Raw genomic sequence first — 115,343 nt, 5'->3', positions numbered from 1 at the left:
ATCATAATAAGGCACTCTATTATCTTCGATCTCCTCGTAAGGGTTTATGTTTTCGGTTGGTTCAGAATTGTATTTAGGCTCTATGCCGGTTAATATCCAATTCATATTTGCGTTATCAAATATTTTTGAGAAATCAATGAGTATATCTGCTGAGGGTTTAGCAGTGGCATCTCTTTCTAAGCGATATAATTTTTCGGGGCTTTTATATCCCAAGCGCTTTGATAAATCGTTGGCATTCTTACATCCTTCTTCAAGAGCGAAAGACATCATCCTCTCAAATATGTTTGAGTTATTTTTCAACATTGTTTGAATATTGCAAATAAGTTTGTAAATTTAATAGTAAATATAGCTAATATATAAAATAACCTAATCTATAACTAATATCTCATCTTTTCAATTATGGAGAATTTGCAATCGGTTTACAAAGGCTACTTTAAAAAGGCCTTACAAAAAAATCCTATTTACAGAGAAAGCTCAGATCCTTATGAAATTATCAGCAATTTTTTTGATACAGCAAGCATTGAAGATCATTTATTGTTGTTAAAGAGGGTATATAAGAATGCCATAAGCCCGAAATCTTTTAATCGGGATATTGCAGATGTTTTATATAGATATAAACTGATTTCTCAACTTTTAAATGCTGCTTGGGTGATTTATAAAGCAGATGTGAAATTTTCTAAAAGTATTGGTCTTGTCGGTAAACATAAATCTAAAGGTAAGGTATTAAGTGATGCTGAGCTAACTGTTTACCTAAAGTCTGATGAAATAGTTAATCCTTATTTAGTGTTTGAGAGACTTTACAGGGAGCTCAGTTTATATAAACTTCAGGATCAATTGTATGAAATGTTGAACTTGAGTCTTTGTTCTAATGAACATGCTGAAGAACAGCTAAAAATCAGAAAGGTTTACAAATCGTTAGTTAAAGTTCTGATAGGCTGTTGGCTAATTTTTAAGAATGAGATTGCAAGTAATCATATAACGGAAACGGTTATGGAGCCTGTAAAGGAAAATGAAGATTGTGGTTCGTTTACTTCGGTTAGTGATGCTTTAAATACCTTATTTAAAACACGCTCACCTGTTAAATTATCCATGAGTTTGCGTAAAATGCTGGTAGATTATATGCTTTATAATGCCAATGGGCTTCCTGTTGATTTTGAAGAAGTAGTAGGTGATTATTACCGATTAAACAATTTCTTAGATCACGTAATTAACAATGGTAACGAAAATTAACGAACTAATGGATATGTACCCCATCATGTACAAGGAAACTGATCAGGAGATGCATGAGCAGTCTTTCAGGAGGTTTTTTAATAAATATAGTCAGTTAGATATTTATGATCATTTGCAAAAGCTTTGGCAATGTTATAGAGAAAGCCATCAGTTAACCGGGCATCTTTACCATAAAGAATCAGATTTTTTAGAGGAGCTTTTAAATGTGCTGAACAGCTTGGCTTCAAGTTATCATTGTGATGAAGATGAAATGTTTGTTGATTGTTCTTTTTCTGAACATACGCTAGTATCTTTTGATGGGATTGTTTCTTTACTTAAGCAGGCTATACCTATTGGTACTATTTACAATATTAGCGGTAAAAAAGATAAACTGGATCTGATTATTGTTTTAGAAAAATGTTGTGGCAAGTCTTTAGAAACGTTTGAAAACGTTATAGATATGAGTTTGCTTGGCTATCCTGACAGTGTTTGTACGCTACACACTTTTGGCTATTTAAAACAGCAGATGTTGGAAGGAAATTTCTTTTACAGTTCTGTTTGTATTGAAAAAAATGTTGTTTACAGGAAAAGTACCGCAGAGCTCTTACCTTGTCCTTGCTTTAAAATTTATGAAGTGATGGTAGCTCGTTGTAAACATGTGTTTGATGCAGAGATGAAAAAAGCTTCTTCATTTTTAAGCGGGGCTATAAATTATATTGATACCGGCTCTTATGAACTGGCCGTTTTTATGTTGCAGCAAACGGCAGAGCTTACTTACAGATGTTTTTTAAATATTATGAGAGGTAAGGATATAAAATGTCATTCACTTATTGTGTTAAGACGTAATTTGAAACGTTTTGCACCTTATCTTATCGGTATTTTTTCTGCGGATGAAAAGGAAGAATTACATGATCTGGAAATTCTTGAAAAAGGTTACTGTGATGCCCGTTATAATCGTGAATATACCGTTACAGAAGAAACTGTAAGTTCTTTATACCAGAAAGTAAGTATGCTGCATCAGCAAGCTTTTATCTTGTTTGCAGATAAAATAAAAGATCTGCAAGATGAGCTACATGCTATACAGTTTCCTGATGCTAAAAATCAAACTCAAGAATACTGCTGTCTTTTAACATAGCCTGAACAAACTGGTGATGGTGCTGCGGGGTGCCAACAGCATTCCAGGTGCCCGTAATAATGCCTTTTGCTAACTGGTGTTTACCTCTGTCGGTTTTTAATTTGAATTGCTTGAAAAGCTGTTCATACTCATCAAAATCTTGGTTGTTAAAGTGCTTCACAATACGATAGGTACGTTTGGTAAACCTACGTTCTACTATACTTTCTACAGAAGGAAATATTAATAATGCAATAAGTACCACAATGGTTACACCAACGGCTTGTATAAAGTACCCCGAACCTACTGCCATACCAATGGCTGCTACAATCCAGATTACACAGGCAGTGGTTAAACCTTTAACACGATTTTCTTCTTTAAAGATTACACCTGCTCCTAAAAAGCCTATACCTGTTACAATATTTGAGGCAATACGGTCATGGCTGCTCAACCCAATTTTAATAGAAAGAATGGTAAACAGCGAAGCGCCAAGGCCTATCATGATCATGGTTTTTAACCCGGCAGATTTGCTTCGATACTCACGTTCCGCACCAATAATGCCACATAGAAGTATGGTTAGCAGAAACTTATTTACCTCAGCCATGGTGAGGTATTTATTATTATCGCCAAGAAACTTAAACAATTCTTCCATGTAGGTAAATATAAGTAATTGCTTTGGCTGTTGAGAAATAGAAAAACCGATTAATAAAAATCCCCCGGAACATGTTCCGGGGGATTTCTTATCATAGATGCTGAAAATATTACATCATGCCACCCATGCCACCGCCCATTGGAGGGTGAGCAGCTCCGGCACCGGCTTCTTCTGGTTCATCGGCTAAAACAACTTCTGTTGTTAGGAGCATTGATGCTATTGAAGCGGCATTTTCTAAAGCTACACGAGATACTTTAGTTGGGTCGATAACACCGGCACCAATTAAGTTCTCATAAACATCTGTACGGGCATTGTAACCAAAATCGGCATTACCATCTTTTACTTTTTGTACTACAATAGAACCTTCGATACCTGCGTTTTCGCAAATCTGACGTAATGGTTCTTCGATAGCACGACGCACGATAGAGATACCTGTAGTTTCATCATCATTATCACCTTTTAAGTCGGCAATTGAAGCTACTGCACGGATGAAAGCGACACCCCCGCCGGCAACGATACCTTCTTCTACCGCTGCACGGGTTGCATGTAAAGCATCATCAACACGGTCTTTTTTCTCTTTCATTTCAACTTCTGAAGCTGCACCTACATAAAGTACGGCAACACCACCAGAAAGTTTAGCTAAACGCTCTTGTAATTTTTCTTTATCATAGTCTGAAGTTGTAGTCTCGATTTGAGCTTTGATCTGACTAACACGAGCTTTAATGTCTTCAGTTTTACCTGAACCATTGATTATAGTAGTGTTATCTTTATCAACTACTACTTTTTCTGCAGTACCTAAGTAAGAAAGATCAGCATTTTCTAATTTATAACCTCTTTCTTCAGAAATTACAGTACCACCGGTCAAGATCGCGATGTCTTCTAACATTGCTTTTCTTCTATCGCCAAAGCCAGGAGCTTTAACAGCTGCAACTTTTAATGAACCACGGATTTTGTTTACTACCAATGTAGCTAAAGCTTCGCCGTCTAAATCTTCAGAGATGATTAAAAGTGGTTTACCGGTTTGAACTGTTTTTTCTAATACCGGCAACAATTCTTTCATGTTGCTGATTTTTTTGTCGTAGATTAAAATGAAAGGTGCATCCAATTCAGCTTCCATTTTATCAGCGTTAGTTACAAAGTATGGAGAAAGGTAACCCCTGTCGAACTGCATACCTTCTACCGTTTTTACTTCTGTTTCGGTACCTTTTGCTTCTTCTACAGTAATTACACCGTCTTTACCTACTTTTTGCATTGCTTCTGCAATTAATGAACCGATAACTTCATCGTTATTGGCAGAGATAGAAGCAACTTGTTTGATTTTGTTATTGTCTTCGCCTACAGTTTGTGATTGCTCTTTTAAATTAGCTACCACAGCTGAAACTGCTTTATCAATACCGCGTTTCAAATCCATTGGATTTGCACCAGCAGCTACGTTTTTAATACCTGCAGTAACAATAGCCTGAGCTAAAACGGTTGCAGTAGTGGTACCATCACCTGCAATATCAGCAGTTTTACTGGCAACTTCTTTTACCATTTGCGCACCCATGTTTTCAATAGGGTCTTTTAAATCAATTTCTTTAGCTACAGATACACCGTCTTTAGTAATGGTTGGTGAACCGAATTTTTTATCGATAATTACGTTACGTCCTTTTGGACCTAAGGTTACTTTTACCGCGTTTGCTAAAACATCAACACCTTTTTTTAAAGCATCACGGGCTTCTACGTTATATTTTACTTGTTTTGCCATTGTTTAATTAGATTTGAGTATAAGAGATAAGATTTAAGGCTTCATCTCTTTTAACTTTTTAACTTTCTACTTTTAACTTAAAACTATCCGATTACAGCGTAAACATCGCTTTCACGCATAATTAAATACTCTTTACTTTCATGAGTGATTTCTGTACCGGCAAATTTTCCGTATAAAACAATATCACCAACTTTTACAGTCATTGGTTCATCTTTTTTACCAGATCCAACAGCAACTACAGTTCCTTGTTGAGGTTTTTCTTTAGCGGTATCAGGGATATAGATACCCGACGCTGTTTTTTCTTCGGCAGGAGCAGCTTCTACTACAATCCTGTCTCCAATTGGTTTTAAATTTAAAGCCATAACTCTAATAATATTATTTTGATTTAAAATGTTTAATTTAACAGTTAACGTTTTATCAGTTTTTATGCCAATTGGCTTTTGTCTGAAAAACTTGGTAAAGCTGTCAGTTTCTTAAAATAAGTTTAACATGGGAGTGTCAGTCTGACAGTGCTGTATTAAACAAAAAACTCCGCAGTAATCTACTACGGAGTTTTTATATAAATGCGATCAAGTCTTATTTTTTTGTACTGTCACCAGTTGTTTTAGCCGGAGCAGTTTCTTGTTTTTGTAAGCCACCTCCAATTACTGATGGAGTTGCTGTTTTGTTGATATGTTCATCAATTTTTGAACCTGTAGTTGCACCACCGTTTTTTGAAGCTACTGTAATAGCCATACTAAAAACAACAAGTAATGCTAATAAAACCCATGTTCCTTTTTCTAAAACATCACCTGTACGTTGTACGCCAAACATATTACTGTTAGCGCCGCCTGTAGCTAAACCACCACCCTTAGGGTTTTGAACTAAAACAAAAAGACCTAAAGCGATGCATACAACAACTAATAAAATAATTAAAAAGGTTACCATAATATCGTTATTCTAAATTTTCTTTTCTAATGATTGGATAAGGTCGGCAAAGTAACGGCTTTTTTCTGGAAACTTCAAACTTAATTTTTGATAAGTGTCTATTGCCTTGTGATAAAGCATCTGTTCAATGTAGATTGACGCTAAAGTTTCTGATACTAAATCATAGTTATCTTCAGCGCTTTTCTTGGCCTTATTTTCGTTATTGATCTGGTCTGGCTTTAAAGGCTTGATCTGGGGATCATTTTTAATAAAATTATCTATGAGCTCACTTTCTTTAGTTGTGTTACCCGTAACAGTGCCATGTTCTTCTTCAAGTGGAGACTGAGCATGGAAGATGTGCTCTACATATTGTTGCTGAAGTTCAGAGCCTGTGTTTTCGGGATTGGTTTTTTGTGTTACAAAAGGTCTGAAAACAGCTTCATAATGTTTACGGGTTTTAGCGAGCCACCAAAGAAAAGTAAAGGGAAGTTTATCATCGTCATATTTACTTACCTTGGCCTCAGGTTCAATATGGCCTTTTTTGAGTTTGGTAAGATTCACAGCCACAGTTGTTTCTTCAACATCTGATATGGTTTCTGCATGTTCATCTACTTTCTCTGAAACAAAATTCCTGTCGAAATAGAAAAAATCAGTGTTTACTAAACTATCGGGGTCTAAATTATTAGGGCCTGTTTTTTCTTCAGAAACAGTATTGTTTGTAGCCGTATATTCATTTGCAGGTTCTTCTAAGAAATCGGCATAATGCTCTTTAGGGATATCGGTATTTGTACTATCTATGCTTTCAATTACAGGTGTTTCTTCTATAGGATGAACCGATTGTTCTGCCTTTGGAGTTTCTGTAACTTCTGGAACAATCAGCTCATTGATTTCTTCAAATACTTCCTGCTCATCTGGTTCAGAAACAGCAACTATTGTTTCATAATGAGTTTCTGCCTTTTCATAATGCGTGACGGTTTCTTCCTGATGTGCATTGTTAGGCGCTGTTTGATTTTGATTAGAACCGTTTGGTATGACAGCCTCAACTGATCCGTATCTTACAACTTCAATTTCATTAAACTTCTTTAATGACTTAGCATCATTTATTACTTTGTGCAGAATTGTACCATTGTTATAAATAGCTGCTTTAGTTAGTGATCTTGCAGCTTGGGGTGCGTTGCTTTCTGCTTTGGCCAGCAAAAGATATAATTGCTGGTAGTAAGGGTATCTTTGGGTTAGCTTACGTAACATTTCAGCATGCTCGGGCATTACCAGCCAAGGTTGCGCCAGTAATTTAGTAAGTTGCTGTTTATGTTGGTCATTTAACTCCATGTTGCTAAGATAGTAATTGAAAGCTCAATTTTTTACCATTGTGCAAAAGCATCATTAAAAATGTTCTCTGTAAGTTTTGCGTTTACTTTTTTAATCAACCCTCTTTCAATGCTTTGCAATGTTTGACCACCCAAAGTAAAATCTTCATATTGGGTAAAGCTTTTTTCAAAGCTGGTCTTAACTTTTCCTGTATCCAGGTTATTAATGTATTTAACAAAAACGGTTATGGTTAAACGGTTTGCACCAGCCACAGGGTTTTTATTATCAGTAAAAGCAATGGGTTTAATATCGTAACCTGTAATACGTCCTTCAAAAGTGGCATCAGCTTCATTTTGTGTAACTATCAGTCTGCTTTGCGTACGAATTCTTTCTTTTAGGTCTTCGGTAAACTGCTGGCTTAGATCGGGTACAACCAATGGAGCGTTATTCTCAAAAAAACGAACGTTAACAGTTTTCATGCCCGGAGGAATAGATGCCCCGTTAAATTTATAACTGCATCCAAACAATACAATAACAGCAGCCCATACGGTACATATTTTTTTCATCTTAGCTCAGGTTTAATTCTTTAATTTTCCTGTATAAAGTACGTTCAGAAATTCCTAGTTCCTGCGCCGCAAATTTTCTTTTTCCTTTATGTTTTTTAAGTGCTTTCTTAATCAGATCAGATTCCTTGTCTACCAATGATAATGATTCCTCTACTTCTTCGGCATCATGCGCATAATTGTAATCGGCAGGCATATTATTTGAAGGGTGCTTGATGGTTAAGGTAGGCTCATTAGGACTACTTAATTCAATATCCTGATAAAGCTGATTGATATAAGGCGAATTATCGGCAACGATGTGGGAAGTATTTCCGCCATTCTGGATAATTTCTGCTACCAGCTTTTTGAGATCCATCATATCCTTCTTCATATCAAATAATACTTTGTAAAGTATATCACGTTCTGAAAAATCTTCTTTACTGCCAGTATTTAGCGCCATAGGTAACTGGTTACCCTGCTCGTTAGGGATATAATTCAATAAGGCTTGCGCACTTACATTGCGGTCTTTTTCCAATACGCAGATTTGCTCTGCAATATTTTTTAGCTGACGTACGTTGCCAGGCCAGCTGTAATTACTTAAAACCTGTATGGCATCGGGTTCTAAAACAATACCAGGGCTGCGGTATTTATCACTAAAATCGGCAGCAAATTTTCTGAATAAAAGATAAATATCTTCTTTTCGTTCTTTTAATGAAGGGATACGTAATGGTACTGTATTTAGACGATAGTATAAATCTTCACGAAATTTTCCTGATTTAACCCTGTCGTAAACATCAACGTTTGTTGCGGCTACAATGCGTACATCTGTTTTTTGAACTTTAGAAGAACCTACGCGCAGGTATTCGCCGCTTTCTAAAACGCGTAGTAAACGTGCCTGTGTACCTAAAGGCAGCTCGGCCACTTCATCTAAAAAGATAGTGCCGCCATTAGCTACTTCAAAATAACCTTTTCGGGCTTCATGTGCTCCGGTGAAAGAACCTTTCTCATGTCCGAAAAGTTCAGAATCTATAGTTCCTTCTGGTATAGCGCCACAGTTTACGGCAATAAAAGTTCCATGTTTACGAGCGCTTAACTGATGTATAATATGTGAAAAGACTTCTTTACCACTCCCACTTTCGCCGGTAATTAAAACCGACATATCTGTAGGCGCAACCTGTCTTGCCGTATCTATTGCCCTGTTCAGTAATGGCGAGTTGCCAATGATACCAAACCTGTTTTTAATGTCTTGTATGTCCATTCGTGTTCTCCTGTTTAGGGTTCGGACTGCCTGTTTCTTAGAAAAAATCTGGTTTTCTGAAACGTTAATTAATCAACAACTTTTCCAATTAAGGTAGCCGATGTGCAGCTTTCTATTAAAACATTTGCATACGCTCCCGGTTTTACCGAATCTGTAATAGGGAAAACCACCATTACATTTTCATCATTACGCCCTCTGTACTCTTTATCAGATTTTTTAGAGAAACCTTCGATAAGTACTTTTACGGTTTTACCTACAAAGTTTTTGATGTAGGCGTGTGAGCCTTCCTGCTGTTTTTGGATAACTTCGTTTAAACGTCTTAGCTTAACTTCTTCAGGTACATCATCTTTATATCTACGTGCGGCAAGTGTGCCCGGGCGCTCAGAATAAGCAAACTGGTAAGCAAAACTGTAAGTTACATAATCCATCATGCTTAAAGTATCTTGATGTTCTTCTTCTGTTTCGGTACAGAAACCTGTAATAATATCAGTAGATATTGCGCAACCCGGAATAATGCGTTTAATGGCGTCTACACGGTCCATATACCACTCGCGATCATAGGTGCGGTTCATCAGTTTCAATATCCGGCTGTTGCCACTTTGCACCGGTAAATGGATGTAATTACAAATGTTGTCGTATTTAGCTATGGTATGTAATACCTCATCGGTAATATCTTTAGGATGAGAGGTTGAAAAACGAACCCTTAATTCAGGACTGATTTCTGCTACCATTGCCATTAGCTGTGCAAAGTTTACACTGCCATCAATTTGTTCATTGGTATGCTGGCCGCGTTTCTCTGGCAGATCTGTTTTGTTTACCAATGCTTCTAACAGCGCATCGCCGGTTAGGGTGTTCATCTCATCTTGTAGATCATCAGCTTTGCTTTTTATTTCCTGACCATCTTTCCAGTGATAAGAATCTACGTTTTGGCCCAACAAAGTAACCTCACGATAGCCCTGTTCAAATAACTGAATGGCTTCGTTAACGATAGATTTTGGATCCCTGCTTCGCTCACGGCCACGTGTAAAAGGTACAACGCAAAAAGAGCACATATTGTCGCAACCACGGGTAATAGAAATATATGCACTAATGCCATTGCCCGTTAAACGAACGGGGTTAATGTCGGCATAGGTCTCCTCACGAGAAAGGATTACGTTTACGGCTTTATGACCATCTTCAACTTCGTTGATTAGCTTTGGCAGATCACGGTAAGCATCGGGGCCAACCACTACATCAACCAGTTTTTCTTCTTCTAAAAATTTAGATTTCAAACGTTCGGCCATGCAACCTAAGACGCCAACTACCAGTTTTGGATTTTTACGTTTTTCTACTCCAAATTGCGATAACCTATTGCGAACACGTTGCTCGGCATTTTCACGGATGGAGCAAGTGTTTATAAAGATCACATCCGCATTTTGATAATCGCCTGTAGTCTGATAGCCGGTTTCAGCAAGAATTGAGGCAACGATCTCGCTGTCTGCAAAATTCATCTGGCAACCATAGCTTTCAATATAAAGCTTTTTGCTATTGGCATTCTGATTATCTAATATTAAGGCTTCGCCCTGGCGAGATTCGTCGTGGCTTTTGTCCTGAAGTTTAAAATCAATCATTAAATAAAAATTTTACGGGCTTCAAAAATACAAAAAATAAATAGAAAATGACAGAATGGCAGTTATTTTACGAATGAATTATATTGCAGTTTGTACTTCAAACAATTAAACGGCTTTTTTGTATTTTATTTTAATGGGGAAGCATTTTTATACAAGAAGAAGGTTTTGGTACTGGTTCGGGGGAACAGCGGTGGGCTTGCTAATTGTTCTGGTTACAGGGATAACCATCATAGCAGTAAAATGGAAGCCGGTATTAAGTAGTAAATTAAAAGAGGGGGTGAAAAAAGCTTCGGGTGAATTATATACATTGGATTTTAAAGATTTGCATCTCAACCTGCTTAGAGGAACAGTAACGCTGGATAGTGTAGTTTTTTGGCCGGATAGCAATGTGTTTAACGAACTTAAACTGCAAAAAAAAGCCCCGGTACATGTGTTCCGAATAAAACTGGAACATTTAAAAATAACCCGTATAGGTATTTTAGATGCTTATCTTAAAAAGAAGCTGCATGCTAAGGCCATACTGTTGGATAATCCTTCCATAGATATGGTTTATCATAAAGGAATAAAAAGAACCGCTGATACGGCAAGATCAGAAAACCTATATCAGATCTTAAAAAGTACCTTAAACTCAATAGAGGTTAAACTGATTAAAGTTATTGATGCAGACTTCGATTATTATAACACAGATCGAAAACTAAGTGCAGTGAAACATGTAAATATCAGGGTTGAAGATCTGTTGATTGATTCTTTAACATCACTAGACACTACCAGGGTACTTTATAGCAAAAACATAGGCTTTGAATTAGGGGGCTATAAATCGCTGACAAAAGATAAAATGTATACGGTTAAGATAGACAGTGTAAGAGGATCCTTAAATAAACGAAGTTTAGAGATAAAGGGATTAAAAGTCATTCCTATGTATCCTGAGTTGGAATTCAGTAGAAAATACAATGTTCAAAAAGACAGGTATGATTTGGATTTCAGTTCAATTATTTTGGATAATATTGATTTTACGGGCTTAAGCAATAACGGAAATTTACAGGTTAAAAAGATGACTATAGGTCCTGCAAAAGTTGCCGTGTTTATGAACCGGTCTTTGCCTCCTCCCGATATTGATAAAGGCAGAAATTTTCCGCATGTTGCCTTGCAACGATTACCCTTGCCAACGATTATTGAAAAGGTAATGCTCAATAAAGTTGATGTTGCCTATACCGAATTTAATCCTGAAACTAAGGATAAAGGAACCGTAAAATTACAAGCTCTTAATGGCTCCTTGAGCAATTTAACTAATGATAGTTTACGCCTTGCCCATCATAATCATGCCTATGCAGATCTGAGTACCTCGGTAATGGGAACCGCGAAAATGAATGTAAAAATAGATTTTAACCTCATTGACAAAAATGGAGGTTTTAATTATTATGGAACTGTTGGAGGTTTTGATATGAAAGTGCTGAACGCAATTTCAAAACCTTTAGGGAAGATGGAAGTTGAAAGCGGACATGTAAATAGTGCAAGTTTTAATATAAGCGCAAATTTTAATCAGGCTGCAGGAAAGGTTGTATTTCTTTATGGCGGGTTAAAAATTAAAATGTTGGGAGAGGATGAAGAGGGCAAACAGAAGAAAAAAGGCTTGCTGTCATTTTTAGCCAATACTATTCTAATTAAAGATGATAACCCCACAGGAAACGATCAGCAACGTATTGCCTATGTTGACCATCATAGGGTTAAACAGGCATCTTTTTTTAACCTGATGTGGAAAACGATACTTAAAGGAATCAGGGAGACAGCTGGCGTGGGTATGATACCAATGAAAAAAATGCCTCCACCTAAAAAAGGTATAAAAAAGTAAGCTTGGGCTAATTGATGTTCATTAAATAAAAGCTATCTTGGTTTTAAAAGCAGGTTATGCCACAGAAAGCAAAAATGAGATTACTTTATAAGGTACTTGCCCTTGTTGCGGGTTCTTTACTGTTCCTTTATGGTGTTTCTGCTCTTATTTTCATTAATATAAAACCTCGTGTTAGAGAAGAACTTAAACTGCTGATCAAAGATGCCTCTGGAAAACTTTATGACATAGATTTTAAAGATATCAATGCCAACTTGTTAACAGGTAATGCCACATTAACAGATGTAACTTTAAATGCTGATACAAATACTTACAAGCGATTAATAACCAGCAAGGAAGCACCAAATAATCTATACCAAATCAAACTGAAAAAATTAACCATTAAACAATTTCATCCTTTCAGGCTTTTCTTTAAAAAAGAAATACAAATAGGGCTTTTGCGTTTTGATTATGCTAATATTAGTATGAACAATAAGGCCTTTGAATTTAATGAGAAAAAACCGTCGAGGTCCGAAATTTCGCCTTACCATTATATCAAGTCTATTTGTAAGTCATTTCATGTAGATAAAATAGAGTTTAAGAATGCTTTTTTTGAATATGTAAATAAAAATGGTTTAAAGCCGGAAACAGATACTATAGCTAATTTAAATATTACCCTTACAGACTGGCTTATAGATTCTTTATCTGCTAAAGATGAAAGCAGAACATTTTTATTGAAAGATATACAGATTTATCTTAATAATTATAGTTATGCTACCCCAGATAGCCTGTATTATATTAAGCTTAGTCAACTGGATTTTTCTGTTACTTCAAAGAAAGTGAATATTAAAAACCTTGAGGTTCAGCCCAGATATAGCGAAGCAGCTTTTGCACACAAAGTAGGAGTGGCACAAGATCGTTACTTGCTTAATCTGAATAATATTGATCTTACAGATATAGATATTCTTGCTTATATCAGAAGAAGAGAAATTATTGCCGAGCAGATGAACATTGCTGATGGAACACTTTCGGTTTTTAACGATAATTCTTACCCTAAAAATAAGGAGCCTAAAAGCGGCCGGTTTCCACATCAGCTGTTGCAAAGACTTAATATTCCTTTAAGTATCCATAAGATCAATGTCAATAATCTGGATATTACCTATGCAGAATACGATAAGGTTACCAAGCAAAGGGGAAGGGTTGAATTTAAAAATACTTCAGGAGAATTTAGCAATGTAACCAATCAGGATAAGTTCAAAAAACTAAACCCTTTTACAACAGCAAAGCTAACCAGCTATTTAATGGGGCAGGGAAAACTTCAGGTACATTTCAGGTTTAATATCATTTCACCAGACGGGGACTTTAATTATAAGGGAAATTTGGGTGTAATGGATGCGAGGCAACTCAATTATGTAACTAAGCCTCTGGCTATGGTTCAGGTAAACAGGTGCCAGATCAAGGGATTAGATTTTGATATTGATGTAAAAAAAGATGTAGCCAAGGGTAAAATAGATTTCAGGTTTAATGATCTCTCACTTAAAATACTGAAAAAACAGGAAGAAGGAGAGGGACTAACCGGAATGGGGATTTTGTCTTTACTGGCCAATGCTATCGTTATATCACCAGATAATCCTTCAGAAAACGGGCGCCATGTTATTGCTCCTATAAATTATCAAAGAAAGCCAAGTGCGTCATTTTTTAATTTTTTATGGAAAACCATTTTTCAGGGGGTTAAATACAGTGCAGGCTTTACTCCCCAAAAAGAAGCTGATATCAAGCGGCAGATTGCTCAATTTAAACAGATGAAAGAAGACAGGGATTTGCGTCGTTTTAAAAGAGAGCAGCGAAAGAAACTTGAAAAATAGGAGGTTGTTTAAAAAGCCCTGCCGTCACCCTGAATTTAGTTCAGGGTCTCTTTGTAGAGCAGTACAAAAATATTTTAGATTCTGAAACAAGTTCAGAATGACGACCTCGAGTCTTTAGACAACCTCCTTATTTTTATATCAATAGACAATGGAATAACAGGATTACACAATCCAGTTCCAGCCAAAATTATCTGTTGCTAAGCCATATTTAATATCGTTTAACTGTTTCGCGATACCGTTAGATACTTTTCTGGTTTCAGGATCAGTTAATTGATAATCTTTACCATTATAATTAATTACGCCAATATGTGTCACTGTTGCAGCAGTTCCGGCAGCAAAAGCTTCAGTTAATCTTCCGTTTTCTATACCTTCTATTACTTCTTTAACTGATAACCTTCTTTCTTCTACTTCTATGCCATTGGCTTTAGCAAGCTGAATAATAGTATCTCTTGTAACACCATCTAAAACCGTAGTTCTAACAGAAGGTGTAACTAATTTGCCATCAATTACGAATAATAAATTAGCAGTACCGGCTTCTTCTATAAACTCATGGGTTTGTGCGTCAGTCCATAATAACTGGTCAAAACCTTCCTTTTTAGCGACTTCAAAAGGATATAAAGAACGGGCATAGTTACCTGCAGTTTTAGCAAATCCCACACCACCATCATCAGCTCTTGTAAATTCGGTTTCTACTTTTACTCTTAAAGCTTTGGTATAATATTTACCTGTAGGAGTAGTTAATATGGCAAATGTATAAGTATCAGAAGCTTTTACGCCTAAGTAAGGATCTGTACCATACATTACAGGTCTGATATATAAAGCATAATCTTCCTGAGAAGGTACCCATCTTTCATCTAAATTAATCAGCTCGGCCATACCTTGCATAAAAATCTCTTTATCAACTTCGGGCATCGCCATACGCTTAGCTGATTTGTTAAAACGGGCAAAGTTCTTTTCAGGTCTGAAAATGCTGATTTTGCCATCAGGCTGGCGATAAGCTTTTATACCTTCAAAAATAGCTTGTCCATAATGAAGGGCTGAAATAGCTGGGCTCATCGGTACCGGACCATAAGGCACTATACGAGGATTTTTCCAGGCACCGTCTTCATAGTCGCATAAGAACATGTGATCGGTAAAAACTTTACCGAATGGAAGCTGAGAAAAATCAGTAACAGTTAAACGACTTTGTTCAACTTTGGTTACTTTTATGTCAATTGTATCGGTCATGATATAACAATTTGTTGCCTGTTTAAACGAATAGGTTATTGGTTTTATTTCAGGCATTTAGTGAAAAAAATGTGCCGCAAAATTAGTAAAAAAAATGGGTGTAAGGTTATTTATTTGTTATTTTTAAGCGAGTTTAATACATTTAATACCCATCCTTTGCCCCATTCATCCATTTGCTCTCTGGTCCATAAGAATGGATAGAAAATCCGTTTCTGAAAACGTGGAGGCAGATATTTCTGCCAGTTTGTACCTCCTGTAGCAGCAATATTTTCAGGATCTTTTTCGAGATAACGTACTGCCGATTTGTAGTGAGAAAGCGGCCATTCTACGTTAACATAAAGATCTAACTTTCTAAGTTCTTCAGCCAACAGGCTTACATTCTGACCTTGTGCCTCTAATTTGAGGTAAAGTGTGCTAAAATTGGTGTTTATACGGTCTTTGGCCAGCTGCAAAAACTGTTGCGCGTATTTACTGATAAACTGCTTAAGTGTTAAGGTTTGTTTGCCGGTGGCGAGTTCAGTTGCGCCAAATTTCCAGTAAATATATTCGAACTGTTTTTCTATATCTGCATTTTTAAGATCTTCACGTTTGCTCTTATCTACAAGCTGTATAAGATTAGTAGCACTGATCTCGATCATGCGGTATTGGCCACTTTGAAAACCACTTGCAGGTAAAAGTGACATCCTGAATTTTAAGAACTGTTCTTTTTCCATGCCATTAACCATTACTTCAAACGAAGTGGTCAGTGCATTAAAATAAGCATTGATACGCTTAACCCTTGCAGTAAAAAAGTCTGTGGTAAGATTTTCTTGCTCTGCAATCTGCTCGCATTCATGTAAAGCCAGTTTAAAGTATAATTCGGTAATCTGGTGGTACATGATAAAAATCTTCTCATCAGGAAAAGGGGTTTTTGGGTTTTGAAGGCTTAATAAAGTGTCTAAGTGTATATAATCCCAATAGGTGAGAAAATCAGCGTATAAAAGGCCATCTAAATAAGATGCCATATCTTGTCCCATAGCTTCGTATTTTTCCTGAAGCAAGGCTATTTTTTGTTTTATTTCCGGAGTAAGTTCCATGTGTCTAAATAAAAATGATAAGAATGTTGTTTAATTAAACGCCAGTAAAGGTGCTACAGGCCATCACATTTATTTAACTTGGTCTGTCTATGATTAAACATAATTCACATAAACATATCCAAGTGCATGGAAAAGGAATTGGATAAGAACAGGTAAACACAGCTGTAGAACTACAGCTGTTAAGCGCAGCATTGTTTTTATGGGTTATATGTAAAAGGAAATGTTTCATTGCCATATTTACAAAACGAGGCTCGGTTCTCTATCCTTAAAATGTTGTTGAAGTTACAATTAAATTTTAATACAAAACCCTGAATTTTATGGTATGCTCAATCTTTTTCAGTGATTTGAATAGGGTTTTATCATATTGTGTATTGATATCTGTTATGGCATAACCAATATTGTCTTTGGTCATTAAAAACTGTGCAACAATATTAATATCATGCTTGGCAAAAGCTGTATTGATCTGAGCCATAATACCCGGAACATTTTGGTGGATATGTATGAGCCTGTGTGATTTTTCAAGGGCAGGAAGCTGTATGCTTGGAAAATTGCTACTTAAATAAGTAGTGCCTTTGTTCATGAAATCAATTACTCGTTTAGGAATAAAACTCACATTTCTTGGGTTGTCTTTTGGATCATCAAAAACTACAATCCCCATATTGTTGCAGGTTTCTATAGAGAATTTATTGCGGGCATTGCCTAAATAACCAATGGTTTTTAGCTTGGCTGCACGCTGCAATTTTTCTTTCTCTATCCTTTCGCCATCAGCTAAAATGAGCATACCTACATCTTTAACATACTTTTCTTCAAATTCTGTTTTGTGGCGTATAGAAAAACCATCTTTTTTAAGCAAAGCGATACTTTCTTGTGGTACATTGCCAATTACCAGGCATAAAATCCTGTTTTTTGGATAAGAAATTGCACGGGGTAAGTTGTTTACATACAAAAACTCATCAAAGCTCGGTGTTATGTGATCTGCTTTTGAGATGATACTTTCCCTGGCAATATTCTCGGTAAAAGCGAAGAATTTTTTGATCAGTCCGCTTTCACGTAACTGAAAATCTGAATAACCGTCGCCTATGCCATACAAATTGCCTTTTAAATTTAGGTTTTGTAAAAGCTTAACCTTACCACCCTCTTCGCTAAGCGGATTGGCATGATCGTAATCAATGATTTTACCGTCACCATTTGTGATAAATGTATTGGCGTAGATATTTTCTTTTTTAATATGATACTGACTTACTACGGGGGTAATAAACTCCTTAAATCCACCCGAAACGATGAGCACTTCATCTGCGTGTTTTTTGAAAAAGGCAGCATTTCTGGAGAATGATTTAGATACTTTCTTTTTAAGGTGCTTGATTAGCTTTTTAAGATCCTCTTCAGTGGCTTCGAGCAGTTTTACCCGTTGGGCAAGACTTTCAGAAAAAGATAGCTTTCCTTCCATTGCCAGATTGGTGTAATCTTCTATTTTTTTATAAATAGCTTCGCGGCCGGGGTTGTTTTTAAGAGAAATACGGGCCAGTTCATCCAAGGCTTCTACCTGCGTAAAGGTACTGTCGAAATCTATGATATAGAAACGCTGTTCGTCCATTTTATTTAAGTGCTTTGCAAACTTCGGTAATACTCTGTTCTATAGGTCTGAATTGAAAATTTAAGGCAGTAGATATTTTTTGGTTGCTATAGTAACTATGGTTAAAACTACTGCGTGCAGCATCTTTTGTAAGCGCGGGAGCTTTTCCGGTAAATACTGAGGCCAATTTGGCTACCCGCCATGCAAGACCTAACATCCAGGGCTTTGCTGCAATGCTTGGTGCTTTAACGCTAAAACCTTTTGCTATCTGTGCAAAGAAAGTTTTGTAATCTAAATTCTGAGCAGATAATATATAGCGCTGTCCGGTAATCGGGCTTTGCATTAAACTGATCATACATTGTGCAACATCTTCAACATCTACCAAGCCAGTTGCACCATCTGTATAAAATTTCAATCCGTCTTTAACCAGTTTAAAAATGGCTCCGCTTCCCTCAGTCCCTGCATTTTTGCCAATAATTACCGACGGATTTACAATTACAGTGTCCAATCCTTCGGCTACACCACGCCATACTTCCATTTCACCTTCATATTTAGAAATGGCATAAGCATGTACTTTCGGGTCATATTCCCAAAAATGTTGTTCTGTAATCAGTTCATCTTTTTTGGCATTGCCAAGTGCCGCAACAGAACTTACATGTAACAAACGGATCTGTTTTTCAAGACAGAGATTAACCATATTCCCGGTGCCTTCTATGTTAACCTTAAAAAGTTTTTTCTTGTCTTTTGGATCAAATGAAACAAAGGCTGCACAATGGTAAACGGCTGTAATCCCTTCAAAGGCATCAGCCAGATCTTCAGGCTCATTGATATCGGCATTATACCATTCTACTAAGGGGTTGTTCTTTAGTAATTCTGGGATTTTAGATGAGGTCCTTTTTAAAGCCCTCACTTTTAAATGTTGTGCAGTGAGCTGGTTAACCAGTTCAGAACCTAAAAAGCCCGTGGCTCCACTTACCAATATCATATGTTTTTTTAAAACGATGTTAAAATATGCTTTCAAAAATAGATATTTGAGCTCAACATTTAAATAGCATATGTCTTTGTCAGATTTTTTTTCGCCGCTTAGCGTAGAAAAGTTCACACCCAAGAAAGGTTTTTATACAACCCAGATAGGAGCAAAAGCTCAGTTTCATACCGAATATTTTCCTGATCTGGAAAAAGGCAAATATGATATTGCTATAATAGGGGTTAATGAAGACAGAGGGACGGTTGACAATTCGGGCTGTGGCTTAGCACCTGATTATTTCAGATCGCAGTTTTATATTTTGCATGAAGGGCCTTATATCAGTCGCATTATTGATCTGGGAAACATCATTGCCGGAAAAAGCATATCTGATACTTATTTTGCGCTTAAAACAACTGTTGAAGAACTGGTTAAACTAAACATAGTTCCGGTAATTATTGGCGGGGGACAAGATCTGACTTATGCGCAATATATGGCTTATGAGGCTTTGGAACAAAAGGTGGATCTAGTAGTGGTAGATTCTAAATTTGATCTGGAAGAAGATGAACCAGACAACAATACAACCACTTCTCAATCTTACCTGAGCAAAATATTTCTGCACCAGCCTAACTATCTGTTCAATTTCAGTAATATTGGTTACCAGACTTATTTTGTAAGTCAGGAAAGCCTTAAGGTAATGGATAAGCTTTACTTTGATGCGCACCGTTTGGGCGAGTTTATGAATGATCTAACCATTGCTGAGCCTATCGTAAGAAATGCCAATATGTTAAGCTTTGATGTAAGCTCTATCCGTTCGGCAGATATGTGTGCTAATTATAATGCGGTTCCAAATGGTTTTTTTGGTCAGGATGCGTGCAGAATTGCCCGTTATGCAGGTATGAGCGATAAATTAACTTCGATAGGTTTTTATGAGTTTAACCCGGCTTTTGATCAAAATGCGCAAAGCGCTATGTTGTTAGCGCAAATGGTATGGTATTTTGTAGATGGCGTTTATAATCGTAAACAGGATTTTCCGCTTACACCAAAATCGCAATACCTGATTTACAGAGCAAGTTTAAAAGACGGTTCGGGAGAAATGAACTTTGTGAAAAGCAAAAAATCTGACCGTTGGTGGATGCAGGTCCCTTATCCTTCAAACGGCTCAAAAAACGAAAGATATCATCTTGTGCCTTGCAGGTATGAAGATTATCAGATGGCTATCAATGGCGAAATGCCTAATTTATGGTGGCGTACTTTTCAAAAATTATCATAAATAAATATGAATATGTGTTTTTCAAAACCTTATATTTGAAAAAACTAACTTTATTAAAAGCGCAATTTAGAGTAAAACTCTGCGTTATAAAACTTAATCAACGCATAAACGAACCATGAAAAGAGCACTATTATCGGCAATGCTTGTGTTACCACTAAGTATTTTTGCCCAAAACCAATTTACAGTAAAAGGAAAGCTATCAAAAGTTAAAGATGGTACTAAGCTTTATTTGGCTTACCCATATAACAACCAACGTGTAATCGATTCGGCGGTTGTTACAAACGGAAGTTTTGAGTTTAAAGGTTCTATTGAGAATCCTACTTCTGCACAATTATTTAAAAATGTAAATCCTTTTGTTAAAGGTGCAAATACAAAGAACCTAGATTTTTCGGGTTTTTATGTTGAGCCAGGTAATGTTACCGTAACCAGCGTTGATAGCGTAAAATCTTTAGTTGCTGGTGGTACTGCCGCGAACATTGACAATACCAAATTAAAAGGAATGCTTACTGCCATTTCAGCAAAAGAGAAAGTGCTTAATGATGAGTATGCAAAATTTACCAAAGAGCAGAAAGATGATGAAGCATTTATGGAAGCTTTCTATGAGAAATATGATAAGGTTGATAATGAAAAGAAACCAATTTATCTAGAGTTCATTAAGCAAAATCCTAAATCATACATCAGCTTAGTTACTTTGAGCAGTATTTCGGGCGACGATAAAATTTTAGATCAGACAGAAAAATTGTATGCGTCTTTAGACCCAGCTTTAAAACAAAGCAAAATTGGGGCTTCTTTACCTGCAAAATTCTCTTCAACCAGAAAGACTGCGGTAGGAGCTATGGCTATGGAGTTTACACAAAATGATGTAGATGGCAAGCCTGTTAAATTATCAGATTTCAGAGGTAAATATTTACTAATTGATTTCTGGGCTTCATGGTGTGGACCATGCCGCGGAGAAAATCCTAATGTAGTTGCTGCATTCAATAAATATAAAGATAAAAACTTTACCATATTAGGGGTATCATTAGATAATCCTGGTCAAAAAGAAGCATGGGTAAAAGCAATTAAAGATGATGGCTTAAACTGGACTCAGGTATCTGATTTAAAAGGTTGGAGCAATGAAGTGTCAAAAGCATGGGGTATTTCAGGTATTCCGGCTAACTTCTTGTTAGATCCTTCGGGCAAGATTATCGCTAAGGATTTGAGAGGTTCTAAGCTTCATAAAAAATTAGAAGAAGTTTTGAATAATAGAACTAAATAAAGGTTCTGTAAAACATAAAAACCGCTTGAATTTCTCAAGCGGTTTTTTTATGAACTCTATAGAGATGCTTTGAATGGATATTTGCTGGAACAATCTTTATATATTTAGAGATATCTAAAAAAATAGAGGCTAAGTATAATCATTAATCAAAAAGTCTTCACAAATTTTGTGAAGACTTTTTGATTAAGCTTTTTATCGCATTAAACTAAATCAAACCCTATATCTTCCCTGAAATATTTTCCATCGAAATAAATACGTCCGGCATCTGCAGTGGCGCATTGTAAAGCTTCAAATTGAGTATTTTGTAAGCTGGTAATGGCTAAAACACGACCTCCGTTTGATTTTACTACACCTCCGTCTTTAAGTGTGCCGGCGTGGAAAGCAATAGAATCTCTTAAGTTTTCTAAACCACTTATAGTTTTTCCTTTATCGTAATCACCAGGATAACCACCTGCAACAATTACTATAGTAGCTGCATTTTTAGGGTTTATCTTAATCTGGTAATTGCCAAGCTTTTTATGGGCTGTAGCTAAGAACAATTCAACAAGGTCATTTTCAATTCTTGGTAAAACACTTTCCGTTTCCGGATCGCCCATACGGCAGTTGTATTCGATTACATAAGGTTCGTCACCAACTTTGATCAATCCAAAGAAAATAAAGCCGGTATAATCAATGTTATCGGTTTGTAAACCCTTAATGGTTGGTTTAATTACCTTTTCTTCAATTTTAGACATAAAAGCCTGATCTGCAAAAGGAACCGGAGAAACAGAGCCCATGCCGCCCGTATTTAGACCAGTGTCGCCCTGTCCAATACGTTTATAATCTTTAGCTTCAGGTAAGATTACATAATTTTCGCCATCTGTCAGTACAAAAACAGAAAGTTCGATACCAGTTAGAAACTCTTCAACTACTACAGTAGAACCGGCATTACCAAACTTACCATCAAGCATTAGTTTCAGTTCGTCCTGTGCTTCTTGATAATTATCGATGATTAATACGCCTTTACCGGCAGCTAATCCATCAGCTTTTAAAACAACAGGTAAACTATGGTTGGCAAGGTAATCCAAACCCGCCTGTAAATTCTCATTTGTAAAAGATCTTGATTTTGCCGTAGGGATCTGATGGCGTTCCATAAACTGCTTAGAAAAATCTTTGCTGCCTTCTAAAACGGCGCCTTCTTTTTTAGGACCTATTACCGGTATTTTCTGCAATTCTTCATCCTCGGTAAAATAATCATGAATTCCCAAAACTAATGGTTCTTCGGGACCTACCACCACAAGCTCTATCTGTTCTTTAAGAACTATTTCTTTTATGGCATCAAAATTTTTAATGTCGATGTTTACGTTTTTACCATAAGCTAATGTACCCGCATTGCCGGGTGCAATAAAAAGGTTAGAACATTGTGCAGACTGGCTGATTTTCCAGGCAAAAGCACATTCTCTTCCACCTGAACCGATTAATAGGATATTCATAAGGCAAAGATATTGCATTAAACTTAAATGCTATATAAAAACTATGCTTTGTAAGCATCTGTTCAGATTTTTTTAATATCAGAGTAATGTTTTTGCAAATAATCAAGCTTTTATGTAATCTTTTTTCGGTTTTTTAAAGATTAAAATTAGATTTGCCCTCTTAATGAAGCACCTATTTACCCTTTCGCTTGTTTTTTTCAGCTTAACACATTTGGCTCAGGCCCAGCGTGTGGAGAGTGTCGATCTTTCGAGCGAACGTGTGTGTACAAATCAGAATGCTACTATACAACTGGTAAAAGCTTATGAGCAAACAGATCAGCTTAACTCAGGTTTTCTAACTTACAGCGATCTTTCTTTGAGCGGTACTTTGTTTCAGACCAAGATCTGTTACCCTGATTTTACAGCAAACAGGCTTAATGAAAACGTTACCGGGCCCCATACTAAGAATAATAGCCCTTAGTTGTTTTAAACTCTACTTCAATAGTTAATTTATAAAAGCATCTGTCAAGTTGGCCGTATTGTGCTGCTGGCTTGGTTGTTGCATAAGATGTTGGTAGACTGACGTCTGAAGAAAAGCAACACTTGAACAAGAGCAGTTGATTTATAAATAGGTAATAAGCATAACATGATGCTGACCGAGGATATTAACAACAAAACAATTCAGCAATAAAATAATATAAACAACAAATAAAATGTTAGGATTTTTAGCCAAGATATTTGGAACCAAATCAGAAAGAGATATTAAGGCGTTACAACCTATTGTAGCGCAGATAAACGAAGAATATAACAAGCTCTCATCTTTAAGTAATGATGAATTGCGTGCAAAAACAACCGAATTTAAAGCAACTATAGCCTCAGGATTGGCTGATATTGATGCAAAAATTGCGGACTTGAAAGCTCAGGCAGAGAACAGTGGACTTTCTTTACAGGAAAAAACGAATATCTATGAAGAAGTAGATGCTTTAGGTAAAGAAAGGGATACTGAACTTGAAAAAATATTAAAAGAAATATTACCTGCTGCATTTGCTGTAGTAAAAGAAACTTCGCGCAGATTAACAGAAAATGAAGTTCTTGAAGTTACTGCAACTCAGTTTGACAGAGATCTGGCTGCCCGTAAGAATAATGTTAAAATTGTGGGCGATAAAGCGCTATGGGCAAACCGTTGGGATGCTGCCGGAAACGAAGTGGTTTGGAACATGGTTCATTACGATGTGCAGTTAATTGGTGGTATGGTATTGCACAGTGGCAAAATAGCCGAAATGGCTACCGGTGAAGGTAAAACTCTGGTAAGTACCTTACCGGCATATCTAAACGCACTGGCCGGACAAGGTGTGCATATCGTTACCGTGAACGATTACTTAGCCCGTCGTGACTCTGAGTGGAATGCACCTCTTTTTGAGTTTCATGGCTTAAGTGTAGATTGTATTGATAAACACCAACCCAACTCTGAAGAACGTAGAAAAGCTTATCTGGCTGATATTACTTACGGAACCAATAACGAATTTGGTTTTGACTACCTGCGTGACAATATGGCGCAAGGCCCAGACCAATTGGTACAGCGTAAACTGCATTTCGCTATGGTAGATGAGGTCGATTCGGTATTAATTGACGATGCCCGTACACCTTTGATCATTTCAGGTCCGGTGCCTTTTGGCGATCAGCACGAGTTTTATGAGTTAAAACCACGTATTGAACGTTTGGTGAATGCACAAAAAGCTTATGTTACTCAGGCTTTAAACCAAGCAAAGACCTTAATTAACAGCGGAAATACTGGTACAGAAGAAGGAGAAGGTGGTTTAGCTTTGTTACGTGCGCACAGAGGCTTGCCAAAAAATAAAGCATTGATCAAGTTCTTAAGCGAAGGTAATGTAAGACAAACTCTGTTAAAGACAGAAAACCACTATATGGCAGATCAATCTAAGAACATGCCTAAGGTTGATGCTGAATTGTTTTTCTATATAGATGAAAAAAATAATCAGGTTGAACTTACTGAGAAAGGTATTGAGCTCATTACACAGCAGGGAGAAGATCCAAGCTTTTTCGTTTTACCGGATGTAGGTACAGAAATTGCCGAAATCGAGAAATCGAGTGCAAGCAATGAAGAAAAAATTGCAAGAAAAGATGCTTTAATGCGCGATTATGGTATTAAAGCAGAACGTATCCACTCTATCAATCAGCTTTTAAAAGCTTATACCTTATTTGAGAAAGACGTGGAGTATATCATTGATGAAGATAAAATCAAGATTGTTGATGAGCAGACTGGTCGTATCATGGAGGGCCGTCGCTATTCTGATGGTTTACACCAGGCTATTGAAGCTAAGGAAAATGTAAAGGTTGAAGATGCATCACAAACCTATGCTACCATTACTTTACAAAACTATTTCCGTATGTACCACAAACTTTGCGGTATGACGGGTACGGCAACTACAGAAGCAGGTGAATTTTGGTCTATCTACAAATTAGATGTGGTAGAAATTCCAACAAACAGAGCTTTGTTAAGAAAAGATCAGCAGGATTATGTGTACCGTACCGTACGTGAGAAATACAATGCCGTTGCTGATGAAATCGTAAAGTTAACAGAAGCAGGTCGTCCGGTATTGGTAGGTACTACATCGGTTGAGATATCTGAATTGTTAAGCCGTATGTTAAAACTGAGAGGGATTAAGCACAATGTATTAAACGCGAAATTACACCAGAAAGAGGCTGATATCGTTGCAGAAGCAGGTCAGGCAGGTACGGTAACCATTGCTACCAATATGGCTGGTCGTGGTACAGATATTAAGTTAGGCCCAGGTGTAAAAGAAGCCGGAGGTTTAGCCATTATAGGTACAGAACGTCATGAGTCGCGTCGTGTAGACAGACAGTTGCGTGGCCGTTCAGGACGTCAGGGAGATCCGGGTACATCTCAATTCTTTGTTTCGTTAGAAGATAACCTGATGCGTTTATTCGGTTCAGAGCGTATCTCTAACATTATGGTTAAAATGGGTATCGAAGAAGGCGAAGTAATTCAGCACTCTATGATTACCAACTCTATTGAAAGAGCGCAGAAAAAAGTAGAAGAGAACAACTTTGGTGTACGTAAACGTTTGTTAGAGTACGATGATGTAATGAACTCGCAACGTACCGTAATCTATGCTAAACGCCGTAACGCTTTATTTGGCGATCGTTTAGATGTAGATATGAACAACATGATCTTTGATGTGGTTGAAGATATCGTAACCGAGTATAAAGAAAGCGTGAATTACGAAGGATTTAAACTCGAAGTCATCAAGAATTTCTCGGTTGATACTACAATCAGTGAACAAGATTTTAACTCAGGAAAGATCCACGACCTTACCGATCGTTTGTTTGATGAGGTAATGCAGTTCTATATCCGTAAATCTGATGCAGTAATTAATCAGGCCATGCCGGTACTGAGCCAGGTATTTGCCGAAAGAGGAGAGATGATAGAGCAGGTAATTGTTCCTTTTACAGACGGAATGCGTCATGTACAGGTTCCGGTTAACCTTAAAAAAGCAATTGAAAATAAGGGTAAAGAGGTTACCAAGTCTTTTGAGAAAACTATTATCCTTGCTTTGATAGACGATAGCTGGAAAGAGCATTTACGTGAAATGGACGAGCTGAAACAATCGGTACAAAATGCCGTTTATGAGCAGAAAGATCCATTGATTATTTACAAAATGGAAGCATTTAATTTATTTAAAGGCATGTTGAGTACCGTAAATAAAGAAGTAGTGAGCTTCTTGTTTAAAGGAGGCATTCCTGTACAGGCTGAGTCGGAGAACTTAAGCGAGGCAAGAGCGCCGCAACCGCAGCCTAAATTAAATGCAACCAAACAGGAATACGGAGATAACTCAGGTTTGGATTTAGTGGGCGATACCCGCGAGCCTCAGCCGATGCAGCCTATCAGAAAAGAAGTAACGATTGGCCGTAACGAGCCTTGTCCTTGTGGAAGTGGCAAGAAATATAAAAACTGCCATGGGGCAAATGTATAAAAGCTCCCCTAAATATAAAAAAACCTCAAGCGCACTGCTTGAGGTTTTTTTATTGCTTTTAACTTGAGTTCTAATTATTATTCAATTCATATAAAACAGCACGGTATATGATTTGTAGTGTTGGTTCCGATCATGACGAGTTACAAGGCCATAACTATAATAAAAACTACTTGTGAAATAAATTTAGGGAGTGCTGTCATCCTAACTAGGGAGTAGCTATGGAGTAACGAGCTTAAGCGAGCTCACCGAAGGTAATTTAGTTCAGCATCAGTTGAAAGGTTAATTTATCAACAGATTATAATTGAACTCTCCTATTAACAAAAAACCCAATTGTATGGTAGATAGACAATCCTCTATTTGTCGGAATTTCCTGTTGAGATTGTCTTATAGACCTCTTGGGGATAATATAGAAACGAGATAGGCCGTAAGATTAGGTAAAAAAAAGGTTTGTGTATGTAAGCCACAAACCTTATAAGTTTTTAAAAGAAAATTTTTTTAAAAAGCGGAAGATATAAGAAACCAATCAGTGCCATTGTACAAGAATGTTATAGCAAGAGAGCCTAGGTTACCAAAGTTTGCTTGAGCATTGCTTCTACTACCGCTGCTATAGAAATATTTTCCTCCGAAGTCAATTTTACGGTTTGCAGTAGAAGCATCAGAATACAAGTAAACTATTTGCCCTGTTGCAGGAGCAGTAGGCAAAGTAACCGTACAATCTGCATTAATAAATACAAATTGAGTTTCATTGGTAAGTGTAGTATTGCCACTTACTGTTATCGTTTTTAAAGCACTGCCACTAGGTGTAGCCCAGGTTCCATCGCCTCTTAAATAGGTCGTACTGCCGGCCGTTCCACTCGTAGTATTAATTTTTGCAATACCTACAGCTCCATTGGCAATCTTAGAGGAGGTAATAGCATTATTAGCGATAGTTAAGGTTCCATTACTGGCTAAAGTAGCATCACCACTAACTGTAACCGGGCTAGTTGGAGCCCAAGGGCTAGTACTACCCGTGATATAAACTTGATTAGCAGCACTTCCATTGGCAAAACCTTGTCCGGTGGCCCCTGTAGCCCCTGTAGCCCCTGTAGCCCCTGTAGCACCCGTAGCCCCGGTATTTCCTGGAGGCCCTTGAATGCCCTGAGGCCCTTTAATATTTCCTGTTACAGACCATGCTCCGACTGTTTTTTTATACACATCTCCGTTTGAAGTGTTAATATAGCTGTCGTTATCTGCCCCGTTGCCGGCCAAAGGAGGAACATTACCTTGCAATATGCTATAGCCGTTTATTCCGGCCGAACCTGTAGCTCCGGTAGCACCCGTTGCACCTGTAGCACCCGTAGCCCCGGTATTTCCAGGAGGCCCTTGAATGCCCTGGGGCCCTTTAATATTTCCTGTTACAGACCATGCTCCGCCTGTTTTTTTATATACATCTCCGTTTGAAGTGTTAATATAGCTGTCGTTATCTGCCCCGTTGCCGGCCAAAGGAGGAATATTACCTTGCAATATGCTGTAGCCGTTAGTACCGGCAACTCCTTGTACACCTTGTGCTCCGGTATCACCTTTGGCACCAAGTAAAACCCAATTTACACTAGATGGTGTGCCTTGGTTAAAATAAAATCCGCTTGTGCCATCGGTTTGGTAAACCAATAGACCGGTTGCGGGAGATGCTATCATATTGCGTTGTGCTGTGGTCATTCGGGGTATCAGCATACCTTTGTCAGTACTTTTTACATCCAGCATTGCACTGGCATTAGCGGTAGAGCCATCGGTATTGATACCTACATTCTGTGCTTTCAACGAAAATGAAATGCAGGTTAAAACAGCTAATTGTAAAATTCTAAGCTTCATTCGAACTTAATTTTTGATGAATTTTATTGATTTATTAAAGGTTATATTAGATATTTTTAAATAATAAACGCCGGCCGGCAGTAATGAAACATCCAATGGTAGTTCGTTCAATCCTGATATGATCGGGAATACTTTACTAAACTCTGTTTTACCAGAATTGGAAATCACAGATAAAGTTACAGGTTGGTTATTGTAAGCATAATAACTGGCTTTGATCAGTTTTGCTGTTGGATTTGGATAAATGGAAACGGTCTGATCTTTAGTTAAACTGAACGGAACAGCTAAAATACCAGAAGTTGTTTCATCTCCGTTTTTATCAATGCCTCTTATGCGATAATAGTTTGCGCCAAGAACAGGGCTCTTATCTTCAATTAAATAAGCATTATTTGCAGAAACACTGCTTTTAGAAGCCATACGTGCAATTTCTTTAAAACTGGATCTGTCTATGGTTTTCTCTATGATAAAATAATCTACATTGATCTCATTAAGCGTAGACCACTTAACAACAATCTTACTATTGTTGGCAATACCACTTAAATTAATAGCAGATATAGGTAGCGTAGTAAAATCATTGGCGGCAGAAAACTGACCCATTGTATTTACATTTGAAGCTTCTATATAACTTTGGGCTGTATTGATGGTGGCGCTGGTTAAATTACTCCAGGTTGTACCATTGTTATCTGAATATAAAAGCTTGAGCTGACTTTCCTGCAATCCGTTCAGTTCCATATCTAGATAATTAAACCTGATAGTAGCATTGAGGTTGGTATTAAGCGTAGGCTCAATCTCAAAAAATCTTTTTATGGTTTGGTGGGTACCATCGCTCAGCGCATAATTACCTCTTCTGATCGTAGTATTACCCCAGTTACTTGAGCTGGTAAGCACTACCCCTATATTACCTGGATTTACACTTTGTGGGGCATTTAAATTTGCAGTGGCGATAATATAGCCCGAATTTCCTGTTACGTATGAAGCCGCATTTTCGTTTAATAACTGTCCTGTAGTACCCAGATTTAAGTTATAGCCATTCAGATCTAAAATGCCACTACTTAGATTAACAGAGCCTGTTAGCGAAAGCTGATTGCCCAGCATCAGTTTTTTGCCTAAACTTTTAGCTAAAGTAAATTTGTTCAATGTTGAAGATCCAGCAATAGTATTGTCAGAATTACCGATGAAAATCAGGTTTCCGTTATTTACCAGATTACTACTTCCATAATTCAAAGACAAATCGTTTAAGACAACATTAGCTCCGGTATTAATTACAAAATTTGTTCCGCCAGAAATGGAAACCTGTGCACTTGCGGTAGCCACAGGCCAACAAAAGAGCAAGAGTGCGAGACGCTGAAAGTTCATTTTTAGATTTTGGTAAAATAAAGTTATAACTTTTGTATTTATTTAAAACAAAAAAGTGATAATTATTTTGCGTAATAAAACTGAAAATAATTCAGCCGTTTTAATGTAATTAACGGAGGTTGTGTGAGAAGCGCATTAATTAATTTGTTTAGCCCATCTATTATGCCGAATTTTGTAAAAAAATTAATGCCTTTTACATAAGTACAAAGCAATCTTAAAATCAGATGAATAAGCTTTTAACCATACTTCTTGTTTTTGTAAGCTATCAGGTTTCTGCCCAAAGCAAAGGAGAAGTTATTGTAGTGAAAGATCCTTTGATAGACAGCCTGATTGCCAAACGCATTGAACTGAACAAAGCCAGGCCAACAACCGCTAATCCAGCAAGTCCTACCATTGTTTCATCCATGGGTTATAGGGTGCAGATTTTTTACGGATCAGACCGGAGACAGGCTTTTGGAGAACAGGCAAAATTTAAAACCGAATATCCCAAACTAAATACCTATATTACTTACAAAGAGCCTAATTATTTTTTACGGGTGGGCGATTTCAGGACACGTCTTGAAGCCCAGCAGTTTCTTAACGAGCTCAAAAGCATTTATCCAACCCTTTTTATTTTCAGGGAAAAAATAAATGCCCCTGCGTTAGATGGCAGCGATAATTAATTATGAAAGAAAAAGTACAGCAATTAGCCCATACCATTTTTGAAGAAGTGGTTGCTTACAGGCATCATTTACACGCAAATCCGGAACTTTCTTTTCAGGAGTTTGAAACTTCTCAATTTGTGAAGGAAAAACTTACAGCTTGGGGTATTCCGTTTACAGAAATGGCTAAAACAGGAGTTGTAGGCTTGATCAAAGGTACTAAGCCTTCAGACCAGGTAATTGCTTTACGTGCAGATATGGATGCGCTACCTATTCATGAAACCAATGATAAACCCTATAAATCAAAAGTAGATGGCGTAATGCATGCCTGCGGGCACGATGTGCATACTTCTTCCTTATTAGGTACAGCTTATATCCTGAACCAGTTAAAAGAAGAGTTTGGCGGTACGGTTAAACTGATTTTCCAACCTGCCGAAGAATTGCTCCCGGGCGGAGCCAGTATCATGATTAAAGAAGGTGTGCTTGAAAATCCTAAACCACAGGGTATAATGGGGCAACATGTAATGCCTTTTATCGAAACAGGTAAGGTGGGTTTCAGATCGGGTATTTACATGGCATCAACCGATGAACTGTATGTAACGGTTACCGGCAAAGGCGGGCATGGTGCGCAACCGCATTTAAATATCGACCCGGTTTTGATCACTTCTCATCTTATCGTAGCCTTGCAACAAATAGTAAGCCGTCGTTCAGATCCGCGTTTGCCATCTGTTTTATCTTTTGGAAAAATAACAGCTAATGGGGCTACAAATATCATCCCTAATGAGGTAAAATTAGAAGGTACTTTTAGAACGCTGAATGAGGAATGGCGCAAAGAAGCTCATCAGATCATGAAAAAAATGGCTGAAGGGATCGCCGAAAGCATGGGCGCACATTGCGATTTCGATATCCACAAAGGATACCCTTTTTTGATCAATGAAGAAAAACTGACCAATAATGCAAAAGTGTTTGCACAGGATTATTTGGGGAAAGACAACGTAGTTGACTTGGATATCTGGATGGCAGCCGAAGATTTTGCTTTTTACTCGCAGGAAACCAATGCCTGCTTTTACAGGCTTGGCACTGGTAACGCGCAAAAGAATACATTAAACTCAGTACATACGCCAAACTTTGACATTGATGAAGACGCCTTTAAAATATCAACTGGGCTAATGGCTTATATGGCATTAAAACAAATGGGTAATTAAAGGCACCATATTTGTATAAAGTAAGCATATGAAAAAAATAACCGTTTTTATATTTGTTCTGTTCTTTCACTTACAATACGCCTCTGCTCAGCAGATACCCCGTTTTAATCCAGATACGATAAAAACCATTACGCTCGATTCAGTTGTGAACATCAAGGCAAAGCGTTTGAATATAGAAACGTTTATAGATGCCATTATTAATGATACCAGCTTTTATCAGGCTTTCCGCAATATGAAAAAATACACTTTTATTGCCGAAAATAGGATTTATACTTACGATAAAAAGAATAAGGTAGATGGTCGCATTTACCGTAAAATCAGGCATAACAATGACGGGCCTTATAAAATGGAATACCTGGCTAAAGAAGACTGGGGAAACCTTTATAAGAAAAATGGCAAATACCAGTTATATACAGTAGAAATGTTCGATTACATTTTTATGAATGCCTATAACACCGATTTTGTGCCCAATGCGCCAAAAAGCAATGGTAAAGGTGGCAGTAATGAAAGCTATAAAGACAAACTAAAAACCCTGATCTTTAATCCGGGTCGACCTATAAAGGGCGTACCTTTTATAGGTAGCAAAACACAGATTTTTACGGCAAATATGCGGCAGTATTATGATTATACATTCTATAGCGGTACTTATTTAGATTCTATTCCCGTATATCGTTTTAAAGTAGCCGTTAAACCCGATCTGAACAATTGGACCAAAGACGGGTTAATGATCAAAGAACTGGTTACCATTTTTGACAAGCGTAACTTTGAAATACTGGGCCGTTATGTAGATATGAAATACAGCAATATGCTTTTTAACTTTGATGTGCAGATGAACATAGAAATGAGTTATTTCGGAGAAGAAAAACTGCCCACCAAAATAACTTATCAAGGTAACTGGGATTATCCTTTCAAAAAAGAAGAACGGGCGAGTTTCCTGATTGTACATAAAGACTACAAACTCGCTAAATCTAAATAGAAGATACTGAACTAAATTACCTTTGGTGAGCTCGATTTGCTTCGCAGCTACTACTTGGAGCATGACGTTAATGCGCCGCTGTGCGCTAATGCTGTCATCATCCTGAACTCGTTTCGAGCTCTTTCCCCACTTGCTTGTTCCATTTCTTTGAACTTTCTACATCGGTCTTCGGACTTTTTTGCCACCTAACTTAAAATAACATTAAATAAGGCTTTTCCCATTTCTTTTGTAATTTAGTTTTCAGATCTTAATTAAGACCATGTTGTTAGCAGGATAAACCTGAGAGAAAACGCATGCCTTATCATTAATAAAAGATCCTGTAAATAATGAAAACTATAAAATCACTTTTAACAGTCGCATTGGGTCTGGCTTTTGCCTTTAATTCTTATGCACAGGTGTTGAGCAGCAAACAGATAGACAGTGTAGTAGAAAAAACACTTACTACATTTGATGTTCCCGGTATTTCTGTGGCCGTACTTAAAGATGGTAAACTCATCCATGCCAAAGGTTATGGCGTACGTTCAATTAAAACGAATCTTAAAACGGATGAAAATACACTTTTCGGTGTTGCATCAAATACAAAAGCCATGACGGCGGCACTTTTAGGTATGCTGGTTGATGAAAAGAAAATTACTTGGGATACCAAGGTTACCGATGTGATACCTGAATTTAAGATGCATGATCCGTATGTAACCGCAGAGTTTACCATAAGAGATTTGCTTACACACAGAAGCGGCCTAGGCTTAGGAGCAGGCGATTTAATGATCTGGCCTGATTCTTCAACCGTAACCAAAAGTCAGCTTATTCATAACTTACGTTATTTGAAACCAGTTTCATCTTTCAGAACCAAGTACGATTATGATAATTTATTGTATATCGTAGCAGGTGAGGTTGTTGCAAGGGTATCGGGTATGAGCTATGATGAATTTCTTGAAAATAGAATATTTAAGCCTTTGAATATGAGTAAAACCGCGGCTTCATGGTACAGGTTAAAAGATAAATCTAATGTAATAGACGGGCATGCACCTTATGAAGGAAAATTGTTGGCTGTAGGTTTAAGTTTTGGTGAAATTGCCAATGCGGCAGGAGGGGTTTATTCTAACGTGGTTGATATGAGCAAATGGGTAAATTGCATGATCAATGGCGGAAAATATGGAGATAATTTAGAGAAAACTTTATTTAGCCCTGCTGTTGCACGCGAACTCTGGACCCCACAAACCCTTATAGCCGGAGGTAATCCGGCTGCTTTTAGCAGCTATGGTTTAGGCTGGTTCTTAAGTTCATATAATGGCAAGTTTCAGGCAACGCATACCGGCGGATTATCAGGCATTGTAACACAGGTAACGATTATCCCTGAGCTAAAATTAGGAATCATTGTACTGACCAACCAGCAATCTGGCGCAGCGTTTAACGCCATTACCAGTTCAATACGCGATGGCTATTTGGGTATTAAGGGTATGGATCGTATTAAGGCGTATAATGATAACCGTTTAAAAAACGAGAAAGAAGCTAAAGAAATTACAGATAAAGTTTGGGCAGATATTGCCGCAACCCAGAAAAGTGGGACCAAAACAGATTTTAGCGGCTATCTGGGAACTTATACAGATACCTGGTTTGGAGATGTGATGATCACCAACCTTAATGGCAAGATGCATTTTCAGGCCAAAAATTCACCTAAGTTAAGAGGAGATATGACTTATTATAAAGGCAATACTTTTATCGTTAAATGGTATGACAGAAGTCTGGATGCGGATGCTTACGTGAATTTTACGCTCAACAACGAAGGTAAGGCAAACGGCTTTAAAATAGCGGCTATCTCACCTCTAACCGATTTTAGTTTTGATTTCCAAGATCTGGATTTCCAATTAAAGAAATAATATGAGATAGGGGAGAAACTGCTCAAAATTCTCATAGGTGTCACCCTGAACTTGTTTCAGGGTCTTTTTTAACAGACGCTGTCTGTAATGAAGCGGAAAACTACGTAGTAAACGAGTGGAATCGAGCTCGCTGCAGATGAAATAAATTCAGCACGACGTATATTTCAGATAGAATTTTAGCAGTTTCGACCTTTATTTGATTATATAAGGACTAAGCTTATTTTCTGTATTGGCAAAAGTAAGCGCTTCTTTTTTAGCATCAGCCTTAAAAACCGCAGGATGAAATACATTATGTAAGGCAACACCTAAACCTACCACAGCTATGGTTCCACCAACCCCTATTAATGCTGCTTTACCACCATCATCTGTTGTTTGTGCCAAAGCTACGGTACCTACGGCTAAAGCGCCCGTTATTAAGCCATAACCTAAATCGTTATGACGTTTTAATACTTTAATCATTGTCAGATCTTTAAACAAGGCGTGTTTAACCATACCTTGTCTATCTGTAATAAAAAGGGCTGTATCGTTAATATTAGAAAGTTTGCCTTTTATGATCTCATGATTGTTCAGATAAGCTTTAGTAATGAAAACAACTTTTTTCTGAGCAAGAACCGGTAATGAAAAATATAAGACAAATACCAACGCAAAAAACGATTTAAATGGCAGTTTCATTGATGAAGTTTAAATTGTAGTTAAAGATAAAAATATTATTACCAATCTTAATAAAAAACCAAGTTCATTATCTTGGTTAAAATTTGATCGTTAAACTCCTAAAATGCGTATAATCTTTTTTGGCGATTCTATTACTCAGCAGGGTGTAAGTAAAACAGGATATATTAGCCTGCTTAAAAACAAATTGGCTACCCATACGTTTGAATTGATAGGAGCGGGCATAAATGGCAATAAAGTTTATGATCTGTTTCTGCGCCTCGAAGCAGACGTTATTTCCAAAAAACCTGATCTCGTCTTCATTTATATTGGTGTTAATGATGTTTGGCATAAACAAAGTTCAGGCACAGGTACCGACTATTATAAGTTCATTAAATTTTATCAGGCCATTATTGATAAAATAAAACAGGCAGAAAGCGAAATAATTTTATGTACACCCTCGGTTATCGGCGAAAATCTGAAAGAAGCACAGGAGGTAAATGAGGAACTGGATCAATATGCGGATGCCATACGTGACCTGGCAAAACGAAATCAGCTTCATCTGTGTGATTTAAGAAGAGCTTTTCTGAAATTTGAACAAGAACACAATCCCGAATTAATAAATGCGGGTGTACTAACAACCGATGGCGTGCACCTGAATACCGAGGGCAATACTTTGGTAGCAGAAATGATTTTACCTTTTATTCTCAATCCTTATAAAAAGGAGTAGCATTCCTGCCAGCTTCTTTTATTTTCTACATATCTTTGTAATCCAAATGATCAATCGCGAAACCATAGATAAGATAATGGAAACCGCCCGAATAGAAGAGGTGGTTGGCGATTTCGTGCATTTAAAAAAACGAGGTACCAGTTTAATTGGTAACTGTCCGTTTCATGGCGAAAAAACACCTTCATTTCACGTTTCTGTAAGCAAAGGCATTTATAAATGTTTTGGCTGTGGTAAAGGAGGAGATTCGGTACGTTTCATAATGGACCATGAAAAGTATTCATATCCTGAGGCACTGAAATACCTGGCCAATAAGTACAATATAGAAGTAGAAGAAACGGTAGAAACCAAAGAAAACATAGAGGCGCAAAACGCAAGAGAAAGCCTGTATGTGGTATCACAGTTCGCCGCAAATTATTTTGAAAAACAACTCTGGGAAAGCGAAGATGGAAGAGCCATTGGCTTAAGCTATTTTAAAGAAAGAGGTTTTAGAGAAGATATTATCCGAAAGTTCAACCTGGGCTACTCGCCAGATGTATGGGATGCACTTACACAGGAAGCCATTAACCAGCAACATGCCGAAACCTTTCTTGAAAAAACAGGATTGTCCATAAGAAATGATAAAGGCAAATTATACGACAGGTTTAGAGGACGGGTAATGTTTCCTATTCATAATTTTACGGGCAGGATCATTGGTTTTGGTGGGCGTACCTTAAAAACAGATAAGAATGTTCCTAAATATGTAAACTCGCCTGAAAGTGATATCTACCATAAATCTAATGTGCTTTATGGTTTATACCATGCAAAAAAAGCAACCAGAGATTTAGATAACTGTTACCTGGTAGAAGGTTATGCCGATGTGCTTTCGGTTCATCAGGCGGGTGTAGAAAATGTGGTGGCTTCATCCGGAACATCTCTTACCATAGAACAGATTAAATTAATAAGCCGTTTTACGCAGAATATCACCATTCTATATGACGGAGATGCTGCGGGAGTAAAAGCATCTTTGCGTGGTCTGGATATGATCCTGGAAGAAGGACTAAATGTAAAAGTGGTTTCTTTTCCCGATGGGCACGACCCCGATTCATACATGCATCATGTGGGTGCTTCTGAGTTTAAGCACTATATAGAAAACAACCGTCAGGATTTTATTCTATACAAGGCTAATATCTTATTGGCCGAAGCAGGGAACGACCCGATAAAACGTGCAGAAATTATCAGGGATATTGTAGAAAGCATTGCAAAAATACCCGATAACATCAAAGCTTCGGTTTTTATACGTGAGTGCAGTCACTTATTGGCTATAGAAGAACGCATTTTATTGAGCGAACTCAATACCATTAAAGCGACTAAGCAAAAAAAGGCGTATGCGCCTAAAGCTCCTGCTCATCCAGACCTGCCACCTGATGATCTGTTTGCAGATGATGAAATTAAAGAAACTGCACAGGTTGCATCAGATGTTATACAAGAACAGGAAATTGTACGGTTGTTACTGGCTTACGGACATGAGCTGGTAAGCTGGGACGGCATAGACAACATGTACGTGGGTTCTTTTATTATTCAGAACCTGAGCGATGTAAATTTTGAAGACGCCACCTGCAATAAGATCATCACGCATTACAAAACAGAAATAGAGAGTGGAAGCTTGCCTACTGCAAATCAGTTTCTGAAAACCAGTGATCGTGAAATTGCCGATTTGGCCATTACTTTATCTACTTCTCCTTACACGTTGAGCGATAATTGGTACAACCGTCATCAAATTTTGGTGCGCAGTGAAAGCGATCACTTAAAAAGTACGGTTTTGGGAGGATTATATCATCTTAAAAAACGAAAAGTAGATAAAATGCTAATGGATCTGCTAAAGGAGATCAAAGAAGAAAAAGATCCGGCAAATCAGGAAATCCTGATGACAAGGTATGCTTATATTAAGAATGTAGAGCGAGACATCTCGCGTTTTTTAGGCTCTGTAATTGTAAAATAACATGGCTGTTCATAATCATACAGGTAAACAGGGTGAGCAACTTGCTGCAGAACTTTTACTACAAAAGGGTTATGAAATATTAGATACCAACTGGAGTTTTGAGAAAGCAGAAATAGATATTATTGCCTATCTTAACAAAACTATTGTTTTTGCAGAAGTTAAAACCCGTACCAATCTTGATTTTGGTATGCCCGAAGATTTTGTAACAAAAGCTAAAGAAAGGCTATTAGAAAATGCAGCTCAGGCTTACCTCGAAATTATGGGACATAATGGTGAAATCCGGTTCGATATCATTTCGGTGGTATTTGATCATTCGGGTAAAGCAAGCTTAAATCATATTGAAGATGCATTTTGGCCGTACTAATTTAATCAGTTCATGCTTGGGTTTATTCCTGGTTTGTGCCTGTAATGCAGGTACTTCAAAATACATAGGTTTTAGCTCACCTTATCAGGGCCAAAACATTAAATCAGGCACAGATATTAAAGTAAAACTAGATCTGCCCAAAAATTTAACAGCAGATACCATAAGCTATTTTGTGGATGGAAATTTATATCATGAAACCCTATCGGGGTCTGATACGTTAACTATAAAAACCCATCAGATGAAATTAGGTTTCAGATTAATCAATGCCATTGTTAAAACAAAAAACACGAGGGATACCATTGCAACCAATGTAGTGATTACTTCTGCTATGCAACCTAAAAAACTGGATTATAAAGTTCTGAATAAATTTCCGCATAATACTGATGATTATACACAGGGGCTAAGCTTTGATAATGGTTATCTGATAGAGAGTACGGGCAGAAAAGGATTTTCCAAACTTAAATATGTAAACATACAAACCGGAAAAGCGATTAAAGAAGCCAGTCTTGATACCAGCTATTTTGGGGAAGGTTCTGTTAAAGTAGGGAATGAAATTATTGTGCTTACATGGCAGGAAAATGTGGGATTGATTTATGATGCTGAAAGTTTAAAACAAAAAGGTACATTTCCTTATCAGGCAAGTAAAGAAGGTTGGGGGCTTACTTTTGATGGTAAAGACCTGCTTAAAAGCGATGGTTCTAATAAAATATGGCGATTAAATGTACAAAATTATAAAGAACAGGGTTATATAGAAGTTTATGACAATGCAGGGCCTGTAAATGAGCTTAACGAGTTGGAATATATCAACGGTAAAATTTATGCCAATGTTTATACCAGTACTAAAATCATAGTAATTGACCCCTTAACAGGAATTGTAGAAGCATATCTGGACTTAAAAGATCTTGTGCCTAAAAACTACTTTAAAACAGAAGATGACAGGAACAACAATGTACTTAATGGTATCGCTTATGATCCAGCTACCCAGACATTGTATGTAACTGGAAAGAAATGGCCCTCATTATATCAGATAAAAATAATGAATTAAAGTCTTTAATCTTTACCTGTGTTTTCTCTTATATAGCCGTTATAGATGATATTTTGCTTGTTATTACTGCTTAAAGATAAAGAAGCATAACCGGTTTTACCAATGTTTAAGCTCATGCGGTAATTCTCATTTACATCATTAACGTTTATCTCGATGTCCCATGAGCCCTTTTTGTTCTTTTTGCTTTTATATTTAAAGTCTTTTGATTTAAACTTTACGCCACCTTCATTTTGCCCCATTGGAGCGTTATAAGAGCGACCATAATAAGGCAGGTATGCAATTATACTATCTGGAGCAATTTTAAGAGTATAACCCTGTCCGTTTAGATTAATGGAACCAGTTGCCATCCCGTTACCTATTCTGCTCATAATACGATTCAGTTCTGTTGAGTTAGAAGGGGTAGCATTGTCTGCCACAAAAATAAAATTCTTAGATTCAGCTAATTTGGCAATCATAGCCTCGTCCGGCTTTTGGGCAAAGGATTTAGCAGTAGTAAAAATGCTTATCAAGATAATAAATAAAAACTTGAGCGGTTTCATGATAAATCTTTTAACTATAATACGTTCAAACTAAGGATTTTGTTTCATTAAGATGCTGTTTTAGTGTAAAATCCATAATCTGCTCAGCTCATTATGCTTTTCGCCAGGCCTTGTACTGGTTAATAAGGCCATTGGTAGAACTGTCATGTGATTTTACTTCCTTATTACCCAATAGCTCAGGTTGTATTTTCTGCGCCAGTTGCTTGCCTAATTCCACACCCCATTGGTCAAAACTAAAAATGTTCCAAATAATGCCCTGTACAAATATTTTGTGTTCGTATAAAGCAATCAGGCTTCCTAAGCTATAAGGCGTAATTCTCTTTAATAAGATAGAGTTGGTCGGTCGGTTTCCTTCAAAAACTTTAAAAGGAACCAAATGCTCTATTTCTTCGTCTGTATGTCCGGTTTTTTTAAGTTCCTTGCGTACTTCTTTCTCACTTTTGCCATTCATTAAGGCCTCTGTCTGTGCAAAAAAGTTAGATAGTAAAATGCGATGATGATCGCCCACAGGATTTAAGGTCTGTGCTGGAGCAATAAAATCGGCAGGAATGATACGGGTACCTTGATGTATAAGCTGGTAAAAAGCATGTTGCCCATTGGTGCCAGGTTCTCCCCAAATTACCGGGCCGGTTTCATAATGAACAAGCCCGCCATTACGGTCAACATGTTTACCGTTACTTTCCATATCTCCCTGTTGAAAATAGGCAGCAAAACGATGCAGATATTGATCGTAAGGTAATATGGCATGCGTTTCGGCATTAAAGAAATTGATATACCAAATGCCGCAAAGAGCCATCAAAACAGGAATATTTTCTTCAAAAGCTGTTGCTTTAAAATGTTGATCTGTGGCGTGGGCACCTGCCAGTAACTGTTTAAAATGATCAAAGCCAATGCTTAAGGCAATAGATAAACCTATGGCACTCCATAAAGAATAACGTCCACCAACCCAATCCCAGAATTCAAACATGTTTTCAATATCGATACCAAAAGTAGAAACAGCTTCTTCATTGGTACTTAATGCTGCAAAATGTTTAGCAATATCGGTTTCTTTTGCTCCGTTTTCTAGGAACCAACTGCGTGCACTATGGGCATTGGTCATGGTTTCCTGGGTGGTAAACGTTTTACTGGCTACAAGAAATAAAGTTGTTTCAGGGTCTAAACCTTTTAGGGTTTCAACCAATTGGGTGCCATCTACATTAGAAATAAAATGTACGTTTAAGTGATTTTTATAATGTTTCAAAGCCTCTGTAACCATTACAGGCCCTAGGTCAGATCCACCTATGCCAATGTTTACTATATCGGTAATTGCTTTACCGGTGTAACCTTTCCAGGTTCCTGAAATGATTGAATGGCAAAACTTTTCCATTTTTGCCAGTACCGCATTTACTTCAGGCATTACATCTTTACCATCAACATATATTGGGGTATTGGACACATTTCTTAAAGCAATATGCAATACAGATCTGTTTTCTGTTTCGTTAATTTTTTCTCCTTTATACATGGCTTTTATCGCCGCATCTAATTTGCACTCACGAGCAAGTTGTACAAGCAAAGCTATAGTCTCAGCATTGATCAGATTTTTAGAATAATCAAATAAAATATCTTCAAATGTGATTGAAAATTTACTGAATCTATCTGGGTCATTCTCAAAAAGACTTTTGATGGTATGGTGATGCGTTAAGGTCAGAAAATGACTGGTCAGATACTTATAAGCCTGGGTTTTGGTAAAATTAACTTTAGGTAGCATAAGACTTTGGTTTGCTTTAAACAAAAATACAATTTACCATCTTACAAACAATTATAAAGCACTATTGGTTTATTATTTGGTATAATTAAAATAAGGGTTTAATTTTTTAAATTAATTAAAAGTATGTTTGAAAATCTGGAACAATTGGTTAGAGATAATGCTCAGGAACTGGTAGTTAACAATAGTGCTGTACCTGATGAAAAAAATGAAGCAGTAATTAAAGCGGCTTCGGGTTCAATTATCGATAGTTTGAAAGATCAGTTAAGCGGAGGTAATATTTCAGAAATGATACAGTCGTTTAGTCAGGGAGGAGCAAGTTCAGTAGTACAGAATGCTACGTCAAATTTTACAGATAAATTAGGCGCATTGGGTATTAATAGTGATACGGCAAAGAATATAGGCGCTTCTTTAATTCCTATGATCGTATCTAAATTTTTTGGTGGTGCTGCCGGTTCAAATGGCGGAGGCTTTAATTTTCAGGATATATTGGGCAAAGTAGCCGGAGGGGCAGACGGAAAGTTTGATATGAATGATGTATTGGGAATGTTTGGTAAGAAAGACGATAATTCTGGTGAACAGCAGAGCGGTGGTTTGATGGACAAGCTGAAAGATATTTTTTAAAAAAGAAAGACTGCCTTTAGAACGGTAACCAATAATAATTACCATTCAGGCAGTCTTCTTCTCTATTAACACATTAACTAAAACCTATACGAAAGCGCTGCAGCATAGTTTCTTGGATCGATCTGATTGATGTATCCACCCCTGAAATAAGAATTAAGCCCTACCTCATCGGTTAAATTGTTTAAGAACAGCTTAATATCAAAACGCTTCATTTTATACCCTAATTGAGCATTTAAAGTAGAATACGCAGGCATATCAAAAGGCGCTGTACCGCCGTAATTACCATGTCCGTCTGGTGTTAAACTATATTCGTTTACCGGGCGTTTGCCCACATAATAAAAACCAGCACTTAAGCTTAGGTTTTTTAAACTACCTTCATTGAATACATATTGTACCCATGCATTTCCGGTATGGTTTGGAGCATTCATTGGAGCTGATCCATTTACATAAGAAGGTGAATTTTTATAACGGGCATCTAAATAAGCATAACCCAACATTACCGTTAAATTTTCTAATACACGTCCATTCAGTTCTGCTTCTATGCCGTCGCGTACAAGATCGCCCGCTTTGAAATAATAGCCGGTAGTTTGGTTGGTTCCCGGTACGTATTCTGTATTAGATAAGTTTGAGGTATAAATATGGAAATAGGTAAGGTTAAATCTTAGGCGGTTATTGAGCCAGTCTGATTTAATCCCACCTTCAAACTGTTGTGTAGCAGAAGGACCGATTTTTTCGCCATTGCTCATTAAATTGGCTTCAGAACGTAAACTGGTAGAGTTGGTATAAGAAGCAAAAACATTAAAGTTTTCTTTAGGGGTTATGATTACACCTGCGCTGGGGTTCCATGCAGAACCTGTTTTCTGTCCGTTTGAAGTATAATCAGGTGTAATGATCTGTGAATATCTTAAGCCTATAACCGCTTTCAGGTATTTGTTGAATTCTATAACATCCTGAAACATGGCCCCAAAAGTATTGTAATTGGCTACTATCGGATTTTGAGCTACAAAACCTATGCTTTTACCCGTTCCTACTCTATCTGATTTATCTTTATATATTACAGACTTAAGATCATTGGTATAATTTCCAAATACATTGATCGTATCTATAACAGTAGTATTGGCTAGCGTTACACCAGTTGCAAGAGCTTTTAAAGTACCTGTATAACTGGTAGTATTGGCATCTGCTATACGGTAATCTATACCCGTTTGTAAAGTGTGCTTAATTTCTCCGGTATATAATTGCTGTCCGATTAGGTCTAACTGTAAAGTAGTGTTTTTATCTTTTCTGGCACTTCTCGACATGGATCTCGAAAACATATCATAATCCGTGTATTTGCTCACAAGAGAAACAGAGGTAGAAAGATTATCTACCATGTAGTTAGAAGTTGCAAAGGCGGCACGCAATTTAAAATTCTTATCTAACTGATGGTCTACCCTCGCCATAAAGCTACTCATTTTGGTGTTGGTATTATCAGAATTGAAACCTAAGAATTTATCATTAGGTAATACATAAAGTGCGTTAACACCTTGAGATGGATTAAGATTAACAGCCGAAGTAACCGGTGTACGGTCTTCATTAAAATAATCACCCTCAATAGTGATTAGTGTCTTTTCAGAAGCTCTCCAAGCTAATGAAGGGTTAAAATATACCCGGTTGCTGCTTAAACCTTTACGGTAACTATCTGAACGCTCATAAGCCCCATTTAAACGGATAGCTACGCTATTATCGGTATTTAGGTTAGATTGTACGTCAAAAGTAGGACGGAATTGTCCCCAGCTCCCGGCCCGTATACCTACCTGACCTGCATTGATAAAATCAGGGGTTTTGGTAACCACATTAATTACACCGCCGGCATTACCTAAATCTGTGATCACACCCTGTGTAATAGCGGCAGAACCTTTGATCATCTGTATAGATTCAACCCCTTGCATATCTACCACGCCCGAAGCGGTTTGAAATTGCGAATCCATACGTACCCCATTTTTAAGCACAGGAACACCACGAAAACCACGTGTTGACATTGATTCTTTTACACCACCATAGCTACCAAAAAGTGTAACGCCCGGAATATTGCGTACCGCATCTGTAAGGGTTAATGCACCCTGCTCTTCAATTACCTTATTAGAGATTACAGAAATACTCTGTATCTGATCTGAAGGTTTTAAAGGTAAGCGTGTAATCGATTCTAAACCTTTGGGCTGGGCATTTCTTTTGCCAAAAACTTCTACCGAGTTGAGGTCAGATTCTTTAGAGCGAAGGTTTACAAGCACCTTTCTGGTATTGGCGTTAACATTCACTATAACCTGTTCGGTAATAAAGCCAATGCTTGATACAATTAGGGTTTGGCGCCCATAGTTTACTCCATTTAAGCTAAACTCACCCTGGGCATTGGTTGAAGTAGCCATATTAAGATGCGCTAAATTAACTGTTGCACCTGCTACAGGTTTTCCATCAAGATCCTTAACTAAACCTTCGATATTGGATTGCTGTTGCGCAGATGCAGTTAGAGCGCACATTACAGAAAATATAAACAGTAACTTTTTAAACATGATGTTATTTTTGTTTAGATTAAATAAAAATAAGACTAGATTTGCGACAAAAGTATAACGTTTACATGGAGCACCGATAACGTATGCAGACGAAAAAATTACGTAATCGGTCTTTTTTGCTAAAAGAGATAGGAATGCATATAGATCTGGTTAAAAACAAAACAAAACAGAAGAGGGCTTACAGTACAGATTTATGGGTCAATTATGAAGTATTGCATGCAAATTACCGGATTGATGATACTATTGATGTAACTGAAGAAGAATGCTGCTTTATCATTAATCTAGCTGTAGGCCGTGTTTCCCTGTTGTTTAATGATACAGAAAGGCAAGAAAGATTAAGTTTTCTGGAAGCTTATTGTGTAGGAAAACCTTCTGAAATACAAATCAAAACATCTTATGATCATGTAGCTGTACTTGTGATTAAGCTGAACAGAGAAATTTTTAAGGTAAGTCAAGGCTTAGAACGTCAGTTTTCTTTTAATGGTTTAATAAAACAACTTTCAAAACAAACTAAGTTCATCCTCACAGATTTTATAAACTATTACCAGAGCAATGTCTGTTTTAAAGAAAAGCTCCTGTATTTAAAGAGCGAGGAATTTGTTTATCATCTTTTTAACGAAATTCAGTTTAAACTAAATGATCAAGAGCCAAAACAAAGCGGTATAGCAGAAAAAATGGAAGAAGTAAGGTTATTGCTGGAAAATAACCTGGCCCATCCTTTTACCCTAAAAGAGCTGGCGCAATGTGTAAACAGTAATCCAACTTATTTAAAAGTTTATTTTAAGCAGATTTACGGCACGTCAGTAATCAGTTATTTTTTTAAACTGAGAATGAATAAGGCTAAGGAAATGTTGCACAATTCTGATTGCAGCTTGGCAGAAATAGCTAATCAAGTAGGCTTTAAATATGCCACGCATTTCTCAACAGCTTATAAATCTTATTATGGTATTAATCCACATAAAGTACGCAGAAGTTTAACTGTATTCTAAAACATGTTATTTTTATTTAGAATAATTAAAAATAATAAATATATATTTGCTGCCACTAAAAGATACAACCATGAAGAAAATATTATTTACATTATTGGTCGGAACTGTGTTAATGGTTTCGTGTAAAGAAAAGAAACAGGGCAAAGGTCTTGACTACAACAAGATTAAAAGTGAACTCACTTTAACGGCTGAACAATCAAAACAATTTGATGAAATTGCTGAAAAGTATAAAAAATTATCGGCAGAGGCCAGAACCGCAAGCGGAGGAGAAGGCGCTCAGTTTGACAGGATAGGATTTTTAACCAAGCTCGAAGCATTGCGCAAACAGCAAAGCAAAGAAATGTCGGCTTTCTTAAGTCACGAAGATCTAATCAAATTCAATACCTACGTAGATAAAAATTCACGAAAAAGACCTCGTTATACAGATGAACTATTAGCACAATTGAAAACCGAACTGGCTTTAAATGACCAACAGTATCAAACTTTGGAAGCTGTAAACAATGCTTTTGAAAAATCTTTCTCAGATGCGCATGATGTTTATCATGGCAACAATGGATTGGCAAGAGAATACTGGTTTAAATATGACGATCAGCGTAAAGAAGCACTAAAAAAAGTTTTTAATGATGAACAGTTTGCCAAATACCAGGAAATTGTAAAAGCGGTGGAACCGCCGTTTGAGGATAAAAAATAAAATTAATCAGTGCCCATTGAGTAAAATTAGAAATGAAGAAATTGTTCAGGTCATTATTACGGCGTAAACGCAAAAACGAATCATTCTTTAAATACACAATGGGCATTTTGCATTTATGGCTGGGGCTGTTATCGGGTATTGTACTGATGCTGGTATGCCTTAGCGGCTGCATCTATGCTTTCAAAAATCAGTTTTTTGATCTATATAACCGAGACAAGGTTTTTGTGAAAACAGAAACCGGAACTCCTAAAATTTCTCTCGATAAAATCAATGCCCGTTTTAAGATGGAAAACAAAATCTTGAAGTCTGTGATTATTCCCGAAAGTAGAGAGAGAAGTTATATCGTTGCTTACAGCAGTACTGTCAACAAAGCCCAGGTCCGTACGATTTATATTCATCCTTATAATGGCAAAGAGCTTGGCACTGCAAATCATAGTTTTAACACTTTCTTTGAAACCGTTCTGGAATTACATAGAAACCTGTTGCTTGGCGATGCAGGTAGGCAAATAGTGGGGGCTGCGGTATTGATGTTTGTTTTTTTACTGTTTTCGGGCCTGGTATTATGGTGCCCTAAAAAGTTGAAACAACTTAAACAGGCATTAACTGTAAAATGGAAAGCCAGGTTTTACCGCGTTAATTATGATTTACACAATACATTGGGTTTTTATAGTACAATATTTTTGTTATTTATAGCCTTAACCGGCTTGTATGTTACTTATCCATGGGTAAAAAACAGCTTAATTGTAAGTCTGGGAGGCCAGTCTATCAGTAATGCAGCTGGTTCGGTAAGTAAAGCAGATGAAACGGCTTTTAATAACATTCTAAAAGATATGTTAGACCGGCAAAATGAGATCTATACTTTAAAAGATGTAACACCTGTATCTTTGGATCAAATTATAGATCTTACGCAAGAAAGACTTCCATATGAAGGAACACTTTCATTGCAATTGCCCGACGATCAAAATCCAAGGTATGTGGTGCAGAAGAACAATAGTCAAAACTGGCTTGGCGCTTTATTGCCAGATGAAATGTCTTTTGACAAAGAAGGCAACTTTAAAACCTTACATCTTTTTAAACAAAAACCTCTGAACAAACAATTTACCGAGCTGGCTAAGCCTTTACATACTGGTGAGATTTTTGGTTTGAAAGGCATTATTTTTTACTTTATCGTATGTCTTATTGGTTGTTCGCTTCCACTCACAGGTTTTATCATCTGGTATAAAAAAGTAGTATAATAGCCTTAATAGACATCATTTCAACTAAATACGCAAAAATTGCCATATTGACTTATATTTGTAGCTATGACTAAAGAACAGTTACAAGATTTAAGAGATAGACTGGCTTCTCTGAGGAGGCATCTTTGACGTTGATGAATTACTTTATCAGATTAGCGAAGAAGAAAAAATAACACTTGATCCCAATTTCTGGGATAATCCTAAACGTGCCGAGCAAATATTAGCTGAAATTGCCGTTAAGAAAAAATGGACCACCGGATACGCCGAAGCAAATAATGCTTTAGAAGATACGGCTGTTTTATATGATTTTATGCAGAGTGGAGATGCTTCTGAAGAAGAAGTTGAAGAACAGTATAAAATTGCTTTAACCGTTATCGAAGAGCTCGAGCTTAAAAATATGCTGAACAGTAAAGAAGATCAGTTAAATGCTGTTTTGCAAATTACTGCAGGTGCCGGAGGTACCGAAAGTTGCGATTGGGCAAGTATGCTCATGCGCATGTATATTATGTGGGCAGAAAAAAACGGGTATAAAGTTTCAGAGCAAGACTATCAGGAAGGAGATGTGGCCGGTGTTAAAACAGTTACTTTAGAAATTAGCGGGGAATTTGCTTATGGTTATTTAAAGGGCGAAAACGGTGTGCATCGTTTGGTACGTATTTCACCTTTTGATTCAAACGCCCGTCGTCATACCTCTTTTGCTTCAGTTTATGTTTATCCTTTGGTTGATGATACCATAGAAATAGAAGTAAATCCTTCAGATATTGAATTTGAAACCTTTAGGTCGGGTGGTGCCGGTGGTCAAAATGTAAACAAAGTAGAAACAGCCGTTCGTTTGTACCATAAACCTTCAGGCATCATTATTAAAAATCAGGAATCGCGATCACAATTACAGAATAAAGAAAATGCAATACGCTTATTGAAATCTCAATTGTATGAAATAGAAATGCGTAAACGTATGGAAGCTACTGCCGCTATAGAAGGTAGCAAGAAAAAAATAGAATGGGGTTCTCAGATCAGGAGTTATGTTCTTGATGACAGAAGGGTAAAAGACCATAGAACCAATTATCAAACCTCTAATCCTGATGCTGTACTGAACGGTGAAATAAACGAATTTCTCAAAGCATACTTGATGGAATTTTAACGGTAAAAAGCCATGAAAAAAATTGCACTATTGATCTTATTTTCAACTACGATAGGCGTAAAAGCGCAGCAGAGATTGCCTTTATATGGAGCTGCGGTACCTGGGGCAAGACCTGTTCCTGCCGATTATACCGAACAAGCGCTTACCGATAATAACGGAGTACTGAAATTAAGCAAAGTAAGTAAGCCCGAGCTGGTTGTATATCAGCCAGCTAAAGCTAATGGTACGGCTGTGATCATTTGTCCGGGTGGGGGCTACAGTTTTCTTTCCATAGAGAAAGAGGGTTATGCCGTTGCAAAGAAATTGAATGAACTGGGCATAACGGCTTTCGTGTTAAAGTACCGTTTACCCAATAGTGCCGTTATGCAGGATAAAACTGCCGGACCTTTGCAAGATGCTTTACAGGCCATGTATCTGGTTAGAAAAAATGCAGCAGTTTGGGGTGTTAACCCCGAAAAAATAGGGGTTATGGGCTTTTCTGCCGGAGGTCATCTTGCAGCTAATCTGAGCGTTCATTACCATGATGCTAAAATTGAAAACAGTGGCGATATCAGTCTAAGACCTGATTTTACTATACTTATCTACCCTTTAATCAGTTTTGTTTTGCCTACGCATGCAGGTTCACTGAACAATTTACTGGGTGAAGAACCCGCTTTAGAGCAAAAACGATATTTTTCTGCCGAATTGCAAGTTACCGAACAGACACCACGTACGTTTTTGGTACATGCCAATAATGATGCGACAGTTCCGGTAAAAAACAGTATAGCTTACAATGAAGCGTTAACCAAAAAAGGCGTGCCATCAGAAATGCATATCTATGCTACCGGTGGCCATGGATTTGGTTTAGGAAATAAAAATTTGCCAGATAATTGGTTTGACAGACTTACAAACTGGTTAAAAATAAATAAGCTGATTTAGCGCTGTTTATCTTAATTTACAGCCAAGCCGGACAATATGATTAACGTAATGTTAATACTATGTAAAAATGGTGCTGTAAATCCGGTTTTCGTGCTAATTTTTAGCAAATTGCAAGTTATTATTTCAACAGCTTAAGGATATGGGCAAAAGGATTTTGGTTTGGTTTAGAAATGACCTTCGTTTGCATGATAACGAAATGTTAACAGAAGCAATTGCGAAGTCGGATGAGATTTTACCTGTTTATTTTTTTGATCCTCGCCATTTTGAAAAAACAGCTTATTTTACCCATAAAACAGGTCTAATCAGAACCCGTTTTCTGGTAGAAAGTGTTAATTCCTTAAGAGATTCTTTTACGAAACTAAACGGCAATATTTTAGTACTTAGGGGTAAGCCAGAAGAGCTGTTGCCAGAATTAGCCCTAAAATATGATATTACTGAAGTATACCACCACCGTGAAGTTGCCAGCGAGGAGACCCTGCTGAGTTCTAAAGTAGAAGATCTTTTATGGAAGCAAAAACTCAACTTGAAGCATTTTATAGGCCATACACTTTACAATAAAAAAGATCTCCCGTTTCCGGTTAAGGATATTCCTGATGTGTTTACGCAGTTCAAGAAGAAAACAGAACGCGATGCGGTTGTAAAACCCTGTTTTCTTACCCCGCAAAATATTCAATTTGTAGAAGTGGCCGATTGGGGTCAAATTCCAGAAGCAGAAGAACTTTTGCCATTGGCGGATTTTTCTCTGTTTACAAACAGCATTCCTCTTAAAGGAGGTGAACAGGAAGGCTTAACCCATCTTTACAATTACTTACATACCAGCGAAAATCTAGAACTCACCGCTGCTCTGGCGAAAAAAGCAGATGTGATTTCTGCGTTGTCTCCATGGCTTTCTTTAGGCTGCTTATCGCCAAGAGAGGTTTATTGGAAAATTAAAGAAGCAGAACGTATTCACGGGCCAAAACCTTTTTACAATCAGATTGTATTAGGTTTACTATGGAGAGATTATTATCGTTTCATGTTTAAAAAGTATGGAAATGCTTTTTTTAGAACTGGAGGTTTTGGAAAAGAAGAAGTGGTGATTGCGCCGGTACAGGTTAACGATAGCATAGCCCTGCAAAACTGGAAAGAAGGCAAAACAGATCAGCCGTTGGTAAATGAATATATGCTGGAACTTAAAAATACAGGTTTTATCAGTCATCAAGGTAGGCAACTTGTAGCTACTTACCTTATTCATGAACTGAAAGTATTGTGGATACTGGGTGCCTGGTATTTTGAAGAGACGTTGATTGACTATTGCCCTGCCAGCAATTGGGGTAATTGGGCCAGTATTGCCGGAGTAGGAAATGATGCAAAATTGAACGGGAATTTTGACTTTGAAAAACAATTAAAAAACCTTGCGCCTAAACGCACTTTTTCTTTACTTGCAGACTCGTAATTAGAGTGTAAAAGTATAAGTTTTCTTACATATTGAATAAATGTTAAGTTTCTTGTCTTTTGTAAAGGTAAAATTCTAATTTTGCATTACTTGTAGTAACAGAATATAAAAAATTAAATGGATAGTTTGTCTTATCTCAATGGCACAAATGCCGAGTATGTAGAAGCATTATATCAAAGCTATCAGCAAGATCCCAATTCAGTAGATTTTGGCTGGCAAAAATTTTTTGAAGGCTTTGATTTCGGACGTGGTGCAGATGCTGGAAATATTGCCAGTGAAGCACCGGAGCACTTTTTAAAAGAAATTAACGTATTAAACTTAATTAACGGCTATCGTCAAAGAGGGCATTTATTCACAAAAACCAATCCAGTAAGAGAAAGACGTAAGCACTTACCAACTTTAGCTATAGAGAATTTTGGTTTGGCAGAAAATGATCTGGAAACTGTGTTTAACTCAAGTGTAGAGTTAGGTATTGGCCCGGCTAAATTAAAAGATATTGTTGCCTTTTTAGAGCAAACCTACTGTGGTCCAATTGGTGTAGAGTACAAATATTTACGTACACCGGAGGTATTGTCGTGGCTTGAGCAAAAAATGGAGACCGAACACAACACACCTAAATTGTCTTTAGATGAAAAGAAAAGAGTGCTGAAGAAATTAAATGAGGCTGTTGTCTTTGAAAGCTTTTTGGGTACTAAGTTTTTAGGGCAAAAACGTTTCTCTTTAGAAGGAGCAGAAGCCCTAATCCCGGCTTTAGATTCTGTTATTGAAAAAGGAGCGGATCTTGGTATTGAAGAATTTGTGTTGGGTATGGCGCACAGAGGAAGATTAAATGTGTTGGCCAATATCATGCAAAAAAGCTATAAGGATATTTTTGCTGAGTTTGAAGGAAAAAGCTATAACCCTGAAACACCTTTTGGAGGTGATGTAAAATATCACTTGGGATATTCTACAGATGTAACTACCAATAAAGGCAAAAACGTACATTTAAGTTTATGTCCTAATCCTTCTCACTTAGAAACCGTAAATGGCGTGGTAGAAGGAATGTCGCGTTCTAAAATAGATTTTAAATACGGAGGCGATAACAGCCGTCTTGCACCGATATTGATTCATGGCGATGCATCTGTTGCCGGTCAGGGAATCGTATATGAAGTGATCCAAATGGCGGGTTTAGATGGATATAAAACCGGAGGTACGATCCATTTGGTTATCAATAACCAGATTGGTTTTACCACCAATTATAAAGATGCCCGTTCAAGTACGTATTGTACAGATATTGCTAAGGTTACACTTTCGCCTGTTTTTCACGTAAACGGAGATGATGTTGAAGCTTTGGTATATGCGATTAATTTAGCAATGGAATACCGCCAGAAATACAGAAATGACGTATTCATTGATATTTTATGCTACCGTCGTTATGGCCATAATGAATCTGATGAACCAAAATTCACACAGCCCTTATTATACAAAGCCATAGAAAAACATCCAAACCCTTTAAAAATCTATGTAGAGCAATTGATCAAAGAGGGTAAATTAGATGCAGACGGAGCCAAGAATTTAGAGAAAGAATTTAAAGCGCATTTGCAAAAATGTTTGGATGAAGCTAAAGAATATTCAGCAGGTTTAAATGATGTTAAATTTGGTGGCGCCTGGGCAGATATGAGATTGGCTACAGCTAAAGACTTTGATCAATCGCCAGATACTTCAGTTAAGAAAACCACCTTACTTGAAATCGCTAAGCGTATAGCTACACTACCAAGTAACAAGAAATTCTTTAGAAAAATTGAGAAATTATTTGAAGAACGTCTTAAAATGGCTACTTCTACCCATGTTTTTGACTGGGCTATGGGCGAGCAGCTGGCTTACGGCACCTTGCTTTCAGAAGGTAAACGTGTGCGGGTTAGCGGTCAGGATGTAAAACGTGGTACTTTCTCGCATCGTCATGCGGTATTAACTTTAGAAGATTCAGAAGAAGAATATACACCATTAAATCATATTTCAGATCAGCAGGCACCTTTTGATATTTACAACTCGCACCTGTCTGAATATGGCGTATTAGGTTTTGAATATGGTTACGCTATGGCTAATCCTAATGCATTAACTATTTGGGAAGCACAGTTTGGAGACTTCTTTAACGGAGCACAGATTGTAGTAGATCAGTATGTAGCCAGTGCAGAAACCAAATGGCAGAGAGAAAACGGTTTGGTGATGTTGTTGCCTCATGGTTATGAAGGACAGGGGCCTGAGCACTCATCAGCACGTATAGAGCGTTTCATGGAACTTTGTGCAGATTACAACATGCAAATTACCAACTGTACAACACCTGCAAACTTTTTCCATGCCTTACGCCGTCAGTTTAAACGTGATTTCCGTAAACCTTTGGTCGTATTTAGTCCTAAAAGCTTATTGCGTCATCCGCTTTGCGTAAGTCCGCTTGATGAATTTACGAGCGGTGGCTTTAAAGAAGTGATAGATGATGTAAATGTTAAACCGGCAAAAGTAAAACGCGTAGTTTTTTGTTCTGGTAAAATCTATTATGACTTACTTGAAGCGCAAAAAAATAATAAAAATGAAGAAGTGGCTTTAGTAAGAGTTGAACAATTATATCCAACACCGGTTGCACAAATGGAAGCTGTATATAAAAAATATACCCATGCAGAAGATGTGGTTTGGGTACAAGAAGAACCAGAGAACATGGGTGCATGGCCTTATTTGCTACGCAGGTTAAGAAAAACGACTTTATCAGCTATCGATGTAATTTCAAGAAAAGAAAGTAGCAGTACAGCAACAGGTTACGCTAAACAGCATGCCACACAGCAGGCCTACATCATTTCAACAACTTTTGAAATTCCTGTAAACAACGATATTAAAAAAACAGTAGCAAAAGCAACTAAAAAAACAGTAAATATAGATTAGTATAATTAGTTAGGATTTGTTTCCGGGTTAATAGATTATACGCGAACAAAACATACTTTAAAATTATGAGTTTAGAAATAAAAGTTCCGGCGGTAGGAGAATCAATTACCGAGGTAGTATTATCAAGATGGGTTAAAAATGATGGTGATTTTGTTGAAATGGATGAAATCATTGCCGAGTTAGAATCTGATAAGGCTACATTTGAATTAACTGCAGAAAAAGCAGGAACTTTAAAAATTGTTGCTCAGGAAGGTGATACATTAGAAATTGGTGCGGTAGTTTGTACAATAGAAGAAGGTGGAGCAGCTCCAGCAGCTAAAGAAACAGCAGCAGAAAAACCGGCAGAAGTTAAGGCTGAAGCTTCAGCTCAGGCTCCTGTTGCCGAGAAATCGGCAGAGAATTATGCTACAGGTACACCATCACCGGCAGCTGCTAAAATATTGGCCGAAAAAGGAGTGGATACAGGTAGTGTAAAAGGTACGGGGGTTGATGGCCGTATTACTAAAGCTGATGCTATGAAAGCAGAAGCTGGTAAAGCTCCGGCTAAAGCAGAAGCACCTAAGGCACCAGCACAACCAGCAATTACAGGTTCTCGCGATGAGCGTAGAGAAAAGATGTCGCCGTTAAGAAAAACAGTTGCTAAACGTTTGGTTGCGGTTAAAGCTGAAACAGCCATGTTAACTACATTTAATGAGGTTAACATGAAACCAATTATGGATCTTCGCTCTAAGTATAAAGATCAGTTCAAAGAAAAATATGGTGTTGGTTTAGGCTTTATGAGTTTCTTTACCAAAGCCGTAACAGAAGCTTTAAAAGATTTCCCTGCGGTTAACGCACGTATAGAAGGAGAAGAAATTGTTTACAATAACTTTGCGGATGTTTCTATTGCTGTATCTGCACCAAAAGGACTGGTGGTCCCGGTAATCAGAAATGCAGAAAGCAAATCTTTAGCTGAATTGGAAAAATCAGTGTTAGAACTGGCTTTAAAAGCACGCGAAAATAAACTCACCATTGAAGAGATGACAGGTGGAACGTTTACCATTACCAATGGGGGGGTATTCGGTTCAATGATGTCAACTCCGATCATTAACTCGCCACAATCGGCAATTTTAGGAATGCACAATATTGTAGAGCGTCCGGTGGCAGAAAAAGGAGAGGTCGTAATCAGGCCAATGATGTACATCGCTTTATCATATGACCACAGAATTATTGACGGACGTGAGTCTGTTGGTTTCTTGGTTAGAGTTAAACAATTATTAGAAGATCCGGCCAGATTATTATTGGGCGTATAAAATAATTTTATTTTCTTAAGAAAGGTTGTCTTAGAAAATCCAATGGATTTAAGACAACCTTTTTTATGACTGGTTATTATGAAGAAAATTTTCTTTTCGTCAGTACTGTTTTTTGTACTTGCCTTGCATGGTTTTGCCCAAACTGTTAATCAAAATGCAGGATGGCTTATGTTTTTAAATAGTACCAAAATAAATGATAAATGGGGCTTGCACTTTGATTTCCAGATGCAATCGGCCAATAACTGGGAATACCTGAGGCGTATTTTGGTAAGGCCGGGTATAACTTATTTTATCAATAAAAACCATCGGGTAACGGCGGGGTATTTATATAACCCTACTTACAACAGACTAATTGGAACTTCTAAAAATACATTAACTGAAAATACCATCTGGGAACAATACCTTATTGCCCATAAACTTTATGCTGTGGCTGTAACACACAGATTCAGGTTAGAACAGCGATTTATGGAACGCTCTAATGCAGATGGTTTCTTTATGCAACGTTTCAGATACTTCTTTAGGGTATTGCAACCTTTAAGTAAAAGCAAGGATACATTTAACCAGGGAATATATGCAGCTCTGCAGGATGAAGTATTCTTTAATGTTCAGCATAAAGAGCAGGTAAACGGTCGTTTGTTTGATCAGAACCGGGTTTTTCTTGCTTTAGGCTATCGTTTTTCTCCTAAAATAGATGCAGAAGCCGGTTATCTTAATCAGTACATTAAGGGCAGCTCAAATGCGGTAAGTAATCATGTAATACAGCTAAGTATAAATACCCGTTTTTAAAACCTTAAAGTGTAAAAGTTTATATAAAGTCATAAAAACTTATTTCTAATAATAGGACCTCTCTATTTCGCAAATTTGCGCGATGAAAAGAACGTTCATGTTGTTAATGATATTGGTTTTTGGCAGAAAGGTTTTTGCTCAAGAAGCTCCTCAAAATAAAAAAATAGGGAAAAGTATTTTTAATAAAGAAAGCACAAGAGATTTTTCACGAAAAGGTAACTGGTACGTGCATTGGGGATGGAATTTTTCATGGTACGATACAAGTAATATTACCTTTAAAGGTCCTGGATATGATTTCACTTTAAAAAATGTAAGTGCTAAAGACAGACCGTCTAAATTAGGTTTTGATTATATCAATCCTATGGAACTCACCACACCGCAGTTTGATTTCAGGTTTGGTTATTTTATCAATGATACTTATAGCATTTCATTAGGATGGGATCACATGAAATATGTGATGAATATCCCTCAAAAAGTAATGATAGATGGTTATATAAATCCTGTGGTTTCCAATCCGCAGATTGCTACGGGTAAATATGCAGGTGTTTACCATAATCAGGAAATTACCGTGCAGCCTGATATGCTCACTTTCGAACATACAGACGGGTTAAATTACGTAAGTGCAGAGTTGGAACGTTATGATGATATCTGGGTTGCTAAGAATAAAAAACAAATGCTTACCATGGAAACAGGAGCAGGGCTGGGTTTTGTTATTCCGCGATCGGATGTGAGGTTTTTTGGTGTAGGAGAGAATAATTTCTGGAATTTTGCAGGATATGGAATATCAGTAAAAGCAGGTTTAAAATTTAATGTAACCAGAAAACTATACTTCCAGAATGTAACCAAAGCAGGTTTTATAGATCTTGATAAGATTCATACCACAGGCCGCAACAGTATTGACGGAGCACAGCAAACCATCCGTTTTCTGGAGAATTATACCGCTATCGGCTTCCAGTTTTAAAGCAGATTAAATCACAGAATAAGAAAGAAAGGCTGGCTTTATTTAAAGCCAGCCTTTTAAAGTAAAACCTATTAAAAATCTATCAGGAATTCGGTATCAGTTATTGATATTAAACTTGTGTGTATTCAAAAATTAAATTCTTCTTACTTTACCACTGCCAAATGTTTTTTGTGTAACACTGGCGTTGCCTTTATAATTTATATTGCCCGAACCACTGATTAAAGCATCAATGTTGCCATTTGTGGTTACATTTACATTACCAGAACCGCTGATAACAGCAGACAGATCGCCTACCTCAAAGCCGGCTTTAGGTAAAGAACCTGATCCGCTTAAGGTAACAGAAGCATCATCCGCTTTTCCGGTTACATTTAAAGTACCCGAACCACTTACTACAGCATTCAGTTTATTTACATTTACTTTTATATTCATGTTTCCAGAACCGCTCAATGTAGCATTTAATACATCTTCGTTAAGGGTTCCATTAACAGTAATGCTACCATCGCCACTCATCACTAAGTTTCTGATTTTTTTGGCAGTTATATAAGCAACAATTTTCTTGCCCTGGTATTTTCTTGCCCAGCTGGTCCAGCTGATCTGAGGTCTGATGATCAAGGTAGAACCTTTAACTTCGCTCACCAAGGTTGATATGGCTTCCTGATCACCTTCAAATCTTAGACTTTCAGTGTTACCTAATGTAATTATAACTTGTAAGGGTCCGCCAGAAGCAACACCTTCAAAGTTTTTTACCTTTCTTTCATCGCCCGAAGTGGCTTGGGTAAATTTTGTATTTAAAGGCCATGCAGAAACATGATAGCTAGAAAAAGCCAGTCCTGTAGCAATTGCCGGTATCCATAGTGGTTTTAAAAACTTATGTATCATATTCGGTTTTTTCTATAAGACGGTTTTCATAGCTGAAATGTTGCATGAACAAAAAAATTATTCCGCTTTTTTAATGTTAATGTAGAAATTTGGTTCAGCCTTAAAGTTATCATTGCTAACAGACGGATCAACCGCTATAGATTTCCATTCGTTAGTTGGATATATTAAACTGTATGTATCAGTTTTCAATGAAACCTTGACAGGCATATCAAAACCACTTACATCAGTTAACCAGCGGTAAGCTAATTTACCATCACTGATCTTATATTCCAACGTAGGTATTTTACTGTGGCGCAGGTACTGATCAAACACTTTATCCAGTTTTAAGCCACTTTTCTGGGCAATATAATCTTCGATCTGTTTGGTGGTTACAGTTTGGTGGTAAAAGGTCGAACCTAATCCTCTTAGGATCTGTCTGAATTTTTCATCGTTATCAACCAGTTGTCTAATGGTATGAATAATATTAGATCCTTTATTGTACATATCCTGAGAACCTTCCTGATTCACATTATAAGGCCCAATAATAGGAGAACGGTTACCTATACCTCTTCTTAGACCTATTACATATTCGTTTCCAGCCTTTTTACCCTGTGTATAATCTACAAACAGGGTTTCAGAATAATCGGTAAAACCTTCATGTACCCACATATCAGCAATGTCTTTAGAAGTAATGTTATTACCAAACCATTCGTGACCCGATTCGTGAACAATGATATAATCCCAGCTTAAGCCATGACCAGTTCTACTAAGGTCTGAGCCCCTATAGCCTTTTTTGAAATCATTTCCATAAGCAACGGCACTTTGGTGCTCCATGCCTAAATGCGGGGCTTGTACCAGTTTATAACCATCTTTGTACCATGGATATGGACCAAACCAGTACTCGAATGCTTTTAGCATGGTTTTTACATCAGCATCCCAATGTGGGCGTGCTACGGCACTATCTTCTTTTAGCGCCCAGAAATCAAGATCTAATTTTCCTTTTTCGCCTTCAAAAGTATCTGTCCAGTGCGCATATTTTCCAATATAAAATGCAACGTTGTAATTGTTAATAGGATTAGCTACAAACCAGTTGGCCTGTTTATAACCATCTTTTTGCGGTTTTATGGAACGTAAGCGGCCATTAGCTACAATATCAAGCTCTTTAGGCGCACTTATACTGATCAACATGCTATCAACCTCATCACTTTGATGGTCTTTGTTAGGCCACCATACACTTGCTCCTAAACCTTGGCAGGCAACGGATACAAAAGGATTGCCTGATTTGTCTTTTCTGAAAATAAAACCACCATCCCATGGCGGATTCTTGGCAGATCTTGGTTTGCCACTATAAAAAACGGTAAAATTATCTTTCTTTCCTTTTTTTAATGTAGAAGGAAAGGTTACAAAAACTGCATTAGCTTCGCGGGTAAAAGGAACCGATTTACCTTTATATTCTACTCTTTCTACTTTAAGATTTTCAAAAAGATCGAATTGTAATTTATTAAAATCCTGCGTGGCCGTAAAGGCAAACAGGTTAGAGCCACTTACAGATTGGTTCTCTATATCTATTTTAACATCTAAGTGATAATAATTAATATCATAGCAGGTTCGCAGCGGAGTTAGCATGCCTCTTAAAGTATCTGCTTTTGTAAATTGCCTATCCCCCCTTAAAAGTTGGGCATTAGCCTGAAACGAAAGCATTAACATAAAAGCTAATGCTATTGATAAACAGGTTTTCTTCATCGTATGTTATTTATGGTTTTAGAATTGGTAATACAATATATGAGGTGTTCTGATCGTCGTGATAAATTTTATGTGTAGCCTTTTGGAAATCAGACGGCTGTGCTTCATAAATATTCATGAATTTTTGTGGATTTCTATCAGCTAGGGGAAACCATGAATTTTGAATCTGGATCATTATTCTGTGTCCTTTTTTAAAGGTATGGCCTACATCAGGTAAGGCATAATTCACTTTGGTTGGCAGATTAGGTGTAAAAGGTTCAGGGTTTTCAAAGCTATTGCGGTATTTGCCTCTTAAAATTTCTCCTCTTACCAACATCTGATAACCACCCATGATTAAATTCTTAGGATTTGGTTTGGGATTAGGTGTATTTTCAGGGAGTACATCAATCACCTTTACCACATAATCTGCATCAGTACCTGTAGTGGAGACAATCAGGTTCGCAATAACCGGTCCGGTGAGGGTAATATCTTCTTGTAAAACATCAGTCTGATATACCATTACATCAGGGCGCTGAGCTGCAAAACGCTGGTCATCTATCATATACTCTCTTGAACGATTTTCGTAAATTCCAGCCTGAAAAGGAACCGGTTTAGCTGGATCGCTCACATATTCATCAAAGCTGTTTTTGGCTGAAGGTTTTTCAAAAGAGAGTTTTCCGTTAGGCCACAAATAGAGGTTTTTGTTTTCAGCTTCTTTAGGAGGCCAGGTGTCAAATTTTTTCCATTGGTTACTTCCTGAAATAAAGATATTAGCTTCTGCAGCATTAAAACTGCCTTCACCTTTTAGATAAAATTTAAAAAAAGGAAGTTCTAAATTTTCTTGATAATACAAACTGGTTGGTGTGCCAAAATTGATATCGCCAAAGCTACTGCCTTCGCCTCTTACCCAGCCCCCATGAAACCACGGACCAGCCACAAGGATGTTGTTTGCACCTGGACTTTGTTTCTCAATGGTTTTATAAGTAGTAAAAGCACCGTATGCATCTTCTGCATCAAAAAAGCCACCTACAGTCATTACAGCAGATTTAATATTGGTTAAATGTCTGGTAATTTGTCTGGCTTGCCAGAAAGTATCCAGATTAGGATGTTTAAATAAATTGTTCCAGAATTTGATGCTGTCTGCAAAGTACTTATCCTTTAAATTTTTTACCGAACCTGCCTGTAAATAAAACTGATAGCTATCTTTTACCGGGAACTTAAATGGTTTAGGTCCCTGATCAGGTGTAATGGGTTTTGGTCTTGGCACTCCGAAAGAGCTCATAAATTTAAAGGCATCCATTAAAAATAATGCTCCGCCATGGTGAAAATCGTCGCCAATAAACCAATCGGTAACCGGAGCTTGGGGCGATACGGCTTTAAGCGCTGGGTGCGCATTAGGCAAAGAAGTAGTTGAATAAAAACCTGGGTATGATATGCCATATATACCGGCTTTGCCATTGTTGTTTTTGATATTCTTTACTAACCAATCAATGGTATCGTAAGTATCCGTACTCTCATCTATTGCTTTTTTTCCTTTCTCGGTAGTTTGGGGTCTGATGTCCTCAAAGTTACCTTCACTCATCCAGCGTCCTCGCACATCTTGGTAAACAAAAATGAAGCCCTCGCGCATCATAGCCGGAAAATTACCCAATGATTTTTTGTACTCGTTTTCGCCATAAGGTGCAACGGTATAAGGGGTGCGGTTAATTAAGAAAGGGTATTTCTTATTTTGATCTTTAGGAATATAGATAGAGGTAAAGAGTTTTACCCCATCACGCATAGGGATTAAGCGTTCTATTTTGGTGTAATTATCTCTTACATACGCCGAGTCTGTTTGCTGGGCAGATACAGAAAAGGATAAAACAATAAAGGAAATAAAAAAAAGAGACTTGAGTAATTTCATGATCAGTTAAATTGTTAGTTTAAATATAGGCAATATCAATAAAGTTAAAAGTAAAAGCTTTGTTAAAGAGGATAGGATTAAAACGAAAAAGCTTGGCAATTTGCCAAGCTCGATTTTATCTGTTTCGATTACTGATATACCTGTAAACTTTATAGATGAAGAATACTAAGGCGGCTAGTAATACAATGCCAAGTATATTCCAGAGAAATAGGGGCCATTCAAATGATGTTGTTTCCATAGTATCTTTACAGCTTAGATAAGCCCATTATTTTCTTATCATGTTCATATTTTTTAATTAAGGATATGTAAAATGAGGGGTCTACGATGCTAATCCTCTTAAATTCTGAATAAAATTCTGATCTCAAAATGTTCTTACGGTTAACTTTTTTGTCATTATATGTATGAATAAAGCTTGTTTTAAACAATTTACTGTTTTTTTCTTTATCTAATGATGGGGAAAAAGAAAAATTGATTTCTACAAGACTCTTATCAAAATAGCGGTAAATAGAATCTGAATCATCTTCAACTAGTTTTTTGTTTAAATATTTCTCTATTTGAATATCAGTAGTTTGCTTTTCTATTTTAGCAGGTTTTCCTAAATCTAATTTATAAGCCCCAAACATAGAAGGATGTACGCCTATTTCTTTTAATAGAGAATCCATGTTAACCTTGTTTTTTCTGTTTAAGTTATTATCATATTCAATCCCAAAATCGCTGTTGTTCTTTGCTACGAAATACCGAAACGTGGTATCGGGATTAAAAAATTCAAGGTCAATAGTATCGTTTCGCATCTTTGTCCTGCTATCCTTATATTCTATTTTGGGCAATTTATAAATTACATGATCATCTTTGAAAAATTTAAAGACCCAAGTACTGTCAATAGATGTTATGCCATCTAATGTAGTAGACTTATCAGCAGTAAGTAAACATATACCTCTAATTTGGGGACGAGATTTTTGGAATGAATTTCTACATCCAAAACTTAATAATAGGCATATTATAATAAAGAAAAAAAATCTCATGTTAATGATCGTTTATTCCAATTCCCAACTGTGAAAAGAAATGGTGTCATTTAATAGTATTTATAAATTTATTAAAGTAGCCCAGTATTTCTTTTCTATCAAAATCTTCAATCTTATTTATTTCAACCATAAATTTACGTGCAGGTATAAGGTTCTTTTTAGAATCCAGTGTGGGATTATAGACAGAAACCCATTTAACAATTTTAGATTGCCTTAAGCTATCTAATTCTTTTGAAAAAGAGATCGGAATGTTTTTCAGTTCATCGTCAAATGTAAAAAACATGCTGTCTGGATAAGTATAATCTTTTTTAGAAGTTGGTAGGTACCTTTCTGTAAATCTTCTCTCGCCAGGTTTTTTTCTTCTGCTTATTAATAAATCTTCTTTGCTGTTATAAATACGGGCATTCTCAAATTCATATTCATATAAAAATGAGTCTACATTAAATTTTGTTCCAATTTCAGGGTTTCTCCTGTAGTATCTTCTCCCAATTTTTTTCTTTCGATCATAAACCCAATAATCAAAATCAGGATGTTCTCTGTTGAATTCGTCTATAAACACATTTTCTTGTTTATAAAGCTCCAGATCTTTGTAGAAGAATACCTGGTTGCTCCCCTCTGTAACATATACCTGCTTACTTGGCTCATCGTAAATATCAAAATGCCAGGTAAGCTTAATCCCCTCAATGTTATCTGCAAAAAAGGAGCATTGGAAAAAGCCAATAGAGATCAATAAGAACAATGTAAAGAATGTTGCTTTTTTCATGGAGTATTTGAAAAGAAAAGTGGGCTGTTTTTTCGATAATTTTTTGGTAAAGCACCTATAGGGATGGATTTATGGACCATCGTTGCTTTAACGTTACAACCTACTTCAATCCCAGCGTAATATATCCCTAAAGTTGGTATTGCTTGACCGTTTTCGGTAACTGTGACACTAATGATTGAAAGATTATCAATTACACTGAAATTGTTATGTTCTAGTGTTTTCCAGTGCCATTCACCATTCACCTTTTTATGTGTGCCGGTTTCATGGCTTATTACTTTCCAGAAAACATAAGGATTATAGGCAATTACCCATTCGTAAGCTTTTTTTCTTTCTTCAGGAACATTATGGGGCAAATCGGTAACAGTAAAGTCATTGGAAGTACTTTCGATAGAGCTTGTTTGATCCATTATGCTTTCATATCCTAAATCTCCTTCTCCTCCAGAACCATTCCCGTCACCTCCATTACCTCCGCCGTTACCTCCAGAACCCCCACCTCCACCAATAGGGCCATCTGGATATTTTGGGTCAGGTACAATGGATGAGGGATGGAAAGAGAAAGGATAGGGAACAAACTCAATAGATGATCCTGGGGATCTTACGAGCCCAAGATAAAATTCTGGATAGAACCCACCTGTCATAACCTCCTCAATGAACCCACATGTACAGGTTTGGGGGTCGTAAATAGTGCCAGCACCACATCCAAAAATCAGAACGGTTGTAATATTGGTGCCGTACATGCTTGTAACTATTCCCATGGCCTCACTTTCGTATACCATCATCGCATTTGGAGATAAAGAAATCTTGCCTCCTCCTTTGGGTAGATTAGTATTCTGTATGGAAGTAGCTTGTCCTAACTTTGTTTTCATCTCTCCGGTTAAAGAAAAACGAAATGGATAATATTTATCTTTAATATGCATGAACTGCATAATACTAATTTCTATTTGTCCCTTATCTTTTTTAATGTAAAGCTCAAAAATGTCTTTGGTATTTGCCTTGGTAATTTGTTGGCCATCTTTAAGTTTGAGCCTGCTCAAGCTAAAAGAGATGGGTACACGTATATTATTTGCACTATCTATAATGGCTTTTTCCCAAAGTATTTCGAAACCCATTTTTTTAACAAAAGCATTAGAACCTTGTTGCAGAACAACAGAATCTACATAGCTCCGTGCTTTTAAAATGTCTTGTTTGGTAGTTAATGGTTGGTTGTAAATTTCAGAATAGCGCTTGCAAGCATTGTTGAGCAACGCAAGGCCTAATAGTAGTACGGCATATAGCAGTACTCGCAGGTTTGATCTTTTCACGTTAATTTGAGAATTAGTTATGTTTAGGTTCAACGAAAGTTAAACAGAAAAAAATTAAATGCAAGAAAAAAATGAATTTTTCACCTCATAAATTAGAAGTTGCCTTAAATAGAGATTGTTTTGTTTAGCCCAGCAGATTGGCAGCAAAATGCTTTAACCGTTTGCTCAAAGTTTTGGTTGTAAAGCCTAATCTGCAAAAGAAGCTGGACAGCAGAAGTGATATTAATATTTTACAACATTAAAACACTTAACTTTTGGTGTTTAAGTGCTAAAACGTACATTTGCCTTAATAAAAAATAAAATCTTATGCAATACGATGTAGTTGTTATTGGCTCGGGCCCGGGCGGTTATGTAGGTGCCATCCGTTGTGCACAATTGGGTTTAAAAACAGCAATAGTTGAAAAATATAAAACCTATGGAGGTACCTGCTTAAATGTAGGATGTATTCCTTCAAAAGCGTTATTGGATTCTTCAGAGCATTACCATAATGCAGCGCATACTTTTGCTACGCACGGTATCAACCTGAAAGATTTAAAAGTTGATATGAAGCAGATGATTGCCCGTAAAGATGATGTAGTGGCGCAAAATACTGCAGGTATTACTTATTTGTTTAAAAAGAACAAAATCGATGCGTTTGAAGGCGTAGGCTCTTTTGAAGATAAAAATACGATTGTGGTAACCAAAACCGATGGAACTACAGAGAAAATAACTGCAAAGAACGTAATCATTGCAACTGGTTCTAAACCTACAGCATTACCATTCTTGCCAATAGATAAAAAACGCATCATCACTTCAACAGAAGCCTTAAACTTAAAAGAAGTGCCTAAAACGATGGTTGTAATTGGTGGTGGTGTAATTGGTTTGGAGTTAGGTTCGGTTTATGCTCGTTTAGGTACTAAAGTTACTGTGGTTGAATTTGCGGGATCAATTATCAGCACCATGGATGGTGGTTTAGGTAAAGAATTGCAAAGAGTGCTTAAGAAAACTTTAGGCATGGAGTTCTTATTGAACCATAAAGTAACTGGAGCTGCTACTAAAGGTAAAACCGTAACTGTAACTGCTGATAACGCTAAAGGAGAACCTGTTAAACTGGAAGCAGATTACTGCATTGTTGCTGTAGGAAGAACAGCATATACCGAAGGATTGGGCTTAGAAAAAATTGGTATTACGCTTGACGAAAGAGGTAAAAAAGTACCGGTAAATGACCACCTTGAAACTACTGTACCGGGTGTTTATGCTATAGGCGATGTGGTTAAAGGTGCCATGTTAGCACATAAAGCTGAAGAAGAAGGTGTTTATGTGGCTGAACATATAGCCGGACAAAAACCGCATATCAATTATAACTTAATTCCAGGCGTAGTTTATACTTGGCCAGAAGTTGCTTCTGTTGGTCAAACAGAAGAGCAATTGAAAACGGCAGGTGTAAAATATAAAGTAGGTTCTTTCCCTTTCAAGGCCAGTGGACGTGCGAAAGCAAGTATGGATACGGATGGTTTTGTTAAAGTATTGGCAGATGAGCAAACAGATGAAATTTTAGGTGTACATATGATAGGGCCACGTGCTGCCGATATGATTGCTGAGGCAGTTGTAGCCATGGAATTCAGGGCTGCAGCCGAAGATGTCGCAAGAATATGTCACGCGCACCCAACTTTTACAGAAGCGATGAAGGAAGCTGCTTTAGGGGCTACAGCAAACAGAGCTATACATATTTAATTTAATCAATTGATCATAAATTAAATCCCCTGAGCATAGCTTGGGGGATTTTTATTTACAGGAAATTCAACCCGATTATCGGCTTGGTTATTGCGGTTGGTTTATGTTTAAATACTACTTAATGCCGCAGGAAATGAATGAAACCATACCGCAAAACGCTGAAATAAGCCATCCTTATGGGAAGAAAAGAACCAGATTGGCGGTTTCTTTATTCTATTACGGACAGGGCGTTTGTTTTGCAAGTTGGGCCAGCCGTATAGCCGACATTAAATCGAACTTACATTTATCTGATGCGCTTTTGGGAAGTATTTTACTGGCCCTGCCTTTAGGGCAATTAATTACCATGCCTCTATCGGGTAAGCTTACGGCAACTTACGGTAGTAAAAAAATACTTACGTTTGCAACTCCGTTTTATGCTTTGGCACTTGTATCCATTGCTTTTGTGAATGCGGGCTGGCAATTGCCCGTAGCCTTATTGTTTTTTGGCATATCAGGTAACTTGTGTAATATCTCATTAAATACACAGGCTGTGGCGGCCGAAAATTTTTATGGTAAACCTATCATGTCTTCTTTTCATGGTTCATGGAGCTTAGGTATGTTTAGCGGAGCATTAATTGGCCTGTTGATGATGAATTTACAAGCAGGTCTATTTACGCATTTTATTGTAGTGGCTGCGTTAACTTGGTTGCATATAAGTATTAACCATAAATTTTTGGTAAAAGGCAATAAACCGGCTACTGCTCAAAAACCTAAAATATTTGTAAAACCACCTTCGGTACTCGTACAATTAGGGGTTATTGCTTTTTGCAGTATGGCTACAGAAGGAGCCATGATGGATTGGAGCGGCGTTTATTTTAAAGAAATTGTTCAGGCCCCTGCGCGTTGGGTAATTTTGGGTTATGCTTCTTATGCGGCTACCATGACTTTTGGTCGTTTTTTGGGAGACAGGGCCATTGCTAATTATGGGCGAAAACGCATGTTGCAGGTTAGTGGTATTATTATTTCTGTAGGCATGGCCATATCTGTTGTATTTCCTTATCTCATTTCAGCAACTATAGGGTTTATGCTGGTAGGTATCGGCGTTTCGGTAATTATACCCATGATTTATAGCATTGCAGGTAACCATCAGAAAGTACCTTCAAGTGTTGCCATTGCCATGGTATCCAGTATAGCTTATTTTGGGTTTTTAATGGGACCCCCACTTATAGGTTATATTTCAGAATTATCGAGTTTAAAATATTCTTATGCATTGATTGGTTGTTTTGGCATTCTAATTACAGTTATGGTTTCTAAGCTGAATGCAATTAAATAAAGACATATACCAAATCTTGTTGAATTTATTAGACTATATAGATCCTTAAACAAGTTCAGGATAACGAAGTATGTAAAATAAAAAAGGAGACCCTGTTACAAGTCTCCTTTTGGGTTTGTTTATGTGTTAGTTAATTAATGTTCCCATTCGTTTACATCTTTATGGTCATAAGGCTCAACCATTAATTCCTCAATGGTTTTGCCTTTCTTATCGAAACCGAACTTGTGTAACAGGTTATCAAAAATCTGATACATCACCGGTACAACCACCAGAGTTAAGAAGAGCGAACTCGTTAAACCTCCGATAATTACCCAGGCCAAACCATTTTTCCAGTCGGCACCTGCACCACTGGCTAATGCAATAGGCAACATACCAATAACCATAGCAATGGTGGTCATTAAAATCGGACGTAAACGGGCATGGTTTGCTAAAATTAACGCTTCGTGGGTAGATTTACCCTGTGCTTTCATGTGGTTGGTAAAGTCAACCAGAATGATCGCATTCTTGGCTACCAGACCCATTAGCATGATAAAACCTAAGATAGTAAAGATACCTAAAGCATTATTGGTTAATGCCAGTGCTAGTAAAGCTCCAATTAAAGCCAGTGGTAAAGAGAACATTACCACAAAAGGATAAACAAAGCTATCATATAGTGCCACCATAATAAGGTAAACCAAGATAATTGCGGCTAATAAGGCAATACCCAAAGTACCAAAACCTTCACTTTGGTTTTCCTGATCGCCAGACCAGAAGAAGCTAATACCTGCAGGTTTTTGCATTTTATCTAGTTCTTTTTGGAAATCTGCCACCACCGAACCTGTAGGTCTGCCCACGGTTTGCGATTGTACGGTAACCGAAGTAGATTTATTCAAACGTTCTAATAAACTTGGTCCGGAGCCTTCTTTGATTTCAGCAAATTGCGAAAGCTTAATCTGTTGGCCAGCAGCATTTACAAATATCAGATTACGGACATCATCAATGTCCTTACGGTCAAAATCCTGATATTGAATATTGATATCATACTCGTACTCTCCCTGGCGGAATTTACCGTCTGTGTTGCCGGCAAAAGCAGTTTGCATGGTGGTACCTACAGTAGATAAGTTTAATCCTAAGGCTGCCATTTTATCACGGTCTACCTTAACGTTGATCTCTGGCGTTCCTTTTTCTACTGAAAGTTTAGTTTGTGTAGCTCCCGGAATTTTCGCCAATACTTTTTCTGCTTTTTGAGCAAATGCTAAAACTGTGTCTAACTCTGAACCCATTACAACCAACTGAATAGGCGCATTATCTGCTGTACCTAAAATACCGATAGGAACCGTTTTAATTTTAGCACCTACCAATATTTTTTGTAAATCACGGGTATAGGTAGTAGAGATGATATCAGAAGATACATTGTTGCGCTCTGGTTTGTCTACCAATTTTACGTTAATCTCAGATTTATAAGCGGTAGCTGTAGTACCACCCATGCCTTCACTCGATTGTCCAACGGTAGTGATCATCTGAACAACTTCTTTTTTAGTGCTTAAATAGTTTTCAGCTTTTTGGGTATAGAGGTTAGTTTGTTCTAAAGAAGCATCTTTAGGCAATTCTATTTGTAATAAGAACTCACCTTTATCAGATTTAGGGAAAAACTCAAAACCAATGTAGCCCGCTCCCAATAAACCACAAGAAGAAAGGAATAATACCACCATGGTAATTAATGTGATGGCTTTGTGTTTAAGGGTCCACTCGAGCACTCTTGTTACCCACTGCGTAAATCTATGTAATTGTTTTTCGAACCAAAGAATGAACTTACCAAAGAAGCTTTTACCTTCAATACGTTCTAATTTACCAAAACGAGAGAAAATTAGCGGTACAATGGTAAAAGATGCTACCAAAGATAATAGGGTAGAGATAATTACCACTACACAGAATTGGCGTAAAATGTTGGCTACCATACCGGTACTTACCGCAATAGGAAAGAATACCACCACAATTACGAAAGTAATGGAAACTACGGTGAAACCAATTTCACGGGTAGCATCAGTTGCAGCACGTACTTTGTTTTTGCCCATCTCCATGTGGCGCTGGATGTTTTCCAGAACCACAATTGCATCATCCACCAGGATACCTACTACCAGAGATAAACCCAGTAAAGACATCAGGTTTAAGGTGTACCCAAATAGCGAGATACCAATAAACGTAGCGATTAACGATGCAGGGATAGAAATCATTACAATTACAGCGTTACGCAAGCTATGTAAGAAGAAAAGCATTACCACAGCTACCAATACAACCGCCAGCATTAAATCGTGGATTACTGCATCGGCAGATTGCAAGGTATAAACCGAACTGTCATTTACAATCTTGATATCTAAATTGATGTCTTTGTAATCATTTTTAAGCTTTTCAACGATCGCTTTAGTGCCTTCACTTACGGTTACCGCATTGGCATCACTCTGTTTAATGATTTGTAAAGCGATAGAATTGGCTCTATTGATACGGGCAATTTTTTCGGTTTCTTTTTGTGTATCCTGAACATCGGCAATATCTCTCAAACGCACCTGTGCACCATCTTTGCTGGTACTTACTACCAGATTACGCATCTCTTCTACGTTAGCATATTTGCCTGATAAACGGACTAAAATGTCTTGCGCTTTGGTTTTTACGCTACCTGTAGGGAAATCTAAGTTAGAAGCTAAAATGGCCTGTTGTACCGCAGGTACAGATAAGCCATATCCTTGCATGGCTTTTGCATCTAAAGCGACTTTAATTTCACGTTCAGAGCCACCAATTAAGTTTACCTGTGCTACACCAGATACACGGGAAATGATAGGTGCAATACGCTTATCCATCAAATCGTAGAACGAAATATCGTCCATTTTAGCAGACGCAGACATGGTGATCACAGGGAAATCGTCTAAAGAGAATTTACTCAACGAAGGTTGTTTCACATCATCTGGCAAGGTGGCCAAAATAGCATTTACTTTTCTTTGTGCATCATTTAAAGCAACATCTATTTGTGCGTTTTCGTTAAGGGTAATAATTACTACCGATAAGCTTTCGTAAGAGTTTGCGTTAATTTTCTTGATGTTTTCCATCGAAGAAACTGCATCTTCAATTTTTTTGGTAACGGTACTTTCTACCTCATTTGGCGAAGCACCGGGATAAATAGTGGAGATAGATACTACGTTTGGAGAGAACTTAGGTAAAAGCTCATATCCTAGCGAGAAATAACTCAATAAACCTAACAGGGTGAGTGCGGTAAATACCACAATTACCAGCGAAGGTCTTTTTATTGATATATCAGTAATTTTCATCTTTTTTTGGATTGGGTTTGGCATAGCGCCATTAGCGTTTGGCATTTGCTAGTTTTAGCATTCTGCCTTTGCTTAAGCTTTTCGTTTTAACTTTCTTACTTAATTACAGTAACAGGAGCACCTTCAGTTAGGTTAATCTGGCCGCTTATAATTACAGTTTCTCCTTCTTTTAGGCCATCTAAAATTTCTACAGACTCTCCTAAAATACGACCTGAAACTACTTTACGTAGCTCAGCTACGTTTTTAGAGGTGTTTAGTACATAAACCTCGTTACTGCTCACACTGCCTACAAAAGAAGTACGCGGAACCAAAATTGCTGGGGCTTGTTTAGGGAATTTGAATAAAGCTGTGCCATACATACCTGCTCTTAAGCTATTTTTAACATTATTGGTTACCTCAACTTCGATAGGAAAGTTTAAAGTTTGATCAGCTTTTGCTGCAATAAAAGTTACTTTGCCTGAAAAACTTTCGTTAGGGAAAACTGAAGATTGAATTTGAACGGCATCACCAATTTTCAAGTTAGCCACTTGACCTTCGTTAACATTTACTTTCAATTTCAATTTAGAAACATCAACCAGTTCAAATAATGGTGTACCAGGAGATACTACTGCTCCTACTTCAATCATTTTCTTGTTTACAACACCGTTGATAGATGAACGGATATTGGCGTCGCTTAATTTACGTTGTTGTTGTTGCAGGCGTAGTTTGGCATTTTCTGCGGCAAGTCTGGCCTGATCTAATTGTTGTTGAGTTACACCACCAGTTTTGAAAGAGCTTTCATAACGAGCTAGGTCTTTCACTGCATTTTGATAAGTAGCTTCTGCAGTTTCTCTGTCTGTGTTTAAAATTTCAGCATCAATTCTGGCTAAAACTGTTCCTTTGCTTACGCGACTGCCTTCCTCTACAAATATTTTGGTTACGCGACCGGAGTTTTCAGCACTAAAATTCAATTCTTGGTTTGGAGCAAAAGTTCCGTTTGCAGTAAAGTCCAAATTAATCTCTTTACGTTCAACATTAGCTACTTTTACGGCAATTGCACCACTGCCTTTGGCAATAAAATCAGTGGTTTCCTGTGCTTTCTTTTTATTGTTGTTCAATACATAGCCAATTGCAGCCAATACTACAATTACTACGAGAATAATGGTTATTGCTCTTTTCATTTTATCTGATGTTATTTCTTCTGTATTTGATTTATTGTGCCAAGGTTCTGATGTCGCCTTTAGCTTTAATTAATTGTATTTCTGCTATTTTATAATTTAATAATGCTTGCGTGTAGCTGTTTTGAGCTTGTGTTAAAGCATTTTCAGTATCTAAAAGATCAGTTAAAGAAGCCAGTCCATTGTTGTAGTTGTTTTGGGTGCTTGTGTAGATTTCTTTAGCTAATTCCGCATTTTTCTTTTGAGATTTAATGGTGTTGATGCTGTTTCTCAATTGAATTTTTGCATTTTCATAAGCAAAGTTCAACGAGTTTTTAGTTAAAACGATGTCTTCGTCTGCCTGCTTAAGATCTATATCAGCCTGACGAACTTTTGATCTGGTTAAGAAGCCGTTAAAAATAGGTACATGTAAGGTAACCCCTATGGCAGATGATCCAAAACCAATGGCATCTTTGCTGCTTCTCAGAAAGTCGAAACTATCAGACTGACTGGCGTAAGTATAGTTAGCAGATAAAGCCAGACTTGGGTAATACTCAGCCACATAAGCTTTGCGTTGTAAGGTTAGCAAGCGTTTCTGCACATCTAACAATTTAAATTCTGTACGATTGGCAAGATTCAATGTGTCTGGTAAAACTGGTAAGGCAGTTACTTCTGTAAGCTCTTTTTCAGGCAATGAAATAGGAGTTGCCACAGGCATACCCATAGATAATTTTAACTGGTTTTCAAGCAACGTAATTGCATTTAAAATCTCCGTTCTGCTGGTATTAAGATTGGTTAAGTTTACACTTATGCGATCTACGTCAATTTTTCTCGCTAAACCGTTATTGTACTGGTTGTTGATGATTTTTTCAACAACTTTTACGTTTTTGATATTGGTATCAATAACATTAAGCTGTAAACGGTTTACCAAAATTTGATAATAGTTGTTGGCTACCTGTTCTATTACCTGCTCTTGGGTTAACTGGGAGTTTAATGCGTAATAAGCTTCACTGGATCTTGCGGCCTGCAGACCGGTAAAAACCTGTTGATTAAACAATTGTTGCTGAAGTTGAACGCCTGCTTGTGAATTCCAGGTTTTTCCTAATTTAATGGCTTGATTACCAAACACAATCTGTCCGATAATAGGGTTGTAGGTTAAACCAGTGTTTCCAGAAATTTGTGGAAGTGCCTGAGCTCTTACTTCTTCAGTTTTATATTTTCCTTTATCTATATCTAAAAGTGCCTTTTTAATGTTGAAATTGTTATCCAGAGCGTAATTAAGGGCGTCTTTAAGCGTAAGGGTTTGCTGTGCTTTTGCAAATTGCGGAAGCCATCCCGCTAAAATCAAAAGACAGGTAATTTTCGCTATCTTATTTTTAAGCATCTTATTGTTAATTAATTATGAGTGTAGTTTTTGTTTGTTATTTTTTCGTACTCTTTGATTAAAGCGAGTCCTTTCTCGTTACAAATACCGTGCAAAAAATGTTTGGTTATTTCTATGATAACATTTGCAAGGTTATATCTGTTTTTAGTATATCTCTCATGCGGTCCAAAAATTATATCTATCTGATCTAGGCGTAATTGTGCAATAATATCAATATTTAATCCTTCTCTGTAAAGCCCTTCATGAATACCCCTTTGTAAATTGCTATATACAGATTCGCTAATATGATGCTGCTTAAACTCTTTAAAGATCAGCCATGCCTTGGTATGATATTTCTGTAAATCATAAAATAATTTCTGGTTCATGGTAGAAAGCATACTATCTACATTCTGTAAAGTAAAAAGAACCTCTTCAACAGCATTAGCAGAATTATTGATCTGATGCTGTATCTCACATTTATGATTTGCAATCTTTTCTGTGATCAAGGTATTAACCAATTCATCTTTATCTTTAAAATGCTGATAAATTGTTTTTTTTGAAATTCCTAAGTGTTTAGCAATATCATCCATGGTAACACTTTTAAAACCAAACTGGCAAAACAATCCATCCGCTTCTTTAATAATATGTGCTTTAATATCCAAACTTATCTCCTAAATAAACCGGGCGCAAAACTAAGGAAACTTTTTTTAATTCCAGAGTTTCCTTGTTTGAAATTTTGTCATCTTAGTGTTTATATTTTTTATTCTTTTTGCAAAGGGAATTAAAATAATGATACTCTTTTAACTACTATCGGCGAAATGCCGGAAATAACAGGTAAACGACATTAAAAAATGTTGTAAAAAGCAGAAAGGTTTAAAATTAGTAGGGCTGTATTTTATACTTTTGTATTTTCACTTTATTATGCTAATAAAACAAGATATATCATTGAAGCCTTACAATACCTTTGGTATTGATGTTAAAGCCAGATACTTTGCCGAAATTAAAAATGAACAGGATCTGGAAGAACTGTTCATGAGCAGGGAAGCAAAAGAAGAAAAGCTTTTAATTTTAGGCGGAGGGAGCAATATGCTGTTTACGCAAGACTTTAATGGACTTGTGGTTAAAATGGCTATAGGGGGTATATCTTATATACTTAATGGTAATGCAATTGAGCTTACCGCCGGAGCCGGAGTGGTATGGAATGATCTGGTAATGTTTTGTGTAACGAACAATTTTGCAGGTCTGGAAAACCTTACTTTAATTCCGGGCACAGTAGGAGCATCGCCTATACAAAATATAGGGGCTTATGGTGTAGAGCTTAAAGATGTTTTTAAGCAATGTAGGGTTTTTGAAATAGCAACTGGCCAGTTTCTGACTTTTACCTACGAAGACTGCAAATTTGGGTATCGAGATAGTGTGTTTAAAAATGAATATAAGAATAAATATATTGTTACGGCTGTAACGTTTAATTTAAGTACCGAAGCTCATTTAAAAACCCATTATGGTGCTATTAATGCAGAATTAGAAGCACAGGAAATTACAAAACCTACCATAGCAGATGTTTCAAAAGCTGTGGCTAAAATTAGGGTAAGTAAATTGCCTGACCCTACAACCATAGGCAATGCAGGTAGTTTTTTTAAAAACCCTGTGATTTCCAAAACACAATTTAATCAACTTATGGTTAATTTTCCGGATGTGGTGCATTTTGATATGCCTGATAATCAGGTTAAAATTGCAGCAGGATGGCTGATTGAACAGTGTGGATTTAAGGGTATAAGAGATGGCCATACAGGAACATGGAAAAACCAGGCTTTAGTTTTGGTAAACCACGGAAATGCTACAGGACAGGAAGTGTATAATTTTTCGGAAAAAATCATCACAGAAGTGTACACTAAATTTGGCGTATGTTTAGAACGTGAAGTAAATGTGTTTTAAATACTTAGCTAAAGCGCAGCAAGCAATAATTTCACTTGGTTTTTAACTTTTGGTATCATAGTTGTTAGGTTTTAGATAACTAATACAGTACACTATTTACTTAGTATTCTGTCTTTTTCTAATTCTAAACCCTACACTATGACACAAGTACAGTTTAACAACCAGTTGAATGAATATTCAGGCTCTCTGCAGTCATTTGCCTTGAATTTTACAAAAGATATTGAAGACGCTAATGATTTAGTGCAAGACACTCTGCTAAAAGCGGTAACCTATTATAATAAATTTAAAGAAGGTACCAATTTGAAAGGATGGCTTTTTACTATAATGCGTAATACGTTTATTAACAATTACAGACGCACGATTAAAACCAACGCCATTATTACACAAAGCGATGATATATCATCTGCTAATCTTTATTACAGCGCCGCAAAAAATACAGCAGAAAGGAAATTTGTTTTAGGGGATATTCATAAAGCCTTGGCTACCTTACAACCAGAGTATCAAGTGCCGTTTGTGAAATATTTTGAAGGTTTTAAATATCATGAAATCGCTGATGAACTAAATATTCCTATAGGAACAGTTAAAACCCGTATCCATGTAGCAAGAGGCATTTTAAAAAAATACCTGAAAACCTATGCTACAGAAATGCAACAGTAATATTTTTAACTCTTAATATTATAAAGCGTTTAAACAGATTAGAGCTATTTTCACTGTTTGAGCGCTTTCTTTATTTTTAATCATAGCAATCAGCATTAAAGTTTTATTTTTGGGCTGATAATATTGCTATTCATGAAGTTTTATTTCCTCTTTATTGGTCTGGCTGCTTTAATATTTCCAGTTTTATTTTTGGCCGATAAAAAAATTACCTTAAAAAAATTGTTGAAACCCATTATATGGGCATCTGCAACTGCATTTGTACCTTATAGCTTACTTACGGTATTTTTTGCTTCAGCAGGTATCTGGGTTTACGAAGATCAGTACCTGCTTAAGATATTTGTCTCGCATGTTCCTGTAGAGCATTACCTGTTAAATTTTGCTTTATGTTTTAGTGGTGCTATGGTTTACAGCTATGTTAATCAAAAATTTAGCAACAATAACTTACAAAAATACAGTCTGGCACTTAGTAATTTATTGTTGGGCGTATGTGTGGCTTTTATTTTTTTTGGTCATAAGTTCTCTTTTACCTTAATTGCATTCAGTTTAATGCTGCTTATTTTGTTTCTGGTTGAATATGTGGGCAAGTTGAGGTTTATGTATAGATTTTACAGAAGCTTTTTACTGATGTTGGTGCCCGTTATTATAGTGTTTGGTTTATTAAAGGCATTGCACATTGTAATATACCCTTATACCGATGCGCTTAAAGTCGCTACATTTGGCGGGGTAACGGAAAATGCTGTGCTGTTTTTTGCTATATTCTTACTCTGTATCTATACTTATGAGGCTGTAAAGCAAAAAAAGAATTGAATGGATAATTTGCCACATTATACAAAACAGCAATTGGCCTTAAGAAACGGACAGGATAAACCTCAGATATGGATTGCTTATAAGGGAAAGATATATGATGTTACTGAAAGTCGATTGTGGAGAAATGGTAAACATTATGAGCATTGGGCAGGGCAGGATCTTACTGAAGAACTGGCTGATGCGCCGCATACAGAGGCAGTATTTGAAAAGTTTGAGAATGTTGGGACTTTAGTGTAAGAATTGAGAGCTGAAAGGGAAGAACTTTGAATGATTATGGATTTTCATTAAAAAGATGCCTTAAGTACATGTCTGGTTGTCCGAGAAAACTTTTGGTTAATATATAACTCTCGGTTTCTGCATAACTCACTTTTTTAATGCCACTATCTTCAAAATTGAAAATGGTTGCATTAGGATAGCAAAGTAAGATGGGGGAGTGTGTAGCAATAATAAATTGTGCTTTTCCACTATTTTCTAAACGGTTTATGATACTCATAAAGCTTAGAATTCGAGATGGAGATAATGCGGCTTCAGGTTCATCGAGAATATAAATGCCTGCTTGAAATTGATGTTTAAATAGTGCTAAAAAAGACTCGCCATGTGATTGATGGTGTAGCGACTTACCCCCATAGGCTTGGTAAAATTTTTCTGGGTTTATCTCTTCTTTGGCAATTTCATCTATATAATCAGCAAAATTGAAAAAACTTTCTGCTCGCATAAAAAAGCCATTGTTTATTTTACGGGGAGTCCAAGAGAAATGTAGCGCATGGGTTAACGGGCTTTCGTAATCTTGAAAATTAATGCCAGCATCTAAATTGTGATTTCTGTTGCCGCCCCTCAGATTGAAACCTATTTTTTGAGCAATAGCTTCTAATAAAGTTGATTTACCGGAGCCATTTTCTCCAACGAAAAAAGTAACATTGTTTGTTAAATATAGCTGGATTCCACCTTGAAAGGCAGGTAGATTGAAAGGATAGGATGAGTGTGGGGGTACAGAACAATTGATATTACTTAAAAAAGGCATGTTTAAAAATAGCAATACCTTTTGTATGGAGAAAGGGAAAAGGTAGTTTTTGTGGGGTACTTTCAAAAATAGCCCCAGTTGTAGCGGTACCATAGGCATAGCGTAAAACGGGACTATCTTCTTATAGATGCAGTATAACTGCGTTTCAAAATTTAATCCTGAATAATCTCAAAGCTGCTTAATGCAACAAATTGTTGTATTCTGTTGTTGATTTCTTCTTGAGTAAGTTCTTTTAAACGTTCTGTTCCAAATTTTTCTACGCAGAAAGATGCTAAAGCAGACCCATAGATCAATGCATTTTTCATATTGTTGAAATTGATGGTTCCTACTTTAGCTAAGTAACCAATAAATCCACCAGCAAAAGTGTCGCCTGCTCCAGTAGGATCAAATACATCTGCTAAAGGTAAAGCTGGTGCAGAGAAGATTTTATCTTCATGGAAAAGAAGCGCACCATGTTCTCCTTTTTTAATGATAAGGTACTTAGGCCCCATGGTTAAAATTTTGTTTGCTGCTTTAACCAAAGAATACTCTCCTGATAATTGACGGGCCTCAGAATCATTAATGGTTAATACGTCGATCATTTTCAAGGTATCTAGTAAATCACCCATCATAATATCCATCCAGAAATTCATGGTGTCTAATACGATTAGCTTCGGACGGTTTTTTAACCTTTTAATTACGGTCTGCTGAATTTGGGGCGTAAGATTGCCCAACATCAAATACTCACAATCCTGGTAGCTATCAGGAATAACTGGATCAAAATTTTCCAATACATTTAATTCGGTAATTAAAGTATCGCGGCTGTTCATGTCATTATGATATTTTCCGCTCCAGAAGAAAGATTTTTCTCCTTCTTTTATTTGGAGGCCTTCGGTATCAATACCTCTGTTGTTTAAAGTCTGGATGTCTTCTTTTTTGAAATCATCGCCCACAACAGCAACAATTTTTGTTTTATCATATAGGTACGAAGCGGCTAAACTGGCAAATGTTGCTGCTCCCCCTACTATTTTATCGGTTTTGCCAAAAGGCGTTTCAATGGCATCAAAAGCTACTGTACCTATGATTATCAGGCTCATACGTTAAGTTTTATAAATTTTAATTTTTTTTTCGCTACAAATATTGCATAAATAATTTAAAAGCCCTAATATTGCATTCCCAAAACGAACAAGGGTGTTCAAACAATAAAGAACATTTGAGTGCGTTTTAGCAAAACCGGTACTCCCGAATAGCTCAGCCGGTTAGAGCATCTGACTGTTAATCAGAGGGTCGCTGGTTCGAGCCCAGCTTCGGGAGCTTAAAGCCTTACAAACTATGTGAGGCTTTTTATTTGAAAGATTGATAAACCAGATATTTTCCATTAGGAAGAAATTCCCGAATAGCTCAGCTGGTTAGAGCATCTGACTGTTAATCAGAGGGTCGCTGGTTCGAGCCCAGCTTCGGGAGCAAAAAGCCTCACAAACTATGTGAGGCTTTTTTTATATTCTGTGTATTTGATTCTGGAGGTTTTGGCCATCGAATGAAAAACTTGATACATTCTGAATTTAATATTGTTCAGGTATACTATAAAAAATAGTAATCAATCTAAAATGGTTGTTTTAGTCGTTTTTCTTAGATTTTTATTTTTGGCTCATTAATAGTTGAATCTTTTTATTATGAAGTGCCATTTGATGTTGAATGGCCTGTTCATAATCAGAATCAATGTCATTACGTTTACTGACTAGAATTAACAGTTCCAAAAACAAAAAAAGTAAGAACCAAATACAATAAACAGCTGTTGCTATAATTGAATTAGATAAAATTTCAATTAATAAGGTTAGTTCATCTAAAAAACCTACTTTTTCACCAACTTCTTTTTCTAAAACTGATTGAAGCGTAAGTAAGGTAGCATCCTTTTTTGCTTTCTCTTTTCTTAAAGATTCTATTTGGGCATCTAAAGGTTGTAATTGAGCAATTTTAGGATTTGAAATAGAACGTTTATTAATTGTTTTAGTATTGGCAAATGTGAGCCGATTCGATTTAGTTTTTACCGAGTCATTAGAATTTGATACTATTGGTGTTTTACTAACAGATGTTTCAACAAAGCTTATTAGAGGTTTATCATTGATTTCTTTAAGTAAAATTTCTCGTTGATTCTCCTTTAAATTAATTATTGAATCTATCTCTTTGAGTTGTGAACTAAGTTGGGCAGATCTTAAGGGTAAAAGTTTATTTACTTTTCTTTGGTTGCTTTCCATCTTTGCTTTTTCAACATCGTCTTTAAAAATAATCTGATCTACAACGAGGGACCCAATTATAGCCATTAGTAAAGCAATTCCAGCTCTCATCCATGCTGTCCACTTGTTAGATTTATCAACCATTAAAATTTGTCGTTCGATTTGTATGACAACTAAACAGGCAACCAGCGCACCTAAAATGCTTTCATAAGGATCTAACTTTATGTATCGACTACAAAAAGAATATCCAACAAATGCCCAAATAATACTGATAATAATTAAGGCCGCTGTATATTTCTTAACTTTTCTTATTGCAACCTCGCTGCAACTTGAGAGTAGGAAGAAATCATGTCCAGTTAAAAAGCAACCGAACTTAATCCACCATCTTTGAAATCTTCTCATATTTAAAATCGTTTAAGAATTGAATGATGGGAAATAGCAGAAAGTCCATTTTTAAATCCACGGGTATAACTAATAATTATACCTTCGCTATCACCTTTTTGGTTGATGGCATCACGCTCTATATCAAGAACTTTATCCATGTGATTTTGTGCTATTGATTTTTTCATTTTTAATTCATCTACAATGTCAACCATGCCATTACGTGAACGTGTTTCTATGTGAAAATCAATTTCTCTTATAAAATCCTCATAGAAGGTTTTTACTCTTCTGATAACTCGCTCTAACTGATTTCTCAAAGCTGTTATATTTTGTTCAAGATGACTGATGTCAGGGTTCATCAAAGCGTCTTCATAACCTTTTGCTTCATGATTTTTATCCAAAAAATCGAACAATTGCTCTATGTTATTTTCAATTTTTTGTTTACGAGCCACTTCAGTTTCATTTAAAGGCTCTTCTTTTTCAATAAAGGTTGCTTCAGGTATATCCATTGTAGGTTCGAGCCTAGGAGCTGCAGCTCCGTCAAAAATTGGCCCTGTTTGGATACTGTCTGAATTACTGTTGTTTTTAAAAAATTTCCACATACTTTTAGATATATATAATTGGTACTTTAAATTTAGAATGCCCTCTGCGATGACAATTTTCACATAGGGTAATCAATAATTTATCTGGATAATCCCAAGGTGATTTGAATTTTTGCATGGATCGGTAATAATGATATTGTCTATGGTGAACCTGTAGTTCGTTAATAGACTGACATACAACGCAGCGATGATGATCTTTAGCGAGAATTTGTGATCTTCTAACTTGCCAACGTTTGTCAAATAGAAGTCCCCCATAGCTGCCGTGCTTGAGGTCTTTTTCTACCTCCATTGATGGCTTTTGCTTTGTCGCCTTTTCTGCACTTTTATAACGGTAATACATTAAGTCTTGCTTTTTACCAAAACTAAAGCGTATGTATAAGCGTTTTATACGGAAAACCGTATCCTTGAAAAAGTTAAAAAGGAGGTGTTTTACTAACTTAATCAGTAATTAGATTCAATAGGAAAGGAAATTCTATAGTAGAGTTATTAAATGATCCCCATATCCTTACAAAAGGCTATCAGCTGTTCATTTTTTTTAAAATTAAGCACTGTTTTGATGTGATTTAAACGCTTTTCCATAGTGCTCATGCCACTTGGCGTGATGTTCATTTCTTCAAGCTTTTTTGGGATTTCTTTAAGCAGCGCACCTTCAGCCAGTAGAGATAAAATAGTAAGATCGTAAGAAGTGAATTTATGACTATTGCTTGGCCTGATTTTTTCGTTAATTGTTGGAGATATATAGCTTTGTCCTTTAGCAACGGCTTTAACAGCTTGTTCTAATTCATAGGCATCAAGACGCCCTTTATGTACAAAGCCATTGATTTTTAAATCTTTAAAGTAAGATTGTATTAGAGCAGGACGGTCTTCTACTGAAAAAATAATGACTTTGAGTTGTGGGCAAACTTTTCTGGCCTCTTGAATAAGATCTAAACCACTTTTTAATTTTTGCATGCGATGATCTTCAACAAAAGAAATATCCGTAATCAATAATTCATAAGGCTCATTGGTTTCCAGTTCTTTTTTGATTCTTGTTAAGCCATCATCACAGTAATAGACATAGTGGCAAACAGGTATCTGTAAATCTAGAACCGTCTTGGCAACAGCTCTGCTGTTCATCTGATGGTCTTCTGCAACGAGTACTTTTTCAAACATAATCTAAATTAGCTTAATGGGATGAGAACCTTAACCTTAAGTCCGCCACTCTCATGATTTTCAAAAGTAAATACTCCTTTTAAACTTGTGATACGGGTTTCCGTATTGCGTAAACCTATACCCTCGATAGGGGTTATATGAATACCTATTCCATTATCCCGGTAATTTATTTCCAGGTGTTTACTTTGTAATACAAAACGTAATACCACATGGCTGGCTTGACTATGTTTATTCATGTTAACCAATAATTCCTGTAAGACTAGAAAGATTTCATCTTTAACAGACTCGCTTATTTTATTGATACTTTCGTCTAATCCAACCGTAACAATTTTCCTGTTGGTATTTGAAAATGAAGAAATCAATCCGGTTAACCGCTCAAGAAAATCACCGGGTTGAGCTATCACAGAATGAGAGATATTTCGTGATTTAAGGTAAAGGTCTTCCATTTGACCAACCAAGCGATCTTTGTTGATCTCGTCCCCGTATTCAACGTTTGACATCATTCGGTACAAGCCATTAGCTACCACATCATGAATTTCTTTAGATATTTTTAATTTATTTTCCCGTATAGATTTTTCAGCCTGTTCTGTCAATCGCTGCTTGCGTTTTCGGTAGAAAATAATGCCACCAATTACAGTGACTATGGTAGCTAAAATAGTTATCCATAAAGCCGTAGTTCTACGCGCTATTTCATATTTTTTTTGAGCGTTTTCTTTCTCTAATCTAATTTTTTCAGATTTATGCTTTTCAGTTTCGTACTGAATAAGGGCAAATTGATTTTTAGCGGTATTGCGTGCATTAGATAAACTATCTCTTAATTGTCGGTAGCGTTTAAAATAGCCTAATCTTTTTGATGCATCTAATTCTGTTAGTTTATCTAAAGCTTCCAGTTCATTATCTGGATTTTTTAATATTAAAGCTAATTTGTACATTAACCTACTATAGTATAGAGCAGAGTCTGGTTTTGTTTTAAGGTAATAGTCTGATAAATGAGAATAACTGGAATTTTGTCCCCATAAATCACCAATATGTTTACGAATAGCCAAAGCCGCTAAATAATTAGGAATCGGATTAAAACTGGGTTGTTGCAACCATTGGGTTTTTGTGAGATTAGTGAGCACCCTAGCTTTGGTTTCATCATTTGGATTTCTTACCAAGATTTCTTGATAAAGTTTAATGGCAAGAGCATAGTTTCCTTCTTCTCGGTATGAATTGGCAATGTTGTTTTTTGTTATATGTAGGCTTGAGCTATCTTTTATAAAAGAAGCCGCTTGTGAATAAAAATTAATAGCTTCTTTATACTTCTTTAAATCATAGGTAACCATTCCTAAATTATTTAGATTAGAAGCAATGTAATCATGATGTTTCGGGTTTTTTTTATTCAAAAACTTTAATGCTTCTATATTAAATTCCTGAGCACTGAAACTATCTCCAGCTTCATTAGCAATATAAGCCATATTAGTTAATGTGCTAGCCACCATAAAACTGTCTTTCTTTTTAAGATAAACATCTTTGACCTCATTAAAAACCTTAAATGCACTGTCTTCTTTTTTTGAATCTAATAAGAGGTATGCTTTTTCAGTTAATGGATTGGGTTTAGATAGAATGGGCTTTGTTTTGTGTGGAGTATTTGTTGGTGTGCAGGTTAGTGACAATAAACCAACTAAGAATAAAAAGTATATTAAGATGCGTTTCAATGTTTTTTGTTTTTGTCTAAAATAAGAAAAAACAATACATTATATAGATTAAGCAATTATATAAAAACCGGGTGCAACTTAATGAGTACACCCGGCTGGTAATGAATAATTATGGTCTTGGTGGTGGGAGATGGCCATTATCTCCATTGTGGCCACCTCCATCGCCATCCGTTCCGCCATCTTCTGGTGGGGGAGGAGGCGTATCGTTAGTGGTAGCTACTGAACTAGAACCATGATGGTTTCTGCAAGAATTTTGTAAAGGGGATGCCAATCCCAATAAAATGGCAATTATTAATGGTAACATAATTTTAGAAATAATTTTTGCTTAATGGCAGGGCATACCGAACCCTATCGGTAGCTTGCTGCAGTTTTAAGCGGCGCCGCTTTGTTGGGAAGGTTTTTGAGCAGCTTGAGCGGAAAGACTTGTTTGCTTCCCAGGTCAACCAAATTTTTCTGCCTGTTACTGCTCGGGTGATTTCTTTGGATCGGGTAATACATATACCTCACTTCAGATTTCGAAAACAAAATTGTGATGTGTTAAGCGCTTGATTGGTAAGTGGTTCCGATGTTGCTGATATTTCCGATAGGAATCCGGAAAACCGTAATAAAATCTTTATATTCAGGAGTATTTTCGTTCAAAACCCTATTTCATGTTTTCAACTTATAAGCAAGTTATATTGCAAACTTATCTCAGGAAGAAAGCTGCAGGACCATTGTCATTTCGTTTGCTGGAACCTACTCCTGCGAGTATAAAAGAAGAATTAATTCAATATCTGAATGAAAGATTTGACCTGAGGGATAAACAAACACTGGAGCTTTTCTTTGGTCACCAGGAAAATGCAGCGGCTTATGCAAAAGCTGTAAAGAGAATTGAGATCGATAAGTTTAGGCCAGTGATTAAATTCTTAAAAGGGCAAACAGATAACCCTGATGATAAACAAGTACACCTCGCTGCTTTATTGATAGATTTTAAAGAAAGACCTTATGAATTTGGGAAAGAGTATAGTATGGGAGAAGAAAAGGATCCGGTAACAGAAGATAAAGAAGTTCCAGTAGCTGAGCCTATAAAAAGTAATCAGGAAACAGAAAATGGAGAGAATATTGAATCTAAGGAAGTAGATACAGAGACAAAGGAAACGGCCGGGAAGAACCCAGTTAAGGAAGCTGAAGAAATGGGAGAGAATGAGGATGTTGAGGTCAAAAGGTCGTTTTTTTCAAAGACCATTAACAAAAAGAAATCTGTATTTACTTTGCTTCTTGTGTTGCTTTTTGGTTCCTTAGGATTTGTTGTTAATCGTTTAACCGATGGCAATATTACAGGTAAACAATGTATGTACTGGAAAGGAGATCATTATGAAGCAATAGAGTGTGACATTAAGTTAGCGGCTGATATTGACAAAATTGCATTGGATACATTTTTATTGAAGAATTTTAAAAAGATTACAAGAATAGATACAATAACAGAAAGATCAATAGGAAAGATTTGGTATCTGAAACACCAAAAAACTTTTGATTTTTTTACTGCCAAAGGCGTTCACCCTATTCACAAAAGAAAATTAAGTCGTTTATCCCAATACATATATGATCAGGAGCTAAGATCTAAAGATCAATAAATTCATAGCACCATAAACTACTACACATTTCTCTTTTCGTCTATCCTTAACTTTTTTAATAAAAAAGTACTAATTCATTAATCTTTACGTCTTGTTAATTGTCTATAGTTCAGTATAAACAATACATTATGACAACCTATAACCGAACCCCTTCTCTTGTGCTCTCTTTATTTGCACTGATTATCGCCTTTTGTTCCTTTGTAAGAGCAGAATCAAATGCAGATAATAAATTAAATATGCCTTACAAAGCAGCTGGTTTAACCAAAGAAGAAGCTGCGGCACATTTGCTTAGTCGCTTTACTTATGGGGCTAAAGTTGGAGAAGTGGAAGAGGTAGTTAAAAAAGGTCTGGATAAATGGCTAAAGGAGCAATTAGAAGGAGATGCCAAAGATGAAGAACTGAATGGAATGCTAAGCTCATACGATGCCATCAATCTCACCAACAAAGAAGCAGAAAATGCTTTTCCGCAACCGGCAAGGATCAATAGGATGGCCATAAATGAAGGTTATGTAAATAAAGATTCAGTAAATAACGGTAATAATAAATATCAGAGAGAAGCTGTGGCCGCCTTTATGAAAGATAAAGGTTACCGGCCGCAAGGTGAATTATTCCGTCAGTTGATTAATCAGAAAATTTTAAGAGCGGCTTATACTAAAAACCAGTTTCGTGAGATCATGACCGATTTCTGGTTCAATCATTTTAATGTGGCATTGAACAAAAATCAATGCGCCATTTTTGTGCCTGCTTATGAGCGAGATGTGATACGTCCGAACGTATTTGGCGATTTTGATCAGTTATTGTTGAAGACAGCAAAATCTCCCGCCATGTTGATGTATCTAGATAACTTTTCAAGTTCGGGTATAAATGTACCGCTACCAGGTACAGAGAATGTGGGTGCGATAAGTGTTGAGCAGCGACAAAAAATAAAAGAGAATATTCAAAAACGATTTTTACAGGCACGTCAACAACGAAAAGGTAACGGAGGGCTAAACGAAAATTATGCCCGTGAAGTTATGGAGCTGCATACTTTAGGTGTTGATGGTGGATATACCCAAAATGACGTAACAGAAGCGGCCAGAATTTTAACAGGCTGGACCGTTGCGCCTATGGGCAACGAAGGATATGGAGCCGCAACACAAAAAATCATAGACCGTATTGGTGAAAATAATTTGCGCAACAAGGGTTTTGTAATTGATGGTGATTTTTTCTTTGCCATGAACAGGCATGATAACGGAGAAAAAACAGTTTTGGGAAGGAAATTTGAAGCGGGCGGCGGATATGAAGAAGGCGAAGCACTTTTAGAAATGCTGGCCCATCATAAATCAACAGCTAACTTTATCTCTAAAAAAATTGCAACGAGATTTGTAAATGATAATCCACCCCAAAGTCTTGTAGATAAAATGGCCAAGACATTTTTAGCTAAAAATGGTAACATCAAAGATGTGATTATTGCCATGGTAAACTCTCCAGAATTCTGGTCTAAGGAAGCCTTAAGAGAAAAAACAAAATCGCCGTTTGAGCTGGCTATAAGTACAGTACGTAGCTTGAATGCGGATATTTCTCAACCTTATCAGCTTTACACCTGGATTAATAGAATGGGACAACAAATGTATTATTACCAAGCTCCTACTGGTTTTCCTGATAGAGGGCAATATTGGATCAATACCGGATCTTTGTTAAACCGGATGAATTTTGGTTTGGCTTTTGCCTCACAAAAAATACCGGGGATCAACATTAACTTACTGGCTTTAAACGATAATCATGAGCCTGAAAGCGCAGTTTCTGCTTTAGAAACCTACAGCAAACTTATTATGCCCGAAAGAGATTTAGACAAGACTATAGATCGTTTAAAGCCGATGCTAAATGATCCGGAGCTGCAACAAAAAGTGGCTGATGCCGCTGCAAAAAATAATCAGAATAATACTGACAGTATGCAGAATACAGCTGATACAGAGAAGATGAAACCCGGAAAAGGTAAAAAAGCGATGGAAAATCCGGTAGTAAGGCAACAGGTAGGAAACAGTACTATGTTAGCACAGGTTGTAGGGGTAATTATTGGCTCTCCAGAATTTCAACGTAAATAATTTAAAATTATGGTTACCAGAAGAGGATTTATAAAAGCCGGAGGCTTAGCACTATTTGGCATAAGTTTGGGCGGTATTCCCGGATTTTTAGCAGAAGCCGTTGCGGCTACAACCCGTCCTTTGTTATTTAAAAAGAAAAAAATATTGGTATGTATTTTTCAAAGAGGTGCAATGGATGGTTTAATGGCAGTTACACCTTTCAATGATCAGTATTTGCAGGCTGCTCGCCCTACATTGTTTATGTCTGCTGCGAGCAATTCAAAAGGAAAATCGCTGATTGATCTGGACGGAAGATATGGATTGCACCCTTCGATGAGTGCTTTTGAACAGGTATTTAAAGATAAAAGACTGGCTATAGTTCATGGCATAGGGTCGCCAAATAATACACGTTCACATTTTGATGCGCAGGATTTTATGGAATCTGGCACGCCTTTTAAGAAAGGAACCACATCTGGATGGTTAAACAGGGCAGTAGGTTTATTGGGACATGAAGCCGTTACACCTTTTCAGGCAGTGAGTTTAACTTCTTCTTTACCTCGCTCTTTTTACGGTGATAACGCTGCGGTAGCGATCAGAAATCTTTCCGAATTTAACATCCAGTTAAGAGGTAATCCTAAAGGAGCAAATCTGGCATCAAAAAGCTTTGAAGACTTATATGACCAGACTTCATCAGGTTTGTTAAAAACTACCGGAAAAGAAAGTTTTGAGGCAATTAACATGTTGAATAAAACCAATGTAGCTGCATATAAACCCGAGAATAATGTGGTATATCCTACCTCAACCTTAGGAAATTCACTAAAGCAGATAGCACAATTAATTAAAATGGATGTGGGGATGGAAGTTGCGTTTGCAGAATCTGGAGGTTGGGATACCCATTTTAACCAAGGCACAGATACCGGTATTTTTGCCAGAAATGTAAATGATCTGAGTAATAGTATTATGGCTTTTTGGAACGATCTTGAAAAATACCAGGATCAGGTTACCGTAATGACCATGACTGAGTTTGGCCGTACGGTAGCTCAGAATGGTACAGGGGGAACGGATCATGGACGAGCATCATGTAACTTTATTTTAGGCAATGATGTAAAAGGTGGTATGGTACATGGTACCGTAAATCCGCTGGCTAAAGAAAACCTTGAAGATGGAAGAGATTTAGCTGTTACTACAGATTTTAGGAGTGTTTTTAGTGAAGTTGCCGACCTGCACCTGGGAATTAATAATGATAAAGTTCTTTTCCCTGATTTTGCTGGTAATCATATAGGCATGATGAAAATTTAAAAACCTGGTTTTATAAACTAATGCAATGGGTTTACGGTTATTTTTATGGATAACGGTAATCCATCATTGCATTTTATATTTTTATTGCATTATTGTTTGACGGGTAACGTATTTTAGCCTTCCAGTTTTTATACCATGAAGAAAATCTTTTTAAGAAGTTTAGTTCTGTTATCCATATTATTTTCGTTTGAGATATGTGGTGCTCAGGAGCTCATCCAACAGGTAGAACCCAATAGAAAAAACACGGTTGATCAGTATGCAAAACCGTATGTAGTATATATATCGGTTGATGGTTTGCGGTGGGATTTAGTAGATAGGTTTAATGCCTCACATCTGAAAGAATTAAGAGGTACCGGGGTACAGGCCGAGTACATGAAACCTTCATTTCCAACTTTGACTTTTCCAAATCATTATACTTTGGTTACAGGTATGTATCCATCACATCATGGTTTAGTAAATAACAGTTTTTTTGACCCGCAAAAAAAACAAGTTTATAACAAGAGATATAAAAATGCTGTTCAAGACAGTACTTGGTATAATGGAATTCCGATATGGTCTCTGGCCGAAAAAAACCATATGCTTTCGGCGAGTTTCTATTGGACAGGTTCTGAAAGTGCCATAGCTGGTTACAGACCAACTTACTGGTATATGTATAATGAAAAAATAGCTATGGATGACAGGTTGAAAGCTCTTGCAGAATGGTTGGCTTTGCCTGAAGATAAAAGGCCCCATCTCATTACCTGGTATTTTCCTCAGGTAGATTATGCTGGTCATCATTTTGGGCCTGAATCTAAAGAGAGTGGAGAAGCTGTAAGGCTGATTGACGAAACTATTGGTAAAATGGCAGAGATAGGTAAGCAATCTGGCCTGCCTGTAAATTTTATACTGGTTTCAGATCATGGAATGACTACAGTAAACACACAAAATGCAATTCCTTTTCCAGCTGCCATTGATACGGCTAAATTTATTATTCCCTTAGATGATGGGGTACTTTTGCATGTATATGCAAAAGATAAAAAAGATATACAACCTACCTATGAGAAATTAAAAGAAGAAGCAAAGAATTTTGATGTGTATTTGGCCGATAATACACCTGAGAAATGGCATTTTTCTAATAAACAAGATAAATTAGGGCGCATTGGCGATATTATTTTAGTGCCTCATTATCCTCAGGTATTTGATATAGGTAAGAAAATAACCATTGGTAAACATGGCTATGATAATGATATGCCTCAAATGAGGGCTACTTTTTATGCCTGGGGACCGGCTTTTAAAAAAGGTATAAAAATACCTCCTTTTGAAAACGTGAACGTTTATCCTTTAATTGCTAAAATACTAGGATTGCCTTATCAACATCAAATAGATGGTAATATCCGGGTGCTTAAAGATATATTGAAGTAATAAATCAGAATTACGTTTCGTAAAATTTTCGTGCGTAAACAGATTCAGACTTTCATTTTGATAAATTTAACTTCATTAACTTAAATGACTAAGACTGAACAATGAAGAAGATTTTCAAAATTATGATCTTTGCAATGGCTGCAAATGTGGCTGTTGTAAATGCGCAACAAGGAGCCAGACCTCAACAGTCAAGACCTGCAAATACCGCTTCACCTGCATCTACAGAGCAAAAAGAAGAAGCTGCACCCCGAACTAACCAAAATGTAAACTCGAGGACTATAGTGCCTGAAAGTTCTGTTGTTACACAACATACGGTAACAATAAAAGGTAAGTCTATCCCTTATAAGGCAACAGCTGGTACCTTGCCGGTGTGGAATGAAGAAGGCAAACCTATTGCAGGGCTTTTTTATACTTATTATGAAAGAACTGATGTTCAGAATAAGGATAGTCGCCCTTTGATCATTTCTTTTAATGGAGGTCCGGGATCTGCTTCTGTATGGATGCATATTGCTTATACAGGGCCGGTAGTATTAAATATTGATGATGAAGGTTATCCGGTACAACCTTACGGATATAAAGATAATCCAAATTCTATCTTAGATATTGCGGATATTGTATATATAGATCCGGTAAATACAGGTTATTCAAGAACAGTAAGCAAAGATATTCCAACCAATCAATTTTTTGGTGTAAGACAAGATGTTAAATATCTGGCCGAGTGGATCAATACATTTGTAACCCGTACCAATAGATGGGCTTCTCCAAAATATCTGATAGGAGAGAGTTATGGAACAACAAGAGTATCTGGATTAGCTTTAGAATTACAGAGCAATCACTGGATGTACCTTAATGGTGTAATTCTGGTATCACCTACAGAATTGGGTATAGAACGAGGTGTAACTACAGATGCGGCCCTCCGTTTACCTTATTTTGCCGCAACAGCATGGTATCATAAAGCTTTAGCTGCCGATCTGCAAAGCAAAAAATTAACAGATATGCTACCCGAGGTAGAAAAATTTACAATCGATGAGTTATTACCGGCCATTGCAAAGGGTGGTTTTTTATCGGCTTCTGATAAACAGAAAATAGCAGCTAAAATGGCAAGATATTCTGGCCTGAGCGAAAAAGTTATCTTACAAAATAACCTGGATGTTTCTACAAATCTATTCTGGAAAGAATTGCTAAGAGATAAAGGCTATACGGTGGGCAGGTTAGATTCAAGATATAGAGGTATTGATAAATCTGATGGCGGCGAGAGACCGGATTATAATGCTGAACTTACTTCGTGGTTGCACTCATTTACACCGGCTATTAATATGTATCTGCGTAATGCACTTAATTACAAAACCGATTTAAAATACAATATGTTTGGCCCGGTATATCCATGGGACAATACAGGTAACAGAACTGGTGAGAATTTACGTGCAGCTATGGCTCAAAACCCTTATTTACATTTAATGGTACAATCGGGATATTATGATGGTGCCTGCGATTATTTTAATGCCAAATACAACATGTGGCAAATGGATTTGAATGGTAAATTAAAAGATCGCATGAGCTGGAAAGGTTATGAAAGCGGACACATGATGTATCTGCGTAAACCTGATTTAGCTGCAGCCAATGATCATATCCGTGAGTTTATAAAGGATTCTTTGCCAGCGCCTAACCAATCAGCAAAGTTCTAATTTAAGCTTAAGTACTGATTTAAATATATAAGCGATTGGCCTGAATTAGTTCAGACTGTTTAAGAATAAATTTATTGCAACATCTTTGCTGATAAATGCTTACTTTTACAGCCCCAATATGGAACAGATAAAAACATCTTTTGATTTTGAAAAGCCTTTAACTGATTTAATTCAGCAAATAGATAAGGTAAAGCAGATTGCAGAAAAAACCAAAGTTGATATGTCGGCAACTATAGATGAACTGAATAAAAAGGTAGCAGACACAAGCCAATCGCTATATAACAATTTAACGGGGTGGCAGAAAGTTCAAATGTCACGTCATCCAGAACGCCCGCAAACTTTAGATTATATCAAAATGATTTGCGATGACTTTATTGAGTTACACGGCGACAGAACTGTTAAAGACGATAAAGCTATTGTAGGTGGTTTTGCTACTATTGCCGGACAAACGGTAATGATCATTGGTCACCAGAAAGGAAAAAATACCAAAGAGCGGCAGTTTCATAATTTTGGCATGGCCAATCCTGAAGGTTACCGTAAAGCTTTGCGGTTAATGCATTTGGCTGAAAAGTTTAATAAACCGGTTATTACTTTCATTGATACCATGGGCGCTTACCCGGGTTTGGAGGCAGAAGAAAGAGGACAGGGAGAAGCTATTGCCCGTAACCTGTTAGAAATGTCGGTTTTAAAAGTACCAATTCTTTGCTTCATTGTGGGAGAAGGTGCATCTGGAGGAGCTTTAGGCATTGGTATCGGTGATAAAGTATATATGCTTGAGCATACATGGTATTCGGTAATTTCTCCTGAATCATGTTCTTCTATTTTATGGCGGAGTTGGGATTTTAAAGAACGAGCAGCTGAGTGTCTTAAATTAACCTCAGAGGATATGTTTAAAAACGGACTAATTGACGGAATAGTAAAAGAACCATTGGGAGGTGCGCACCAAGATCCTGAATGGATGGCAGCCAACCTTAAACAACATATTGTTTCTGATCTTAAAGAGCTGAAATCTATGTCAGTAGAAAAATTGGTTTCTAAACGTATAGATAAGTTCTGTGCAATGGGCGTAGTTAACGAAGGTTAAATTCTAAAATATATACAGACTGCCTCAAATACTTGGTTTGAGGCAGTTTTTTATGCCCCTTTTTTCTGGTTTAATACTACTCATCTTCTCTTCTGTAGAGTTTGTCTTAGCACTTCTGCTTTGAGTTATTTTTCGGCATGCGCAATTTGGCCTATCATCTTTAATAAGCAGTCTTGAACTTTTGGTACAAAAGGACTAAACCCTTGCTGGCTAAAACATAGCGAGACTGGTGTTGGTAATATATAGCATTATCTAAAGCTTACTTTAATTTAGAATAATGATATTATATAGACCTTGAAAATAAATTTGCTTAGCAGCTACTGTATGATGAGGGTGACGCCAATTACAATACACATCATACTAAACTCGTTTCAGCATCTTCAAAGATGGTTTCGTTTCTAAAAAAAAATAGTTGTAAACAAAAAGCCCTGTTCATATGAACAGGGCTTTTTTATATTGTCGATTTTGGCTTACTGATTAGAGAAGAATTGGTTAAATCTTCCGTATAAAGCTTCGTATTGTTTTTTTAATTTATCAGCTAACTGAGTTTGTTTATACTGAGCAGCAACTTTTTCCATAGGATCTAAACCGTACATTAACCCAATTTGTATGTTCTGACCTCCTATAATGGTTTTCTTGCTTGCAGAAACGTCTGCCAAATAGGTAATTTCTTTCTGTACATAATCAGCATATTTCTCGATAAGCTTATTGGCGCGGTCCGTTTCGCCTAAAATATATAGATTTTGTGCCATTGTTGGTATAGCCATTACATTTCTAAAGCCATAAATACGTGTAGGCATAACTTCATCATATTTTTTCATTACTTTTTTAGCATCTTCTAAACGACCATCTTTAATTAATGCAGAAGTAAGGTTATTAAACATGTTATTGAAAATGGCGATATCGTCTGCCGACTGCTCATCCAAATATTTTGCAGTTTTAATATTACCCCATAAGAACTTGTTCATTATATGGTCATACATAGGGTTAACATTTACCTGAGTTTCGCCCCTTTCTAATGCACTGGTATCAGGTTGTAAAGGCAGTAACCTTAGAGCAAGACCTTCGCTGTATAAATATTTATCCAAACCATTAAACTGTTCGCTAGGTATAGTGCTGCAGAAATAAATAGGACGTTTCCAGTTATTATGGGCTAAAATATCAAACATGGCCAAAGTACCTTTGGTTACATAAGGTTTGTTAAAGGTCCACTCTATAGCAGGAACAATCTTATTTCTCTCACTTTCCGGTAATGTTTGTGTTTTGATCACATCATCAGCATTAACCGTTAACTTGAAATTTTTTGTAGGAATAAAATTAGACTTGCTACCATCGCTTAGTGGTAACATGTCATTAGGGTCGTCTGATAATAAAAGATCAACAATTTGTTTAAGTTCAACAGGATCTTTAATGCCCATATCTTTATGGTACATTACATCTCTAACCCCACTCACATACTGAGGCTCTTTCATCGATAAAGGTAAGGCTTCAGATTCATGTACCTTTCTTTGCAAGTTATTGATATACCAATCGGTATCAAATAAGCTTAAGTTCACTAATCTGATATCAGGTCTTATGTTTTCTACTTCCTGCGCGTACCAAAGCGGATAAGTATCATTATCGCCATAAGTAAACAAAATGGCATTAGGAGCGCAGGATTGTAAATAACTCACTGCAATATCATGGGCTACCATTTTAGTAGAGCGGTCATGGCTTTTCCAGCCTTGTTGAGCCATAAGTATAGGCGCAGCAAACATAGAAACCACAATAGCGGCTATGGCGGCATTTTTTGCATTTAGTTTTTTAAATATCCATTCTTTGATAGCTACTACACCAATACCAATCCAGATAGCAAAAGCATAGAAAGAACCTACATAAGCATAATCCCTTTCACGAGGCTCTAAAGGTTTCTGGTTAAGGTATATTACAATAGCGATACCCGTAAAGAAAAATAAGAGGCCGATAATGCCGGCGTCTCCGGGTTTGCGCTTAAAGTGCCATACTGCACCCAATACGCCTAAAATAAGAGGTAAAAAGAAATACCTGTTATACGCGTTACTTTCTTTTATGGATGGAGGAAGATTGGTTTGGTCGCCATAAAGCATTGAATCTATAGGTTTAATACCACTGATCCACTGTCCTTCATATAAACTGCCCTGACCTTGTATTTCATTTTGGCGGCCCGCAAAATTCCATAGGAAGTAACGCATATACATAAAGCCAACCTGATGGCGTATAAAGAAACTTAAATTGTCAAAGAAAGAAGGAAAATGCTGGTCGTCAAAGCCCATTAAATCCTTATAGTAGTTGATATGTCTTTGTTCATCGCTATACATCCTCGGGAATAATACTTCATGCTGTAGGCGACGGATACTATCAGGGAAATTGGTGTTTTCGCCATAAATAGTTTTTCTTTTAATCCCTGAAACTTCGTATTTCTTTTCTCCTTTACGATAGCTTTTACCTGTATCTTTATAAATAGGACGACTTCCGTCTTCTTCATATTGAGGTATTGAATTATAGTTAGGGCCAAAAAGTAAAGGCTGATCGCCATATTGTTCACGGTTTAGATACCCTAAGAAAGAGAATGCGTTATCAGGATCACTGTTGTTTAAGTTTGGTTTTGCCTGTGCTCTAATTAGGATCATGGCAAAAGATCCATAACCAAAAATAATAAGTACTACAGAAAGTAAAGCTAAATTTAATACTTTTTTTCTGTGTTTAATAGAATAAAGTATGCCCCAAACCAAACTACCGATAAGAAGGACTGAAAAAACAAGTACGCCACTGCCAAAACCTAAGCCTAAGGTATTTACAAAGAATAGGTCAAAGTAAGCTCCAAATTTAACCAGATACTGTATAATACCGTATTGTACAAAAGCTAGAATTAAGATACCAATAATAAGAGTTTTGAAGATGCCTGCTGTAGTAGGTTTGTCTGTTCTCTTGAAATAGTAAACAAAAGCTATAGCAGGTATGGTTAGTAAGTTTAATAAGTGGATACCTATTGAAAGGCCCATGGTGTAGGCAATAAACAATAACCATCTGTCGGCTCTTGGCTCATCAGCAATGGCTTCCCATTTTAAGATTGCCCAGAATACAATTGCGGTGAAAAGCGATGAAAGTGCATATACTTCTGCTTCAACTGCCGAGAACCAGAAGCTGTCTGAGAAAGCATAAGCCAATGCGCCTACGGCACCTGCTCCCATGATGGTAATTAAATTTGTCTTGCTGATTTCTTCACCCTTTTTGATGAGTACTTTTTTAACCAGGGCAGTAATGGTCCAGAATAGAAATAAAATAGTTGCTGCACTTGCTATTCCAGAGCCAAAGTTCATGAAATAGGCAATCTTTTTTACATCGCCAAAGGCTAGTAAAGAGAAAAATCTTTCGATCATTAAGAACAAAGGAGCTCCAGGCTGGTGTACAATCTGCATTTTGAATGCGGAAGCAATAAACTCACCACAATCCCAGAAACTGGATGATGGTTCTAATGTTAATGTGTAGCAAATAGCTGCAATAGCAAAGCATATCCAGCCTACTATATTATTTACTTTTGAATAGTTCATACTTTTGAAGTAAAATACTTTGTTGGTAATTATAAATGCTGCCGAAAATAAAAAAATAGATTGACATACGGGTTATGCTAGACCCTTTTTAACAAATATTAACTAGAAATAAAGGTGATTATAAGTGGATTAGAAAAAGCAGTGAAAATTTTTGTCAATATTATTTGCATAAAATAAAAAAGTACGTACATTTGCATTCCATTTCGGGACGAAGGTTTTGAAATTGATTGTCCGATAGTATAAGGGTAGTACAAGTGATTTTGGTTCATTTAGTCTTGGTTCGAATCCAGGTCGGACAACAAACGTTTCGGATTGTGAATATTCACAATCCGATTTTTTTTAACCCGCATTGATATCGATAAATCATGCCATTGCAGTTTAACCCAGTTAAAATTTTTGCAGGAAGCGGTACACAAGCTGTTGCTGCAAAAATAGCCGAAGAATACGGCAGACCTCTTGGTGATGTAACCATTAGTAAATTTAGCGATGGCGAGTTTCAGCCTTCTTTTAATGAGTCTATAAGAGGTTGCGATGTTTTCATTGTTCAATCTACTAACCAGCCAACAGATAACCTGATGGAGCTTTTGTTAATGGTTGATGCTGCCCGCAGGGCATCGGCACATTACATTACTGCAGTAGTTCCTTATTATGGTTTGGCACGTCAGGATCGTAAAGATAAACCTCGTGTAGCTATTGGTGCTAAATTGGTTGCTAACTTGTTAAAAGCAGCAGGAATTAACCGTATCATGACCATGGATTTACATGCTGCGCAGATACAGGGTTTTTTTGATATCCCGGTAGATCACTTGGATGCTTCTGTAATTTTTGTGCCTTATATTAAAGCTTTGGGCTTGGCAAACCTGACCATTGCTTCTCCGGATATGGGCGGCTCATACAGAGCAAGAACTTTTGCTAAATTCTTTAATGCAGAAGTAGTGATTTGCGATAAGAGACGTAAACGTGCCAATGAAATAGAATCGATGTCTATTATTGGTGATGTAACAGGACAAGATATTGTTTTAATAGACGATATATGTGATACTGCGGGTACTTTAGCTAAAGCAGCTGCATTAATCATGGAAAATGGTGCTAAAAGTGTAAGAGCGGTGTGTACACACCCGGTTTTATCAGGTAAAGCTTATGAGACTATAGAAAACTCAATGCTTGAAGAACTGATTGTAACCGATACCATTCCATTAAAGCAAGAATGTAGTAAAATTAAAGTGCTGAGTACAGCCCCTTTATTCGCAAAGGCAATTGCTAATGTGAACGAACATGGTTCAATTAGCGACCTTTTTAAAGTTTAGCGCTTTGCGTTAAGCGGTGAGCGAAAAACGCTAATCGCCTTTCGCCAAACGCTTTTGAGAGCATTTAACAATTAAAAATAAATAAAAATGAAAACTATCGCTATTAGCGGTTCTCCAAGAGAGAACGTAGGGAAACGCGATGCTAAAGAGCTTCGTTACCAAGGTAAAGTTCCGGCCGTATTATACGGAGGTAAAGAGCAAGTGCATTTTGCTTTCACCAGTACTGAACTAAACGATGCTATTTATTCACCAGAAGCCAGCTTTGTTGAGATTAACGTAGGTGGAAAAACTTCAAAAGCTATCGTAAAAGAATTACAATTTCATCCTTTAACAGACCTTTTGGTTCACGTTGATTTTCTTGAGTTATTTGACGATAAAGAAATCACAATGGAAATCCCGGTTAAATTAACTGGAACTTCCCCAGGTGTAAAAATGGGTGGTAAATTGGTGCAAAAATTACGTAAACTACGTGTTAAAGCATTACCTAAAAATATGCCTCAGGTAGTAGAAGTAAGCATTGAGAAATTAGAAGTAGGTAATTTGTTCCGTGTGCGTGATCTTGCTACGGCAAATTACACCGTAACTAATACTCCAGAAGATACAATTGTTTCTGTAGCAATGTCAAGAGCTTTAAAACAAGCTGAAAACGCTGCTAAAGGAAAATAATTTAAAAACTTCTCAAAAAGAACGGCGTGGGTTTTCTACGCCGTTTTTTGTTTTTATAAAATTAGGATATCAATTTTTATAACTTTACGCTATGAAATTTCTGATTGTAGGTTTAGGTAATATAGGTGCAGAATATGCAAATACAAGACATAATATAGGTTTTGACATTGCCGATGAACTCGTTGCGGCTCTTGAGGGTAGCTTTGAGTTTGGCAGACTGGCCTATCATGCAGAAGTAAGTCATAAAGGCAAAAAACTTCATGTAATAAAGCCTACTACTTATATGAATTTAAGTGGTAAAGCCGTTAATTATTGGATGAAAGAGCTGAAAATTGCTCCTGAAAATGTTTTGGTACTGGTTGATGATCTGGCTTTGCCTTTTGGTAAAATGCGTTTGAAATTAAAAGGAAGCAGTGCAGGGCATAACGGGTTAAAAAGCATAGAAGAAGTTTGTGGAGGTCAGAATTATGCCCGTTTACGTTTTGGTATAGGCGATGATTTTCCTAAAGGAAGACAAGTAGATTTTGTACTGGGCAAATTTGATAAAAATGAGCAAAAGGATCTACCTGTTCTAATTAATCGTGCAATAACTATTGTGAAGAGTTTTGCTACTATTGGGCCAGCTATGACCATGACCCAGTTTAACCAGTAACCGGTAAAATGCTACTTACTAAATAAATTTTAATTATTAAGACGAACCGGCTTTAGGATATCACCTGTAGCAATTAGCTAATTATTAGCTTTTTTGGGTTAATTTGGCTATTTTTTCATGAAGAACATTCACTTTAAACGGTTTGCCAATAATATCATTGGCTCCGGCTTTATAAGCAGTTTCATTATCAGAATCTAACACTCCGGCAGAAAAAGTAATAATAGGGATAGTTTCTTTACCAGGGGCATAACCCTCTCTTATTTTTTTAATGGCTTCAAGACCATTCATTACCGGCATGTAAGTATCCATTAAAATAAGATCAAACTGATCTTGAGCAAGCGCATCTATGGCTTCCTGCCCGTTGGTAACCACATGGGTTTCTATATTCCAGTTGTTTAATATTTTAACGATCAAGAAAACATTTATAGAATTATCTTCAGCTATAAGAACCTTTAGGCCATCAAATTTCTGGAGTGTTTGTGGTTCCTGTTCGGTTTTTTCACTTTCATTATCCTCCATAAATTTATACCATTTGCTAAAAGTGAAAGTGCTGCCTTTACCTAATTCGCTGTTAACTTCCAATTGGCCTCCTTTGAGCTCAATTAACTTCTTTACAATAGAAAGCCCTAAACCTGTACCTTCATAAACTTTGGTGCTGATGTTGTCTGCCTGCTCAAAAGTGTTAAAAATAGTATCTATATTTTCTTTCGAAATACCTATTCCTGTATCTGAAATGATGAATTTAATATGTACCAGATTATTGTTCTTTTCAGGTACTTCAATTTTAAATGTTACCTCACCCTGGTTGGTAAATTTAATGGCATTGCTCAGTAAATTCATGAAAATCTGGCTTAGTCGTAACGAATCTGCCATAATGATTTTGGGTAATTGAGGGTCTATTTCTAAATTGAGGGCTATATTTTTTTCTTTGGCCTTAACACTTAATAAATTGGCGGCCTGTGTTACAATATCATATATGTTGGTTTTAGCCAGGCTGATCTTAAATTTCCCAGCTTCTATTTTTGAAAGATCCAGAATATCATTGATTACGCCTAACAATGAGCTTGAGGATACGTCAATGAGGTTAACTATCTCAAGCTGACTTTCGTTCAAGCTACTTTGTTTGAGCAGGTGTAATAAACCAATAATACCATTTATAGGGGTTCTGATTTCATGGCTCATATTAGCCATAAAGTTTTCTTTGGCTCTCTTTCCCTGTTCGGCATCTTCTTTAGCTTTGATCAGATCATGCTGTATTTTTTCAAGTTGCTCGTTCTTTTTCTTGATCTCACGTTGTGTGCGTACAAGCTGTATAAAAGCATCTACTTTTGCAGATGTGATATAAGGATCTAAAGGTTTATACAGATAATCTACGGCTCCTGCATTAAATCCCTTGATAGCATATTTTGCTTCGGTAGAAATAGCTGTCACAAAAATTACCATGATGTCTTTTGTGCGAACATTGTTCTTTAAGATCTCTACCAGCTCAAAGCCATTCATTTTAGGCATTTGTACATCAACCAATGCAATTGCGATATCTTTTTCCCAGCAGATACGTAGTGCGTCATTAGGCGAGGTAGTAGTAATGATATTAATATCACTTCTCTTGATGAGTGCTTCCAGTGCAATGATATTTTCCTGCTTGTCGTCTATAATTAACAGGTTGATTGTTTTCATGCGGTTGATGTTTATGCTATTTTTTGATATACATTAAACTTCTTATCCACCACTTTAAGTTTTTTCAGTATATCGGTATCTCTAATTGTTTCTTTACTACCTAAACATAAAAAGCCTAAATTAGCTAAGCTATTATAAAACAGGTTAATTACTTTTTTTTGCAGTTCGGCATTAAAGTAAATCAATACATTTCGGCAGGTTATCAGCTGAAACTCATTGAAAGGTCCATCTGAAACCAGATTATGAGTCGAAAATAAGATATTTTTCTTTAATGACCGAGAAATTAAGGCCGCATCATATTTTGCGGTATAATAATCGGATAGAGATAAACTGCCGTCCACCTGCAAAAGGTTTTCTGAATATCGCTTCATTTTCTGCAGGTCGTAAATACCTTCTTTAGCCGTTACTAGCTCTTTGGTATTGATATCAGTACCATATATAAAGCTTCTTTTGTATAAACCCGCTTTATCAAACAGGATAGCTAAAGAATAAAGTTCTTCACCACTCGAGCAGCCTGCACTCCAAATTTTTATATGCTGATAAGTGCTTAGATAAGGAATAACAATCTTATTAATGACTTTATAAAAACCCGGATCTCTGAACATTTCGGTAACATTTACCGTGACCTCTACTAAAAATTCCTGAAAAAAATCGGTGCGATTAATTAGCTCATTACAAAGCTCAAAGAAAGTATAACCTTTTAAGATCATTAATCTTACGATGCGTCTTTTTAGGGATGCTTCTGAGTAATTATTGAAATCAAATCCATGAACGTTCAATACTAGACTAATCAGTTCATGAAACTGTTGGTCTGAGATAGCTGAATTTCCAGAAGTATGAATTTGCATAAGATGTAGAATTAATTGTTAACTCAGCCAAACTCTTAGCATAGATAATAATTTGTCTGTATCAATTGGTTTAGCGATATAGTCATTTGCGCCTGCATCTATACACTTTTCTTTGTCATTTTTCATGGCTTTGGCCGTTAAAGCTATAACTGGTAGTTTAGCCAGTTTGGGTTGTTTCCTTATAGCTTTCATGGCTTCATACCCATCCATCTCGGGCATCATAATATCCATTAACACTAAATCTATCTCTGGGTGTTCTTCTAATTTTTCTAAAGCCTCTCTACCATTTGTGGCAATAATTACATTAATGTTATAAGATTGCAATGCTGATGATAACGCAAATATGTTACGCATGTCGTCATCGGTGATCAGGATATTTTTATTCTCCAATGCTTTTTCAATGGTTACAGATGAACTTTTAACTTTCTGCGTTTTACTTGCACTATTGTTTTTTTGTTGAGGTTCTTCCTTTCTGATTTTATTTACGAAAAGATTAACTTCATCCAATAGCCTGTCATTAGATTTATTGTTCTTAAGTACCATGGCTTGCGTATGTCGCATAATGTGAGCCATTTGTTCTTTATCTAACTCCATGGCAGTATTGATAATTACTGGTGTAGCCGCCCATTTAGGATTTAGTTTAATCTCATCAAGGAGATCAAAACCTGATATATCAGGTAATTTCAAATCTAAAACAATACAGTCAAAATGATTGTGTTCAAGTATCTGCCTTGCTTCTGCGCCTGTGTAGGCTTGTGCTACCTTTGCACCTTTCTCAATTAACTGGGCGCTTAGCTCATTACTTTGTAGAACCTGATCTTCTATAACCAGGACATTATTAAATTGATATTCGTTATGCTCTGATAATAAACGGAAAGCCTTATCTAACTGCTCTTTCTCTATTGGTTTCTTTAAAAAGCCAATAGCGCCTTCTTTTTGAGCTTGTTTTACCTTTTCATCACCCGCCGACATCATATGCACCGGAATATGTTGCGTATCAGGCTCTGCTTTTAGCTTTTTGAGAATGGTCCATCCATCCATAACAGGAAGCATGATATCTAATATGATTGCGTCAGGTTTTAGGGTTTGAGCTAATTCAAGCCCTTTATCGCCACTATAAGCTAAAACTGGTTCAAAACCTTTTTCTATAGCGTAATTTTTCAAAATCTCTGCAAAATTCTCATCATCTTCAACAATGAGAAGCTTGGTATGTTTTTTATCAGTTTCAATTTCTTCAGCAGAAACTGGTTTTAAAGGTAATTCTTCGGGCCTATTTGGAGCTTGATGATCTTGTTTTGTTTCTTGTTTTTCAGTTTCTGTATGTAAGGGTATAAATAAAGTAAAGGTGCTCCCTAAGCCTGCTTGACTTTGCAACTGGATTTCGCCACCAAGTAAATTTGCCAGTTCTCGGCTGATAGAAAGGCCTAAACCTGTTCCTCCATATTTTCTGCTGGTAGATCCATCTTCTTGTTGAAAAGCTTCAAAAATGATTTGCTGTTTATCTGCAGCTATGCCTATTCCTGTATCCTTTATTGAGAAATAAAGCACACCTGTTGAAGCTTCATTATTCAGGTTTTTATGATAAAATTTCTGCTCTTTTCCTGCCATACCCACATTAACAGTAACACTGCCACTATCTGAAGTGAATTTAAAGGCGTTTGATAGTAGATTCTTAATGATTTGGGTAAGTCTGGTTTCATCTGTTTGTATATATTCTGGAAGATCGTTGGCCAGCTTGAATTGGTAATTGATGTTTTTCTGATTTGCTACTTCAGTAAATAAAGCATCAGTTTGTTCTTTAATTGCTTCTAAAGATACTCTTTCCACAACCAGATCTACATTGCCCGATTCAATTTTTGACAGGTCTAAGATGTCATTAATGAGCGATAACAAGTCTGTTCCGGCATTGTGTATTACTCCAGCATATTTAATCTGTTCTTCATTAAGATTTAAAGGTTTATTCTCCTTTAATATTTTAGCCAAAATTAAAATGCTGTTTAGTGGAGTTCTTAATTCATGGCTCATGTTGGCCAAAAATTCAGATTTGTATTTACTGCTTAATTCTAATTCTTCGGCTTTTAAGCTAATGGCTTCTTTGGCCTGGTTTAATGAAATATTTTTTTCTTCGAGCAATTGCGCCTTTTCTTCGAGTTCTGCATTAGCCTGTTGTAGCTCTTCCTGCTGTACGCGTAACTCTTCTTCTGAAGCTTGTAACTCTTCTGTTTTATGAATTAAATCTTCGTTGGTTACTCTGAGTTCTTCCTGTTGACTGGCAAGTTCTTCTGCTTGTTGTTGTGTTTGTTCAAACAAAGCCTGTAATTTTACTTTTGCCAAAACTGCATTTACTGCAATGCCTATATTTGGTGTTACGGCTTCAAGATATGCGATTTGTTCTTCAGTTATTTTTGACCTGAAACCCAGTTCAATAACGGCGATTGTCTCATTTTCAAATAAAACGGGCAGGCAGACAATCTGAACAGGTAATACATTGCCTAAAGCGGTTTCAATCTTAATGTAATCGCTGGGGACGTTGTCTAATATTTTTATTTTCCTCTCTAGAGCAGCCTGACCTACCAATGTTTCACCAAATTTAATTTCAAAAAAACCAGGTTTTATTTTACAGGCGTAACCTCCTTTATTTTTTAAGGTCTGTTCTTTTCTGTTTGCAAGAAAAAATAAACCTATAGGTAAAGACAGGTAAGTGCAGATTTGGGTTACAACCCCAGTGGCTAACTCATCTAGGGATTGCTCGCCATGCATTACCTCGTTTAATTTGGTTTCGCCCAATAACATCCAATTGTTATGTTCATTCTTGGCTGAGAGTAAAGCCAGTTCATCATTGGTGCTTCTGATTAGCTTTTCGGTCTCTTTCTGTTGATCAAAGGTTCTTTTAATATAAGAGAACAAAAACAATATAAGTCCGAAAATAATAAAAGAGCTTATAGTTACCACTAAAATGGTTCTACGGGCACGTTGTTCATTAACAATTTTTTTTTGAGCAAGTAAACTATATTGTTCCTTTATAAGCAGATTGTTAAATTTAATGAATTGTTCTTTATATATCCGGCCCTTATCAGTAGCGATTTGTTGTTTAGCAGCTTCAGATCCTAATGTATTAGCCTTAGTCATAATCTGTTTAAGATCATAAACTTTTAAAGTTGCATAATGCTGTAAACTATCAATAAGCTCTGCTTTTGAGCTTTCTTCTCCTATTGTCTTTTTAAGCTCTTCAATAGAGGGAATGATTTTATCTATATTTTGGTTATAAGGTTGTTTGTATTCGTCTTTTAGGGTAATAACAAAGCCCCTTAGGCCCGCTTCGGAATTGATAATCTCGACTTCAACTTCTTCGGCTTTTTTGATCACTGCCTGAGTGTGTTCAACTAAAGCAGCACTTTCTGTTAAAGAAGTAATGCTGTAATAAGACATCATTGCTGATACCAAAACAAATATGAGTGAGATGGCAAAGCCCGTAAATATTTGCTGTTTAAAGGAGAGTTTGATCATTGGTTGAAATTATAAAGCTAAGATAGAATTAAATGCAATAATTTTTTTAGAGAATCATCAGTTACTATGCCGCTTAAAATAATTTAAAGTTACTAACTTTACATGCATATCTTATAAATTGCAAATGATCTTATACGGCATACCAAATTGTAATACAGTAAAAAAAGCGCAAGATTGGCTTAAGGAAAAAAATATAGCGTTTGAATTTCATGATTTTAAGAAAAAAGGGATTACAGACGAGAAACTTAAAATATGGTTTGAAGCTTTTGGTGCAGAAACTGTTCTGAACAAGAAAGGCATTACTTATAAAAAGCTGAGCAAAGAAGAGCAGTCGGTTTTAAATAATGATAATGCAATCATTGATTACTTAAAACAAAATACAAGTGCTATTAAAAGGCCTGTTGTTGAGATCAATAATGAACCAGTTCTTATAGGATTTGATGAAAATGCATATGCGGCGAAACTGGCAAAGTAGCTGTTAAAAATTGTTAAATCTGTATATTAAATCACATTACCTGCTAAATTTGGTTATGCTTAGAAAGCTCCTATTCATATTATTGACTTTTGCTCCTTTCTTTTCAATGGCGCAGCAGACCTATCTTACAGGTAATATCTTTGATAACGAAAAACGAAGTGTTGCATTAGAAGGGGTAAGTGTAAGAAATTTAAGCTCCAAAGCCTTTGTTTTTAGTGATAAAGACGGACATTTTGCCATTGGAGCAAAAACAGGCGATCTAATTACCTTTGGTATGATGGGATATGAAACGGATACTGTTTATCTCATCAATCTTTTTCCTAAAAATATTTATTTAAGAACAAGTGTAAATACACTAAATACAGTTAATGTTACTACGGCTAAAATATCACCATTTTTAGATACAAAAGATCCAAATGCTACTCCTTCCAGAAGAATAGATTATTCAAAAGAAAAAGGAGGAATTGGTTTTAATTTAGGTTACGGTAAATACAGACGCCAACAGGCCAAAGTAAGAGAACTTGAAGAACAGGACGAACTCCTTACTGAAATCAACGATAATTTTAACGAAAAAGTAATATTGGATCTGACTAAATATAAAGGAAAAGACATCAAAGATTTTATTGGCTTATATCGCCCTACGCCAGAACAGGTCAAAGCAGAACATCCGTTTAACTATCCCTATTATATTGTTAAATCTTTTCATGAGTGGCTAAGATTACCGCCGGAAGCAAGGAAATTACCTGCACTTCCTAAGCTGAAAGCCAACTAAATGCAACATTGGTAACAATGTAGCCATTAATTTGAAAATGATTTTCAGAAAAGTTAGATTTAACGCAAATTAAAACAGCTATGAATAAATTTATATCCAAAATCTTTGTAATAGCTTTGGTGGGTACATTTGCATTAAAAGCAAGTGCGCAACAACCAAATGCTGTTTCATCAAATTACAGTACAGCAGATGCTTTTGGACCGTTGTTCTATACCCAGAACGGTAACGAATTTCGCTCTGCAAGTGGTTATCCAGGACCAAAATACTGGCAAAACAGAGTAGACTATAACATTACAGCTAAATTAGATGAGGCGGCAAATAGTGTTACGGGCTCAGTTACAATTACGTATAAAAACAACAGTCCAGATAAACTGCCGTTTTTATGGTTACAGTTAGACCAAAACTCTTTTGCAGATAATTCAAGAGGTAAGCAAATTACACCGAATAACAGTCGTTATGGCGCAAAAGGAGATAAAATTGACGGCGGGTATAAAATCAAAAGTGTAAGCGTAAGCCAGAAAAACGCAGCGGTTAAGTTTTCTTCAATTGTTGAAGATACCAGAATGCAGATCAGACTTAATGAACCAATGGCCGCTAATGGCGATGTAATTACGATTAAAATAGACTACAACTATGTTATTCCAAAATTGGGCTCAGACAGAACCGGTCATTTAACTACTAAAAACGGTGAAATTTTTGCCGTTGCACAATGGTTCCCTAGAATGTGCGTGTATGATGATGTATTAGGATGGAATACTTTACCTTATTGGGGCGGAGGAGAGTTCTATTGTGAATACGGTGATATCAACTACACAATCACTGCACCTGCAAGCCATATTGTAATGGGTTCTGGAGAATTATTAAACCCTCAGGAAGTATTTACTGCTGAACAATTGAAAAGATGGAATGAAGCAAAATTAAGCGATAAAACCATTCACATCAGATCAGAAGAAGAAGTTACCGATCCTAAATCTCGTCCTGCTAAAGATTTCCTTACCTGGAGATTTAAAATGGTCAACACCAGAGATGCGGCATGGGCAAGTTCTAAGGCTTTTGTGTTAGATGCCGCACGTATCAATTTACCAAGTGGTAAAAAATCTTTAGCTGTTTCGGCACATCCGGTAGAAAGTGCAGGTATGGACAGTTACGGACGTGGTGTTGAATATGTAAAAGGAGCGATAGAGTTCTATTCAAAACAATTGTATGAATACCCTTATCCGATGGCGGTAAACGTAGCTACCAACATTGGTGGTATGGAATATCCTGGTATTGTTTTCTGCGGATGGAATGCTAAAAAAGGAAGTGCATGGGGGGTGATTGATCATGAATTTGGTCATATTTGGTTCCCGATGATCGTAGGTTCTAACGAGCGTAAATTCGGCTGGATGGATGAAGGTTTCAATACATTTATTAATGACTTATCAAGCGAAGCTTTTAACAATGGTGAATACAAACCACGTAAAGCTGATATGAATGCCATAGGTAAAGCGGTTATTGGCAACCCTCGTTATGAAAATATTATGTTAATGCCTGATGCTATGCGTGAAGCCAACATTGGTGTTAATCTTTATTCTAAACCAGGATGGGGCCTACACTTATTGAGGAACGAAATTTTAGGTAAAGATCGTTTTGACTATGCTTTCAAAGAGTACATTAAAGCTTGGGCCTATAAACACCCAACACCTTTTGATTTCTTCAGAGCAATGGAAAATGGAGCAGGTGAAGACCTAAGCTGGTTCTGGAGAAGTTGGTTCTTAAACAGCTGGAAAATGGATCAGGCTATAGGAGATGTTAAAGAAACTAAAGATGATCAAGGTTATCATTACGCAGTTCGTATAGATAATTTAGAGAAAATGCCAATGCCGATTATTGTTGAATTTAAAACCGCAAGTGGAAAAACAGAGCTTATAAAGCTACCTGTTGATGTTTGGATGAAAAATGTATCATGGACTGTTAACTATAGCTCAAAAGAGCAGGTTACAGAAATTACATTAGATCCTAATAAGGTTTTACCAGATAGTAATGCTGATAATAACAAATGGAAAGCAGCAAACTAAGAGCTATTTAATCTTAAAAAACTTAAAAGCTCCAGCAATTTTGCTGGAGCTTTTTTTATGAAAAATAAAACTTCATAGTTTCTTCATTTCTGCTCTCTTACTTAGTGTCATTAAATTAATTAATCAACATAAAAAATTAAAAAATGAAAAACTTGAAATTATTTGGATTTGCATTAGTAGCATTATTCGCAGTTAGCACCGTAAGCGCACAAACTTCACCAAAAGCAGCAAAAACAGCTCCAGCGGCAAAAGCAGCTCCTGCAGCAACTACAGCTCCAGCGGCAAAAAAAGAAGAACCTAAAAAAGCTGAGAAACCTGAAGCTAAAAAAGAAGCAAAAAAAGAGGTAAAAAAAGCTGAGAAAGCAGCTACTCCTAAAAAGTAAGAAATAATAAAAAATAGTAGTTTTCTTTTAGTAGATCCCGGACATATTTTGTTCGGGATTTTTTGTTAACCCTTAAATCAAAGCCTTTATTATTTTTATCTTAGTTGCCAAATTACAATGATGAAAATGGCAGGCAGATTTCTTTTCATAATATTGATCATTTTTTGCATTCATATTTCACATGCAAATGCCCAAAATAACTCCTCAATAGAATTTACTCCGCAAGTAAGTCTAACCCGCTTCTCAGCCAATCCTATAAATAAACTAATGGGCCCTGTTTATGGAGCTGAACTGGTTTACCATAAACATGCCACGGACAATCCTGCTGCCTGGATGCGCGAACTGAACCTAAAAAGTATAGATGTTATTTTCAACTATAAAAATATGAGTGGGGTAAAACGTTTTTACCAGCCTGTTGAAAAAGAATTCGGTGATAGCTATGGTTTGTTAGCAGGTATAACTATTCCTCTAATCAGTTTTGATCATTTTTATTTAGATGTAGCCCCTTCATTTGGTGGGCTTTATGCTGGTGAAACGTGGTATACCAATGAAAATCCAATTATAGGAGCACATTTAAATTTTGCCTCCAGAATAGCTCTAAAGACTGGTATTGCACTTAATAACAAAATGGATATTACAGGCGGAATAGATATTTTGCACTATTCTAATGCCGGAACAAGAGTTCCCAATAATGGAATGAATGTGGTCAGTGCCGGGTTAGGAATCAAATATAATTTTAACAGATCAGCAGGAGATACTATTACCAACAAAACAGATATTTTTAAAAAGCATCAGTTTGATCTGGGTGCAAACATAGGTAGAAGAGGTGTTTATGAAAGTAAAGACGGCTTATACAAGACAGGTTTGTATGCAGGTTATAATTATAGGCTATCGCATGTTTGGGCATTAAGTACCGGAATAGATGCTGTATATTATCATACGATTTACGATCCTGATAGAAATTTGGAAACTTATCAGTCTAATGCTTCATCATTTAAACGTTGGCGTGTAGGCTTAGCTGTTGGGCCCGATTTTTGGATGGGAAATTTAGCTGCCATGTTTAAATATGGCTATTATATTTATTATGATAGCTTAAAACCGGTTAAAACCTATTGGACTACCGGCTTTAAATATAAGGCCACCAATTGGTTCTCTTTACAAGCTAAAATATATGTGCATAAAACAGAAGCAGATTATTTAGGTTTTGGATTTTTAATGACGAGATAAAGTATGATCAGGCTTACAAAAGATACTCCTATAGAGATTCTTGTTAATATTAAAAAGGGAGATTTAGTTACCGATACTTTCAGTAAAACAGGGTTGGTAGACCGGATTAACATAACCGACGATGGCCTGTACCAGATTTTTGAATTTACGTTAGTAACGGGTAGAGTTATTACCGTTAAGCGTTAATCCTGTAGCTGATTGTATTTCTTGCCCTGGTTGTAAAAATAATAACACACAATAATAATAAAGGCTAAGATACCTTCTATAAGTACAATGGTTTTTGCGCTCAAAACATGGGCAAAGTAACCTATGGCCAAAGTCCCGATGGGTAATATACCTTGATACGCCATTAAATAATAACTGATAGCTCTTCCTCTTAGTTCATTTGCAGAGTGAGTTTGTATATAAGTGTTAATTGCAGAGGTTAACATCATCATGCCTATACAAGCCAGACTTGTACTAATTAGTGCTAACCAAACAGTTGGAGCAGCAGACAGTAAAATTAACCCGGCGCCAAATATAATGGCAGATAAAATAACAATCCTGCTCAGGTCTTTCCCTGATTTTAATGATGCCATATATATCGCTCCCAAAAGCGCACCCAAACCTCCGGCACTTTCAAACCAGCTAAATGTAGTTGCATTGCCATTAAATACGGTTTTCGCAAATACGGGTAATAGTGTTGAAAACGGAATAACCAAAAGACTTGAAAAAGCTAAGACAATGATAAGAGAAGAAATATCGGGCGAATCCTCCAGATAATGATAGCCTTTTTTTAGGCCGGTCCATATATCTTCATTTAGCACATTATTGCTTTTAAGATTTAATTTCATTAATAGCAGACAGATAATTACAGGGATAAAACTCAAAAAATTGAGGATAAAACAAGCATCTTCTCCATAGGTACTTAATATAATGCCAGCAAGGGCAGGACCTATAAGTCTTGCCGCATTAAATGCAGATGAGTTTAAAGCTACCGCATTAGAAAGATCATCTTTATTATCCACAAATTCTACTACCAACGATTGGCGTGCAGTGGTTTCAAAGGTAGCAACTATGCCCTGTATTAAACTTAAAATAGCTATAAGTGTGATATTGTAATGTTTTAGCCATACCAGAAGTGCAAGTACACCTGCCTGTAACATGAAGATAACCTGGCAAACCAGCACTGTTTTGTATTTGTTGCGTTTATCAACAAAATTACCGGCAATAGGACCTAATAATAAAGCAGGTATCAAGGCAAGGAAACTGATTAAACCTAACATAAAAGCAGAACCTGTAATTCGGTATACTAACCAGCTTACAGCAACACGTTGCATCCAGGTGCCAATTAATGATATGGATTGGCCGGTAAAATGCAATCGATAGTTGTAGTAATTAAAAGATCTGAACATTGATTTCATAGGAAAGGCTTTTATAGGTTGGTCAATTTTTCAAATACAGGAATGATTTTGTTTAACAATTCAATTTCTTTCTCATCCAATCTCTCATCTATTATTTTTTGCAGCCACATATCTCTGGTATGTTTAAGCTGGCTTAACTTTAACTGTCCGTTTTTAGAAAGAGATATCAAAGACTTGCGTTTGTCTTTAGAATCGGTGGTTCTTAAAATAAACTCTTGCTGTTCGAGATTGTTTAAACATTGTGATATTGCCTGTGCAGAAACCTGCTCTAAGGCAGCTAAATCTGAAGGAAGACTTTGCGGATTGCGATCTAAATGCCCTATGATATTCATCTCGGTTGCTGAGAATAATAAACCCTGATCTTGCTTTTTAATCAGCCTTGTTATTTTAAAAATATAAGCCCTTAGCTTAGAAATATCCTGAATTGCAATTTTCATACGCAAATATACTAAAGCAACTTTATAAAGTAAATTTAGTATTTGTAAGCCTTATGTCAATTATATATGAGAATCCTAAGAAGTTAACCAGTGTGACTGTTTATAGGGAGCTTAATGGTAAAATTAGTGCCATGTTTATAGACAGAATAAACATCAATTGTTCCGTTTAATTTAGTAACGATTTCTTTAACCAAATAAAGGCCTATACCGGTACCTTTTTCATGGTGGTTGGTTACAAAGAACATATCGAATATTTTGGATTGGTGCTGTTCTTCTATCCCGGATCCGTTATCCTCAACAGTAAATATGTTAAATTCCCCTTCCTGATAAGCTTTGATCTTAATTTTGATCCATTTCTTTTCAGAATCGTAATATTTAATGGCATTAGAAATAAGATTTGAAAAGATAATATTTAACCTGAACAAATTTGAATAGATCTTATTTATACTGATATCCATACTGAAATCGACTTTCTTGTCTTCAACCATAAATTGAAGGTCGCTAAGAATATGATTAAAGAAAGGAACAAGTTCAATGTCTTCATTGATAACTTCTATTCTTTTGTTTTTAGAAAAGTTAATAATTTCCTGTATAAAAGCATCCTGCCTTGAGGTAAGCGTATGCATCATGGTGTAATATTCTTTTAAAACTTCTGGATTTTTCTCTGTTTCGGCCAGTTTAATCAATCCTTTAAGGGAAGTAATGGGGGCTCTCAGATCATGAGATACACTATAAGTAAACATATCCAGTTCATTGTTAATCTGGGTTAGGAACTGGTTTTGCCTATCGGTCTTTTTTTGTAAAGCGCTTAACTTCTTAATAAAAAAGGCAGAGTAAAGAACTATGCATAAAATCATTAATATAGCTCCTATAGTTATAAAATATAAGGTTACATTATTGATATATCTAATGCTTTTAGCCAAAACAGCATCAAACTCTTTTCCTTTTTTGGTAAGCTGATCGCTAATTGAATTAACTTGCAAAGCCAGCTTCTTTTCTTCAGGTTCTTGTGTTAATTTCTGCTTTAATATTTTCTGGTGTATGTTATGACCTATTTTTTCTAAATCCATAATTAACAGGTCGGCTTCTTTCCAGATATCAACAGCAGATCTGAACGCTGCAGCATCTTTAAAGTTCTTATAGATCCAGATCATTTTTTTTACATCATAAGAACTGTTACCACCGTTAATAAAATGCTTATGGCTAATTTCTTCCGGCCCATTTTGATCTAAATTAATTCTTGCCAGACTGTCAGAAATAGGAATACGAAGATTAGCATTGAACTTTTTAAAATAATCTTCGTTTTTAGTAAATATATAAAGTGTTAGACATCTTGTTGCTTCTTGCTGCCCCTTTGTAAACGAAGATTCGCCTGCGGTAAAAGCTCTTGTTCCGTCTAATATTTTAAGGGCAAAATAATTTATAGTAATAATGGTTATTATAGTGGTTATAATAACAACTATGTAAGAAATTAAGAAACTTTTTTTATGCATTCTTCTGGTTCTGTGCATATTGAGCACCGATAACAATCCAAAATTGTTTTTGGCCTATTGTTTCAATTCATCAACAATGCTATAAACTAAAGTAATAAGAAAAGTTGATTTTGTTTATAAGTTATCTTGCTGATATTTAGATATTCTGAAAAATAAATTGAGGTCTCATGGCGTAATGAAACTTTAAAAGGTCATTTTGAATTGCTGTTTTTTTATTCAGCGGATTGTTTCTGGTTTAGGTAATAATCCCTCTTGTGTTAAGCTATTTTTAACTTATAAAATTTTTATTGTAACCTCTTGATAGTTAAAAGAAATTGTTCTAATTTTGCAGTCCCTTAATGTGGGCTAGTTGCAAACTGCTAACAACAAGGAAATTAAATAAATATTGAAACAAAAAGCAAGAAATGCCAACCATTCAACAATTAGTTAGAAAAGGTAGAGTAGCACTGGAGTTTAAGAGTAAATCTCCAGCGTTGGACAGCTGTCCACAGCGAAGAGGCGTGTGTACCCGTGTATACACCACTACCCCTAAGAAACCAAACTCTGCAATGCGTAAAGTTGCCCGTGTACGTTTAACCAATGGTAAAGAGGTGAATGCCTATATCCCTGGTGAAGGTCACAACTTACAGGAGCACTCTATCGTATTGATCCGTGGTGGTCGTGTTAAAGATTTACCGGGAGTACGTTACCACATCATCCGTGGAGCATTAGATACTTCAGGAGTAGCTGGTCGTAACCAACGTCGTTCTAAATACGGAACAAAACGTCCTAAGCCAGGACAAGTAGCTGCGGCACCAACAAAAGGTAAAAAGAAATAATTAGGAGGACAAAAAAATGAGAAAATCAAAACCAAAAAAGAGAATCATTCTTCCTGATCCGAAATTTAACGATGTTCAGGTGACCCGTTTCGTTAACAACATGATGTTTGACGGAAAAAAATCTATCGCTTATTCTATTTTTTATGATGCTGTTGAATTGGCAGAGAAAAAATCTGGTGAGAATGGATTAGAAGTATGGAAACGTGCTTTAACAAATGTAATGCCTGCTGTAGAGGTTAAATCTCGTCGTGTGGGTGGTGCAAACTTCCAGGTACCTACAGAGGTAAGACCTGACCGTAAAATTGCTTTAGGCATGAAATGGTTAATTTCTTACGCTCGTAAACGTGGTGAAAAAACCATGAAAGAAAAATTAGCAGGTGAAATCATTTCAGCAGCTAAAGGTGAAGGTGCAGCAGTTAAAAAGAAAGAAGATACGCATAAAATGGCTGAGGCTAACAAAGCGTTCTCACATTTCCGTTTCTAATTAGAGCAAACATATAATAATGTCAAGAGATTTAAAATTTACTAGAAATATTGGTATCGCTGCACACATCGATGCTGGTAAGACTACAACTACCGAGCGTATCCTTTATTATGCTGGTGTAAACCACAAAATTGGTGAGGTTCACGAAGGTGCTTCAACCATGGACTGGATGGTACAAGAAGCTGAGCGTGGGATAACCATCACTTCGGCAGC

General features: G+C 36.7%; 95 protein-coding genes and 2 tRNA genes (1 of these 97 running past the window's edge). 53 read left to right on the top strand and 44 right to left on the bottom strand.

Translation table 11 applies throughout. The features are described from left to right. Positions 1-303 carry the start of a helix-turn-helix transcriptional regulator gene (locus tag ACLHG9_RS04015; protein ID WP_410220237.1) on the bottom strand. The gene continues 384 nt to the left of window position 1, outside the view, so only the first 303 of its 687 coding nucleotides appear in the window; the start codon lies at positions 301-303; its stop codon lies beyond the left edge, outside the window. Between the two features lie 96 nt (positions 304-399). Between ACLHG9_RS04015 and ACLHG9_RS04010 the strand changes: the two genes are divergently transcribed. Next, complete coding sequence (locus ACLHG9_RS04010) at positions 400-1,230, top strand: hypothetical protein (protein ID WP_410220236.1); 831 nt, start codon at positions 400-402, stop codon at positions 1,228-1,230. Then, entirely contained in the window at positions 1,214-2,344 is a 1,131-nt protein-coding gene (locus tag ACLHG9_RS04005) for a HEPN domain-containing protein (RefSeq protein ID WP_410220235.1), read from the top strand. Before ACLHG9_RS04010 ends, ACLHG9_RS04005 begins: the two co-directional genes overlap by 17 nt. Here ACLHG9_RS04005 and ACLHG9_RS04000 read toward each other — a convergent pair. The 8 genes from ACLHG9_RS04000 to ACLHG9_RS03965 form a co-directional block, all read right to left on the bottom strand. Further along, positions 2,304-2,972, bottom strand: coding sequence for an MgtC/SapB family protein (locus tag ACLHG9_RS04000; protein ID WP_410220234.1), 669 nt, complete (start codon positions 2,970-2,972; stop codon positions 2,304-2,306). The two genes, ACLHG9_RS04005 and ACLHG9_RS04000, sit on opposite strands and share 41 nt — an antisense overlap. A gap of 109 nt (positions 2,973-3,081) precedes the next feature. Then, the gene (groL, locus tag ACLHG9_RS03995) at positions 3,082-4,719 is read right to left on the bottom strand and encodes a chaperonin GroEL (RefSeq protein WP_410220233.1); all 1,638 of its coding nucleotides are present in this window, start codon (positions 4,717-4,719) and stop codon (positions 3,082-3,084) included. Positions 4,720-4,802: 83 nt separating this feature from the next. Beyond that, complete coding sequence (gene groES / locus ACLHG9_RS03990; RefSeq protein WP_410220232.1) at positions 4,803-5,081, bottom strand: co-chaperone GroES; 279 nt, start codon at positions 5,079-5,081, stop codon at positions 4,803-4,805. Positions 5,082-5,295: 214 nt separating this feature from the next. Continuing rightward, complete coding sequence (secG, locus tag ACLHG9_RS03985) at positions 5,296-5,646, bottom strand: preprotein translocase subunit SecG (RefSeq protein ID WP_410220231.1); 351 nt, start codon at positions 5,644-5,646, stop codon at positions 5,296-5,298. Positions 5,647-5,658: 12 nt separating this feature from the next. After that, on the bottom strand, positions 5,659-6,954 hold the full coding sequence (locus ACLHG9_RS03980; RefSeq protein ID WP_410220230.1) for a hypothetical protein: 1,296 nt from the start codon (positions 6,952-6,954) through the stop codon (positions 5,659-5,661). 32 nt (positions 6,955-6,986) lie between these two features. Then, complete coding sequence (locus tag ACLHG9_RS03975; protein ID WP_410220229.1) at positions 6,987-7,499, bottom strand: LptE family protein; 513 nt, start codon at positions 7,497-7,499, stop codon at positions 6,987-6,989. A gap of 1 nt (position 7,500) precedes the next feature. Continuing rightward, positions 7,501-8,733 carry a sigma-54 interaction domain-containing protein gene (locus ACLHG9_RS03970; RefSeq protein WP_410220228.1) on the bottom strand — a complete coding sequence of 411 codons (1,233 nt, stop codon included), beginning with the start codon at positions 8,731-8,733 and terminating at the stop codon, positions 7,501-7,503. A gap of 68 nt (positions 8,734-8,801) precedes the next feature. After that, on the bottom strand, positions 8,802-10,343 hold the full coding sequence (locus ACLHG9_RS03965) for a MiaB/RimO family radical SAM methylthiotransferase (protein ID WP_410220227.1): 1,542 nt from the start codon (positions 10,341-10,343) through the stop codon (positions 8,802-8,804). Between the two features lie 133 nt (positions 10,344-10,476). Here ACLHG9_RS03965 and ACLHG9_RS03960 point away from each other — a divergent pair, with 133 nt between their 5' ends. Beyond that, positions 10,477-12,192: a hypothetical protein gene (locus tag ACLHG9_RS03960; RefSeq protein ID WP_410220226.1), complete on the top strand. Its 1,716-nt coding sequence runs from the start codon at positions 10,477-10,479 to the stop codon at positions 12,190-12,192. Positions 12,193-12,248: 56 nt separating this feature from the next. Continuing rightward, positions 12,249-14,033: a hypothetical protein gene (locus ACLHG9_RS03955; RefSeq protein WP_410220225.1), complete on the top strand. Its 1,785-nt coding sequence runs from the start codon at positions 12,249-12,251 to the stop codon at positions 14,031-14,033. A gap of 162 nt (positions 14,034-14,195) precedes the next feature. On the opposite strand, the gene ACLHG9_RS03950 is transcribed toward ACLHG9_RS03955, so the two are convergent. The 4 genes from ACLHG9_RS03950 to ACLHG9_RS03935 form a co-directional block, all read right to left on the bottom strand. Next, positions 14,196-15,260, bottom strand: a complete 1,065-nt coding sequence (locus ACLHG9_RS03950) for a branched-chain amino acid aminotransferase (protein ID WP_410220224.1) — start codon at positions 15,258-15,260, stop codon at positions 14,196-14,198. Positions 15,261-15,370: 110 nt separating this feature from the next. After that, entirely contained in the window at positions 15,371-16,336 is a 966-nt protein-coding gene (locus ACLHG9_RS03945; protein ID WP_410220223.1) for a tryptophan 2,3-dioxygenase family protein, read from the bottom strand. A gap of 295 nt (positions 16,337-16,631) precedes the next feature. Next, positions 16,632-17,930, bottom strand: a complete 1,299-nt coding sequence (locus ACLHG9_RS03940; protein ID WP_410220222.1) for an HAD-IB family phosphatase — start codon at positions 17,928-17,930, stop codon at positions 16,632-16,634. A 1-nt stretch (position 17,931) separates the two neighbouring features. Then, positions 17,932-18,930: an NAD-dependent epimerase/dehydratase family protein gene (locus tag ACLHG9_RS03935; RefSeq protein ID WP_410220221.1), complete on the bottom strand. Its 999-nt coding sequence runs from the start codon at positions 18,928-18,930 to the stop codon at positions 17,932-17,934. A gap of 34 nt (positions 18,931-18,964) precedes the next feature. Here ACLHG9_RS03935 and ACLHG9_RS03930 point away from each other — a divergent pair, with 34 nt between their 5' ends. Together ACLHG9_RS03930 and ACLHG9_RS03925 are read left to right on the top strand one after the other, a co-directional pair. Then, positions 18,965-20,146, top strand: a complete 1,182-nt coding sequence (locus ACLHG9_RS03930) for a formimidoylglutamase (protein WP_410220220.1) — start codon at positions 18,965-18,967, stop codon at positions 20,144-20,146. Positions 20,147-20,261: 115 nt separating this feature from the next. Continuing rightward, positions 20,262-21,404: a redoxin domain-containing protein gene (locus ACLHG9_RS03925; protein ID WP_410220219.1), complete on the top strand. Its 1,143-nt coding sequence runs from the start codon at positions 20,262-20,264 to the stop codon at positions 21,402-21,404. 200 nt (positions 21,405-21,604) lie between these two features. On the opposite strand, the gene purD is transcribed toward ACLHG9_RS03925, so the two are convergent. Beyond that, on the bottom strand, positions 21,605-22,876 hold the full coding sequence (purD, locus tag ACLHG9_RS03920) for a phosphoribosylamine--glycine ligase (protein WP_410220218.1): 1,272 nt from the start codon (positions 22,874-22,876) through the stop codon (positions 21,605-21,607). A 163-nt stretch (positions 22,877-23,039) separates the two neighbouring features. Between purD and ACLHG9_RS03915 the strand changes: the two genes are divergently transcribed. Together ACLHG9_RS03915 and secA are read left to right on the top strand one after the other, a co-directional pair. Beyond that, positions 23,040-23,336, top strand: coding sequence for a hypothetical protein (locus tag ACLHG9_RS03915; protein WP_410220217.1), 297 nt, complete (start codon positions 23,040-23,042; stop codon positions 23,334-23,336). 232 nt (positions 23,337-23,568) lie between these two features. Beyond that, positions 23,569-26,871 carry a preprotein translocase subunit SecA gene (secA, locus tag ACLHG9_RS03910; RefSeq protein WP_410220216.1) on the top strand — a complete coding sequence of 1,101 codons (3,303 nt, stop codon included), beginning with the start codon at positions 23,569-23,571 and terminating at the stop codon, positions 26,869-26,871. A 495-nt stretch (positions 26,872-27,366) separates the two neighbouring features. Here the strand turns inward: secA and ACLHG9_RS03905 are convergent, their stop codons facing one another. Then, complete coding sequence (locus tag ACLHG9_RS03905; protein WP_410220215.1) at positions 27,367-28,719, bottom strand: hypothetical protein; 1,353 nt, start codon at positions 28,717-28,719, stop codon at positions 27,367-27,369. A gap of 6 nt (positions 28,720-28,725) precedes the next feature. After that, on the bottom strand, positions 28,726-30,072 hold the full coding sequence (locus tag ACLHG9_RS03900; RefSeq protein ID WP_410220214.1) for a T9SS type A sorting domain-containing protein: 1,347 nt from the start codon (positions 30,070-30,072) through the stop codon (positions 28,726-28,728). 224 nt (positions 30,073-30,296) lie between these two features. On the opposite strand from ACLHG9_RS03900, the gene ACLHG9_RS03895 reads away from it, so the two are divergent. From ACLHG9_RS03895 to ACLHG9_RS03880, 4 genes are all read left to right on the top strand, one after another. Next, a complete protein-coding gene (locus ACLHG9_RS03895; protein ID WP_410220213.1) occupies positions 30,297-30,734 on the top strand; it encodes an SPOR domain-containing protein in 438 nt (145 codons plus the stop codon). Then, positions 30,734-31,918 carry a M20 family metallopeptidase gene (locus tag ACLHG9_RS03890; protein WP_410220400.1) on the top strand — a complete coding sequence of 395 codons (1,185 nt, stop codon included), beginning with the start codon at positions 30,734-30,736 and terminating at the stop codon, positions 31,916-31,918. Before ACLHG9_RS03895 ends, ACLHG9_RS03890 begins: the two co-directional genes overlap by 1 nt. Positions 31,919-31,946: 28 nt before the next feature. Then, positions 31,947-32,894, top strand: coding sequence for a hypothetical protein (locus tag ACLHG9_RS03885; protein ID WP_410220212.1), 948 nt, complete (start codon positions 31,947-31,949; stop codon positions 32,892-32,894). A gap of 326 nt (positions 32,895-33,220) precedes the next feature. Then, positions 33,221-34,771 (top strand): serine hydrolase, encoded by a 1,551-nt coding sequence (locus ACLHG9_RS03880; protein WP_410220211.1) that lies wholly within the window; start codon positions 33,221-33,223, stop codon positions 34,769-34,771. 192 nt (positions 34,772-34,963) lie between these two features. Here the strand turns inward: ACLHG9_RS03880 and ACLHG9_RS03875 are convergent, their stop codons facing one another. After that, complete coding sequence (locus tag ACLHG9_RS03875) at positions 34,964-35,443, bottom strand: hypothetical protein (protein WP_410220210.1); 480 nt, start codon at positions 35,441-35,443, stop codon at positions 34,964-34,966. Between the two features lie 103 nt (positions 35,444-35,546). On the opposite strand from ACLHG9_RS03875, the gene ACLHG9_RS03870 reads away from it, so the two are divergent. The 4 genes from ACLHG9_RS03870 to ACLHG9_RS03855 are packed head-to-tail and all read left to right on the top strand — an operon-like array spanning position 35,547 to position 39,536. Continuing rightward, positions 35,547-36,149, top strand: a complete 603-nt coding sequence (locus ACLHG9_RS03870) for an SGNH/GDSL hydrolase family protein (RefSeq protein ID WP_410220209.1) — start codon at positions 35,547-35,549, stop codon at positions 36,147-36,149. 46 nt (positions 36,150-36,195) lie between these two features. After that, entirely contained in the window at positions 36,196-38,127 is a 1,932-nt protein-coding gene (dnaG, locus tag ACLHG9_RS03865; protein ID WP_410220208.1) for a DNA primase, read from the top strand. Between the two features lies 1 nt (position 38,128). Further along, complete coding sequence (locus tag ACLHG9_RS03860; protein ID WP_410220207.1) at positions 38,129-38,491, top strand: YraN family protein; 363 nt, start codon at positions 38,129-38,131, stop codon at positions 38,489-38,491. After that, positions 38,472-39,536, top strand: a complete 1,065-nt coding sequence (locus ACLHG9_RS03855) for a glutaminyl-peptide cyclotransferase (RefSeq protein ID WP_410220206.1) — start codon at positions 38,472-38,474, stop codon at positions 39,534-39,536. The genes ACLHG9_RS03860 and ACLHG9_RS03855 overlap by 20 nt, the downstream gene beginning before the upstream one ends. Before the next feature lie 5 nt (positions 39,537-39,541). Here the strand turns inward: ACLHG9_RS03855 and ACLHG9_RS03850 are convergent, their stop codons facing one another. Both ACLHG9_RS03850 and pgi read right to left on the bottom strand, forming a co-directional pair. Beyond that, positions 39,542-40,075: a DUF4251 domain-containing protein gene (locus ACLHG9_RS03850; RefSeq protein ID WP_410220205.1), complete on the bottom strand. Its 534-nt coding sequence runs from the start codon at positions 40,073-40,075 to the stop codon at positions 39,542-39,544. Between the two features lie 91 nt (positions 40,076-40,166). Beyond that, positions 40,167-41,822 (bottom strand): glucose-6-phosphate isomerase, encoded by a 1,656-nt coding sequence (pgi, locus tag ACLHG9_RS03845; RefSeq protein WP_410220204.1) that lies wholly within the window; start codon positions 41,820-41,822, stop codon positions 40,167-40,169. A 123-nt stretch (positions 41,823-41,945) separates the two neighbouring features. On the opposite strand from pgi, the gene ACLHG9_RS03840 reads away from it, so the two are divergent. Then, complete coding sequence (locus ACLHG9_RS03840; RefSeq protein WP_410220203.1) at positions 41,946-42,443, top strand: hypothetical protein; 498 nt, start codon at positions 41,946-41,948, stop codon at positions 42,441-42,443. A 77-nt stretch (positions 42,444-42,520) separates the two neighbouring features. Here the strand turns inward: ACLHG9_RS03840 and ACLHG9_RS03835 are convergent, their stop codons facing one another. After that, positions 42,521-44,992, bottom strand: coding sequence for a TonB-dependent siderophore receptor (locus tag ACLHG9_RS03835; protein WP_410220202.1), 2,472 nt, complete (start codon positions 44,990-44,992; stop codon positions 42,521-42,523). A gap of 83 nt (positions 44,993-45,075) precedes the next feature. Here ACLHG9_RS03835 and ACLHG9_RS03830 point away from each other — a divergent pair, with 83 nt between their 5' ends. The 10 genes from ACLHG9_RS03830 (at position 45,076) to ACLHG9_RS03785 (ending at position 57,353) form a co-directional block, all read left to right on the top strand. Then, entirely contained in the window at positions 45,076-45,981 is a 906-nt protein-coding gene (locus ACLHG9_RS03830) for a helix-turn-helix domain-containing protein (protein ID WP_410220201.1), read from the top strand. A 70-nt stretch (positions 45,982-46,051) separates the two neighbouring features. Beyond that, complete coding sequence (locus ACLHG9_RS03825) at positions 46,052-46,672, top strand: hypothetical protein (protein ID WP_410220200.1); 621 nt, start codon at positions 46,052-46,054, stop codon at positions 46,670-46,672. A gap of 32 nt (positions 46,673-46,704) precedes the next feature. After that, on the top strand, positions 46,705-47,907 hold the full coding sequence (locus ACLHG9_RS03820; protein WP_410220199.1) for a PepSY-associated TM helix domain-containing protein: 1,203 nt from the start codon (positions 46,705-46,707) through the stop codon (positions 47,905-47,907). 66 nt (positions 47,908-47,973) lie between these two features. Then, a protein-coding gene (prfB, locus tag ACLHG9_RS03815) for a peptide chain release factor 2 (protein WP_410220198.1) occupies positions 47,974-49,048 on the top strand; the annotation gives its coding sequence in 2 pieces (ribosomal slippage) (positions 47,974-48,033 and positions 48,035-49,048; 1,074 coding nt in all). A gap of 12 nt (positions 49,049-49,060) precedes the next feature. Beyond that, positions 49,061-49,966 (top strand): alpha/beta hydrolase, encoded by a 906-nt coding sequence (locus ACLHG9_RS03810; protein WP_410220197.1) that lies wholly within the window; start codon positions 49,061-49,063, stop codon positions 49,964-49,966. A 139-nt stretch (positions 49,967-50,105) separates the two neighbouring features. Then, complete coding sequence (locus tag ACLHG9_RS03805; protein ID WP_410220196.1) at positions 50,106-51,401, top strand: DASH family cryptochrome; 1,296 nt, start codon at positions 50,106-50,108, stop codon at positions 51,399-51,401. 117 nt (positions 51,402-51,518) lie between these two features. Then, positions 51,519-54,314: a 2-oxoglutarate dehydrogenase E1 component gene (locus ACLHG9_RS03800; protein ID WP_410220195.1), complete on the top strand. Its 2,796-nt coding sequence runs from the start codon at positions 51,519-51,521 to the stop codon at positions 54,312-54,314. Positions 54,315-54,379: 65 nt separating this feature from the next. After that, entirely contained in the window at positions 54,380-55,606 is a 1,227-nt protein-coding gene (gene odhB / locus ACLHG9_RS03795; RefSeq protein ID WP_410220194.1) for a 2-oxoglutarate dehydrogenase complex dihydrolipoyllysine-residue succinyltransferase, read from the top strand. A gap of 78 nt (positions 55,607-55,684) precedes the next feature. Further along, positions 55,685-56,392 (top strand): DUF2490 domain-containing protein, encoded by a 708-nt coding sequence (locus tag ACLHG9_RS03790; RefSeq protein ID WP_410220193.1) that lies wholly within the window; start codon positions 55,685-55,687, stop codon positions 56,390-56,392. Between the two features lie 82 nt (positions 56,393-56,474). After that, positions 56,475-57,353: a hypothetical protein gene (locus ACLHG9_RS03785; protein WP_410220192.1), complete on the top strand. Its 879-nt coding sequence runs from the start codon at positions 56,475-56,477 to the stop codon at positions 57,351-57,353. A gap of 132 nt (positions 57,354-57,485) precedes the next feature. On the opposite strand, the gene ACLHG9_RS03780 is transcribed toward ACLHG9_RS03785, so the two are convergent. The 6 genes from ACLHG9_RS03780 to ACLHG9_RS03755 form a co-directional block, all read right to left on the bottom strand. Beyond that, on the bottom strand, positions 57,486-58,232 hold the full coding sequence (locus tag ACLHG9_RS03780) for a head GIN domain-containing protein (protein WP_410220191.1): 747 nt from the start codon (positions 58,230-58,232) through the stop codon (positions 57,486-57,488). A gap of 57 nt (positions 58,233-58,289) precedes the next feature. Then, positions 58,290-59,954 carry a M1 family metallopeptidase gene (locus ACLHG9_RS03775; protein WP_410220190.1) on the bottom strand — a complete coding sequence of 555 codons (1,665 nt, stop codon included), beginning with the start codon at positions 59,952-59,954 and terminating at the stop codon, positions 58,290-58,292. 10 nt (positions 59,955-59,964) lie between these two features. After that, positions 59,965-61,836 (bottom strand): CocE/NonD family hydrolase, encoded by a 1,872-nt coding sequence (locus ACLHG9_RS03770; protein ID WP_410220189.1) that lies wholly within the window; start codon positions 61,834-61,836, stop codon positions 59,965-59,967. Positions 61,837-62,081: 245 nt separating this feature from the next. Then, entirely contained in the window at positions 62,082-62,858 is a 777-nt protein-coding gene (locus tag ACLHG9_RS03765; RefSeq protein WP_410220188.1) for a hypothetical protein, read from the bottom strand. A 46-nt stretch (positions 62,859-62,904) separates the two neighbouring features. Continuing rightward, positions 62,905-63,621, bottom strand: coding sequence for a hypothetical protein (locus ACLHG9_RS03760; RefSeq protein WP_410220187.1), 717 nt, complete (start codon positions 63,619-63,621; stop codon positions 62,905-62,907). Beyond that, entirely contained in the window at positions 63,618-64,922 is a 1,305-nt protein-coding gene (locus tag ACLHG9_RS03755; RefSeq protein WP_410220186.1) for a hypothetical protein, read from the bottom strand. Before ACLHG9_RS03755 ends, ACLHG9_RS03760 begins: the two co-directional genes overlap by 4 nt. Before the next feature lie 306 nt (positions 64,923-65,228). Between ACLHG9_RS03755 and lpdA the strand changes: the two genes are divergently transcribed. Both lpdA and ACLHG9_RS03745 read left to right on the top strand, forming a co-directional pair. Beyond that, the gene (gene lpdA, locus ACLHG9_RS03750; RefSeq protein WP_410220185.1) at positions 65,229-66,635 is read left to right on the top strand and encodes a dihydrolipoyl dehydrogenase; all 1,407 of its coding nucleotides are present in this window, start codon (positions 65,229-65,231) and stop codon (positions 66,633-66,635) included. 103 nt (positions 66,636-66,738) lie between these two features. Then, a complete protein-coding gene (locus ACLHG9_RS03745) occupies positions 66,739-67,947 on the top strand; it encodes an MFS transporter (protein WP_410220184.1) in 1,209 nt (402 codons plus the stop codon). Positions 67,948-68,081: 134 nt separating this feature from the next. Here ACLHG9_RS03745 and ACLHG9_RS03740 read toward each other — a convergent pair whose 3' ends face one another. From ACLHG9_RS03740 to ACLHG9_RS03725, 4 genes are all read right to left on the bottom strand, one after another. Further along, entirely contained in the window at positions 68,082-71,246 is a 3,165-nt protein-coding gene (locus ACLHG9_RS03740) for an efflux RND transporter permease subunit (protein ID WP_410220183.1), read from the bottom strand. 95 nt (positions 71,247-71,341) lie between these two features. Continuing rightward, positions 71,342-72,406: an efflux RND transporter periplasmic adaptor subunit gene (locus tag ACLHG9_RS03735; RefSeq protein ID WP_410220182.1), complete on the bottom strand. Its 1,065-nt coding sequence runs from the start codon at positions 72,404-72,406 to the stop codon at positions 71,342-71,344. Between the two features lie 31 nt (positions 72,407-72,437). After that, positions 72,438-73,766, bottom strand: coding sequence for a TolC family protein (locus tag ACLHG9_RS03730; protein ID WP_410220181.1), 1,329 nt, complete (start codon positions 73,764-73,766; stop codon positions 72,438-72,440). 11 nt (positions 73,767-73,777) lie between these two features. Continuing rightward, the gene (locus ACLHG9_RS03725) at positions 73,778-74,407 is read right to left on the bottom strand and encodes a TetR/AcrR family transcriptional regulator (RefSeq protein WP_410220180.1); all 630 of its coding nucleotides are present in this window, start codon (positions 74,405-74,407) and stop codon (positions 73,778-73,780) included. Between the two features lie 256 nt (positions 74,408-74,663). On the opposite strand from ACLHG9_RS03725, the gene murB reads away from it, so the two are divergent. The 4 genes from murB (at position 74,664) to ACLHG9_RS03705 (ending at position 77,381) form a co-directional block, all read left to right on the top strand. Then, positions 74,664-75,680, top strand: coding sequence for a UDP-N-acetylmuramate dehydrogenase (murB, locus tag ACLHG9_RS03720; protein WP_410220399.1), 1,017 nt, complete (start codon positions 74,664-74,666; stop codon positions 75,678-75,680). Positions 75,681-75,818: 138 nt separating this feature from the next. Then, positions 75,819-76,337, top strand: a complete 519-nt coding sequence (locus ACLHG9_RS03715; protein WP_410220179.1) for an RNA polymerase sigma factor — start codon at positions 75,819-75,821, stop codon at positions 76,335-76,337. Positions 76,338-76,469: 132 nt separating this feature from the next. After that, entirely contained in the window at positions 76,470-77,144 is a 675-nt protein-coding gene (locus ACLHG9_RS03710) for a lycopene cyclase domain-containing protein (protein WP_410220178.1), read from the top strand. Further along, the gene (locus ACLHG9_RS03705; RefSeq protein ID WP_410220177.1) at positions 77,145-77,381 is read left to right on the top strand and encodes a cytochrome b5 domain-containing protein; all 237 of its coding nucleotides are present in this window, start codon (positions 77,145-77,147) and stop codon (positions 77,379-77,381) included. It abuts the gene before it with no gap. A gap of 34 nt (positions 77,382-77,415) precedes the next feature. On the opposite strand, the gene ACLHG9_RS03700 is transcribed toward ACLHG9_RS03705, so the two are convergent. Then, positions 77,416-78,165 carry an AAA family ATPase gene (locus tag ACLHG9_RS03700; RefSeq protein ID WP_410220176.1) on the bottom strand — a complete coding sequence of 250 codons (750 nt, stop codon included), beginning with the start codon at positions 78,163-78,165 and terminating at the stop codon, positions 77,416-77,418. Positions 78,166-78,317: 152 nt separating this feature from the next. Next, positions 78,318-79,241 (bottom strand): PfkB family carbohydrate kinase, encoded by a 924-nt coding sequence (locus tag ACLHG9_RS03695; protein WP_410220175.1) that lies wholly within the window; start codon positions 79,239-79,241, stop codon positions 78,318-78,320. 143 nt (positions 79,242-79,384) lie between these two features. Between ACLHG9_RS03695 and ACLHG9_RS03690 the strand changes: the two genes are divergently transcribed. Both ACLHG9_RS03690 and ACLHG9_RS03685 read left to right on the top strand, forming a co-directional pair. Next, positions 79,385-79,458, top strand: a tRNA-Asn gene (locus ACLHG9_RS03690). 76 nt (positions 79,459-79,534) lie between these two features. Then, positions 79,535-79,608, top strand: a tRNA-Asn gene (locus tag ACLHG9_RS03685). Between the two features lie 173 nt (positions 79,609-79,781). Here ACLHG9_RS03685 and ACLHG9_RS03680 read toward each other — a convergent pair. From ACLHG9_RS03680 to ACLHG9_RS03660, 5 genes are all read right to left on the bottom strand, one after another. Beyond that, positions 79,782-80,780 (bottom strand): DUF4407 domain-containing protein, encoded by a 999-nt coding sequence (locus tag ACLHG9_RS03680; protein ID WP_410220174.1) that lies wholly within the window; start codon positions 80,778-80,780, stop codon positions 79,782-79,784. Between the two features lie 2 nt (positions 80,781-80,782). Further along, a complete protein-coding gene (locus ACLHG9_RS03675; protein ID WP_410220173.1) occupies positions 80,783-81,361 on the bottom strand; it encodes a hypothetical protein in 579 nt (192 codons plus the stop codon). A 486-nt stretch (positions 81,362-81,847) separates the two neighbouring features. Further along, on the bottom strand, positions 81,848-82,513 hold the full coding sequence (locus tag ACLHG9_RS03670; protein ID WP_410220172.1) for a response regulator: 666 nt from the start codon (positions 82,511-82,513) through the stop codon (positions 81,848-81,850). Between the two features lie 8 nt (positions 82,514-82,521). Next, the gene (locus tag ACLHG9_RS03665; protein ID WP_410220171.1) at positions 82,522-84,210 is read right to left on the bottom strand and encodes a tetratricopeptide repeat protein; all 1,689 of its coding nucleotides are present in this window, start codon (positions 84,208-84,210) and stop codon (positions 82,522-82,524) included. A gap of 109 nt (positions 84,211-84,319) precedes the next feature. Then, on the bottom strand, positions 84,320-84,514 hold the full coding sequence (locus ACLHG9_RS03660) for a hypothetical protein (protein WP_410220170.1): 195 nt from the start codon (positions 84,512-84,514) through the stop codon (positions 84,320-84,322). Positions 84,515-84,860: 346 nt separating this feature from the next. Between ACLHG9_RS03660 and ACLHG9_RS03655 the strand changes: the two genes are divergently transcribed. The 6 genes from ACLHG9_RS03655 to ACLHG9_RS03630 all read left to right on the top strand — a co-directional run bounded on the left by ACLHG9_RS03655 (position 84,861) and on the right by ACLHG9_RS03630 (position 93,355). Continuing rightward, on the top strand, positions 84,861-85,823 hold the full coding sequence (locus tag ACLHG9_RS03655) for a hypothetical protein (protein WP_410220169.1): 963 nt from the start codon (positions 84,861-84,863) through the stop codon (positions 85,821-85,823). A gap of 128 nt (positions 85,824-85,951) precedes the next feature. After that, the gene (locus tag ACLHG9_RS03650) at positions 85,952-87,907 is read left to right on the top strand and encodes a DUF1800 domain-containing protein (RefSeq protein WP_410220168.1); all 1,956 of its coding nucleotides are present in this window, start codon (positions 85,952-85,954) and stop codon (positions 87,905-87,907) included. Positions 87,908-87,916: 9 nt separating this feature from the next. Continuing rightward, positions 87,917-89,185, top strand: a complete 1,269-nt coding sequence (locus ACLHG9_RS03645; RefSeq protein WP_410220167.1) for a DUF1501 domain-containing protein — start codon at positions 87,917-87,919, stop codon at positions 89,183-89,185. Positions 89,186-89,320: 135 nt separating this feature from the next. Next, the gene (locus ACLHG9_RS03640) at positions 89,321-90,586 is read left to right on the top strand and encodes an ectonucleotide pyrophosphatase/phosphodiesterase (RefSeq protein WP_410220166.1); all 1,266 of its coding nucleotides are present in this window, start codon (positions 89,321-89,323) and stop codon (positions 90,584-90,586) included. 101 nt (positions 90,587-90,687) lie between these two features. After that, positions 90,688-92,271: a S10 family peptidase gene (locus tag ACLHG9_RS03635; protein WP_410220165.1), complete on the top strand. Its 1,584-nt coding sequence runs from the start codon at positions 90,688-90,690 to the stop codon at positions 92,269-92,271. A gap of 118 nt (positions 92,272-92,389) precedes the next feature. Continuing rightward, positions 92,390-93,355, top strand: a complete 966-nt coding sequence (locus ACLHG9_RS03630; RefSeq protein ID WP_410220164.1) for an acetyl-CoA carboxylase carboxyltransferase subunit alpha — start codon at positions 92,390-92,392, stop codon at positions 93,353-93,355. A 470-nt stretch (positions 93,356-93,825) separates the two neighbouring features. Here ACLHG9_RS03630 and ACLHG9_RS03625 read toward each other — a convergent pair whose 3' ends face one another. Continuing rightward, a complete protein-coding gene (locus ACLHG9_RS03625; RefSeq protein WP_410220163.1) occupies positions 93,826-96,924 on the bottom strand; it encodes a DUF2723 domain-containing protein in 3,099 nt (1,032 codons plus the stop codon). Between the two features lie 365 nt (positions 96,925-97,289). Here ACLHG9_RS03625 and ACLHG9_RS03620 point away from each other — a divergent pair, with 365 nt between their 5' ends. From ACLHG9_RS03620 to pth, 3 genes are all read left to right on the top strand, one after another. Continuing rightward, positions 97,290-98,231, top strand: a complete 942-nt coding sequence (locus ACLHG9_RS03620) for a ribose-phosphate pyrophosphokinase (RefSeq protein WP_410220162.1) — start codon at positions 97,290-97,292, stop codon at positions 98,229-98,231. Between the two features lie 87 nt (positions 98,232-98,318). Further along, positions 98,319-98,897 carry a 50S ribosomal protein L25/general stress protein Ctc gene (locus tag ACLHG9_RS03615; protein ID WP_410220161.1) on the top strand — a complete coding sequence of 193 codons (579 nt, stop codon included), beginning with the start codon at positions 98,319-98,321 and terminating at the stop codon, positions 98,895-98,897. A gap of 91 nt (positions 98,898-98,988) precedes the next feature. Beyond that, positions 98,989-99,549 (top strand): aminoacyl-tRNA hydrolase, encoded by a 561-nt coding sequence (gene pth / locus ACLHG9_RS03610; protein ID WP_410220160.1) that lies wholly within the window; start codon positions 98,989-98,991, stop codon positions 99,547-99,549. A gap of 84 nt (positions 99,550-99,633) precedes the next feature. On the opposite strand, the gene ACLHG9_RS03605 is transcribed toward pth, so the two are convergent. The 3 genes from ACLHG9_RS03605 to ACLHG9_RS03595 are packed head-to-tail and all read right to left on the bottom strand — an operon-like array spanning position 99,634 to position 105,581. Next, a complete protein-coding gene (locus ACLHG9_RS03605; RefSeq protein WP_410220159.1) occupies positions 99,634-101,226 on the bottom strand; it encodes a response regulator in 1,593 nt (530 codons plus the stop codon). A gap of 11 nt (positions 101,227-101,237) precedes the next feature. Then, the gene (locus ACLHG9_RS03600; protein WP_410220158.1) at positions 101,238-102,074 is read right to left on the bottom strand and encodes a CheR family methyltransferase; all 837 of its coding nucleotides are present in this window, start codon (positions 102,072-102,074) and stop codon (positions 101,238-101,240) included. A gap of 18 nt (positions 102,075-102,092) precedes the next feature. Next, positions 102,093-105,581 carry a response regulator gene (locus ACLHG9_RS03595; RefSeq protein ID WP_410220157.1) on the bottom strand — a complete coding sequence of 1,163 codons (3,489 nt, stop codon included), beginning with the start codon at positions 105,579-105,581 and terminating at the stop codon, positions 102,093-102,095. Positions 105,582-105,705: 124 nt separating this feature from the next. Between ACLHG9_RS03595 and ACLHG9_RS03590 the strand changes: the two genes are divergently transcribed. The 6 genes from ACLHG9_RS03590 to ACLHG9_RS03565 all read left to right on the top strand — a co-directional run bounded on the left by ACLHG9_RS03590 (position 105,706) and on the right by ACLHG9_RS03565 (position 110,681). Next, complete coding sequence (locus ACLHG9_RS03590) at positions 105,706-106,056, top strand: Spx/MgsR family RNA polymerase-binding regulatory protein (RefSeq protein WP_410220156.1); 351 nt, start codon at positions 105,706-105,708, stop codon at positions 106,054-106,056. A gap of 55 nt (positions 106,057-106,111) precedes the next feature. After that, complete coding sequence (locus ACLHG9_RS03585; RefSeq protein WP_410220155.1) at positions 106,112-106,828, top strand: hypothetical protein; 717 nt, start codon at positions 106,112-106,114, stop codon at positions 106,826-106,828. Positions 106,829-106,908: 80 nt separating this feature from the next. Then, positions 106,909-108,885, top strand: coding sequence for a M1 family metallopeptidase (locus tag ACLHG9_RS03580; protein WP_410220154.1), 1,977 nt, complete (start codon positions 106,909-106,911; stop codon positions 108,883-108,885). 143 nt (positions 108,886-109,028) lie between these two features. Further along, a complete protein-coding gene (locus ACLHG9_RS03575) occupies positions 109,029-109,268 on the top strand; it encodes a hypothetical protein (protein ID WP_410220153.1) in 240 nt (79 codons plus the stop codon). 126 nt (positions 109,269-109,394) lie between these two features. Next, a complete protein-coding gene (locus ACLHG9_RS03570) occupies positions 109,395-110,495 on the top strand; it encodes an acyloxyacyl hydrolase (RefSeq protein ID WP_410220152.1) in 1,101 nt (366 codons plus the stop codon). A 3-nt stretch (positions 110,496-110,498) separates the two neighbouring features. Then, positions 110,499-110,681 (top strand): hypothetical protein, encoded by a 183-nt coding sequence (locus ACLHG9_RS03565; protein ID WP_410220151.1) that lies wholly within the window; start codon positions 110,499-110,501, stop codon positions 110,679-110,681. Here the strand turns inward: ACLHG9_RS03565 and ACLHG9_RS03560 are convergent. From ACLHG9_RS03560 to ACLHG9_RS03550, 3 genes are all read right to left on the bottom strand, one after another. Then, entirely contained in the window at positions 110,678-111,898 is a 1,221-nt protein-coding gene (locus ACLHG9_RS03560) for an MFS transporter (protein ID WP_410220150.1), read from the bottom strand. The genes ACLHG9_RS03565 and ACLHG9_RS03560 overlap by 4 nt on opposite strands. 11 nt (positions 111,899-111,909) lie before the next feature. Then, positions 111,910-112,335 (bottom strand): MarR family winged helix-turn-helix transcriptional regulator, encoded by a 426-nt coding sequence (locus ACLHG9_RS03555; RefSeq protein ID WP_410220149.1) that lies wholly within the window; start codon positions 112,333-112,335, stop codon positions 111,910-111,912. 83 nt (positions 112,336-112,418) lie between these two features. Next, positions 112,419-113,828 carry a sensor histidine kinase gene (locus ACLHG9_RS03550; protein ID WP_410220148.1) on the bottom strand — a complete coding sequence of 470 codons (1,410 nt, stop codon included), beginning with the start codon at positions 113,826-113,828 and terminating at the stop codon, positions 112,419-112,421. 404 nt (positions 113,829-114,232) lie between these two features. Between ACLHG9_RS03550 and rpsL the strand changes: the two genes are divergently transcribed. The 3 genes from rpsL to ACLHG9_RS03535 all read left to right on the top strand — a co-directional run. Then, on the top strand, positions 114,233-114,646 hold the full coding sequence (rpsL, locus tag ACLHG9_RS03545) for a 30S ribosomal protein S12 (RefSeq protein ID WP_008244597.1): 414 nt from the start codon (positions 114,233-114,235) through the stop codon (positions 114,644-114,646). A 16-nt stretch (positions 114,647-114,662) separates the two neighbouring features. Further along, positions 114,663-115,130, top strand: coding sequence for a 30S ribosomal protein S7 (rpsG, locus tag ACLHG9_RS03540; protein ID WP_410220147.1), 468 nt, complete (start codon positions 114,663-114,665; stop codon positions 115,128-115,130). A 19-nt stretch (positions 115,131-115,149) separates the two neighbouring features. Next, positions 115,150-115,343 (top strand): GTP-binding protein (locus ACLHG9_RS03535; protein ID WP_410220146.1); only part of this gene is annotated, 194 nt, incomplete at its 3' end.

The organism is Pedobacter sp., assembly GCF_046462515.1.
Classification (GTDB): Bacteria; Bacteroidota; Bacteroidia; order Sphingobacteriales; family Sphingobacteriaceae; genus Pedobacter.
The sequence above is the reverse complement of the archived record's forward strand: the minus strand, read 5'-3'. Positions and strand labels throughout refer to the sequence as shown.

What these genes read in the sequence shown, in the direction of transcription:
- ACLHG9_RS03970 (WP_410220228.1), bottom strand. Translation starts at nt 8,733, where the DNA reads ATGGACATACAAGACATTAAAAACAGGTTTGGTATCATTGGCAACTCG.
- secA (WP_410220216.1), top strand. Translation starts at nt 23,569, where the DNA reads ATGTTAGGATTTTTAGCCAAGATATTTGGAACCAAATCAGAAAGAGAT.
- ACLHG9_RS03700 (WP_410220176.1), bottom strand. Translation starts at nt 78,165, where the DNA reads ATGCCTTTTTTAAGTAATATCAATTGTTCTGTACCCCCACACTCATCC.
- ACLHG9_RS03810 (WP_410220197.1), top strand. Translation starts at nt 49,061, where the DNA reads ATGAAAAAAATTGCACTATTGATCTTATTTTCAACTACGATAGGCGTA.
- ACLHG9_RS03800 (WP_410220195.1), top strand. Translation starts at nt 51,519, where the DNA reads ATGGATAGTTTGTCTTATCTCAATGGCACAAATGCCGAGTATGTAGAA.
- ACLHG9_RS03625 (WP_410220163.1), bottom strand. Translation starts at nt 96,924, where the DNA reads ATGAACTATTCAAAAGTAAATAATATAGTAGGCTGGATATGCTTTGCT.
- ACLHG9_RS03895 (WP_410220213.1), top strand. Translation starts at nt 30,297, where the DNA reads ATGAATAAGCTTTTAACCATACTTCTTGTTTTTGTAAGCTATCAGGTT.
- ACLHG9_RS03735 (WP_410220182.1), bottom strand. Translation starts at nt 72,406, where the DNA reads ATGAAAAGAGCAATAACCATTATTCTCGTAGTAATTGTAGTATTGGCT.
- ACLHG9_RS03880 (WP_410220211.1), top strand. Translation starts at nt 33,221, where the DNA reads ATGAAAACTATAAAATCACTTTTAACAGTCGCATTGGGTCTGGCTTTT.
- ACLHG9_RS03695 (WP_410220175.1), bottom strand. Translation starts at nt 79,241, where the DNA reads ATGAGCCTGATAATCATAGGTACAGTAGCTTTTGATGCCATTGAAACG.
- ACLHG9_RS03930 (WP_410220220.1), top strand. Translation starts at nt 18,965, where the DNA reads ATGTCTTTGTCAGATTTTTTTTCGCCGCTTAGCGTAGAAAAGTTCACA.
- ACLHG9_RS03940 (WP_410220222.1), bottom strand. Translation starts at nt 17,930, where the DNA reads ATGGACGAACAGCGTTTCTATATCATAGATTTCGACAGTACCTTTACG.
- ACLHG9_RS03765 (WP_410220188.1), bottom strand. Translation starts at nt 62,858, where the DNA reads ATGAGATTTTTTTTCTTTATTATAATATGCCTATTATTAAGTTTTGGA.
- ACLHG9_RS03580 (WP_410220154.1), top strand. Translation starts at nt 106,909, where the DNA reads ATGAATAAATTTATATCCAAAATCTTTGTAATAGCTTTGGTGGGTACA.
- ACLHG9_RS04000 (WP_410220234.1), bottom strand. Translation starts at nt 2,972, where the DNA reads ATGGAAGAATTGTTTAAGTTTCTTGGCGATAATAATAAATACCTCACC.
- ACLHG9_RS03905 (WP_410220215.1), bottom strand. Translation starts at nt 28,719, where the DNA reads ATGAAGCTTAGAATTTTACAATTAGCTGTTTTAACCTGCATTTCATTT.
- ACLHG9_RS03570 (WP_410220152.1), top strand. Translation starts at nt 109,395, where the DNA reads ATGGCAGGCAGATTTCTTTTCATAATATTGATCATTTTTTGCATTCAT.
- ACLHG9_RS04010 (WP_410220236.1), top strand. Translation starts at nt 400, where the DNA reads ATGGAGAATTTGCAATCGGTTTACAAAGGCTACTTTAAAAAGGCCTTA.
- ACLHG9_RS03770 (WP_410220189.1), bottom strand. Translation starts at nt 61,836, where the DNA reads ATGAAATTACTCAAGTCTCTTTTTTTTATTTCCTTTATTGTTTTATCC.
- dnaG (WP_410220208.1), top strand. Translation starts at nt 36,196, where the DNA reads ATGATCAATCGCGAAACCATAGATAAGATAATGGAAACCGCCCGAATA.
- rpsL (WP_008244597.1), top strand. Translation starts at nt 114,233, where the DNA reads ATGCCAACCATTCAACAATTAGTTAGAAAAGGTAGAGTAGCACTGGAG.
- pth (WP_410220160.1), top strand. Translation starts at nt 98,989, where the DNA reads ATGAAATTTCTGATTGTAGGTTTAGGTAATATAGGTGCAGAATATGCA.
- lpdA (WP_410220185.1), top strand. Translation starts at nt 65,229, where the DNA reads ATGCAATACGATGTAGTTGTTATTGGCTCGGGCCCGGGCGGTTATGTA.
- ACLHG9_RS03600 (WP_410220158.1), bottom strand. Translation starts at nt 102,074, where the DNA reads ATGCAAATTCATACTTCTGGAAATTCAGCTATCTCAGACCAACAGTTT.
- ACLHG9_RS03680 (WP_410220174.1), bottom strand. Translation starts at nt 80,780, where the DNA reads ATGAGAAGATTTCAAAGATGGTGGATTAAGTTCGGTTGCTTTTTAACT.
- ACLHG9_RS03715 (WP_410220179.1), top strand. Translation starts at nt 75,819, where the DNA reads ATGACACAAGTACAGTTTAACAACCAGTTGAATGAATATTCAGGCTCT.
- ACLHG9_RS03585 (WP_410220155.1), top strand. Translation starts at nt 106,112, where the DNA reads ATGCTTAGAAAGCTCCTATTCATATTATTGACTTTTGCTCCTTTCTTT.
- ACLHG9_RS03915 (WP_410220217.1), top strand. Translation starts at nt 23,040, where the DNA reads ATGAAGCACCTATTTACCCTTTCGCTTGTTTTTTTCAGCTTAACACAT.
- ACLHG9_RS03575 (WP_410220153.1), top strand. Translation starts at nt 109,029, where the DNA reads ATGAAAAACTTGAAATTATTTGGATTTGCATTAGTAGCATTATTCGCA.
- ACLHG9_RS03595 (WP_410220157.1), bottom strand. Translation starts at nt 105,581, where the DNA reads ATGATCAAACTCTCCTTTAAACAGCAAATATTTACGGGCTTTGCCATC.
- ACLHG9_RS03825 (WP_410220200.1), top strand. Translation starts at nt 46,052, where the DNA reads ATGAAGAAAATATTATTTACATTATTGGTCGGAACTGTGTTAATGGTT.
- odhB (WP_410220194.1), top strand. Translation starts at nt 54,380, where the DNA reads ATGAGTTTAGAAATAAAAGTTCCGGCGGTAGGAGAATCAATTACCGAG.
- ACLHG9_RS03655 (WP_410220169.1), top strand. Translation starts at nt 84,861, where the DNA reads ATGTTTTCAACTTATAAGCAAGTTATATTGCAAACTTATCTCAGGAAG.
- ACLHG9_RS03830 (WP_410220201.1), top strand. Translation starts at nt 45,076, where the DNA reads ATGCAGACGAAAAAATTACGTAATCGGTCTTTTTTGCTAAAAGAGATA.
- ACLHG9_RS03785 (WP_410220192.1), top strand. Translation starts at nt 56,475, where the DNA reads ATGAAAAGAACGTTCATGTTGTTAATGATATTGGTTTTTGGCAGAAAG.
- ACLHG9_RS03560 (WP_410220150.1), bottom strand. Translation starts at nt 111,898, where the DNA reads ATGAAATCAATGTTCAGATCTTTTAATTACTACAACTATCGATTGCAT.
- ACLHG9_RS03885 (WP_410220212.1), top strand. Translation starts at nt 31,947, where the DNA reads ATGAAAAAAATAACCGTTTTTATATTTGTTCTGTTCTTTCACTTACAA.
- purD (WP_410220218.1), bottom strand. Translation starts at nt 22,876, where the DNA reads ATGAATATCCTATTAATCGGTTCAGGTGGAAGAGAATGTGCTTTTGCC.
- secG (WP_410220231.1), bottom strand. Translation starts at nt 5,646, where the DNA reads ATGGTAACCTTTTTAATTATTTTATTAGTTGTTGTATGCATCGCTTTA.
- ACLHG9_RS03835 (WP_410220202.1), bottom strand. Translation starts at nt 44,992, where the DNA reads ATGTTTAAAAAGTTACTGTTTATATTTTCTGTAATGTGCGCTCTAACT.
- ACLHG9_RS03745 (WP_410220184.1), top strand. Translation starts at nt 66,739, where the DNA reads ATGTTTAAATACTACTTAATGCCGCAGGAAATGAATGAAACCATACCG.
- ACLHG9_RS03635 (WP_410220165.1), top strand. Translation starts at nt 90,688, where the DNA reads ATGAAGAAGATTTTCAAAATTATGATCTTTGCAATGGCTGCAAATGTG.
- ACLHG9_RS03955 (WP_410220225.1), top strand. Translation starts at nt 12,249, where the DNA reads ATGCCACAGAAAGCAAAAATGAGATTACTTTATAAGGTACTTGCCCTT.
- ACLHG9_RS03670 (WP_410220172.1), bottom strand. Translation starts at nt 82,513, where the DNA reads ATGTTTGAAAAAGTACTCGTTGCAGAAGACCATCAGATGAACAGCAGA.
- ACLHG9_RS03710 (WP_410220178.1), top strand. Translation starts at nt 76,470, where the DNA reads ATGAAGTTTTATTTCCTCTTTATTGGTCTGGCTGCTTTAATATTTCCA.
- pgi (WP_410220204.1), bottom strand. Translation starts at nt 41,822, where the DNA reads ATGCTACCTAAAGTTAATTTTACCAAAACCCAGGCTTATAAGTATCTG.
- ACLHG9_RS03805 (WP_410220196.1), top strand. Translation starts at nt 50,106, where the DNA reads ATGGGCAAAAGGATTTTGGTTTGGTTTAGAAATGACCTTCGTTTGCAT.
- ACLHG9_RS03640 (WP_410220166.1), top strand. Translation starts at nt 89,321, where the DNA reads ATGAAGAAAATCTTTTTAAGAAGTTTAGTTCTGTTATCCATATTATTT.
- ACLHG9_RS03980 (WP_410220230.1), bottom strand. Translation starts at nt 6,954, where the DNA reads ATGGAGTTAAATGACCAACATAAACAGCAACTTACTAAATTACTGGCG.
- ACLHG9_RS03740 (WP_410220183.1), bottom strand. Translation starts at nt 71,246, where the DNA reads ATGAAAATTACTGATATATCAATAAAAAGACCTTCGCTGGTAATTGTG.
- ACLHG9_RS03630 (WP_410220164.1), top strand. Translation starts at nt 92,390, where the DNA reads ATGGAACAGATAAAAACATCTTTTGATTTTGAAAAGCCTTTAACTGAT.
- ACLHG9_RS03790 (WP_410220193.1), top strand. Translation starts at nt 55,685, where the DNA reads ATGAAGAAAATTTTCTTTTCGTCAGTACTGTTTTTTGTACTTGCCTTG.
- ACLHG9_RS03615 (WP_410220161.1), top strand. Translation starts at nt 98,319, where the DNA reads ATGAAAACTATCGCTATTAGCGGTTCTCCAAGAGAGAACGTAGGGAAA.
- ACLHG9_RS03555 (WP_410220149.1), bottom strand. Translation starts at nt 112,335, where the DNA reads ATGAAAATTGCAATTCAGGATATTTCTAAGCTAAGGGCTTATATTTTT.
- ACLHG9_RS03780 (WP_410220191.1), bottom strand. Translation starts at nt 58,232, where the DNA reads ATGATACATAAGTTTTTAAAACCACTATGGATACCGGCAATTGCTACA.
- ACLHG9_RS03590 (WP_410220156.1), top strand. Translation starts at nt 105,706, where the DNA reads ATGATCTTATACGGCATACCAAATTGTAATACAGTAAAAAAAGCGCAA.
- ACLHG9_RS03675 (WP_410220173.1), bottom strand. Translation starts at nt 81,361, where the DNA reads ATGTGGAAATTTTTTAAAAACAACAGTAATTCAGACAGTATCCAAACA.
- groES (WP_410220232.1), bottom strand. Translation starts at nt 5,081, where the DNA reads ATGGCTTTAAATTTAAAACCAATTGGAGACAGGATTGTAGTAGAAGCT.
- ACLHG9_RS03975 (WP_410220229.1), bottom strand. Translation starts at nt 7,499, where the DNA reads ATGAAAAAAATATGTACCGTATGGGCTGCTGTTATTGTATTGTTTGGA.
- ACLHG9_RS03775 (WP_410220190.1), bottom strand. Translation starts at nt 59,954, where the DNA reads ATGAAGAAAACCTGTTTATCAATAGCATTAGCTTTTATGTTAATGCTT.
- ACLHG9_RS03965 (WP_410220227.1), bottom strand. Translation starts at nt 10,343, where the DNA reads ATGATTGATTTTAAACTTCAGGACAAAAGCCACGACGAATCTCGCCAG.
- ACLHG9_RS03550 (WP_410220148.1), bottom strand. Translation starts at nt 113,828, where the DNA reads ATGCATAAAAAAAGTTTCTTAATTTCTTACATAGTTGTTATTATAACC.
- ACLHG9_RS03840 (WP_410220203.1), top strand. Translation starts at nt 41,946, where the DNA reads ATGTTTGAAAATCTGGAACAATTGGTTAGAGATAATGCTCAGGAACTG.
- ACLHG9_RS03960 (WP_410220226.1), top strand. Translation starts at nt 10,477, where the DNA reads ATGGGGAAGCATTTTTATACAAGAAGAAGGTTTTGGTACTGGTTCGGG.
- ACLHG9_RS03875 (WP_410220210.1), bottom strand. Translation starts at nt 35,443, where the DNA reads ATGAAACTGCCATTTAAATCGTTTTTTGCGTTGGTATTTGTCTTATAT.
- ACLHG9_RS03925 (WP_410220219.1), top strand. Translation starts at nt 20,262, where the DNA reads ATGAAAAGAGCACTATTATCGGCAATGCTTGTGTTACCACTAAGTATT.
- ACLHG9_RS03660 (WP_410220170.1), bottom strand. Translation starts at nt 84,514, where the DNA reads ATGTTACCATTAATAATTGCCATTTTATTGGGATTGGCATCCCCTTTA.
- ACLHG9_RS03705 (WP_410220177.1), top strand. Translation starts at nt 77,145, where the DNA reads ATGGATAATTTGCCACATTATACAAAACAGCAATTGGCCTTAAGAAAC.
- ACLHG9_RS03900 (WP_410220214.1), bottom strand. Translation starts at nt 30,072, where the DNA reads ATGAACTTTCAGCGTCTCGCACTCTTGCTCTTTTGTTGGCCTGTGGCT.
- ACLHG9_RS03565 (WP_410220151.1), top strand. Translation starts at nt 110,499, where the DNA reads ATGATCAGGCTTACAAAAGATACTCCTATAGAGATTCTTGTTAATATT.
- ACLHG9_RS03650 (WP_410220168.1), top strand. Translation starts at nt 85,952, where the DNA reads ATGACAACCTATAACCGAACCCCTTCTCTTGTGCTCTCTTTATTTGCA.
- ACLHG9_RS03945 (WP_410220223.1), bottom strand. Translation starts at nt 16,336, where the DNA reads ATGGAACTTACTCCGGAAATAAAACAAAAAATAGCCTTGCTTCAGGAA.
- ACLHG9_RS03870 (WP_410220209.1), top strand. Translation starts at nt 35,547, where the DNA reads ATGCGTATAATCTTTTTTGGCGATTCTATTACTCAGCAGGGTGTAAGT.
- ACLHG9_RS03730 (WP_410220181.1), bottom strand. Translation starts at nt 73,766, where the DNA reads ATGCTTAAAAATAAGATAGCGAAAATTACCTGTCTTTTGATTTTAGCG.
- ACLHG9_RS03620 (WP_410220162.1), top strand. Translation starts at nt 97,290, where the DNA reads ATGCCATTGCAGTTTAACCCAGTTAAAATTTTTGCAGGAAGCGGTACA.
- ACLHG9_RS03605 (WP_410220159.1), bottom strand. Translation starts at nt 101,226, where the DNA reads ATGAAAACAATCAACCTGTTAATTATAGACGACAAGCAGGAAAATATC.
- groL (WP_410220233.1), bottom strand. Translation starts at nt 4,719, where the DNA reads ATGGCAAAACAAGTAAAATATAACGTAGAAGCCCGTGATGCTTTAAAA.
- ACLHG9_RS03860 (WP_410220207.1), top strand. Translation starts at nt 38,129, where the DNA reads ATGGCTGTTCATAATCATACAGGTAAACAGGGTGAGCAACTTGCTGCA.
- rpsG (WP_410220147.1), top strand. Translation starts at nt 114,663, where the DNA reads ATGAGAAAATCAAAACCAAAAAAGAGAATCATTCTTCCTGATCCGAAA.
- ACLHG9_RS03850 (WP_410220205.1), bottom strand. Translation starts at nt 40,075, where the DNA reads ATGAAACCGCTCAAGTTTTTATTTATTATCTTGATAAGCATTTTTACT.
- ACLHG9_RS03820 (WP_410220199.1), top strand. Translation starts at nt 46,705, where the DNA reads ATGAAGAAATTGTTCAGGTCATTATTACGGCGTAAACGCAAAAACGAA.
- ACLHG9_RS04005 (WP_410220235.1), top strand. Translation starts at nt 1,214, where the DNA reads ATGGTAACGAAAATTAACGAACTAATGGATATGTACCCCATCATGTAC.
- ACLHG9_RS03760 (WP_410220187.1), bottom strand. Translation starts at nt 63,621, where the DNA reads ATGAAAAAAGCAACATTCTTTACATTGTTCTTATTGATCTCTATTGGC.
- ACLHG9_RS03645 (WP_410220167.1), top strand. Translation starts at nt 87,917, where the DNA reads ATGGTTACCAGAAGAGGATTTATAAAAGCCGGAGGCTTAGCACTATTT.
- ACLHG9_RS03950 (WP_410220224.1), bottom strand. Translation starts at nt 15,260, where the DNA reads ATGACCGATACAATTGACATAAAAGTAACCAAAGTTGAACAAAGTCGT.
- ACLHG9_RS03855 (WP_410220206.1), top strand. Translation starts at nt 38,472, where the DNA reads ATGCATTTTGGCCGTACTAATTTAATCAGTTCATGCTTGGGTTTATTC.